Below are 92,933 nucleotides of genomic sequence, written 5' to 3'. Positions count from 1 at the left end.
CCAGATATTGCACAAAATAGCGCAAAACAAATTGCAGCTTGTGCCACCATAGTTAAAGATACTTGTTTTATTGAAAAGACTAACGCTGCAAATACAAGCAAGTTTTTAGTCCATTGTTTCGGGCGTAACTGTTTAAAAAACAATACAACTATATTTTGTTGAGATAAAGTTCCTTCCCTCATAATAATAAGAGTGCTTCTATTTTGTCACTCTCTTCTTTCCCTCCCTATTCAATTGTAATTTCCTTCTAATACAGGAAAAATTATAACACATAAATTAAACATTGAAAATCAGTTATTAAATACCAATAATAAAGGGCTCTCCTCTATATTAATGTTTCTAAAAAATACAGAAGGAAGCCCTATCAACTATATATTCTATTTCAAATATTGACCCCGAAACACCTGCATCGTTTCGTCTTGATTTAACATCGTTAATTCTTCTTCTGAAAACTTACCGTTTCCAACTTTCACTACATACACATTTACTTTTTTCTTACCCCATTGGCTATAAACATCTTTCACCGTATCATAGTACAAATCAAGACGGTTTCCTTTTATTGCACCGCCCTTATCTGCTACTACACCATACCCATAACCTGGTACGAATAAAATTGTTCCAATTGGGAATACGCGTAAGTCCGCAGCGATTGTGGAATATAAATCCCTTTTCGCCTTAACACCTGAATATGTAATACCATACTCCGGATGTCCCGGCCTCTTACCAGTTGACTCAATTCCCGACGTATAACCTGTTGCCGTCATTTCAATTGAACGATATTTAGACCAGTCGTTTGCCTGCTCTAAAGCATTTATCACTTCTTTACTCGGAGCAACATTTCTCTTAACTTCTGCTGCATGTACTTCTTTTGCACTCGTTCCCTCATACTTCTTTACAATCTCTAATAAAGAAACTCCTGTGAAAGCATTCCATGTTACGCATAATGCAATTGCAAGTAAACAAGTCATCATAATGCGAATACAATATCGTTTTAACATTTTTATATTCCACACTCCTTCATCGTTAATCATTCCCTATACCATGAAGGAATATGCAAAAAAATAATCTCCAACTTAATTGGAGATTAAAACATTTGATATCCGCTTTTCCGAAGTTTCTTGATTACGACTCCTGCTAAAGCAGCCCCTACCAATCCAGTAGATAGAATAAATACGTCTGCTTGTCCTAAGTGCGATACACTTGTCCCAAATGAAGAAAATGTTTCTTTCGGTTTTGAAAAATAATCCCACATACTCGCTTTATTAATAATAAGCATACAAACAATCGGATACACAATAACCATCACCCAAGTAGCTCGCAAAATCATGTTGAGTAAAAATCCAATTCCAAAGAACAAAATAAAAAATAACATCATTGAAATAAGTAGTACCGGTATACTCACTCTTTCTCCCTCTCCTTCGCATGCGCCGTAAATACGTGATAGGCTGTATAACCAAATTGCTCTCCTGGATTTAATGTTTTATCCATTTCAAGATGTAATTCTGATTTTCTTTCTAACAAATACTTAATAAGCACAGACGTATTTGGATCGTCCGCAATCGTATCTGGATGTAGAAACGCCACTTCAGACAATTCTTTCTCCTGTATAATAATATTTTCTCCTTCAGGCTCCAAAAGGAAAATAATCATATTATCACTAATCTCATTACGAATAACACCCGATCGAACACCAATGACCCCCTTCACATGAGCGACAATGCCTGTCTCTTCTAATACTTCGCGTTTCACAGCTTCATCAACCGTCTCACCTTCATTTACAAAACCAGCCGGTAAAGACCATTTCCCTTTTAATCCACTGTATTTTTTCTTAACGAATAGCCACCTGCCATCTTTTGTAGCTACTAGGCCACTAACAGCTAGCCATACCTTCCCTCGTTTCTCCATGATGTAATAACCTCCTCTTTCAGAACGGACAGAATATTCTTTCTTTTTATATTATACTATATTTTTAATATGAAAAAAGCAGAAACAGCTCTTAGCCGTTTCTGCTTTTTCTACTATATATTAAAAGAACTTTAATTTACCTTTTTTAAGAACTAATAAAGGTCCACCTAATAAGAATAGGTAACGGTTATCGATTACTTGCTTCATGAAGGAAGCTTTCCAACCTGTTAACTTTTTACCCATAACAACGCCCATTGCATCGTCATGACCTAAAGAACATACAGATCCTTTATTATCAAATGCGAATTTTTTCATTTCACCTTTACCACGAACTAATACAGTTAAGTTGTGTGCAATATTGTAACCTTGTTGAATTGCGATTTGTGCTGTTGGTGGGTATGGACGGTTAATTTCTTCATTAATGATTAACGCTGCGTCACCAACCATGAATACATCTTCGTATCCTGGAGCATGCATGTACTCATCAACTTTTACACGTCCGCGCATTGCTTCAAATCCAGACTCTTCCACAATACCGTTACCACGAACACCTGCAGCCCAAACTACTGTTTCAGACTTAATTAATTCAGTGTCATCGCCATTCGCAACGATAATACCTTCTTCAGTTGCTTCTTTAATTGCTGTACCGATGCGGAATTCTACACCTTTTTTCTCAAGTTGTTTTACAGCGTATTCTACTAACGCTGGATCGAAACCTGGAAGTGCTGTTGGAGCAGCTTCTACACAGATGATACGTGCTTTTTCACGTGGTACATTGTACTCTTTGCAAAGTTCAGGAACACGGTTTGCAAGCTCACCTACGTACTCGATACCAGTAAATCCAGCACCACCAACAACGATTGTTACTAACTCATCGCGTTGTTCAGTTGCATATTTAGAGAAACTAGCTTCCATATGCTCACGAATTTCACGAGTTGCATTAATGTTAGCGATTGAGAATGCATGCTCTTTTAATCCTGTAATTCCGAATGTTTCTGATTCGAAACCAAGACCAATTACTAAGTAGTCATACTCTAACTCGCCGTCTTTTAAGATAATGCGTTTTTCAGCAGCTTTAATTTCTACTACTGTGTCTTGTACAAAGTTCACTTTATTTGTATCAATAACGTCTTGAATATCTAGACAGATTTTTTCATCTTGTAATGTACCAGCTGCGCTCTCGTGTAACCAAGTCGCTTGGTAGTGATAGCTGTTGTTGTTTACTAGCGTAATTTCAGCTTCATTTACAGATAATGCTTTTTGCAGACGAACAGTCGTAATCATCCCGCCATAACCTGCACCTAAAACTACGATTTTTGGAGTCTTCACCAAATCACAACCCTTTTCTTTATATAATAGTAATGAGAAATAATACCAAGTACTAAAAACTCTATTTGTCAAGAATGTGGAATTTATCACATTCTATATCATAACAAAACGCAGTCAAAAAATCGTACGAATTTTGTCATAGAAATTTAACATAATACTTCCCTATATTAGTCGGTTTTATTCCAGAATTCAAGCGTCTGGAGAATTATCAATATTTTAAAATAACATAGCGTTTTCAAGGGTTTTTTAGACTTTTTTTCATGTATTTTCCTTTCTGTATATTTTATACAATAAAAAAGAACCTATGCGAAAACTTACACACAATTCAGTCGTTTTCAGAAGTATTATGAACTCAAATATGCTATCATTTATTTGAAAGTGTCATCATTTGCAGGATTTTCGTGTACATATGAACAATATATGAAATCAATATCAAAATTCCATCTATAGGGGGAATGAAAGTGGCAGAAAATCAAAAAGTTTACGACATAACAATTATTGGTGGTGGTCCAACAGGGCTGTTCACAGCATTTTATGGCGGTATGAGACAAGCAAGTGTAAAAATCATTGAAAGCTTACCTCAACTTGGAGGACAATTATCCGCACTCTACCCTGAAAAATACATTTATGATGTAGCTGGATTCCCAAAAGTGCGCGCACAAGAATTAGTTGATAACTTAAAAGAGCAAATGAAGAAATTTGACCCAACCGTTTGTTTAGAAGAAGCTGTCGATACGCTTGAGAAACAAGCTGACGGTATATTTAAACTTGTTACGAATAAGCAAACTCACTATTCTAAATCAGTTATTATTACTGCTGGCAATGGTGCTTTCCAACCACGCCGCTTAGAATTAGAAGGTACAGCAAAGTATGAAAAGAAAAACTTACATTATTTCGTTGATGATATGAATAAATTTGCCGGTAAGCGCGTCGTAGTATTTGGCGGCGGCGATTCAGCTGTTGATTGGACAATGATGTTAGAACCGATCGCTGAAAAAGTTACAATCGTTCATCGCCGCGATAAATTCCGTGCGCATGAACATAGCGTCGAAAACTTAATGAATTCTCGTGCAGAAGTAAGTACACCGTATGTTCCAGTTGAACTCATTGGTGATGACAAAATTGAACAAGTCGTTCTTCAGCACGTAAAAACGGAAGAAAAAGTTATCATCGATGTTGATGACGTAATTATAAACTATGGCTTCGTTTCTTCTCTTGGCCCAATTAAAAACTGGGGCTTAGATATACAAAAAAACAGCATCCTTGTAAATTCAAAAATGGAAACAAATATTCCTGGTATTTACGCTGCTGGTGACATTTGTACATATGAAGGAAAAGTAAAACTCATTGCTTGCGGCTTCGGTGAAGCACCAACAGCAGTAAACAATGCAAAAGCTTACTTCGATCCAAATGCAAAACTTCAACCAATGCATAGCTCAAGCATGTTTTAATATGTAAAAATAAAAGCTCCTTCCATACGTGGAAGGAGCTTTTATTTTATATACCACGAAAGCACACTGAATTCGATAAACTATCGAACTCAGTGTGCTTTTCGTCTGAAAAAATTATTGTTTTCTTCTTCTACCTAATACGAATAATACTCCGCCAACTAAGAATGAAATTCCAGCACCAACTGACATCATCCATGGAGACGCTGCCCCTGTTTTCGGTAATTCTCTTTCTGTTTTTACTTGCGGCTCTTTAATTAATTTTTCCAATCTTACTTCCGGTTTCACTTCTGGCTCCTTCGGCTCTTTCGGATCTTCCGGTTTCACTTCTGGCTCCTTCGGTTCTTTCGGATCTTCTGGTATCTTAAAATCTTCTTTTGTTTTCGGTAAAATTGTAACTGTAGGCTCAAGTGGCGGATTTATTTTATCGTCCACTACTGCTTTATTTGTTATCCCTTTACTCGGCGCTTCTTTTACCTTCGCTTTAAAAATAATACTACGTTCTTTCGTATCTGTAATTTCTAGATACTTGGCGATTACTTTTCCAAACTCCATTTTTAACTCTATTGGATTTGGCTCAGCCCCTTCAAATCTAATACTACCTTGCACGTATTCTAAACCGGCTGGAATTTCATCTTCTATTGTAACTACATCTAGTTTTCCGTTTTCCACCGTATTTTTGAAGCTAATTCGGTATTCTACTTCTTCTCCTAGCTTTGGCTCTTTATTACTTACTGTCTTCGCTGCTGTTAACTTACCATCTTTATATTCTGGCTTTATTTTCGCTGTCGGTTCTATAACTGGATGTTTCGGATCATCCACTTCAATAATCGCTTTATTTGTTATTTCTCCTCCAACTTTTGCTGTTTCTTTTACCTTTACTTTAAAGATGACACTTCTTTCTTTCGTATCCGTAATTTCTGGATACTTCACTGTTACTTTTCCATTCTCTACTTTAAGTTCTGTAGGCACAGGCTTATCACCTACGGCCTCCAGACTATCTTTCACATACTCTAAACCAGACGGAATTTCATCTTCAATCTTTACATCAACTAACTTCCCGCCATCTACTGTGCCGTTAAAAGTAATTCGATATTCAATTTCTTCCCCTAGCTTTGGTTCATGATTACTTACTTCTTTCCTTGCCTCTAGTTTCCCATCTTTATATTGCGGTGTGATTGGTATAAGTGACTCAACTGGCGGAGTCGTCGGATTATTATCATCAACAATCGCCTTGTTTACAATCTCTTTTCCTACTTGTACCGTCTCTTGTACTCTCACTTTAAAGATGATACTTCTTTTTTTCGTATCCGTAATTTCTGGATACTTTGCTGTTACTTTTCCATTCTCTACTTTAAGTTCCACCGGATATGGTTCCGGCCCATCAGACTTTATACTATCTTTTACGTATTCTAAACCGGCTGGAATTTCATCTTCTACCTTTACCTCAGTTAGTTTTCCGTTCTCTACCGTATTTTCAAAGCTAATTCGATATTCTACTTCTTCTCCTAACTTTGGTTCATGATTACTTACTGTTTTTTCTGCTTGTAATGCACCATCTTTATATTGAGGCTGAATAGAGATATTCGGTTGCTCTGGTGGATTTATTGTATCTTCCACAATCGCCTTGTTCACAATCTCTTCGCCTACTTTAGCTTTTTCTTTCACTTTCACTTTAAAGACGATACTTCTTTCTTTCATATCCGTAATTTCTGGATATTCCGCAAGGACGATTCCGTTTTTCACTTTCACATACAACGGTTTCGGATTCTCTCCCTCGGCTCTTTCACTACCTTCTACAAACTCTAAGCCAGTTGGTAATTCATCCTTAATCTTCACCTTCGCTACTTTTCCATGCTCTACTACGTTACGGAAAGTAATTCGATACTCTACTTCTTCTCCTAATTTTGGAGCTGGATTATTTACTGTTTTCTCAGCTTTTAGTTTTCCGTCCTTATACTCCGGCGTAATAATCGCTTCTGGTTTTTGCGGCGGATTCTTCGGATTGTCATCATCCACAATTGCCGTATTCACGATTTTCTTACCGACTTTTGCTACTTCCGTTACTTTCACTTTAAAGATAATACTACGCTCAGCTGTATCAATAATATTTTCATACTTCGCTGTAATTTTCCCAGCTTCTTCTTTTAACTCTACTGGCGCTGGCTCATTACCTTCTGATTTTAAACTATCCTTCACATACTCTAAACCAGTTGGTAATTGATCCTCAATTTTCACTTCTGCTAGTTTTCCGTTTTCTACCGTATTTTTAAAACTAATTCGGTACTCTACTTCTTCTCCTAGCTTTGGATCTTTTTTATTTACCTTTTTATCAGCTTTAACTTTACCGTCTTTATGCTGCGGGGTAATTTCTACTTCTGGTCGCTCTGGTGGATTTTTTGTATCATCAACAATTGCTTTATTTACAATTGCTTTGTCCACTTCAACAGAATCTTTCACCTTCACTTTAAAGATAATGCTTCTTTCTTTCATGTCAGTGATATTTTCATACTTCGCACTAACCTTACCAGCTTCTTCTTTCAACTCTACTGGTGCTGGCTTATCACCTTCTGCTTTTAGACTATCTTTCACATACTCTAAACCAGACGGAATTTCATCCTCAATTTTCACCTCTGCCAGTTTTCCATCTTTCACCGTATTATTAAATGAAATTCGGTATTCGATTTCTTCCCCTAGCTTCGGTTTATGATTATTCACCTTTTTATGAGTAGCAATTTTACCGTCTTTATATTGCGGTGTAATTTTTGCTGTCGGATCAATTACTGGATGGTTCGGATCATCAACATGGATAATCGCTTTATTTGTGATGTCTTTACCTATTGCAACTGAATCTTTCACCTTCACTTTAAAGACGATACTTCTTTCTTTCGTATCCATAATCTCTGAATACTTTGCCATTACCTTACCATTTTCTACTTTCAACTCCACTGGTTTTGGCTCTTCACCTTCAGCCTTTTCGCTTCCTTCTACAAACTCTAATCCAGCTGGAATTTCATCTTCTATTTTTACCTCTGCTAGTTTTCCATCTTTCACCGTATTATTAAAAATAATTCGATATTCGATTTCCTCACCTAACTTCGGTTCATGATTACTTACTTCTTTTCTTGCCTCAATTTTCCCATCTTTATATTGTGGTGTAATCGTTACATAAGGCTCTTCTGGCAGATTCTTTGTATCATCTATAATTGCCTCATTTACGATTTCTTCTCCCACTTTTACGCTTTCTTTTACCTTCGCTTTAAAGACAATACTTCTTTCCTCTGTATCTGTAATTTCTGGATACTTTGCCATTACCTTATTATTTTTCACCTGTAGCTCTACTGGTTTCGGTTTAGAACCTTCTGCTGTGATGCTGCCTTCTACATACTCTAAACCATTTGGTAATGTATCCTTTATATTTACCTCTACTAGTTTTCCGTTTTCTACCGTGTTTTTAAAACTAATTCGGTATTCTACTTCTTCTCCTAGTTTCGGTTTATGATTATTTGCTACTTTCTGCGCAGCAATTTTACCATCTTTATATTGCGGAGTAATTTCCACACGAGGCTCTTCTGGCTCATTTTTTGTATCTACTACGATTGCTTTATTAACAATCTCCTTTCCTATTTCTGCCTCTTCTTTTACTTTCACTTTAAAAATAATACTTCTTTCTTTTGTATCCGCAATTTCTAGATACTTTGCCATTACCTTGCCGTTTTCAAATTTCAATTCTACCGGACTTGGTTTAGAACCTTCTGCTTGTAAACTGTTCTCCACGTACTCTAATCCAGCTGGAATTTCATCTTCTACTGTAACCTCTACTAGTTTTCCGTTTTCTACCGTGTTTTTAAAACTAATTCGGTATTCTACTTCTTCTCCTAATTTCGGTTTTTTATTGTTTACAAATTTCTCTGCTTTAAGCTTACCGTCTTTATATTCTGGCGTAATTGTTACTTCTGAAGTTGTTGGATCTTTTGTATCATCAACAACTACTTTATTGACAATGCCTTCACCAACCTTAAATTCTTCTTTTACTTTCGCTTTAAAGACGATACTTCTTTCTTCTGTATCCATAATTTCTGGATATTTTGCGATTACTTTTCCATCTTTCACTTTCAGTTCTACCGGATCTGGCTTAGAACCTTCTGCTCGTAAACTATCTTTCACATACTCTAATCCATTTGGTAAATCATCTTTTATTGTTACCTCTGCTAGCTTTCCGTTTTCTACCGTATTTTTAAAGCTAATTCGGTATTCCACTTCTTCTCCTAACTTCGGTGTTTCATTATTTACCGTTTTCTTCGCTTCCACTTTTCCATCTTTATGCTGTGGAGTAATTTCTGCCGTCGGTGTTTCTGGCTCATTTTTCGTATCATCAATAATTGCTTTATTGACGATTTTTTTACCGACTTTCACTTCATCTTTTACTTTCACTTTAAAAGTGATACTTCTTTCTTCTGTATCCGTAATCTCTGGATACTTCGCCATTACCTTACCATTTTCAAATTTCAATTCTACTGGATCCGGCTTAGAACCTTCTGCTTTCACACTGTTTTCTACGTACTCTAAACCTTCGGGTAAAGTATCTTCTATTTTCACCTCTGCTAGTTTTCCGCCTTCTACCGTGTTTTTAAAACTAATTCGGTATTCTACTTCTTCTCCTAACTTCGGCGTTTCATTATTTACCGTCTTCTTCGCTTTCACTTTTCCGTCTTTATGTTGCGGAATAATTTCTGCTGTCGGTGTTTCTGGCGGATGTTTCGTATCGCTCACAATCGCTTCATTAACAATTGAATCGCTCACTTTACCTTTTACTTTCACTTTAAAGGTAATACTTCTCTCTTTTGTATCTGTAATCTCAGGATACTTTGCCATTACCTTACCGTTTTCAAATTTCAATTCCACTGGATCTGGCTTAGAACCTTCTACTTTTACACTATCTTTCACATACTCTAATCCATTTGGTAAATCATCTTCTATCTTTACCTCTGTTAGCTTTCCATGTTCTACCGTATTTTTAAAGCTGATTCGGTATTCCACTTCTTCTCCTAACTTCGGCGTTTCATTATTTACCATCTTTTTCGCTTCAAGTTTTCCATCTTTATACTGAGGAATAATTTCCGCAGTCGGATTAACTGGCTTATTTTGCGAATCATCAATAGTTGCTTTATTAATGATTTTTTTACCGACTGTTACTCCTTCTTTTACTTTCACTTTAAAAACGATACTTCTTTCTTCTGTATCCATAATTTCTGGATATTTTGCCATTACCTTACCGTTTTCAAATTTCAGCTCTACTGAATCTGTTCCGATACCTTCTGCTTTCAAACTATTTTCTACATACTCTAAACCTTCTGGTAAAGTATCCTCTATTATCACGTCTGTTAGCTTTCCGTACTTAACCGTGTTTTTCATACTAATTCGGTATTCTACTTCTTCTCCTAACTTCGGTGTTTCATTATTTACGCTTTTCTTCGCTTTAATTTTTCCATCTTTGTGTAATGGTGTGATTTTTGCTTCTGGTTCTTTCGGATGTTTCATATCATCCACAATTGCCTTATTGATGATTTCCTTACCTACTTCCGCTTCTTCCTTCACCTTTACCTTAAAGACAATACTTCTTTCTTTCATATCCGTAATATTTTCGTATTCAGCAATGACTTTTCCATCTTTCACACTTAACTTTAATGGAGCTGGTTTATCACCTTCAGCCTTTTCACTGCCTTTTACATACTCTAAACCGTTAGGAATTGTATCCTCTATTATTACCTTTTCTAGTTCTCCGTTTTCTACCGTGTTCTTAAAGCTAATTCGGTATTCTACTTCTTCTCCTAGTTTTGGTGATGGATTATCTACTGTCTTCTTCGAATCAATTATTCCATCCTTATGTTGCGGAGTAATTCTTTCCTCCGGCTCAATCGGTGGATTTTTCGTATCATCAACAATTGCTTTATTGACAATCTCTTTATCTACTTTTGCTTCTTCCTTCACCTTTACTTTAAAGACGATACTTCTTTCTTTCATATCCATAATATCGATATACTTAGCTTTGACTATCCCATTTTCAACAGCTAATTCTACTGGTCCAGGTGCTTCTCCTTCGGCCTTGATGCTATTTTCTACATATTCAAGACCTTTTGGAATTGTATCTTCTACTCGCACCTCTTCAAGTTTTCCGTTCTCAACCGTATTATGAAAACTAATACGGTACTCGATTTCTTCGCCTAACTTTGGCTTCTTATTATTAACTACCTTTGTAGCAGCAATTTCACCTTTTTTACTTTGCGGTGTAATAACAACCTTTGATTCAACAGGCTCATTTTTCGGATCTTTTGCAATTGCTTTATTTACGATTGCCTCCCCTACTTTTGCCGAATCTTTTACTTTCACTTTAAAAACAATACTTCTTTTTTCTGTATCCGTAATTTCTGGATACTTTGCCATTACTTTGCCGTCTTCCACTTTTAGTTCTACTGGCTCTGGTTTTATACCTTCAGCTTTCAAACTATCTTTCACGTATTCAACACCTTTAGGTAGTGTATCTTCTACTAGCACCTTTTCTAGTTTTCCGTTTTCTACCGTATTATAAAATGTAATTCGGTATTCCACTTCTTCTCCTAGTTTTGGTGTTTGATTCGTTACGCTTTTTTCAACATCCACTTTACCGTATTTATAATCCGGCGTAATCTTTTCTTCTGGATGCTCAGTTTGTCCATTCGGCTCACTCACAACCGCTTTATTAACGATCGTTTCTCCGGCTTTTGCCTCTTCTTTTACTTTCACTTTAAAGGCAATGCTTCGCTCTTTTGTATCCGTAATCTCTGGATATTTTGCCATTACCTTACCATTTTCTACTTTTAACTCTACTGGATTTGGTTCAGCACCTTCAGCTCTCTCACTGCCTTGAACAAATTCTAAGTTAGCTGGAATTTCATCTTCTATTGTAACTGCATCTAGTTTTCCGTTTTCCACCGTATTTTGGAAGCTAATTTGATATTCAATTTCTTCTCCTAGCTTCGGCTTTTTATTTGTTGCTTTTTTCTTTGCAGCAATTTTACCGGACTTATGCTGTGGTGTAATCTTCTCTTCTAAATCCTTTGGTGGATTTGTTTTATCACTAACGGTTGCTTTATTAACAATTTCTTCACCAATTTTTGCAGTTTCTTTTACTTTTGTTTTAAAGACGATACTTCTTTCTTCCATATCCATAATTTCTGGATACTTTGCAATTACTTTACCATTTTCAAACTTCAGCTCTACTGGCTCTGGTTTTGCACCTTCTGCTTTCAAGCTATCTTTCACGTATTCAAGACTACTTGGTAATTCGTCTTCAATTGTCAATACATCTAGACGTCCATCTTTTACCGTATTTTTAAATGTAATACGATACTCTACTTCATCACCTAACTTCGGTGTTTTATTAGAAGCTATTTTTCTCGCCTCTATTTCTCCCGGAACTTCTTTTGGAAGCGTAACCGTAACATTTGCATCATCTGCAGTTTCATAATTTACCTCGGTACTATCTTTTCCCTTTACCGCAACGATATTTTTTATTGTTGTATCTGATTGTACAGAAGCTTTCACTTTTACTTTAAATGTAATAATAGCACTCTCACCAGGTTTTAAAACACCGCCGTCTTTAGCATCTGCCCCTTCACCCATACGGAAATCAATTTGATTATTTACAAACTCTGCTTCATCATCGCTTGCATTATCTGTTTTATTTCCTTTATTACTTCCAGAAATATATTGTATAGATTCCGGAACATACTCTAAACGATCATCTAATTTATCAAAACCTTTTACATTAGATACAGGTGCTTGGTTATTTTTCGTATCATTTTTCACTTCAATTTGATACGTAAACTCTTCACCAGCTTTAATGTCCTTAATTTCTTTTCCGGCACTATCTAACGCCTTTTTATCAACTTGTAAGTTTGGAGCATTATGTTCTGTAACAAATGTAGCGTTATTTAATACGTAAATATCACCATAGCCACTATTTGCTCTAAAACGCATTTTTGCTTCTTTTAAATCATTTTTTACTTGATTCGGTCCTTCAAGATGATACGTATGAATGTCAGTACTGAATGAATTCGTCCAATCCGGATTATATCCTGGATATTTTTTCGTAACAAACTCGTTAGTACCGTCTACTTGTACTTCTGTCATAGACGAATCATTCGCATCATTATCTTTACCGTTAATATTTTTTATCTTTATATATCCAGCACCAAAATCATATTCTCCATAATCATATGCATATCCATCTTTCTCAGCTGGATCACCTTGCGATGAAAAATAACTAAATTTCGCCTTAAAAGTACCTTCTTTGGGTGTATTTATTTTATTAACACTAATATCTGTCCAGGCTGTACTTTTTTGAGAGACTAGCCCTTCCCAAATCTTCATGTCTTTTACTGTTTCTTTATAGTTTTCATAAACTAATATAAGATTCCAGTTACCCCAGTAATAGCCGCCACCTGTTACATCTTTAATTTGTGGCACATTTGCAACTGTCAAAGTTTGAGAAATCCCTTGCTGCGCAATTACATTTGTTACATCCGCATATGCAACATAACCAGCACCAGCACCCGAGTAATTAGAAATAAAAGGTAAGCTATCCGCTTTTCGTATGCTATCAGCAGTTACATCTGCATATTCTTTATTTCCCATTTTCATTTTGACTGGTTGCCTTACTTGATCCTCGGTAACCTTTCTATCAGCAATATTTCCTGGTAACCCCATTGCTGCTGTCCAGAATAAGTAAGCCTTTTTCACTTTACTTCCGGCAGGAATATTAGGAAATGCACCTGTTGACGAATTAAAAGTACTATCATCGTTATCAACGTCCACAGTCATTTTATTCGTTTTATAACCCATACTTTGTCTGCCATAATGATCGGTCGTCAAACCAAGTGTTACATTACCAGTCTGTACTAAATTACCAGCAGTAATTGTAGAATACAGTGGATCTCCAAATCCTTGCTTATCCCCTGTTTGCATTTGAACCTTCGAAGCATTCTCTGATGCAGCTTGTACTTTTGCATCGCTCTGATTTTCCGCTTCTTTTTCTAGTTTCTCAGCTTCGGTTACTGGTTGTTTTGGTGGTTCTGTTTTTGATGTAGGGTTATTTTTATCTTCTACAGATACTTTTAGCTTTTCATCAACTTTTTTAATTGTATTATTAGCTGATGGGCCAACTTCTTTCTTACTACTGTCAGCCTCCTCATCGGCATTAGCTGCTACCTTTTCTTCAGAAGGGATTCCCTCAACATCTACAGACATGTTCCCTATTTGTAGTTGATCCTTTTGCACACTAATTTTTTGCTTATACTCATTATTAAAATGTTGTGCACGACGAGCTTTTATTAACACAGTCATTTTTTCATGTGATTTTAAATCTTTAATTTTAAGATTAGAAGAAAGAACCTTTCCTCCCTTATCTTTTTCCTCTACATAGAAATCCGCTACCTTATTTTCAGGTAACTTCTCTCCGTTTACTTTCACAGATTGCGAAGGGAACGTAATTTCATTTTCATTATTTTGTTTAAGCACCAATTCTTGAATTGGTGTAGCTCCCGTATTTTCAATCGTATATTGAAATACGTGCTCCCTCTCTGCTACTTCTCCCTTATATATTTCAGCATTTACTTGCTCTGCCTTAATTTTCACATCATTTCCTTGTAGCTCATCCCAGCTTTTTTTATTTATCTCTGTAGCAAAAGCACTGGGTGAAGGCAATATGATGGATAGGAGAAGTGTGATCATCGTTACGACATTAAAACACTTCAATACTTGCTTCATATTTTCTACCTTTCTCCTTTCTATATACTTGCTATCCGTCTACTTAATTTCGTAGCCGTATACATAGCAATATATATCCACTCGCAACAATCCGACCTACGAAAATGTATCGTTGAAATCCCAATGTCAACAATATAAATCTCATAGAATATTACTATTTTAATTTATCAAAAATAGCATATATATATATCGGACACTTATACAAACCTTCACCATTTTTTAACATAGTAAAAAATGCCCTATTGTATAGGTTTATATAACAGTTTAAGGATACATAAAAAGCTTAACATATCTCTTAATCTATTCATACATACAATAGAAATTTTACCATTTTTAGTCATTTCAGTTTGTTATTTATGATTAAAATTTTCAAAAAACAATAACCGTTACATGTAAAAATATGTTATATTATAAGAGAACATATGTTCTTATTTTAAAGGAGGAATTTGTAATGATAAACGAACCCATTATCGTAAAAAAAGAAGCTTTCCAAGCAATCGGCGTTTCGATTACGACGACTAACGAAATAGAGGCATCTACTGAAGGGAAAATTCCCGAGCTCTGGAACCGATACTTTCAAGAACAAATGATGCATCACATCCCAAATCAAAAAACGAAAGAAACATTCGCATTCTACTCCAACTATGAATCAGATGAAACTGGTACATATACATTTACAATCGGTACGACCGTTTCTTCATTAGAAGACGTTCCTGAAAATATGACAACTTTAACAATACCTGCTGCTACATATGCGGTATTTACAACGAGAAAGGGACCAGTTGCTGAAGTCGTTTGCGAAGCTTGGGAATATATTTGGCAATGGTCGAAAGAAAATAAACGTGCCTTCACAACAGACTTCGAGCTTTACGACGAAAGAGCATTAGACCCAAATCATGCACAATTGGATATTTATATTGCGTTAGCCTAAAAAAAGATGCCCATTCGGCATCTTTTTTTGTCGTTAAATAGCTACTGGGCAAATTCATTATTATTGTCTACAATGAGAAAGTGCAGTATAGAAATATTAGAAACTGTATAAAGTGAAACTATAATCAGTGGGGGCATCTCCCATTAAGTATTAGCCCTCACCAATCGGGCGTTTACTTGTTTTTTAGTTTAAATTTGTCACATAGAAAGGAAGCAATATGGAGGAACTACAACAAAATAAAACTGCTTTAGAAGGAAGCGGAAAACCGTTATTAAAAAATACGAATTTCCTTTTTCTTTGGGCAGCTACTCTTTTTTCAAGCTTTGCTTTAGCCTTTTTTACTTTTTCACAAACGTGGTACATAGCAAAAACATTAAACCTTGAAGCTTCACTCGGTGTTGTTTTCGTAGCCCTTAGTGTTCCAAGGCTTATTTTTATGATTGTCGGCGGCGCTGTAGCTGATAAATTCCCGAAAAAAAATATTATGTTTTACTCCAATATCATTCGAGCGATTCTTGTCGCAACCATTCTCACATGGTTTATCGTTGGTGATGTAACGCTATATACATTTGCTTTATTCGCTTTATTCTTTGGACTTGCTGATGCTTTCTTCTGGTCAGCAGATGGATCTATCTTACCGGAATTGGTAGAAAAAAGCCGGTTAACACAAGCGAATTCACTTACACAAATGACGAACCAAGCATCGGTCATCTTAGGCCCTGTACTTGGCGGAATTCTCATTAAATTTACGAACTATGAGACAATCTTTTCCATTACGATTTTATTACTGATTGTCGCGGCCATACTCGTTCAAAAAATACAATTTACGATGCCAGAACAAAAAGATACAGATAAAGGTATGTTCACTTCCATTAAAGAAGGAATCTTATATGTAAAGGAATCGCCATTCCTTTCAACTTTCCTTATTTGTAGCGCCTTTTTAAACTTATTTTTAATCGGCCCGATGCAAGTTGGTTTCCCGCTTTTTGTTAAAAACGTGCTGCATGGTGATTCGCTCCAGTTTAGTTACTTAGAAGCATCTGTAGGCGGCGGAATGGCAATCGGTGCTGTCATTGTCGGTTTAAAAAATATTAATCGTAGACGCGGTCTATTTTGTATTATCATGATGCTATTGTCTGGTATATTCTTCTTAGCCATCAACTTTAGTACCGTACTTTGGCAAGCACTATTAGCTGGCATGTTTTACGGTATTACAATCGCAATGGCGATTGTACCGCTTATGGCAATGATTCAATCGACAGTCAAAGAAGAAATGATGGGACGCGTAATGAGTTTACTTATGCTATCATCAATGGGCTTTATCCCGCTCTCTTATGCATTCACATCCATTGCACTTGCAATAGGAATTCCAATCGTAACCGTTATGAAAAGTGGTGCAATAGCTGTTATCGTCTTCGTACTATTTGTAGCGATTCGTGTTCCAGTTGTAAGAAAGTTCGACTAGCTACTTGGAGTCATGTATTATACGCATGGCTCTTTTTTAAATGGATCAAATAACGCTATCCCCTTACTTCTTCTCACAGCTGCTCCCCATTCTAATCCAATCTCTAAAAATAAATCTCGCACTGTACTATATAAAAGTGCCTTCACATTTTTACGGATTTCCCCGTATTTATACGCCCTCACAACACTTTTCACGCGCCAAATGAAATTCCCATACACTTCTTCATCAGCTAATATTTGCTCCAGTAAAACACCTTGCTCTAGTAATCCACTCTTTTTATATGCAAGTTCCACCTTACTCCAAAATATATTAATCTTCTTCGGATTACTCGTCATCGGCAGAAGTGCGTATATAAAAGGCTTCGGTATATCATGACGGCAATACGTCTCATCAAGCTCGTACGTTATTTTTCTTTTCTCTTTTATTTGTAGAATGTTTTTAGAAAGAATTGTTTCCCTTTCGCTTTTTTGCTCCTTTCCGCTACAGCCAGCTGTATAATCCTCACTTTCACATGCGGACATTTTCATACGGTCATCCATGCGGTCAATTGCAGATATAAGAAATACATATAAGTTCGCACTATATCCGCCGCGCCTATGTCTTTCTTTTGTCGCAACACGCTTTATAATTCCTAGTTCCTCTAACTTTGCAATAGAGCGGCGTACTGTACGAATACTCTTTCCAACATTTGTAGCAATCGTCTCCATTAATGGACAAGCAACCCCCACTGTTTTCTGTTTCTCATTCACTGCATACTTTCCTAAAAAATGAATAATGGTAGCATCCGTTTTATTTAATTGAAATCGATAATGTTTCAAAACTTGTTTTTGATATGTATTAAACTCTTCTTTACTTCGAAATTCACTGTATGGTTTCATTAAATTATATAAGCTTCCCATTTATATCACCTCATTTATAAGTAAGAGGCAGGAAGAGAATTTGGCGTGGAATTTAATATTTTTTTAATGGAGATGAAAATATGATCGTAATTAGCGCTTGTTTAGGTGGTATAGCTTGTCGATATGACGGAAATGACAATCTCGTTTCAAAAATAGAGGAGCTACTACAAAAAGAAGATACAGTCCTCATTTGTCCTGAAGTATTAGGAGGACTGCCAACACCTCGTCCTTCTGCTGAAATTATTGGCGGGAATGGCGACGACGTTTTGGACGGAAAAGCGAAAGTGATGACCAAAGATGGTGAAGATGTCACAGAAGCTTTCGTAAATGGTGCTTATAAAGCATTAGAACAAATTAAAAATTTACACCCAGAATATATTATTTTAAAGGAACGTAGTCCATCTTGTGGCAGTTCTACGATTTACACTGGTGAATTTAATGGCAATAAGCAAACTGGTTACGGGGTAACTACTGCTTTATTTAAAAGACACGGATTTAAAGTCATTTCAGAAGAAGAATTTGAAAACAAAAAAAGGAATTGACCCTGTTCGTCAATTCCTTTTCTATCTGTCTTATTTCACGCCTAATTTTTCTTTCACTTTCGCTGGAAGCTCGTCTTTCTTTACTTCTTCCCAAGCTGATACACCTTTTTTATCTGAGTGATATACGCGTAGGAATGCTTCTTTACGAAGATTTTTTTGAGCTGTAAATTCTAATTCTTTCTCTTTACCGTCTTTATCAAAGCCAGTTAGCTTATACTCATAATCTTTAAATTTTTGACCATTATCAGCTTTACTATGAACTTCTTTTCCATCTACTGTAATTTGAACGTAGTACTCATCTTTACCCATACGGTTTAAATCACAACCAACTAACAAGCTTGCGAATACAACTAAAATACTAAATAGTGCAATGTATCTTTTCATTTCCTTCACCTCATATGTTTTTTCTTATATTCTTATCTTAAAGCCCAGAGCTTAAAGAAGAAATTCAAAAACATGACATGAACATTACACTTTTGTAAGATAATAATTATTTCTTCACTTTAGAAATTGTCATTCCATCACCAATTGGAACGAGTACAGATTCTAAATGCGGGTCGATTTCTATCATTTCATTAAACTTCTGTATAACGTTTTTGTTTCGCACGCTTCTCAGCTACACTACCGCCAATAACGTCTTTCACGCCAATTTCGCCACTTATCACGTAATTTCCTTATACCGTTTATTACGCCTTCTATTATACCCTCAATTATAATCTCTATTACAAGGTATCTTATTAAACTAATAATAGGTTTAATTACGTATTTCCTTATGAATTCAAGAATATCCTCCATCATATTTCCCTCCTTTTTTTCAAAAGGAAGCTGCTACTCCTCCGCGTCCTTTTACGTCCAATTACAATTGCTGCCCTACTGCGGCATATATCAACAAAACTAATACGTCAACAACATCCACAATAACGCTATTGAATTTGGAAGAAACTTCGGTAAATACTAATACTATAACATGGCTAAAAGAATTATTTTTTCATCTATATTTGGGGATGCTCCCAAAAACTTTATAAAATCAAAGACAACTTTACTACAACTCTTCCCGTAACTAATTTATTATCGTGGTAAACCGTCTTCCACTACATCCGTAACAGTTCCATTCGGTTCAAAGATTACACGTAATGATCCTTCTCCACCATAACCAGTATAGTCATATACTGAATAAGATTTATATTTCTCAATCACATGTGGCTGTCCAATTGCAGCTTTTACCTGATTCGCGGGCATACCTTTTTTGATTTTCAAATAGTGATTGTAACTTACTGCTGCCGAATTGTTATTTACATCTTTATACCACGGTACACGATCGTTTTTTTCTTCATATTCCTTTACAGGCTCTTCAATACGTTTCATAGATACCTCATTCTCATTCTCTTTATCTGTACCCTTTATAGCAGTACGTTCAATATTCACAACGTAACCATATGTATTTAATTCAACCATAATTTCATATGTACCATCCGTATCTTTTTCAGTATAAAATACGCGTTTTTCATTATTATTATAATGTTTTATATTCTCACCACCGTAGTCAATCGTATTAAGAATATCCGTATACGTCATACCTTCCTCAATCTTTTGAGATTCGTCATGAGAAATATAACGCTTCTTTGATGATGGAGCATCCTCATTTTTAATACTTTCACGTTTACTCGTGGTCATAGGTGTTTTCTTCTGATCTTTTAATACTTCTTCACCTTCGGCCTTCGCTGGTTGCTTTGCTCCTACTTTTGTTAATACGTCTGTATCGCTAGAACAAGCCCCCAAAATCGATACTGTAGTCAACGCCACCCCTACTATAAGTACTTTCTTAAATAACTTCATTCTAATCCCCCCGGTGTTTTTTAATATCTAGTAATCAACGTATTTTAATGAATACGGAACTATTCAGTTCTATACAATTTGCTATAGCCTTCTCCCTCATACACCTTTTTTATATAAAGTGAAACTTTAATCAGCCCTCACCAATCGGGCTTTTATGGGATAAATCTACCTATTAGTAATAACCGGTGAAACTACAGCTAGTCCGAACACGATCGCCAATCATCTTCGTTACAAATATTAACATTAAATACAACTAATAAATAGTATATTTCTTCTATTTTTTTACATTTCCGTTACGAAATCTTATCTTAAAACGAGCAATATGAAACTGGAATTCACAATATAAATCACATATCCTATATATAATAACATTTAAATTAAATTCCAAAGTAACTTTACATGCATTTTCTGTTTTAATGCCAAAAGAAAAGACCTTTCTAACGATTTTATTCCATCGCTAAAAAGGCCTTTTCTATTTCGTCTAAAAACTTAGCACTCTTCTGGTTTACCAGCATTCGTCGCTGTACGGAAAGATGATCCACATCCGCATGATGCGATTGCGTTTGGATTGTCGATTGTGAATCCACCGCCAAGCATAGATTGTTTATAGTCAATTTTTACTCCTTTAACAATTGGAGCACTTTCTTTATCGATAACAAATTCAACACCGAAAAACTCAAGAACTGTGTCGTCTTCTTTTGGTTCTACTTCAAATCCTAAGCCGTAAGAAAGACCGCTACATCCGCCGCCGTGTACAGCAAGGCGCACATACTTCTCTCCATCTTCAGCATCTTTTAACATATCTTTAATTTGAAAAGCTGCTTGTTCTGTTACTTTAATCATGAAATACACCTTCCTTTCTGTTCTTAGTCCATTATACATCTTTACGCTTCTATCTTGTACTCATACACTCCGCGGCAAATTACTTCCGCAGGTCCTTTCATCAACACGTTTCCTTCTTCAGTCCACGCAATCATTAAATCGCCACCAGCTAAATGAACAGTAATTTCCTTACCGCGTTCCATCTTTCCATTTAAAATAGCAGCTACAACTGCAGCGCACGCTCCTGTTCCGCAAGCTTGCGTTACACCAGATCCACGTTCCCAAACGCGGAAGTTCATCTCGTCATCATTCAAAATTTCGATAAACTCAACATTTACTCGCTCTGGAAACATTTCATGTGTCTCGAGGACTGGTCCAAGTGTTGTAAGAGGTGCTTTTTCTACATCATCAACCAAAATAACCGCATGCGGATTTCCCATTGAAACAGCTGTAAATGCATAACGATGATTATTATATAAGAAGTTTTCACGAATAAATGGCGTTTCACCTTCACCAAGCATCGGTATTTCTGCACGTGTTAGACGCGGTGCCCCCATATCAATTTTCGCTAATGTCACGACACCATCTTCTACTGTTACTTCAGCCGTTACAATACCAGCTAACGTTTCAATTGTGAAAACTGTTTCTTCTACTAGTTTATGCTCATACGCATATTTCGCTACGCAGCGCAAACCATTACCACAGCTCTTTCCTTCAGAACCATCATTATTAAACATGCGCATTTTCACCGGAGCTACGTCTGAAGGGCAAATTAAAATCATCCCGTCTGCTCCAATACCAGTATTAATATTTGAAACCTTTCCCGCCACAAGAGCTAAATCTTCTTCAGGAATTTGCTCTTCAAACATATTTACATATATATAACTATTGCCAAGACCATGCATTTTTGTAAAAGAAAATTGGCTCATTTGTATTCACTCCAAAAATAATTTGTTATTTTAAGTATAGAATGCATGCTTTTAGAACACAATATGAATGTCCCCCGTTTCTCATATTTGACAACGTTTGGCGATGAGCCACTCTTACACAATTTGTGTAAGAAAAAAGCCCTTCTAAAAAGGGCCTTTTTTTATTTATCCCACTATTTTCAATTGGGGAAGGCTAATAATCAGCATTAGCCTTCCCCACAAAATAAAGTTTTATCTAATGGAAAAGGTGCTGCTAATTCGCAACACCTTAAAACATTGGATTTTCATCCAAATACTCATATACATTATTAACAAGCTCTTCTACTGTTGCACCTTGTACAACTTCACCATTTACAAGTGCAAACGGTCCTTCAAAACAAATACCACAATACCCTAGACAACCGTACTCCATTACATCTAAATTCGGATCTTTTTCTAATTTTTCTAGAGCTGCTTGTGAACCACTTGCAAGGTTACCTACACAAAATTCAATTAATGGTTTAATCAAAATTCTCCCCCCTGTACTACAAAACAAATTACCTTTTCACTTTATCTATAAGAAGAAAACTAAGCTGTTTCTTGTTGTTTTCGTTACACAGTCTAAACTATTTAGTTACTTCATTACTTCACTTCAAAGTAGATGACTTCTTCTATATAACATGCTACTTCCAATGAAATAGTAACTACAAAGGAAAAACAGTTTATTTTACTTTTCTTCTTATTGTACAACAGAGTATTCATTCATGCATTGTTATTTGTTCACAAATTCGATATAATTTGATTGAGTAAAGTCAAAATATTTTATTAATATAAAATTTTATGATTAGGGGATATTTCAACAGAAAAGGGGTAATCCATCATGAAACACCTCGTAATACTAGGTGGCGGCTACGGTGGAATGAGAATTCTGCAAAGGCTACTTCCAAGCAACCAACTTCCAGATGATGTACAAGTGACATTAATCGACAAAGTACCATATCATTGCTTCAAAACTGAATATTATGCATTAGTTGCGGGTACTATTTCAGAAACGCATATTCGTATACCGTTTCCTGAACACCCACGCCTCAATATTCAATACGGCACAATAACAAATATTGACCTCGAAGAAAAAGCTGTTCATCTCGATGGCGGCGAAGCAATCCAATATGATGACTTAATTATCGGACTTGGCTGTGAAGATAAATATCATAACGTTCCTGGGGCTAGGGAATATACACATAGTCTACAATCAATTGAACAAACACGTAAAACCTATGAACAATTAAATAGTCTAGAACCAAATGCAACAGTAGCTGTTGTTGGTGCTGGCTTAAGTGGCGTTGAAGTAGCAAGTGAACTTCGTGAAAGCCGTTCTGATTTAAAAATCTATTTATTTGATCGAAAAGATAGAATTTTATTCCCGTATCCAGAGAAATTAAGTAGATACGTAGAAGAATGGTTTGTAAAGCATAAAGTTAACATTATACGAAACTCTAACATTACAAAAGTAGAACCAAATATTGTGTACAACCACGATGAACCACTTGAATGTGATGCAATCGTCTGGACAGCTGGTATTCAAGCAAATGAAGTTGTTCGAAACCTTCCAGTTGAACAAGATGGTAGCGGACGGGTTGTTTTAACAAAATATCACAATATTCCAAACAACGAGCACGTGTATGTTGTAGGAGATTGCGCAGCACTTCCACATGCACCATCTGCCCAACTTGCTGAAGGTCAAGGAGAACAAATTGTCCAAATATTATTAAAACGTTGGAATAATGAACCACTCCCGGATGAACTACCTGTTATTAAATTAAAAGGTGTTCTAGGATCTCTTGGTAAGAAACATGGATTCGGTTTACTCGCAAACCAACCATTAATGGGACGTGTACCGAGATTATTAAAATCTGGTCTTCTTTGGATGTACAAATATCATAAAGGTTAATACCTTACAGGCTGTCTACTATGTAGGCAGCCTCTTTGCATCAGTTTTTAAAAATTATCAGACACATCTTTCTCAATATTTATAATGATTTATTTTTCATTTTTATATTAAAAAATATTGATAAACATTGTATGCTATTTGTAAGTTGTTTTATTATTTCCTTGAAGACCGAATTCATTCGGTCTTATTTTTTATGTGATAAATACTTTTGTAGGAGGCATTACATTCCACTTATGAACTTATCGAAACTAAACAATCGAATAGAAGCGAAAAAGAAAGAGTTAATCTATCTCGTTGAACGATACGGATTCACTCATGATAAAGTGATTTCTTTCAGCCAAGAATTAGATCGTTTACTTAACTTATTAATAAAACTCAAGACGCAGAAAAAACGTTGCTCTTTATAACCGTTATCTTCTCTTTTTTGATACGATATAACTAGAATCAGAAAGGAGCGATTTATGTTTATATTAAAAAACGTTATATATAAAGATATACTACACATTCCTTATTTACAGATTCAAAAAGAAAAGATTACTTGCATTATCGGTGAAAGCGGAAGCGGAAAAAGCACGTTGCTTCGCATGTTAAACGATTTACAATCTCCAACATCCGGCACAATTAAATATAACGGAAAATTAATTTCTGATTATCATCCTATTCAATTACGTCGTGACGTAGTTATGCTTGGGCAAACTCCACCTATTTTTGATGGAACCGTTAAAGACAACTTATTAATGGGACTTCGTCTTTCTGAAAAACCATTTCCAAATGATGATGCCCTGCGGAGTGCATTACAAACCGTTAGCTTAGACAAGCAATTAGAAGATAGCGCCTCCTCACTATCTGGCGGTGAAAAACAAAGACTTGCCTTTGCACGTATCGTACTTATGGATCCGCCTGTCTATTTATTAGATGAACCTACTTCAGCATTAGACAGTGATACAGAACGCCGCGTTATGAAACAATTTACTGAACTAGCACGAAAAAAGAAAAAAACAATTATCTTCATCACACACTCACAACAACTTCCAGAAGAAATTGCAGACGACATTATTGAGATTAGTAAAGCAAACGGTGCAACTAGAAAGGAAGTGCTCTCTGTTGAAGGGCGTTATTGAACTCCAAATTTGGCAACTTGCAGCTGCCTATATTTTCATTCTTATTTTAATTGGACTTGTAAAATTAAAAGGAATACCTCGCGAAAAACAAATCGCGCTCGCAACATTCCGTATGACGATTCAGCTCGTACTTGTTGCATATGTCCTTACATACGTATTTGAAAACAGTAATCCATTTTATACAATTGCTCTCATTACTTCTATTACTACCTTTGCAATTTTTAATATTTATAAACGAGTTAACATCCCAATGTCTAAAGAATTAAAACGAGTAGCCGCCCTTTCCATGGTCGCCGGATCAATTGGGCCACTTCTACTATTTATCTTTGTTATTATCGGACATGATCCGTGGTATGCTCCGCAATATATCGTCCCTATTACAGGAATGTTAGTTGGGAATGCCATGACTGGTGTTTCTCTCGGCGCAAATACGTTCTTAAACAATATGAAATCGCAAAGAGGTCAAATTGAAGGTGCACTTATGCTCGGCGCAACACCGAAAGAAGCAGCTGCTCCGCTCATTCGAGACGCTTTTGACTCTGCTATTTTACCAACAATTAATTCTATGGTCGGAATGGGAATTATAAGCTTACCAGGCATGATGACTGGTCAAATATTATCCGGTATATCACCATTCACAGCCATTCAATATCAAATCGCCATCATACTCGGTATTTCTGGAAGTACTGCCTTTGCTGTCATTATCTTTTTACAGCTTGGATATAAAACGTTCTTTAATAAGCGATGTCAATTGAAAGAAATTGACTATGGTGCACGGTGAATCGTGCGTAGTTCACGATGAATGAAATTATATTAGCGATTTTTTCAATATATCTATCATAACTTGCAATATATCAACGATTTTTCAAATATATCTATCATAACTTGCAATATATCAACGATTTTTCAAATATATCTATCATAACTTGCAATATATCAACGATTTTTCAAATATATCTATCATAACTTGCAATATATCAACGATTTTTCAAATATATCTATCATAACTCAGAATATATCAACGATTTTGTACGAAATATCGATTTACCGACAAAAAGTGACATAATAAAAAGAGGAGGCTATTCGCCTCCTCTTCTATTTACTTACGCCTTCTTAACGAACTGTGATTTTAACTTCATAGCTCCGAAGCCGTCGATTTTGCAATCGATATCGTGATCGCCATCAACTAGACGGATACTCTTTACTTTCGTACCGATCTTCACAACTGAAGAAGTTCCTTTTACTTTTAAATCTTTAATAACAGTAACTGCATCGCCGTCTTGAAGAACGTTTCCGTTCGCATCTTTTACAACTTTCGCACCATCATTATTTTCAGCTTCTGCTTCTTGGCCCCACTCATGAGCACATTCTGGACATACGAAAAGAACGCCATCCTCATACGTATATTCTGAATTACATTTTGGACAATTTGGTAAAGTAGCCATAAATTCATTTCCTCCGTTCATTATTTATACGTAAAAATCAAAATTGATGTTTACATCTCGATAAATAAAATTTGTATAGCATTTCTTTATAGTGCCATAGTCTCACGTTATTGACAAGCCTACCTCAAATTCTCATTTTTTATTGTATTTTACAAAATTTCAATTTGTCTGCCGTTTTTCTATTTGCTCTTCTACTAATTTTAAAAATCTTCGTTGTGCATTTTTATTTTTTACAAGCAATCGAACTCTTAGCTTACTTTTTAAATATGAGCGAACTTTGTAGTTCGTAATAAATAACTTTCGATACTTTTCGTCTTCATATATGATTCGAAACCATTCATACTGCTGCAAGTAAAGTATGTTAGCATCAATCTTTTTCGTGTGTAAACCCGTACTTAAACTAATCGATCCTATTAGAGCTTCTATTAATACTGAAATCATTTCTCTCCCCCTAATAAACAAAAGAAGAACCTTCACAAGATTCTTCTTTTCAAAATGAACGAGTTCCCTCTAGAAACCCCAATTATTTTCTTCAATGTAAATTTGATATTCTTCTACTTCTTCTTCACTTAACTTCTTATTATTTTCATATACCTCTTGCCACTCGAAATAATCTTCATCGAAATAAACAGCAAATTTAATTTTCACGTTTTTCTTCTCTGTATAATCATAACCAGTAAACTCTACTACGTCATAATCTTTTTCTTTCTTCACAAACTTCCAAGTTGGATTATCATTCATAATCTCTAAAGTAACCCCTTCACCAGTTGAACGAACAACGTTTTTAATATTCGGCTCAGTTGGTAAAAGAGAAAGTCCGAGCATAGCTCCGCCAAACACAATCCCGACTATAACTTGTAAACCAATCATACCAGCAATACTCACGCCACCCTTTGATTGTAAGAAATACGCCTTCTCATGATCAGACGCATCTTCTCCCTTACGAAAAACACGAACACCATGCTTATAATATAAACGGTTTCCTTGCCATCCAGTAAATATCATCATTCCTAATTGAAGAGCTAAACTAAATGTTACATAAATCCCCTCTGGAATATCTATAAAAGGGGTTATAACTATACTAGGTATAGCCAATAACGCAAATATAATAGATAACTTATACATTTTGCGATAAGCTAACCAAAAGGTTGGAAAGAAAAAGGCTACCCAATTCCATGTATTCCCTTGCGCAGGGTTTTCTACTTTACCCCACTTAAAATCATAATAAGCTGTATTCTTTTGAACAACTTTATGTAATTCTTGTGGAGAAATCGTTTCTTGTAAAACAGTGTCCTTCACGTACATCATCCTTTTCTTATTTCTATATACATTTATTGTATATGGACAAAATGAAGGAATCTAACAAAAAGTACACATATTTCATAAAAATGAACGGAAATCGAATATATTCCGACAATTATCCGTTTCTTATTTCATTTTACTTTTAAATATATTAGAATACTTATGAATGATACGTTTAATACACTAAGTTAATCATTTTGTATATTTGATAATAAAAATGTTTCACATGAAACTATTTATATTTTGTATTACCTTGCCTCTACACAATGCGTATAAAGCCCTTTCTACTTACTACAAAATACGAAAGACGCCCTTTTCAAAAAGGCGCCTTTTTATGGTTGAAAATTCAATAATAAATAAAACGAATTATTTAATAAATGAATCCCAATTGGAGCGAGTAAATTCTTCGTTTTCTTATATGTGTATGCTAAACATATACCCATACCCAAAATATATAAAATACTACCTACTGTAAGGGGATGGCCAAAACTAAATATGAAAGCACTTATAACGGCACTAGTAAGTGTAGAGAAGCGCTGAGATAATTTCATAAAAAACATACCTCGAAATACAATTTCCTCCCAAATAGGCGCAAAAATTGTGAGCACAACTACGTATAAAATGATTTCACTTGTAGTAGGTTCTATTACTATATTAGATTCATCCACACCAAGCCCATGTGGTAAAACTAAATTTAATACCGCAAGATACATAAGCATTACAATCGTTGTCATTACTATCGTTACATAATGTTTAAAATTATTGAATTGTAATGATTTTATTAAATGTAAGCAGCAATTTCTTGCCGGTGCATACATTACGATAATCATACAAAACGTGAAAGATGGAATAAGATGATCTACATACCATGGGTATAAGGAAGAATCATATAAAAGGTTCAAAAAACCAATTCCATGCATGACCCCAAAAATAATTACTAGAATGCTAATTACTTGGCGCATACTCATTTGTTCATTCTTTTCTTCATATGTAACTAATTCTATATTCATCCTATCTCCCCAGTATAATTAAACCTTTTTAACCATTATATACCAAATAAAATATAAAAAAGACAATACCCCCCACTGTATTGTCCATTTTCTTCCCTACCATTTCTCTCTACACGTCTCAATTAAATGCAGTAAGTACCTCTTCGTCATATCTGCCCTTCTCCACCTTGAGAGCATTCTCTTTTCTTTTGGATTGTGCCGTATTCTCGCTACTTCTTTTAATAAAAGCTCCCATTCTTCCGCTGAACGTTCTGACAAGTATTGTAATCCTCTATCTTTTGAAACGATTGTTTTATGATCTAGTGTATATAAAATACGTCCCATCGTAACGACAGCTGATTCTACCCACTCTTCTATAAAAAATAAATATGGCTTCTTCGCCTTTTCACTCCAGTACTGTTCTACGTTGTATTTCATCGTATTTACTACATCATTCCATTGTATTTGCAGCGGAAGATCTTCTGCTTCTTTTCCTGTAACTGTAATGCCTTGATTTTTCAACGTCCACCATGTGACCGCATTAATGTCCCAATGACCAACATTGGCTTTACCATCTGCACAATACACGTACTCGTTCATTTCATCATTGTATTTCCCTAAGTCAGCAAGCGGAATATACATACCGTCCATTCTTTTACCTAGCGTATTGTCACTAAGTTTCTTATGTAGTTCCACAAGCTGCTGTTTTTCAGCTTCATTCACGGAATCATTTATCACTGTAACAAAATCAACATCGCTCGTTTCCTTATGAAATGCACCTAGTGCGATGGATCCGTAAATATATACCCCGACTATTTTTTCATCCAAAAAAATTTCTTTTAATTCTACTGTGTACCGCTCCATTAACTGTTGTACTTCCGTTGGTAACGCATGCTTCACTCCATTTTTCATATCTATCCCTCCAATAAAAAAGCCTTTGCAAATTCGCAAAGACTTCTTGTTTTATAAATATTTCTCGATTTCTTCATAAACATCCTTCAAACGAGGATTTCCTTCTCCAACAATTTCTCCATTTACAAGAACGACCGGATAAAATAAATCTTCTTCCACTACGCGCTCAGCGAATGCTTTTTTATCCGCATCTTCTTGTTCTTCTTGGAAATCAATATACTCGAAATTAAATTTATTTTCTTGTCCTTCATATTTACGACCAATTGCCGCTTGTAACCATTCAAACGTTTCTGTTGAAGATGGCATTCCGACGCAGCTCGCACAAATTACTTTCGTCCCATACACTTGAACATTAACCATTTCTTCTCCCCCACTTCTTGTCCCAACAGTATATTCAGATGTCTTATTACATAAGCACATCATTTTACAAACTTATTCCATACCCCTATACTGAAAAAACACGATACAATATTTCGACAATAAAACAAGAAGAGAAAAAATAGATTTTCCCCTCTATCTTGATTATAATAAAACTGATGAAAGGAGTCGATAAAAATGGAAAACCCACATATGCAAGAACAAGTATTAGAAGTATTAGATAAATTACGTCCATTCTTACTTCGCGATGGCGGAGACGTTGAATTAGTAGACATTGAAGAAGGTATCGTAAAACTACGCCTTATGGGTGCATGCGGAAGCTGCCCAAGTTCTACAATCACACTAAAAGCTGGTATCGAGCGCGCGTTACTTGAAGAAGTACCAGGCGTTATCGAAGTAGAACAAGTATTTTAATCTAAAAGCAGAAGCGGCTCGTTCAAAATGTGAGGGGGGATGGAGCTTCTGACATAGAGGCGCTTTTTGCCTCGGCGGAAGAAGCGAAGCCACCGAACATTTTAGCCGCTGGAGCTAGATATTAATCTAAAAGCGGAAGCGGCTCGTTCAGAATCGCCTTCTAAAAGGAGACCAAATTTGGTCTCCTTTTTTTATTCAAATCACATTTATCCGTTAACATCATAAAACAAAATTGGAAATCCTTCTCAAAAAATGCGATAATTAATACTATATAGTGAATCGTTCACACATATACAGTAAAAAAACATAGGGGGACGACAGATGCCAAAAATGGGGAACACTTTTGTAACAATTCAAGAACTAGAAAAGAAAAAAGAGTATTTATTAGGCCTTTCATCCGTTATACCAACATGGAATACAAGCTATCAATTTTTATTTAAAGAAATCCAGCAAGAATTATTGGGTAAAGTAAATGAAAAGCTCGAAAGGCATCAATTCGTTTTAAATATATGTACAGATCAACAGGTAGGGGCATAATGTATTACATAAAATTGTGGTATATAAAAAAGAGACCTCACTCGGTCTCTTTTTTATATTTTCAAGATAACCAATCTAATTTTCTAATCCCAAGCTTATCTACTGGTAAACGAAGTGAGCCATAAAAGTGCTTCATAAATTGCTCTGAGCGGTTTACATCGTGTAAAATGGCTTCTAAGCGATCTCTATATATGCTTTTTTGTTCTTCGTTTCCAGTTTGGTAATATCGTTCGACCGTTTCAAAATAGTGAAGTGGGAACAGGAGCCTTGCAAATAATAAACGCCAACCAAATGAGGACAGCGAGTAATTCCGTTCATAATCTGTAACAAATTGAACGATTGTTTGATCCCAGTCTTTCTTTTTTTCAATCATCATATAGCGAATCCATTCTGCTATATCTCGAGTTGGGTGATCATACACCCAATCAAAAGGGAGTTTGAGACGCTTCGTTTGATGCCATAATAAAGGTGTGAATCGTTCTTGGCAAATTGTCGCTGCATCCGTTAGTTGCGGCGTATCATCCATTTCTGTATCAACAACATATTGAATGGCATTTTCTGCAACTCCTAAGTAATACGGGAAGGATTCAATAAACAATTGATCGAATACGTCTATAGGGTGGTTCATCACTTGTGATTGCCAAAACTTTTCTAACTGATCGAGTCTCTTTTCCCATAACGCTTTCCATTCACCAATGCGGCTTAATTGCTCGATTTCTTCTGGAAAGAATGCACCTCGTTTATGGAATATAGAAAGTTCACTTCCTAATGACGTAGCATGTCGTTCTAACGCTCGCATACCTTTTAATAAGCAGTAATTTTGTTCTTCTATCTCACTTACATAGTAGCCGTGTATAGTTGGAACGAAAGTCGCTACAGTTATATCCCCTTGCTGGTTCATATAGTCACTGAGCTTTTTCATCTCTACAAGTACTTCTTCCTCCATTTCTCCAATTGGAACAAGTACATAAATTTTGTTGCGAATCCAAAAGCTTTTATAGGGGCCCAGGGGGATTAATTCTTTAACATGCATGTGATAATGCTCATAAATATGCTGAATCATCGCAGTCGCCACCTATGGTTTTTCTTTATATATATGAGCTTGTGCTCGCCTTTCATTCCTATGCACAGGATAAAGCAACGAAACGTATACAAATACTAAAAAGAAAAAAAGGTGATAAACATGAAAGAATCAAATCAACTACAAGAAAGAGCATTACAACTATTACAAGAACGTGGTGTAACAATTGACGATATTGCTGAACTTGTTCATTTTCTTCAAAAAAAATATCATCCAAATTTAGAGATGTCAGAATGCCGTTACAATGTAGAACGTGTACTATCAAAACGTGAAGTACAAAACGCACTGATTACTGGTATCGAGCTTGATGTCCTTGCTGAAAAGGGAATGCTAAGTGAACCGTTACAAGATATTGTAAAACGTGATGAAGGCTTATACGGAATTGATGAAGTTATCGCACTTTCTATCGTAAACGTGTACGGCTCTATCGGTTTCACGAACTTTGGATATATTGATAAATTAAAACCTGGTATTTTAGAATACTTAAATGATAAATCAACTGGAAAGGTGCATACATTCCTTGATGATATCGTTGGCGGAATCGCTGCCGCTGCTTCAAGCCGTTTAGCGCACCGAGCTGAGCACTCAGAATAATAATGTTTTCTAGGCCGTCAGTTTCATTCTGACGGCCTTTCGTATTCCATAAGCATAAATTCTCTTCCGCGGCTCAAAAAAATAATCCCTTGTTTAAATCCGATATTTTTATATAACGTAATCGCTCTTGTATTAAATGTTGCTACGCTTAATCGAAACATTTTTGCATTAAACTCTTTCCTGGCAAACGCTATTCCAGCTTGGAAGAATTCTTTCCCTATTCCCTTCCCAGTTAACGCCGGCTTCATGCCAAGTCCGATATCAATCACATCTTCTCCACCATATAAATTAGCATCTCTTCCACCTGGCACTTGTGCATTTGCTCCAAAACAAAAATAGCCGATGAGGTCTCCTTGATCGTCACAACAGCCATAATACGTTCCATCTAATAGCTCTTCTATTACTTCTTTCTCGCCTGAAAAACTATATAAACTATAAGGTTCCTCGTACGTCCACGTATTTATCTTCTTTGCTTCTTCTATCGTTAACTTATGTATATCCACTTTCTCTTTCCCCCTATTATATTTCTATTAACAATATTCGATATTCATCTTATAATTCATCTTTCTCAATATATTTTTTAAATTTATCGCTTCATTTTTATGGAAGATTTTTCTTATTATGTTACGATTAAACAGAATCATTACAAATAAGGTGGTGACAATTTGAATTACTTTTCTTATCTCTCCTCGGAAGAACGGCAAAATTTTTTCTATAAAGAACCTCTTAGTTTTTCAAAAAATATAGGGAAAGAACAACTAGCTTACGCACTAGGCGCCACACTATATACTCCTGGCACGAAAGAAACGATTGCGGAAGATATAATTAGAAAGAAACATGTGGATGCTACCTCAATTATTCTTTGTCTAGAGGACGCTATCAGCGATGAGGAAGTAAAACTTGCAGAGCAAAACATCGTCGTTCAAATACAGCAAATCGCTAACTTAGTCAGTGCCAACATACTAAATCAAGCAGACATCCCGCTTCTTTTTATTAGAGTTCGACAGCCAAGTCAACTGAAGACAATTGTTACTGAATTAGGTAGTGCTGTTCATTGTTTATGTGGTTTTGTCTTTCCAAAATTCACACCGATTAACGGAAAGACTTATATCGATCAGCTTGCATATATAAACGAGTTATACTCATTATCGCTATATGGCATGCCGATTTTAGAATCCCCCGAAATTATGTATAAGGAAACACGGGCAGAATCATTATTACAAATAAAGGATTTACTAGATTCTTATCAAGATTACATCTTAAATGTACGTATTGGTGCTACTGATTTTTCAAGTATATTTAGTATTCGGCGCAATAAATACACACCTATCTATCATATTACCGTTGTCCGTGATTGTATTTCAGACATTATTAACGTTTTCTCAAGGGCAACAAATGAATATATTATTTCAGGATGTGTATGGGAATATTTTTCTAATGATCATGAAGAAGGGCTTATTCAAGAGGTATCACTTGACCATGCAAATGGCTTAATCGGAAAGACAGTTATTCACCCATCTCATATTAAAGTTGTACAGGCAATGCACATTGTCACAATGGAAGATTATTTAGATGCGAGATCAATTTTACAAAATGCAGATACGTATAATGGAGTGCTAAAAAGCAGTTTTTCTAACAAAATGAATGAAGTAAAACCTCATTATGGCTGGGCTCGCAAAACCATTTTAAAATCTAATATTTACGGGGTGCTACATGAAAACAAACAATTCACCGATCTCCTTATTACAAACGCAAAGCAACACGTATAACGTTTTAAATAATATACAAGTCCATGTAGAAGTACATGATAATCCATATAATTTAGCGCTAGACAATCTTTTTCAAATGGCTGCGAGAATAAATAAGAAACGTAGTTTTTTATTTGTGAGTACAATCCTTGGAAAGCATCTTCCTATTAAACCTGCAGTCTCTCTATCAAGTGGAGTTGCTCTCGCTGCAAGATATTTGGAAATACTACATAATATTTCTCATCCATTTCAAAAAGAAATTTTAAATCTCATTTCATTAGAAATTGATGAAATCCCAGAGGAAGGATTTCGTTATCAATATCCTCTGCAAGAAGAAGTTGTGTTCATCGGATTCGCTGAAACAGCGACAGCACTTGGTCATTCTATGTTTCAATGCTTTCAAAATGCAAAGTATGTGCATACAACTAGGGAATCGATACCCCACCTAGAATCTGTCATTACATTTGAGGAAGAACATTCTCATGCAACATCGCACCGTTGTTATGTAGATGAAAGCTTTTTTCAAAACAACAACCCGATTGTTCTCGTAGATGATGAGATGACAACAGGAAAAACAGCATTAAATATTATTAGATCTATTCAAAATAAATTCCCACGAGAAGAATATATAATTGCTTCTTTATTAGACTGGCGTTCTCATACTAATAGAAAACAATTTAAACAATTAGAAGAAGAACTTCAAATTAAGATTCATGTTATTTCTTTATTAGAAGGCAGTATTCATACAACTGGCCAACCATTAAATATTGCAAAAACAGATATTCAAATTAAAGAAACAAAACCTGATTTCAAAAAGCATACCCTTACCTGTCCAAAATCACCCTATACATCAAATTATATAAAATATACTGGGCGATTTGGCATTTCAGCATATGAACAAAAGCACATTCATTCTTTCGCTCAAGAAGCAGGAAAAACTTTAAAAAGAGAAAGAATGGGAAAACGAACACTCTGTCTCGGAACGGGTGAATTTATGTATATCCCAATGAAAATTGCTGCTGAAATGGGTGAAAATATTTTATATCAATCTACAACAAGAAGCCCTATCCATCCTGTTTCAAATGATGTAAACTACGCCATTCATAATCATTTCTCATATCCAAGTCCTGAAAATTCTACTATTACAAATTACTTTTATAATATTTCACCTCATGATTACGATGAAGTATTTGTTTTTATTGAGCGTGATTTAGGAGAAGAAGCCCTGTTTCCTCTTCTACAGCAGTTACAAACAGTTATTCCTTTTATTCATATCGTCTCATTTTCAAATAGCATAGAAAAGGAAGGTTGATAATTATGGTAAAAGTAAATTCTCATATTAGTAGTTACAATCCAAATGATGCTATTTTTCTATTAAAAGATATTAGTGATTTAATGAAAGAAAGTTCCACGGAAACTAGAGAACAAGCAATTCAAGCTGGCACACATTATTCCGAAATGTTACCAATGGAATATAAACCATCTAAAGCGTATATGGATTTATTCTTTTCTTCCCTGCAACAATATAAACACAAACTAGCCATCGCTGTTGGAGTTGTCGCCGAACAGATTATACAAACTAAAGGAACTAACCTTGTCCTCGTTTCATTAGCTCGTGCTGGTACACCTATTGGCATTCTTATCAAACGCTACATACGCTATCAATACAACCTTGATGTACCTCACTATTGTATTTCTATTGTTCGCGGACGCGGTATTGATGAAAATGCACTCCATTATATTTTGGAACATCACCCTAAAGAAACAATTCAATTCATTGATGGGTGGACTGGAAAAGGTGCAATAAAAAAAGAATTAGAATATGCAGTACACACATTTAACGAACGAAATAATACACACATTTCTCATTGTATGGCTGTGCTTGCTGATCCCGGTTACTGTACTTCAATTTACGGTACACGTGAAGATTTTCTTATTCCTAGCGCTTGCTTAAATGCAACAGTCTCTGGACTAATTAGTCGCACTGTACTAAATGACACCTATATCGGTCCAAATGATTTTCATGGTGTTAAATATTATAAAGATCTAGAACAAGAAGACTTATCAAATTTCTTCGTTGATGAGATAACAGAGTTATTCCCTTCTGTTCATTCTCATATAGATAATCAATTACGTTATATTACTTCAACTTACACTGATCCCTCTTGGCAAGGATTAAAAGATATACAGTCTATCCAAAATCACTTTGAAATTGACGATATTAACTTAATTAAACCAGGAGTCGGTGAAACAACTCGTGTATTACTCCGGAGAATACCGTGGAAAATTTTAATACGTAAGCAAAACAATCCCGATTTAAAGCATATTTTACTTCTCGCTAAAGAAAAGAATGTCCCAATTGAAATCTATGAGAATATGGCTTATTCATGTTGCGGGCTCATTAAGCCTCTTAGGAAGGAAACAATATGATTTTCGCCAGTGATCTTGATCAGACGCTTATTTATTCCCGGAAATCGTTTCGTGCCCCTATAGAAGATGAATCAATTCAACTCATTGAAACTTTAGATGGGAAAGAAATTTCTTTCATATCACATAAAACCATTTCACTACTAAAAAAATTACAACTGCACTCACATTTCATCCCAGTTACAACAAGAGCTATTAAGCAGTTTCAGCGTATTGCTTTATTCCAAAACGAAATCATTCCCGAATACGCCATTACAAGTAACGGCGGCAATATCCTTCATAATGGGAAACAAGATGGTACTTGGAACAGGACAGTAAAAGAAAGACTATCGGTTGAATGTATAGAGAGAAACGACATACTAAAGGAATTTGGACAAATAGCTCATAAAGATTGGGTTATATCGCAAAAAACAGCTGATGATCTATTCCATTATTGCATTATTAAACGGGAGAACATTCCTTATGATGAATTATCATCCTTCACTTCCTGGTTAGACAAACAAGGCTGGAATCATTCACTTCAAGGTAGAAAGCTATACTTTGTACCAAAACCAATTAATAAATGGGACGCCGTGCAATATATAAAAGAAATTTTGCAAATAGATACGATTATTACAGCTGGGGATTCTTTACTTGATTTATGCATGCTTGAAAAGGCGAACCATGCCTTCGCACCACTTCATGGTGAGTTAGGGGCAATGCATGATAACTTACAACCCCATATTTTAAAAACAGACGCAATCGGCATATATGCCGCAGAAGAAATCGTAAATAAATCACTTCAAATTATTCACAGTTCATTACCTACCTCATGATCATCATATGCACAATTGCATACGCACCGCGGTTAAACAGATGGTACAATTTATTTGAATCGCTGTTGCTACACTTCTTGATTAGAGAAAAGGCGTTAAAACGGAAATTAGCGTCTTATCAACCTCAAGCAATTGGCACATTTTGTCATCTTAAAAGACACTCGAACGAGTGTCTTTTTTTCTATATCCAACAAGGACTTACTCATTTCAAAGTATAAATACATAAAATAATGTAAATCATGACACGCATGAATCACTTTCTAAAAGTTATAAAGTAGATTCAAAATAAAAAAGCACTCTTAACTAGAGTGCTTTTTACTTTCAAACAAGGAGGCTACATATATGGATAGTACTCTCGTATTTAACTTTGGCATTGGTATTGTTATCATTTTATTCGTCTTCTTTGTACTTTGTATGAGCGGGGTATAAAAAGGCGATTTTCGAGCGTCTTTTTATACACATACATATGTATTACTTGACTTCTATAAAAGTAGTAACCATAATAGTTACAGAAATACAAATAGCTATTCACATATCCACAAATAGGAGGAAGAAAAATGAAACATGTAATCGTTTATGCACACCCGAATACAGAAAGCTTCAACCATGCGATTTTAGAAACGGTAAAAAGTGAATTAGAAGGAAAAGGTCACGAAGTACGCGTTCGCGATCTATACGAATTAAACTTTAATCCAGTATTAGGCGCTTCCGATTTCATCTCATTTTCTCAAGGAAATACACCAGAAGATATTAAAGAAGAACAAGAACATATCTCTTGGGCTGACAGCATTACATTCATTTATCCAGTGTGGTGGGCGGGACTTCCTGCTATTTTAAAAGGATACGTTGACCGTGTATTTAGCCATGGATTTGCTTATGCTTACGGTGAAAACGGCATTGAAAAGTTATTAAGCGGTAAAAAAGGATTGTTACTATCTACAATGGGCAATACGAAAGAGGCATACACAGCAGGCGGCATGTTTGATGCAATGAAGAAAACAGCGGATGTTGGTATTTTTGAATTTACAGGTATTGAAACACTTGAGCATACATTCTATACAAGTGTCCCTTCTGTGGATGACAGTGTGCGTAAGCAATATCTTGAAGAGGTTAAAAACGTTGTGAATCGTGCATTCTAACAAAATTATATCGGCGATTTTTCAAATATATCGACTTACCGATAAAAATCAACACTAGTCACAACTGAATGTTAGCCCACACCAATCGGGCTGCCAGCAAATATCAGAAAAAAAGCTGTTCCAAAGTTTGGAACAGCTTTCTTCATTACATCTTCTCAATCCACTCCGTCAAGTTATGCACAACTTGCGTCGGTTGTACTTCGTATTCTGTTAACTTCTCCACAGTTGTGACTCCAGTGTGGACAAGAAGCGTATGCATACCAGCATTTATTCCTGCTAAAATGTCTGTATCGTAGTTATCCCCAACCATTAATGCTTCATTCTTTTCTATGCCAAGCACTTTCAAAGCTTGTTCCATAATGATTGATTCTGGTTTTCCGATAAAGATTGGATCCACACCTGTTGATACTGCTACAACTGATGTTAATGAACCATTACCTGGTAATAATCCTCGCTCAGTTGGGATGGCAATATCCCCATTTGTAGAAATAAACGTCGCGCCATTACGCACAGCAAGACACGCTTTTGCTAATTTTTCATATGTGATGTCACGATCTAAACCCACAACAACGAAATCAGGATTTTCATCCACAAGTTCAAATCCTTTTTCCACAAGTGCATCGTGTAAGCCTTCTTCACCAATCATATATACAGTTGCGTCTTGTTTACGTTCATAAATGAAGTTCGCAGTCGCCATACTCGTTGTGAATACTTGCTCTGCTTTCGCTGGAATATCGAAACGAACAAGCTTTTCTGCTACCTGTTCCGGTTTGCGAGTTGAGTTATTCGTAACGAATAAATATGGAATGCCGCGCTCTCCTAATGCTTTTACGAAGTCGCTTGCTTCTTCAATTTGTTCTTCTCCGCGATACATCGTACCGTCTAAGTCAATTAAGTAACCTTTATACATCGATTATGTCTCTCCTTCTATGCTAACGTTCTCACCTTATCATACCACTCTTATATTACCCGCTTTTCCAAAAGAAAAAAACGCTTTACCTTAAAGCGCCCCATAACGTTCATTTTTTCTCTTTTATTTGGTAAGAACAACTACAATCGCCCTCGCACATATTTGCTAGCGTTTTCACTTCTGCGTTCGTAAATAAACGCTTATACATGTCTTTTTCATCTTCACACACTTGCGGGAATCTCTCGGCAATTTCCTTTAACGGACAGTTTTGTTTTTCAATTACGAAAGATTTCTCTCCATCTCTCTTTATTTGAACCATATAACCATTTTTCTCTTGCATAGCTGCTATCTCTTGCACTTTATATGCTAAATTCTTTTGATTACTCACTCTCTTTTGTAACTGTTCTTCCATTCGCTTCGTTCTCTCTTTTAAAACGTAACGAAGTATTTTTTCATCGCCCATTCGAGCTAAATCTTCTAGCATATCAATCGCAAATTGCTTATACTCTTTCGGGAATGTATCTTCTCCCTTTTCGCTTAATCCATACAAATAAGTTGGTCTTCCGACATGTTGCCTTACCATCTTAGAATAAATGAGTCCGTCTTTCTCAAGATTACTTAAATGTCTTCGAATCGCCATTTCTGTAATCTCTAAAACGTCAGCTAGTTCCGCTACCGTGTGCTCTCCCTTTACTTTCAACAATTGTACAATCTCGTCTTTCGTAGTACGTGCTTCCCCCATACTTCACCCTTCTCCCTTTTCTTTCTCACATACAATATAAGATCCCCAAAAGGCATTCTCTGGGGATCTTATAAGCATAATTATTCTGGTACAAATGCAGATACAGGTCCTAATTCCTTTTCTAAATAACTGCGAATATTTGCTGGGTATTTCTCTACCACTGCAATATGTTTTTGAATCGTCTTATATAATTCATCATGATTCATTTGAATATAATCTTGCGTAAGCATTTTTCGAAGAAGGATAATTTCTTTCATCCCTTGTCCATCTTCTTCACTTATCACTCGCTCGTCCATTAAAATATCAATAATATCTTCATAGCTTCCTGGATCACGCATAATAAATCCATCAATCATCGCATTTCCTACATCTAATACACAATCAATAATAAGATGGGCTATGCGCTCTAATGCGTAAAATTCAAACTCGGTTTCATATATCTTTTTCTCTTGAAATGTACTTGTTGCTCGTTCTAAACATACTAGCATTTGTTCTATTTTCTTTCTGTCTACAAAATACATGAATGTCACCTACCTGGAAATTAAAGCATTTACATTTTAATTGTAACGCTTTCTTCTGAAAAAATCGACAATTTTTCGAATTCACCTTTTCTCCGTTATTTGTTATAGTTATATTTGTATGATTTTTGAAATTGGAGGAATGGAATCTTGGAACGTGAACTCGCACTAGAAATTGTCCGTGTAACAGAAGCAGCAGCCTTAGCATCCGCACAGTGGATGGGCCGCGGAAAGAAAAATGAAGCAGATGATGCAGCAACTACAGCAATGCGTGATATGTTCGATTCAGTAAACATGGCAGGTACAGTTGTAATTGGTGAAGGAGAACTTGATGAAGCACCGATGTTGTATATTGGTGAAGAACTAGGAACAGGTAACGGTCCAGAAGTAGACATCGCCGTTGATCCATTAGAAGGTACAAACATCGTTGCAAAAGGTCTTGCAAATGCAATGGCAGTTATTGCAATCGCAGACAAAGGGAACCTTCTTCATGCTCCTGATATGTACATGGAAAAAATCGCGGTTGGTCCAAAAGCAGCTGGTAAAATTAGCTTAGATGATCCAATTGAAAAAACAATTGAAATTGTAGCAGAAGCTAACAATAAAAAGATTCGTGATCTAACAGTTATCGTTCAAGAACGTGAACGTCATCAAGATATTATTGACCGTGTTCGTGCAAAAGGTGCACGCGTAAAATTATTTGGTGACGGTGATGTTGGTGCGTCAATCGCAACAGCACTACCTGGAACGGGTATCGACTTATTCGTAGGTATTGGCGGAGCTCCAGAAGGTGTTATTTCTGCAGCAGCATTAAAGTGCCTTGAAGGTGAAATGCAAGCTCGCTTAGTTCCAATGAACGAAGAAGAAGAAGCTCGTTGTCGTGAAATGGGATTAGAAGATCCTCGTCAACTTCTTATGTTAGATGACTTAGTATCTGGGGATGATGCAATCTTCTCAGCAACTGGTGTATCTGCTGGTGAGTTATTAGACGGTGTTAAATTCCTTGGCGGAGATTTAGCTGAAACATACTCTATCGTAATGCGTTACAAAACAAGAACAGTACGATTTATTAAAACACATCACCATTTAGATCATAAACCACACTTAAACTTAGATATTTAATAAAGGAGCCATGTGTATGGAAGAACGTTTCTTTCTGTACGACGATACTGTCGCTACAAAAACTCGTTTCGTTAGCTTTATGGGAGAAAATGAGCGTCACGATTTAGCGCTATTATACTCCGATCGTCATTACGGTAAAACAATTGTCCTTGATATGCAACGCAATAAATTTGCAATCATCGGTGCTGACGATTTAAACGAACCAGGCTACTTAGAGCATGCATTTTCTATGACTGAAGAAATTGCAGAAGAATTACGCTCATTTTTATTTGAACTTATATAATTTATCGTATGCACCAGCTATTTTAGCTGGTGTTTTTCCATCACGAGAATTTCGAATTTTCAATCTTTTGTGTTATAATTAAGAATAAATCTATTTGGATAGAAAGGACGTTATCTACGTATGCCAACATTTACTTTGTAATGGACCAGCAATTGGATAGCATTACTCTCAAAAAAGCACCGTGCTTTTTCAAGGGAGTAGTCTGCCCATTCCCATTACAAAGGAACGTATTGCATCTGTAGTATGATGTTTACGGAGGTTCCTCTTTGGGGAACCTCCTTTTATTTTTGTCTTTTTCTCATGCCTTCATACTACAAGACATCCAAATAGCTGTATTACGTTCCTTTACCACTACTATAAGAGGTGAAGGAAAATGCAGAAAGTACAACTTTCTTGGAGTTTATATGAAAACGAGCAAAACACAATCGAAAAATATTGTAAAAATTGCAGACGTACTACCCTATTTACCGACACAAATATTCGTAGGCATAACGCCAACGGAAAAAACATATACCGCTTTGCCATTTATAAATGTCCGAAAGACCATACGTGGAATCAAAAACTTCGTATTTATAAAGCATTTACTGATCACGTTGAAACAGTCGATATGACGCAGCAGGATCAGCCAGAAACAACTACTACCATTTCCATTACGCAACATCAAGAAAGCGGCATAACCGAAATCACGATCGTATTAGATATCGTTTTCGGTTCCCACCGCATCGATAAAGCCTTATCCACATATATTTCCGACTGGAGCCGTACACGCATTGTGGATAAAATTAAAAATGGGGATATTCAATTAAACGGACAACAAATGAAGCCAAATACAATACTTTCTGAAGGCGATCATATCTCGATTTGTTTGTAAGCAAAAATATGCAAAAAATCCTCTTACAATTGTAAGAGGATTTTTTTATTTCTTCACTTTTCGTAATACAAAATGTGCGCAACCGAAGTTACAGTACTCGTATAAATACTCCGTTAACGTACTAATTTTCGTATCATATGTCGCACGTTGGTTACTATCATCAAAGAATCCGCGCAATCTAAGTTGCTCATATCCCCAGTCCCCAACGATGTAATCATATTTATTTAAAATTTCTGCATAGCGCTCTTTAAATGCTTCTTCACTAAAACCGTCACGAAAGTTTTTAATTACTTCGTACTGAACATTATTAATGCTCACCGTAGCATGAATCTCTTGCTTTTGCTCCATCATTAACTTCCTCTCTAAGCATTCTTCTTTTTATCGTATCACAAAGCATAACAACCAACAATTTCAAATACAAAAAATTGCAAATTAGTACATGCTATGGAGAAGGAGGTGATACATCGTGAAAAAACAAATTTTACTTTCCCTTCTCACTCTTTCCTTATTTGCAGGCTGCCAATCAGCGAACAAAGCTGAAATGGAACGTGAAGAAGGAAGCCGTGTTCTTGTTTCCAATAAAAACGACATGTATCATACGGAAAATACAAATACAAGACTCACAAGAGTCGGTTATTCTTCTAAACAAAAGCATGAAGTATCTAACAAACAAGTAGGGGCCATTAATCGCGAGAAGGTCGCTGAAATGATTACAAGCATGACAGTCAAACTTCCTGACGTTACAAACGCTGCTACACTCGTTACTGATGATGAAGTGTTCGTTGTATACCGTGCAAACACAACGGATCCAAAACTCGTAGCGGATCAAGTATATAGAGCTGCTTTGTCCATCGTTCCTCGCTATTATAAAGCATATGTATCAACAGACCAAAAGTTGATTTCTCAAATTCAAGGGCTTCAATCTGGCGCATTAAATGATACAGAATATACACAAAGCCTCGATATGTTAAAACGAGAAATGAGTAAAAATCCTCATTTGAACAATACGGGAGATCAGACTTTGAATGATATGATTAAAAAGTAAAACAGGTGGAGAAAATCTCCACCTGTTTTACTTTTTATTTTTTATTACGATCCGCATAAACCTCCATCGCATCACACATAAACTGCGCTAATCCCTCACCAAACTTATCGATATTTTTCGTAAAGCGCTCATCAGCGACGTACATTTGACCGAGTCCTTTAAAAGCATCTAACGAATATTCACCGAAGTTTTGCAAGTAATCGTACCATACTTTAATAGCTGCCTGCGCCTCTTTAGAATCTGGTGCATCGTGTCTAAGCGTTGCTAAATTTCTATAAATAGCATTAAACTCCTCTTGGTTCTCTTTTGACATACCTTTTGCATATTCGTTCGCTTTATCTACAGCTGCGTCTCCCCATTTTTCACGTGCTTCTTCTTCATATGGGTTATGGCTGAAATCGAATCCTTCAAATTTCTCTTTATTCGTCATTTCAATCTCTCCTTTTGTATGCTGAATTGTTTTATCAATCGTCGCAATCACCTTATCTAATCTGGCACGCTTTTCAAGAAGCATCTTCTTATGAAGCTGTAGTGCCTCTTCGCGATCAAATGATGGACTCATGATAATCTCTTTAATTTTCTTCAAAGGGAAGCCAAGCTCTTTAAAAAACAAAATTTGCTGCAATGTCTCTAAATTTTCATTGGAATACAGACGATATCCAGACTCTGTCGTCTCGTCTGGGGTTAACAACCCAATTTCATCGTAATGATGCAGTGTGCGCACACTAATTCCAACTAAATCAGCTACTTCTTTTACTCTCATTGTCATTTGTATCTCCCCCTTAGTACATACGATAAAGTATGACGCAACGTTAGAGTCAATAAGTAAATTCATTTTCTTTCTAAAAGTTTCATCTCTCCCCTATTTCATGCATAATAGATATGTACATATATTAGAAAGCGGTGAAAGTATGGTTTCAAATACTGTAATTGCCAGCATCATTTTTCAACTCATTGTCTCGATCCTGGTCCCAATTATCGTACTCGTTTATTTCCGTAAAAAATATAATATGAATTGGAAAGTGGTCGGCGTTGGTGTTCTTATCTTTATCGGATTCACCCAAATTCTTGAAACACCATTCCACCTATTTATGCGCGGTAATCCAACAATCGCTCCATTTTTAGAAAATCCGTTTGTCTTCGCAATTTATGGCGGATTGACTGCTGGTATTTTTGAAGAATTAGGACGCTTCGTTGCCTTCTTCTTCTTACTAAAAAAATATCTAGAATATAAAGATGGCTTCGCTTATGGAATTGGTCACGGCGGAATTGAATCTATTTTAATTGGCGGTTTTTCTGCATTACAAGCATTAATCTTTGCTAATTCTATTAACGATGGTAGCTTCGCTCGACTGATTGAACAAAAACCCGAGCTTAGCATTTTACAGGACATGTTAATTCAGCAACCTGCCTACTTATACTTCCTTGGTAGCTTAGAAAGAATTATGGCACTCGTGCTTCAAATCGCCTTTACAATGCTTGTTTTATACGCAGTCAAACAGAAGAAATATATCTTCCTAGTATACGCTATACTATTCCACGCATTTGTAGACTTTTTCGCGGCACTTTACCAAACAAAAACAATCAACATCTTCGTTGCCGAAGGAATTACACTTCTGTGTACAATTGGCGCTGTCGTTCTTATTCGCAAAATGAAAGAGAAATTAATGAGTGTACCGGAGTAAAAAATAAACCACCAAAATTGGTGGTTTATTTTTTATATGGATGATAACTTTTGCCCTCTTGCAGCTCCCTCTTTGTTTCTGCATCTATAACGATATATTTATGAAACTCTCCTACTTCATTTTGAATAAAAGAAGTGAAAAAGTATACTTGGCGATCAGAGTGAACAAAAAAATCTTGAAGTACCACTCTACCTCGACAACCGACAGCTGTTTTTTGTAGGAAAGAAAATTCTTCATCAGGCACTTCTTTAAATAAGATTTTTTTCCGAACACTATATGCTGCATTTTTGTATTCTTTATAGATCTTCTTATCTAACTGTTTATAAAAAACATCCTCACTCACAAATGACTTATTTCGATTGCTTGGATAATTTAGTTTTTGATTCGACTCTGCATAAGTTGTGGACAAGTGTATAAAAAAACAAAGACTAAATACAATACATATCATTTTATTCATGATTGCACCTCAAATGTTCATTATCCACATTACTTTTCCACATATTTAAATCAATATACTGTTTCCAATAAAAAGGAATTATTTCTACATTTGTCGAAGTATATAGCGTCAACTTGAAAGATGGGGATGAATTATGAAGAAAATTATTATAATACGACATTGTTCAGCAATTGGGCAAAAACGTGATGATGAATTAACGACCGATGGAAAAGACCAAGCAAACACCCTTGCTACATTCCTCTTAGAAAATCATCTACAAATCGATCATATTATTTCAAGCCCATTTGTCCGAGCTATCGATTCCATTCGGCCCTATGCGCTCCAAGCTAACTTATCTATCCAAGAAGATGAACGATTAACTGAACGCATATTGAGCAACATTCCAATGGATGATTGGATGCAAAAACTAGAATCTACTTTTACAAATATAGATATTGCCTTTTCAGGCGGAGAGTCAACAAAACAAGCAGCAGACCGGGCCCTATCGCTTATTCAAGACGTTTTACAATTAAACCATACGACAACACTACTTGTTACACATGGCAATTTACTTACGCTCATTTTAAAGCATTTTGATCATACAATTGGCTTTAATGAATGGAGAACTTTAACGAATCCTGATATTTACGAAATTACAATCGACGAACAATGTATCATAAAACGCTTATGGGAAGCATCGTCCAAGTAATATCCCTTTCCAAAACATTCAGTTGACGCCACGAGAAGAGACTGTTCTAACAATAGAAAGGGGTATCATTTCATATGTACGAAGACGTACTTGCTTTACTACATAAAACAAATGTTTCTTATGAAAAATTCGAACACGAACCAGTACTCGATTATGAGACCGATCGGATCGTACGCGAGAGACTTGGCTTACAAGGCACCCCAAGTAAAAGCTTATTTTTAAAATCAAAGTCTGGAGATTATTACGTATTTTTTACGTTAGAGGGCACAAGGCTCAACCGGGGAGAGATGAAAGAACTATCAGGAGAACGCTTATCTCTCTGTTCTCCTGATGAACTGCGAGACAAAACTGGTTGTACGCCGGGATGTGTGGCTCCTTTCGGATATTCACACGATGTAACAATTATTGTGGATAACGCTATTTATACGTACGATAAAATTTTAATTACACCTGGTGTTCCTGAATTTACAATTGAATTATCCACAGAAGAATTAAAAAAGATTTTATTAACATGTCCAAATACCGTTTTAGAGTACAAACAAAAAGAGAGCTAATCATTAGCTCTCTTTTTTTCATTATTTAGCTTCTGCTGTTTTTTCTTTTGCAGAACGTACTTGCTCGTCCGCATGGTAAGAAGAACGCACAAGTGGGCCAGCTTCACAGTGGCTAAATCCTTTGCTAAGTGCAATTTCTTTAAGCTCTGCAAATTCTGCTGGTGGGTAATATTTAAGAACTGGTAAATGCTTCTTAGATGGTTGTAGGTATTGCCCAAGAGTTAAAATATCCACATTGTTTGCACGTAAGTCATCCATTGCTTCAATTAAATCTTCTCTCGTTTCACCTAAGCCCACCATAATGCTCGATTTAGTTGGAATATCAGGCTGCATTTCTTTCGCTCGACGTAAAAACTCTAATGAACGTTCATATTTTGCTCTAGCGCGAACTCGGTCAGATAATCGACGTACTGTTTCAATGTTATGGTTTAAAATATCTGGTTTTGCATCCATTAACATTTTTAAGTTTTCTTCTACTCCACCCATATCAGATGGTAATACTTCGATAGACGTGAATGGGTTTTTACGACGTACTGCGCGTACTGTTTCAGCAAAAACAGCTGCTCCTCCGTCCTTTAAATCATCACGTGCAACCGCTGTTATAACAACGTGCTTTAAGCCCATTTGTACTACTGAATCTGCTACGCGTTCTGGTTCTTGTAAATCAAGCTCAGTTGGTAAGCCTGTTTTAACCGCACAAAAACGACAAGCACGTGTACAAACCGCACCTAAAATCATAAATGTTGCTGTTTTTCTTACAGCCCAGCATTCATGAATATTCGGACATTTTGCCTCTTCACAAACGGTATGAAGATTCTTAGAACGCATCATTTTCTTTAAGCCTGTATAGTTTTCATTCGTGTTTAACTTAATTTTCAACCATTCGGGCTTGCGCTTATATTCTGTTTGTTTTGTCATGGTTATCAACTCCGCACAATATGAAATAGTTTACCGTGTTCGCTTCTTTCAATGTAACATATCTATTCTAACGTATGAAAGCGATTTGCTCAAATGAAGATTCTAAGATTTTTTCCAATCGTTCCCTATAATGAAATACTCCGTATATCCCACACTAAAAAGAGTGATGTTGTGAAAGGAGTCTATTTCATGCTTCGAAAAATTTCTCTTTTGCTTTCTATTTGTTTTCTTCTCCACCAAAACATCGCTTACGGTGAAGATAATCAGCAAAGCATATACGAAAAGCGCATGGCACTATATAAAGAAACCGAGCAGTCTTCAGGCATTCCATGGTATTACTTAGCTGCAATGGATCAATATGAAAGAAATATACGGAGCGTAAGAAAAGATATTCCGAAAAAACCAGATGCCATCATTTCCCTTTATTTCAAACCAGAAATATGGGCTGGACCTATTAATAGTAACGATACTCTCCCCCATACAATTTCTCTATTTGGCGGAATAGGTTTAGATGGTGACAAAGATGGATTTGCAAATGCAAATAGCGACCGTGATCTTCTGCATACCGCAGCGACTATTTTAAGGAAACAAGGAACGTCAGAAGACCGTATTAAAATTATGCTCTGGGAATATTATAGGCGTGCAAAAACAGTTGATTTAATTAGCGAATATGCCCAAATTTATAAACATTATGGCCGTATTAATTTAGAGGGAAATGCTTTTCCTCTTCCGATCCGTAGTGACCATAGCTACCGTAGTACTTTCGGCGCTGGAAGAAGTTTTGGCGGCAGAAGGATTCATGAAGGAACAGATATTTTCGCCGGATATGGCGTGCCAGTAAGATCGACTTGCTATGGCATTATTGAAACGAAAGGTTGGAACCGCCTTGGTGGATGGCGCATTGGTATTCGCGACCTTCATAACAATTACCATTATTACGCTCATTTAGGCGGGTTCTCAAAAGAAATACAGCTTGGACAAATTGTTGAGCCAGGGAAAGTAATCGGATTTGTTGGTAGCACTGGTTATGGACCTCCTGGTACAGCCGGAAAATTTCCGCCCCACTTACATTTTGGCATGTATAAAGACAATGGCTATACAGAATGGGCCTTCGATCCATACATTCATTTAAGCCTTTGGGAACGCAAAGAACGAGCAAATACAAAACGATAACCGTAGCTGCATTGCTACGGTTATTTTTTATCCATTAAAAGCCTGGCTGAGCCGGATTTCACTTTATTTACAACTAACTATCTGTTTTCTTTTTATCAGGTACAGCAACACTTCCGCTTCCATAATACGTAGGCACTTCCCCTTGAACGATACGCGTCGCAATCGGAACATTTTGTTTCACCGTTATCTCTTTCGTATGAAATGGAATAATTACTTGCAATGTTACTTCCATTTCCATAACAATTTGAATCGCTGTAGTATTAATCCCATGCGGCTCAATTTTTTGTTTAATATCTGTATTCACATGCCCAATTGGCGTGAAATGAATCGGAATATCTGGTCCTATATTACCAAGAAGCGCATTATCAGTTACACGCCCAAAAGGAACTGCCATAGTCGCCCCGTTTTTTTCAGAAATACCTAGCTCCTTCAACTTCCCTTGTTCTACTTGCTGCAAATATTTTTCTATGTACGTGGTCGTTGACGTTACGATTTCATTTACTTGCTTTGTATTTAAATTAATTGTAGATACTTTTCCGTTTTTATCATTCTGTACTTTCATTAATGAATCTACATCGAATCCTTCATTAATTCGATCCTTTACTGCCTTCGTCATAATTGCCGTCGCCATTTTATGCGTCTCTACTTCCCCATATTTAATTAAGGTCGGCTGAATATTATTATTCACAATCCACAACCCTTGCGTAAGTAATATAATAAAAAGAATAAACGACATAAGCAGTATATACCGAAAGGCAATAGGTCCCCTTCGAAACCGCGAGTTTTTCGAGCGAAATATACTCATAAAAAAACCTCCTTCTTATATCATTTCTATGCAAGAAGGAGGGACGATATATGCTTATCTCATTTTTAATAATGCTTCTTTTCCAATCGTTCCTGCTGGAATGCCTAATGCTTCAGCTCCAGTCGTTACCGATTCTAGCGGCGCTTCAAGAAGTTGTTCAATCGTTCTTACACCAACCGCACGGCCAGCAATAATTCCTCGATCACCTAACTTCTCATTTAAAAGACCTACATCTAATGCACCACACATAATATATCCTTTATCGCTCATTACAGCTAGCAAATTTGTCTTTGGAAGTTTCACGCTAACCGCAATAAACGTATAATTATCAATTATAATTGGCTCCACATTAACCATAGTTCACACTCCTCTCTTTCTTATCTGTATGACAAGAGAAAAATGAGTGTTACAAGTTAACTAGCCTATAGTTTAACGGAAGATTTATAAGTTATTAACATATCTGTTAACACATCTCTAAGTAGTTCTGGCATATAATATTGTTTTTCAGAAAGTGTGGATAGCTCTGGGTATAAGTAGCCAAATGTAAACATATCAATCGTTCCTACTGTATATATACGATCTAATTCCAGCGATTCCCCGTTAATTAATACATCTTCGAGTAAAATTTTATTTCCAGGAATCGTATCTGGAATTACTTCTACACCCGCGTAAATCATTTTCCCCATCACTTTCCCACGAAATCCGAATCCTTTCACCTCAAGATTCTCCATATTCGGCTTACGTGCTTTCAAAATAACTTCTCTTAATATCTTTCCTGGAACTTTCAAAGCACACGGATTAATTGGATGTGGACAAATTCTGTGAATATCTCCGCGCGTTACGACACCCTCTTCTAACCCTTCAAGAAGTACACCAGCATTCACCATGCCAATTTCTGCACCGCACCATGTTTTCAGCGCACTTGCTAACATATGAGAAAACGGCGTCTCATGAAACCAATCAACCTGTAATGACTCTTTTAAATGAACGACAGGCTCTGCCATTATATGCTTACTTTCTTCCTGCAGTATTTCAATTGTGGATAACGGCTCGCTATAAGCACCTAACCGTTCCGTCTTAATCGCTCTACCGTCTTTTTTCAACAGCTTCTTCGTCTCTTTATCCACAGTAAGCTGCACGTGCCCAATGTAACGTCCCCACTTTTCACAGCAACAAAGTAAAGTATTATTCATTAGAACACCACGCTCAAATAAATGATGCGTATGTGCCCCTAAAATAACATCTATATCATAATGCTCTGCCATATACTCATCCATACTTTTTCCAAGGTGAGAAAGGACAACTGTAATATGTGCCTCATCTCTCACTTCTTCTAAAATAGACTCTAAATGGATAAGCGGATCTTCAATATGCCAATCGAGCATTTGATAAAACTCTGGATACGCAACAGTTAACCCGATAAAAGCAATCGTAATCCCATCTGTCGTTGTATGTAATTTATAAGGCTTTGCCCATGATGGACGTACACCTTCTTTTTCAAATAAATTTGCGACAAGTACTTCAAATCCAGCATCATCATAGAGCCGATTTAAATGCTCTTTCGCTAACGTAATTCCTTCATTATTTCCGATCGTTACATAATCATATAACGCCTCATTTAAAAGCTTCGTATTCCCAAGCCCATTTGTCGCTTCCGAAATACTATGAAAACGATCCACATGATCGCCGATATCAATCGTCAAAACAGTCTCTCCCGCTTCCTGTCTTCGCTTTTTCTCCCCTAGAACAAACCGAGAAATTTGCGGCCAATTTTCAAAATGACTATGTATATCGTTTGTATGATAAAGGTGGATGATTGTTTCTTTATTTGTATTCAGAGAAAAAACCTCCTCTCAGTTCCTTACTGCCATTTACGCTATGCGCACACAATAATCCTGTAAATACTTTTCGTCTTTTCTTGCTATTTTACATTGTACTCGCATTGTGAGAAAAAGCAAAAGATTGTCCTTTTTATATGAGAAACTTTTGCTAATGCAGGAAATAATTCCAGATAGTGGAGGAAGGGGTGGATTTGTCAAAAAGTTTAATAGAGAATTCAGTGGGTGGTTGTTCAAGTGGATTTGTCAGTATCTTTGTCTTAAACCTAGTCGCTCTCTGTTCTTATAAAATATTTGGGGTATGTGAGGATTTTCTTTTGTCTTATCTTGTCGACAAATCGATATTCCTTGTCGAAACGTTGATATATTGAAATAATCGTTGATATATTCCCGTTTATGATCGATATATTTGAAAAATCGTTGATATATTTAGCTGAACACCCACCCGGGTATCCTCTCCCAAGCCAAGACAAATCCGCAAAACAAAAAAGCGCCCTGCACAGCAGGACGCTTTCTTCATACATATATTATCCAGTTCCAGCGGCTAGAATGTTCGGTGGCTTCACTTTTTCCTATGAGGCAAAAAGCGCCTCTACGTCAGAAGCTCCATCCCCCTCACATTCTGAACGAGCCGCTTCCACTTTAAATATGTCCAGCTTCGCCTCCTAGACCCTCATGTCTAAGAACCTTCCGCACGAGAAGATAAAAAGCATCTTCTGTGCGAAAGAACCTTAGCCAACGGGTCTGAACAGTCGGCTCCGCATTTCTATTTAACCAATAGAACCTTCCATCTCAAACTTGATTAGGCGGTTCATTTCAACTGCGTATTCCATTGGAAGTTCGCGAGTGAATGGCTCGATGAAGCCCATTACGATCATTTCTGTAGCTTCTTGCTCAGAAATACCGCGGCTCATTAGGTAGAATAATTGTTCTTCTGATACTTTCGATACTTTCGCTTCGTGCTCAAGTGAAACGTAATCGTTTTTGATTTCGTTGTAAGGAATTGTATCAGATGTAGATTGGTTATCCATGATTAACGTGTCACACTCGATGTTAGAGCGAGAGTTTTTCGCTTTTGGTCCGAAGTGTACGATACCACGGTAAGTTACTTTACCACCATGCTTCGCAATCGATTTAGAAACGATTGTTGAAGACGTGTTTGGTGCTAAGTGAATCATTTTCGCACCAGCATCTTGGTGTTGGCCTTTACCAGCAATCGCGATAGATAATGTTAAACCACGAGCGCCTTCGCCTTTTAAGATAACTGCTGGGTATTTCATCGTTAATTTAGATCCGATGTTACCGTCAATCCATTCCATCGTTGCGTTTTCTTCACAAACCGCACGTTTTGTAACTAGGTTGTATACGTTGTTCGCCCAGTTTTGGATTGTTGTATAACGGCAATATGCATCTTTCTTAATGATGATTTCTACTACCGCACTGTGAAGTGAGTTAGTCGTGTAAACAGGTGCTGTACAACCTTCTACGTAGTGTACGTGTGCGCCTTCGTCTACGATGATAAGCGTACGCTCGAATTGTCCCATATTTTCAGAGTTAATACGGAAATACGCTTGAAGTGGTGTATCAACTTTAACACCTTTTGGAACGTAGATGAATGATCCACCAGACCAAACTGCAGAGTTTAATGCAGAGAATTTGTTGTCTGTTGGTGGGATTACTTTTCCGAAATGCTCACGGAAAATATCTTCGTTCTCTTTTAATGCGCTATCTGTATCTTTGAAGACGATTCCTAGAGCTTCTAGGTCTTCTTTCATGTTGTGGTATACAACTTCAGATTCGTACTGTGCAGATACACCAGCTAAATATTTTTGCTCAGCTTCTGGAATACCTAATTTATCAAATGTTGCTTTAATTTCATCAGGTACTTCATCCCAAGACTTCTCAGATTTCTCAGATGGTTTTACGTAGTACGTAATTTCATCGAAATCTAAGTCGTTTAAGTCGCCGCCCCATTGTGGCATTGGCATTTCGTAGAACTTATCCAGTGATTTTAAACGGAAGTCTAACATCCACTGTGGTTCTTCTTTCATACGTGAAATTTCTTCAACGATCTCTTTTGTTAAACCGCGTCCAGCACGGAAAATCGAAACGTCTTTGTCTTTGAAACCATATTTATAATCGCCGATATCTGGCAGTTGCTTCGCCATGTTGGTGTGTCCCTCCTTAGATAACCTCGTTTTTAGGAACCTTTAACATTACTTATCTTCGTTTAAGCCCTTTTCTAACGCTTTCCACGCTAATGTTGCACATTTAATACGTGCAGGGAACTTGCATACGCCTTGTAATGCTTCAATATCTCCTAAATCGATGCTGTCATCGTACTCTTTTCCTAGCATCATGTCAGAGAAAATTTTCGAAAGCTGAAGTGCTTCTTCAATTTTCTTACCTTTTACTGCTTGTGTCATCATTGAAGCTGAAGACATTGAGATTGAACATCCTTCACCTTCAAACTTCGCCTCTTGCACAATACCTTCTTCTACTTTCATCGTAAGTTGAATACGATCGCCGCAAGTTGGATTGTTCAAGTTAACGGTAACACTATCTTCTAACACGCCATGGTTACGAGGATTTTTGTAATGATCCATAATAACTTGACGATATAACGTATCTAAATTATTAAATGACATTTGTGAAATACTCCTTTGTCTTGATTAGCGATTCAACAAATGTATCAATTTCTTCTTTTGTATTATATAAATAGAAGCTCGCACGTGCTGTTGAAGAAGCTTTTAGCCACTTCATAAGTGGTTGCGCACAGTGATGTCCTGCGCGAACTGCAATGCCTTCTACATCTAATACAGTCGCTACATCGTGAGGATGTACGTCTTCAATATTAAATGTAACAAGACCAGCGCGATGCTTTGGACCATAAATTGTAACGCCATCTACTTCTGATAGTCTTTCTAAAGCGTATTGCGCTAATTCATGCTCATGCTTTTCAATATTATCAAGACTGATTTCTTCTAGGAAATCAATTGCCGCACCAAGTCCGATTGCATTACCGATAATCGGTGTACCTGCTTCAAACTTCCACGGAAGCTCTTTCCACGTAGATTCTTGTAAATCTACGAAATCAATCATTTCACCGCCAAATTCAATTGGCTCCATATTGTTCAGCAATTCTTTTTTACCATATAATACGCCGATACCTGTAGGTCCGCACATCTTATGAGCAGATAATGCGTAGAAATCACAGTTTAAATCTTGTACATCCACTTTCATGTGAGGTGTACTTTGTGCACCATCAACGACCATAATTGCGCCATTTTCGTGTGCGATTGCTCCGATTTCTTTTACAGGGTTAATCGTTCCAAGTACGTTTGATACTTGCATAATAGAAACGATTTTTGTATTCGGTGTAACTGTTTGACGAACATCTTCTAAAGAAATTGTACCGTCTGGTTGAAGCGGAAGATATTTTAAAGTTGCACCAGTTTTCTTCGCAACTTGTTGCCACGGAATGATATTACTATGGTGCTCCATGTAAGAAATAACGATTTCATCGCCCTCTTTTACATTTTCAAGACCATAGCTAGCTGCTACTGTATTTAATGCAGTTGTCGTTCCGCGTGTGAAAATAATCTCTTCCATTGATTTCGCGTTAATAAACTTGCGAACTTTCTCACGTGCACCTTCATACGCGTCGGTAGCTTTCGTACCGAGCGTATGAACACCGCGATGCACGTTAGAATTATATTCTTTATAGTAACGTTCTAACGTTTCAATGACTTGAATTGGTTTTTGAGAAGTTGCTGCACTATCGAAATAAACAAGTTGTTTGCCGTTCACTTTTTGATCAAGAATTGGAAACTGTTTGCGTATTTCATGAATATTCATTAGCGAACTTTCCTTTCAATTACCTCAACAAGCTGTGCCTTTACTCCTTCAATTGGAAGCTCATTAACTACAGGTGCTAAGAATCCATGGATGACTAAACGTTCTGCTTCGCGTTTTGGAATACCACGGCTCATCAAGTAGTATAGTTGGACTGGATCTACGCGACCTACTGAAGCTGCGTGACCTGCCATTACATCATCTTCGTCGATTAAAAGAATTGGGTTTGCATCACCGCGTGCTTTTTCATCTAACATAAGAACGCGAGAAGATTGTTGTGCATTTGATTTAGATGCACCGTGTTCAATCTTACCAATTCCGTTAAAGATAGATGTTGCACTATCTTTTTGTACACCGTGTTTTAAAATCCAACCTTCAGAGTGTTTACCGAAGTGAACAACTTTAGTTGTAAAGTTTTGTGTTTGGTTACCACGGCCAATTGTTACTGTTTTCGTATCAGCATATGAACCGTCGCCCATTAAGTTCGTAACGTTCTCTGAAATTGTGTTTCCGTCATTCATAAGGCCTAGAGCCCAATCAATACGGCCGTCGCGTCCTACAACGCCGCGGCGGTTAACGTAAGTTGTTACGTCTTTTGCTAATAGATCAACCGCACCGAATTTCACTTGTGCGCCTTGTTCCACGATTACTTCTGCTACGATATTTGCAATACCTTTAGCATTTTCATTTGCAACGTAGTTTTCTACATAAGTTGCAGTACTGTTCGCATCAGCTACGAATAGTACGTGATTATATACGTTAGCTTCTTCGCCATCTACTAAGAATACAGCTTGAAGTGGAGTTTCAAGAACAACGTTTTTCGGAACATATACGAATGCACCGCCGTTGATTAATGCAGCATGAAGTGCAGTTAGACGATGCTCGTCTACTTTCACGCCGTCTTTCATTAAGTACTTTTGTACTAGTTCAGCATGCTCAGTTGCAGCTGTTACGATGTCTGTGAAAATAACACCTTTTTCTTTTGCTTCGTCTGCTAAAGAAACGAACGCAGTTGTACCAGTGCGTTGTACTAATACGCTGTTATTTTCATCGATTAAGTTTTTCACTGCTTCTGGAAGTTCAGTTAAAGAACTTACAGGCTCTTGCTTAGCAGCGTCGCCTTTTCCGATAAAGTCCCATTTGTCAATTTTCGTTTTATCAGGCGTTGGCATTGGAAGTTCAGTTGCTTGTGCAAGAGCTTGTAAGCGGAACTCAGTCAACCAAGCTGCTTCGTTTACTTCGCTTGCGCGTTGACGGATTGTTTCTTGATCGAAAGGTAATGTACCGATTGTCATGTTTATGCTCCTCTCTTACGCTTCTTGCTCTGTTGTTTCGTCTTCAATACCTAATTCTTTTTTAATCCAGTCGTAACCTTCAGCTTCTAGACGTTGTGCAAGCTCAGGGCCACCAGATTTAACGATACGACCGTTCATCATAACGTGAACGAAGTCTGGAGTGATGTAGTTTAATAAACGTTGGTAATGCGTAATCATTAGGCAACCGAACTCTTCGCCGCGCATTTCGTTAATACCTTTAGATACAACTTTTAATGCATCGATATCAAGACCTGAGTCAATTTCATCTAAGATTGCGATTTTTGGCTCAATCATCATTAATTGAAGAATTTCGTTACGTTTTTTCTCTCCACCAGAGAAACCTTCGTTTAAGTAACGTTGTGCCATTTCTGGATCCATTTCTAGGAATTCCATGTTTTTATCTAATGTACGGATAAATTTCATAAGAGAAATTTCATCGCCTTCTTCACGACGTGCATTAATTGCAGAACGTAAGAAGTCAGCGTTTGTTACTCCGCTAATTTCACTTGGATATTGCATTGCTAGGAATAGACCCGCTTGTGCGCGCTCGTCTACTTCCATTTCTAATACATCTTCACCGTCGATGATGATGCTACCTTCTGTTACTTCATACTTTGGGTGACCCATAATTGCAGAAGATAAAGTTGATTTACCTGTTCCGTTAGGTCCCATAATTGCGTGGATTTCTCCACCTTTTACTTCAAGGTTTACACCCTTTAAAATTTCTTTGCCATCAATTGATACGTGTAAGTCTTTAACCGTTAATGTAGAACCAGCCATCTCAATACCTCCATTAATCCTATATATACATTTTAAAAATTCCTAAAACGTTCATATTCTCATTTTATTCTCATTCTAATTTTATATCAAATAAAATGATATCGCAAACGCCGAAAAAAAGTAACCGTTTTTTCACAAATGTATATAAGTATTTCCTTCACATCTTTCTATGATACACCTTTCTTCTTATTTATATAAAGAAAAAAGGACTGGTAATTTTCCAGCCCTTTCCTTATATTTATTCACTTACCGGAAGTACAGCACCTTTATATTCTTTATTAATAAAATCTTGAATTTCTTTTGAATGTAGCACTTCTACTAGCTCTTTAATTTCTTTTTTCTTCTCATCACCTTTACGAACTGCAATGATGTTTGCATACGGAGAGTCTGATCCTTCAATCGCAATTGCATCCTTTGTTGGATTTAATTTTGCATCAATTGCATAGTTTGAATTAATAAATAAAGCATCTCCCTCATTATTTTCATACAATTTCGGTGAAAGTCCAGGTTCAACATCTGTTTTAAATTTTAAGTTTTTCGGGTTTTCTACAACATCTTTTACTGTTGCTTTAACAACATCTACTCCGTCTTTTAATTTAATAACGCCACCTTTTTGTAACAATGCTAACATACGGCCTCGCTCCGCTACGTTATTACTCATAATCACTGTTCCGCCATCTGGTAGGTCTTTTAAGCTTTTATATTTCTTAGAATAAATGCCCATAGGTTCTAAATGGATTTTTCCTGCGTTTACAATTTTATATCCCTTTTCTTGAATTTCTTTATCTAAGTAAGGAATGTGCTGGAAGTAGTTCGCATCAATTTCTTTATCCGCTAAAGCCTTATTCGGCAACACATAATCTTGGAATTTTTTAATTTCTAATTTAATACCCTTTTTCTCTAAAATCGGCTGTGCCTTTTCTAAAATAACAGCGTGTGGCACGTTAGAAGCTCCCACAACAAGCTTATTCTCCTCTTTTCCTCCGCAAGCAGCTAATGTAAATACAGACAACGCTGTAACAATTGACAGTAGAACCTTTTTCATATGCTTTCCCCTTCTCCCCAATAGTTATGTAGTTATAAAAAGAGCCGGCATACACCAGCCCTTTTCAGCAATTATTCTTTTACAGGAACAACCGCCCCTTTATATTCTTTATTAATGAAGTCTTCAATTTCTTTAGAATGCAATACTTCTACAAGAGCTTTAATCTCTTTCTTATCTTTATCGCCTTTACGAACAGCTACTATGTTTGCGTATGGTGAATCATTTCCTTCAATTGCAATTGCATCTTTTTCCGGATTTAACTTTGCATCAATTGCATAGTTAGAGTTAATTAAAACAGCGTCGCCTTCTTTATTGTTATACACTTGTGGCAATAAACCAGGCTCGATATCCGTTTTGAATTTTAGATTTTTCGGATTATCTGCAATATCTTTTGGAGTTGCTTTAACTGGATCTATTCCGTCTTTAATTTTTAAAATACCTTCTTTTTGTAAAATTGCTAAACCACGTCCATGGTCAGCAACTGAATTACTCATAATAATTGTCGCTCCGTCCGGAAGCTCTTTTAAGCTCTTATACTTTTGAGAGTACACACCAATTGGTTCTAAATGAATTTTTCCTGCTACTTCAAAGTCATATTTTTTATCTTTAATTTCTTTTTCTAAATACGGAATGTGCTGGAAGTAGTTTGCATCTAAATCCTTATCCGCTAACGATTTATTTGGTAATACGTAGTCTTGGAATTTTTTAATTTCTAACTCAATTCCTTTTTTCTCAAGTAACGGTTTTGCCTTTTCTAAAATAACAGCGTGCGGTACGTTAGAAGCACCCACAACAAGTTTCTTTTCATCTTTATCTTTCCCGCCACAAGCAGCTAACCCAAAAATTGAAGTTGAAATAAGTGCCGTAAGTAACAATTTTTTCATTTGAAGCATCCTCCCGTTTTTTATTATCGTTTATCTATTCGAGTCGTTAAACTATCACCAATCCACTGAATTAAAAATACAACTAGTAATACACAAATTGTCGCAACGATTGTTACATCGTTATTCCCTCTTTGGAATCCTTCTAAGTAAGCAAGTGTTCCAAGGCCACCAGCACCAACAACTCCTGCCATTGCTGTATAGCCTACTAAAGCAATTGTCGTAACCGTAATACCAGATACTAATGCTGGTAACGATTCTGGAATTAACACTTTCAAAATAATTGTGCTTGTTTTTGCTCCCATTGCTTTTGAAGCTTCAATTACACCTTTATCAATTTCGCGAAGTGCGATTTCAACCATTCTCGCGTAGAATGGTGCTGCTCCAATAATTAAAGCCGGCAAAGCTGCACTTGCTCCAAGAATTGTTCCAAGAAGAATCTTTGTGAATGGGATTAATAAAATAATTAAAATGATGAATGGTATAGAACGGAATATATTTACGAATGCTCCAATCACCGTATTAATTGATTTGTTTTCCCATAAATTATCTTTTGCTGTCATGAAGAGTAACAATCCTAAAATGAGTCCTAAAACAAATGTCGCAAGAGCTGCGATTGCCGTCATATATAACGTTTCACCAGTTGCTTCTAACATTTGATTCCAATCAACATTTGCAAGTAACTTATCCATGTGCAATCACCTCCAGCTCTACTTGATCTTGATGAATTCCTTCTATTGCTTGCTGGATCGCTGTTTCCTCACCATTTAAATGAACAACTAAACTACCGTAAGAACCGTTATTCGTTTGTGCGATATTTCCTTGCAAAATGCTAACTTCTATGTCACTGCGTTGCATCAATCGTTGAAGCACTGGTCTTTCTACAGCCTCACCGATAAACTGCAAACGAATTACTTTTCCATCTGGATATTTTTCAATTAAACTTTCAATCGTTTCATTTGTATCTTCAGAATCCGTTAACTGCTGTACAAATCGTTTCGTAATATCTTGCTTCGGATTACGGAATACATCAAGTACTGGACCTGTTTCTACAATCTTTCCTTTCTCCATTACCGCAACACGATTACAAATCTTTCGAATTACGTGCATCTCATGTGTAATGAGTACAATTGTTAAACCAAGGCGCTTATTAATGTCTGATAGTAAATCCAAAATTTGATCTGTCGTTTCCGGATCAAGAGCTGACGTTGCTTCGTCACATAAAAGCACTTGTGGATTATTAGCTAATGCTCTTGCAATCCCGACGCGTTGCTTTTGTCCCCCGCTCAGCTGAGATGGGTACGCGTCTCCTCTTCCTTCTAATCCAACAAGATGAATTAATTCATCAACACGTTTTCTTCTCTTCGCTTTATCAACACCTGCAATTTCAAGTGGAAACTCTATATTTTCACGTACTGTTCGTGACCAAAGTAAGTTGAAGTGCTGAAAAATCATTCCAATTTCTTGCCTTGCCTTACGAAGTTCGCTTCCTGTAATTGCTGAAATGACACGATTTGCAATTGTAATTTGACCAGAAGTTGGTTTCTCCAACTGATTGAACAATCTAATTAAAGAACTTTTTCCAGCGCCACTATATCCGATAACACCAAATATTTCACCTTTATCTATTTTTAAATTGGCATTATCTACAGCAGTGACATCACCGCTTTTTGCTTTATATATTTTCTTTACATTCTCTAATAGAATCATGGTGTATCACCCCTTTTTTAAATAAAAAGCGCAAGCGGCTCGTTTAGAACAAGAGGGCGTTTGAATCCCTGACGTAGAGGCGCTTTTTGCCTCATAGGAAGGGATGAAACGACCGACTGTTCTAGCCGCTGGAGCTAGATTTCATAAAGATTTTAGGTCGACTCCGCAATTTTTTATTTTTAATGCGTGTAGTCCACTGTTATCATTACTTTTATTATTTGAATGTCCTCCACATTCAAACAATAAAAAAACCTTTCTGCTTTAGAGAAGCAGAAAGGTTTTTATGCGTATATAACAACATTATCCCTCTCTCTCATCTCTCAAAGCATTTGCTTTGCAGGAATTGGCACCATTTCAACATAAGTTGACGGTTGCCGGGCTTCACAGGGCACAGTCCCTCCACCTCTCTTGATAAGAGAAATCAGATTCAATTTTCGTCTGATTTGAAATTTATGAAATTGTCTATATTTTATGACTTGAATTGTATCAATATACACTCACCATGTCAACAGAAATTTTCGCAAAAAATGAAACTTCAGAATTTTAAGCACCTACTGACATCGGTTTACATATATGAAACATCGATTCCACTAATAACATCGTTCGGTACGTTCCCGAATATTGTACACGTCCATCATTCATTAGCATTTGCAATCGTACATTTCCATTCACCAATTGTTCTATATCCTTTTCATCTAAGCAAATGATTTGTTCCGTTCCTCTTTCCTCATGTACCAACTCTATATAATCTCTTGAAATTTGTAACGAACAACTTTCATCTCCAAAGCGAAAATTAACAGTTTTTTCTTCTTGTCTTAAAAGCGGTTCTAAATGATATTGACCATTAGCGTAATTTACAAATGATTGAAGCAAAGAATATAATCTCACCCTAAATCACATCCTTCATATCACTTTCTATTACATACCATTCCCTCTCACTAAAGAGCAATCCTGTTATTTTCGCTCGACAAATACTGTATCCATCCTGCATCTCGACATATTTCCCAAGAAATATGTCGAGGCGGCAAAATTTTTGCCGCCTACTTTAATTCCGTATATAAATATTCAACCGAATGAAATGCGTATATCTTCTTCATCAGTGTCCCATTTTCAAAAACAAGTAAACAAGGTACACTTTCAATCCCATACTCTTTTGCTAAATGCGGAGCATAATTTAAATCTAACATCCCAATTTTCAAATCTTCAATTGTCATCTCAACCACTGTTAACATCTTTTTTGCTAATTGGCATGTTCCACACATTGGAGTATATACATATAATACTGTTTTTTCTTCGTTCTCTATTAGGGCTGTAGCTTCGGCTCCTGTCCAATCAATCACTTCTATCATTCCTTACCGTAAATATTCTGTATAAACGTCAATGTCGGCTCCCCATAATACATTTGCTAAGTGTGTAGATGGCGCAGTTGCCACTTCTCGGTACGAGCGATCAATATAGATATGCTCGGCTTGCGGGAATTCTTTTCGAAATTGTTTCCTTAACTTTTCTCCAGCATCATCAGCATCCACTAGCACATACACTTCCTTATCAAAAAACTGATCAACGAGCTCATCCATTTTCGACAAACCAATTGTACCATTTGTACAAACAATTTCCACCGGTTCACGAATAATAGATTCAATCTTTCTTCTATCTGATGTACCTTCTACAATAATGACTTTTTCTACATAAATCATATGTCATCACCCGATCACCATATACTATACAACCTTGAACTTAGTATATAGTATATTCGTTATTTTCATGTTGTTTCCTGTTTATTTTTGCAAAAGAAAAGCGCAAGCGGCTCGTTTAGATTGTGAGGGGGGATGGAGCTTCTGACGTAAAGGCGCTTTTGGCCTTGTAGGAAGAAGCGAAGCCACCGAACAATCTAGCCGCTGGAGCTGGATCATAAAGAAAAGCGGAACCGACTGTTTAGCCCTGTTGGCTAAGGTTCTTTCGCACAGAAGACGCTTTTTGTCTTCTCGTGCGGAAGGTTCTTAGACATGAAGGGCTAGGAGGTGGAGCTGGACAATGAAAAGCGCAAGCGGCTCGTTTAGATTGTGAAGACTTATGAAACCTTACCAAAAAACAGTTTTTCTCATAATAGCTTATTTATTTACATATAACTTGAATTTCATTATTTCACAAAAAATAAAAAAGGACAGCACAAAGGCTGTCCTTTAGTCGACTATAATTAGTCTTGGTTTGTCATTTCTGCATATTTTTCTGCAGTTAATAACTTCTCAACTTGGCTTGCATCAGAAAGTTCAACTTTAACCATCCATGCACCCTCGTATGGAGATTCGTTAACAAGTTCTGGTTGGTCACTTAATTCTTCGTTTACTGCTACAACTTTACCGCTTACAGGTGCGTATAACTCAGAAACTGTTTTAACAGATTCTACGCTTCCGAATGGCTCGTTAGCTTCGATTGTTGCACCTACTTCAGGAAGTTCAACGAATACGATATCGCCTAGCTCACCTTGTGCAAAGTGAGTGATACCGATAACAACTTCATTACCTTCAGTTTTTACCCATTCGTGTTCTTCAGAGTAACGTAAATTATTTGGAATGCTCATGACTGTACCTCCAGTGAATGTATTAATTATGTAAAAATACCTTATTGGTACTTTTTCCACACACTTTCAAACTGCTCTTCATTAAAACCAAGTGTTACATTCGTTCCATCTGTTACAATTGGACGTTTAATCAACATGCCATCAGATGCTAAAAGCTCATACATTTCGTCTTCGCTTGCATCTTTCAACTTATCTTTTAGACCAAGTTCACGGTAACGCATTCCACTTGTATTAAAGAATTTTTTTAATGGTAATTCACTTTTTTCATGTAAATTACGTAAATCTTCTTTTGATGGTGGATTTTCAACAATATGAATCATCTCATATGCTACATCGTTTGCCTCAAACCATTTCTTTGCCTTTTGACATGTGCCACACTTTGGATATGAATAAAATGTTACTGTCATAAATTCACCTACTTTTTTACTAACCTTTACCTTTATCATATAGAAAACGTTTTATTATTTCAAACCATTATTCGCTAAACTTTTACTTATTTCGTGATAATTTTTAATAATCCTGCGAATTTTTCTTATTTTTCCGCCATTTGTTAAGAAAAAAATAAATATATAAATTTTTTAGATTCTGCACCAAACATATATCTTAAACAAGCGTTTGATTAATTCTCCATTTTCTTTCTTAACCTTTGAACTACAGGAGTTTCTTTCTACCGAACATACAGCTTAAACAAACGTTTGATTAATTCTCTATTTTTCTTTGTTAACCCTTGAGTTACATCGGTTTCTTCCTACCGAACATACAGCTTAAACAAACGTTTGATTAAAAAAATAAGAAGCCTCTTTTGTAGGCTCCTTCATTATCTATTTAAATAATCTGCAATTGTTTGAAATACGACGATATACATATTATGAATACTTTCTTCTGTATTTCCACCATTCGATAAACCAATTGCCCATTGTTGTCCTTCACCACTTCCGATATTCGCAAACCCTTGCGTATACATAGCATTTACATCTTTTCGGGCACTGTTATACTCTATCCCTTTTGTAATAAAAATCGAATATGATTTATCTTGTAAACCGATAAAAAACACTGGTTTCTTTAGTGATGAAAATACATTTTTATATTGCTCTGTTGAGGCTTCTTGAAAGTGATCTTTCATTATTAGAAAACCATCTACTTCCTTAGATTTCTTTTCCAGTTCCTCTAACTTCATTTCCTCAAACTTTATATTCCTAAACGTATCTTTCGGCTTTTCTCCAACAACTCCAATTACGAGTGCTCTTCCGTTATATTCTAATTTTTCTCCTTCGTTATTCTTTGCACACCCAGCACCTACTAGGCATAACAATATAAAAACTAAAAAATATGATAAACGCTTCATTTAGCACCCTCACCCTTCTTTTTAGTCAAGTGACAAAAACGTAAGGTTAATTCAAGAAAATGTAAGTAAAATCGATAGCCCAATTCACGTTTCTATATTATAATCAATTGAATTTACTTACATTACTAAACATAGGAGATCAACATGAAGAAATTTAAACTTTCATCTTTTCTTCCGTTAAGTTATATACTTCTACTCGTACTCGTAAGTCCCCTTTACGACGTATTAAATAAATCGACTGTTCACGCAGTAGACGTTACAACTGTAGTAGATGATTGGATTCCATTTGTAAAAGCATTTATTATTCCTTATTTACTTTGGTTTCCATACTTATACGGCGCACTTATTTATTACTGTTTTGCTGACCGAAAGCAATATTATGTTACTTTAAGTAGTGTTATTTTTGGAAAGCTTGCTTGTTTTTCTATTTATTATTTTTGGCAAACAACTGTACCGCGTCCGACTGTCGTTGGAACAGATGTATTTTCTGAACTAGTTCGCTATATTTATAGTATCGATCAACCGGTAAACTGTTTCCCTAGCATTCACGTTCTTACTACATTTGTAATTATGTTAGCTGCCTTTAAGCGTAGAGAACAACATGCTTTTGAATATTACATCCTTACTTTCTTCGGTACACTTATTATTTTATCAACGCTATTTACGAAGCAGCATGCCTTTTTAGATGCCGTTTCTGGAATGACACTTGCAAGCATACTATACTTCGGAGTTCAGCTCTTATTAGCAAAAGAACCAATAAAAGTTCCAGTAAAACAAAATCATAAAATGTAACATAAAAAAGCAGACTGTGGCTCAGTCTGCTTTTATCTATTATTAAGGAGATTTTCAATTTAAGATTGCGGTACAGTCATATCACCAGAATGAATACGACCTGCTTTTTTAAGAGCAATGTAAAGTATATAAGAAACAGCTACTGGAATGACGATATAAGTAATTACCATCGCCGGGAGAACTTCCCATCCTTGGCTGGAAATTAAATTAATTGGTGCGATAAGAGAACTTAATCCAAGACCTGCAATTTCCTTTCCTGCTTCCAGTTGGAAAATTAATGCTGATACTGGACCGACTATAGCACTGGCGACGACAGTTGGGACGAGAATCATTGGATTTTTAGTGATATTTGGTAACTGTACTTTCGGAGTACAAAGTGCTTGAGCTAATATGCCACCTAAATTGTTTTCTTTTGCTGAGATGACAGAGAATCCGATAAACTGAGCAACGCATCCAGCAAGAGCAGCACCACCTGCAACACCGTCTAAGCTAAGTGCAATTGCTAACGCAGCTGATGAAGCTGGAGAGATAAGTAATAGTCCCCAAACTACTGCAATGACGATAGAAGCGATGAATGGGCTACCAGCTGAGCTATCTTTAATAAACGCTCCAACTGCATTTAAAACAGGAGTAATATTATGAGATAACCAAATGCCTACTAAACCAGAACCTAATATGGCCGCAAATGGAACGAGCATCATATCTAACGCAGTTTTTCCGCTTAAACGTTTACCAATATATACAGCTAAAGTTGCTGTTAATAATGCACCGATTGGCTCACCTGTTTTAATAATTAGACCAGCTTCAGTAATCGAAATGGATCCGGCACCAATCGCTCCGGCTACCATCGCCGAGAAGATTACAAGACCGTTTGCACCGAGCATAAAAGCAATTCCAGCACCAATTGCCGGTGCCATTAGTGATTTTGCAACAACTCCGATTGTAATAAGTAATGGTATATCAACAATTCTTCCTATATTTTCGATCAGTAAACCAATTCCGAGGGATACGAAAATACCTTGTGCGATTCCAGCAGATGCTTTAAATACACGAGACATTATATATTCCTTCATTTGTTTCACCTTCTCCTATAAGTTAGTAACCAATTGTTTTCATATAATCACGTAAAATATCGTTTGATTTTGCGAATCGAGATTCTTCATCCTCTGTTAAATTGAGTTCTACAACTTCTCTTATACCGTCTCTAGTAATAATAGCTGGTACTCCTGTACAAATATCATATTCACCGTACTCACCATCTAAAATGGCTGATACAGCAATGACACGGTGATCATCATTAAAGATTGAACTCGCAATATATGCTAGAGAATTTCCAATCCCGTAATAAGTAGTTCCTTTACGTTTATAAATTTCCCAGCCAGCTTTTGCAGTCTTCTCAACAATTTCATCTAAATCTATTTCACCAAATCGTTCTTTTTGTTCTTCTAAAATTTGCAGAATTGGCTTTCCACCAACAGTTACATGAGACCAAGCAACCATTTGAGAATCACCATGTTCTCCTAATGAATACCCATGAATACTACGAGGATCTACATGTAGCATTTCAGATAAAATTGTTCTTAAGCGAGAAGAATCTAGTGATGTACCAGTACCGATTACGCGATTTCTAGGTAATCCAGATAATTTCCACACTTGATATGTAATAATATCAACTGGGTTCGATGCAAGTAAGAAAATACCATCAAATCCACTTGCCATTACACCACCAACAACACTTTCCATAATCTTCGCACTCGCTCCTAAAGTATCTAAGCGACTTTGTCCAGGTTTTGGTGCTGGCCCTGCTGTAATAATGACAATGTCCATATCTTTGCAGTCTTCATAGCTTCCTGCATATACTTTTGTTCTTGTATTTGTAAAGTTAATGCAATGTGATAAATCCATTGCTTCCCCAACTGCACGTTCATGATTTATATCAATTAATAATAGTTCTTCGCAAATCCCTTGATTTACAATGGAATACGCACAACTGGATCCAACTAATCCAGTACCGATAATTGCAATTTTTCTTGTATGTCTTTTCATAGCAATCTCTCCTAATTGATCATATAATCTATTTCTTTTGTTCTTTACATTCTTAATTATAGAGGTTCCCACGATAGAAACCATGGATACTTTGTGAAATGTTGAACAAAGTTTTTGTCCTTTTTGTGAATTGTCATATTCCATTTTCGTCATATTTGTTACAACTGGAAAAATATTTATTATGTATTTATTGACATATACAAAAAGAAAACGAGCGAATAAATTCGCTCGTTTTCTTTTTCCTGTTATTCCGCACTTAATTGGCTTTTTAATTGCTGTACAATCATCGGATTAGCAGGTGCTGCCGGTTTGTAATAACTCTTTTGCTTTGCGTACTCATACATATTACGTTGGCGCGCCTCGTCTTGATTACGAATTTGAATTAACGTTTGATGTAACTGTTCATTATCAGACTGAGCAATATAATTTGCATAGCTTGTTAAACTTGCATTTAATCCTGCTAAATAATCATTTACCATATCTTTTTCATTCATTTTCCGCTTCCTCCTATCCTAGGAAAGTCATTAATTGCTGTTTCGTATTTCGTGCATCTTGCGCATCTTTTTGTAGCATTTGTTTCAGTTGTGGATCTGTACACGTCTGTGCATACTGCTCCAACTTGTTAATAATTGTTGCGTGTCCACCAATTAAATGACGTAAGTTTTCTACTTCAAGCTCTGTTAAGTTTTGCATATAACATACCCGCCTTTCTTTGTTCATTCATCATTAGTATTTGGTTCTTTTTGGATTGTATTCATCAACTTTTCCCACATATAAAAAAATAAAAGATGAATAGCTAAGCCATTCATCTTTTATACTGGTTATGTATTTATTTTTATAGAGATACAATCATACTTATACTCACAAGTAAGTTCCATATAATGTGTAAAATAATACTAGGTATAATAGATTGCGTCTTTTTGTATAACATAGCAAATACAATCCCCATAATCATTGCCGTAACCGGAAAACCACCATGAAGAATCCCAAAGATGAAGGAAGAAATAATGATACCAACTAGAAAACTATATTTCTTTTCAAAAAATCGATACAAAATACCTCTATATAAAATTTCTTCTTTAATTGGTGTAATTATAGCAACACTTAACACATATATAATACTTTGTAGACTATTTTGAAGTCCTAAGCTCCCTAATTGATCTCGCTGCTGCCCTGCACTTTCAAAGCTAAACAACTCTAACATTACATACTGAGTTAATGCAATGATGATAAAACCTATTAATAAATACAAGTAGGTTTTCCCATTTTTTAAAACAGATACATCCCATATGTTCTTAATAAAATGAAGCACTGGTTTATAAGCAAATAAAACAATAGTAACAACAGCTGCATCAAATAGAAGTAAATAATATCCCTCTAAATTAGCACGTAATACCTCTTCTCCAAAAATTCCGAGGGCTAAAGCAAGGAATAATCCCCCTAAGAGTGAGAACCCTAGAATGCTTGCAATCGTTACAACTAGATTTTTATATGTTATGTTATCTACTTCTCTTTCTGCATTATACGCGTCTAATACTGTTTTTCTCATACTATTCCTCCATTTGTTTTCATTACCTTAACAAAAATCCTTTAATACAAATATATAGATAATATAACAATTTTTTCAAAAAGAATAATATGCAATTTTACATATTATGAAAACTTTATATTTTATAGTTTTAGGAATAGAATTGCTATGCAATAATTATTATATGAAATTTTAAAAAATACTTCCTATCCACTATAACCCTCGCATCATATAAAACTTATTAGTTAAAGGAGCAATGAACATGAAAACACATGACTTCCTTACAGAAATCCAGAAGGGCTCTGAGCCTAGTCCATATCAAGATCCTATTGCTTTTATTTTCGTTTGCCTTTCCGTAGTCATATACACATTTTTCAAACCTGTAAAATAATATCATGTAATGAGAAAAAGCCTACCGCTCTTTTCGAATTATATGCACTAAAAAACCTTAGAATCACTTCTAAGGTTTTTGTTTGCCTCGCTTCTTATTCACGTAACCCTTTAATAAACGTTTCCAACAATACATGTAGACTTATATCTAAATCTAACGGCAAACCAAATCCGCCCTGTTGTTCAATCGAAGCAAATCCATGACAAATACTTCTGAATCCGCGTGTCGCATGAAGTGCATTCTCTCCTTCTAAGCCATACTGTTGTAAAACCTGAAGACAAAGCTTTACAATTCCGTCACCTGCTTTTCTTACTTCTTCATCTCGTAAAAAAGTTGCTTCATATAGTCCAGAATGTTTTCGGACAAATGCTACATACGCTTCTCCTAAAGCATGAATTGCTTCATCCATCCGTTTATCCTCGGCAGCTTCTTCCAGTCTGTTATGCAGCTTTTTGATTCCGTAAATGCCAAGATTTTTCCGTACATCTTGTAACCCTTTTACATGATTATATAGTGAGGGCGAACGTACCCCTAACGTTTGCGCTAATGAAGCTAACGTTACTTCTTGTACTCCATTTGCATCTGCAATTTCTGCTGCTGTTTCTACAATTTTTTGTAATGTAAGTCCGATTCTCGGTGACATCAATTAACCCTCTTTTCTACTTTCTATATTCCGCTTCGCTTCTTTAATAGCAAGCTCTATGAAAGCCACTGGATCGTTTATCATTTTTCCATGTCCTGCCGCAAGCAAGGAAGGCTCATATTCTCTTAACTTCTCTGCACTTTGTAATGATATTTCTTTGCTCCACGTTGCCATCGCCGGAAACGGAAACCAAAATTTCATTTGTCCTGAAACAGCCATACCTCCTCTTGTTTGGAATGCATCTCCGACAATCAGAGCTTTATTTCTTACATCAAGAAACGACATGGAGCCTGGCGTATGTCCCGGTGTCATAATCGCAAGAAGCGATCCAACTCGGTCGCCATCTTCTAATAAAATATCAGGTACCGTTTTTATCTTTTTAGGTACACCGCCTTTTATTGGCGTATTCGGTTCATCCTTTTGTAACGTCGTATCTCCTTCTAACAGCTTTCCGTCCCGCTTAGAAATATAGACTGGAACATGAGGAAGTACTTCTTTTAATGCGTCTAATGCACCGATGTGATCATCATGCGCATGTGTTAATACAATCTTAGTAATTGGTTTTCCTATTTTCTCAGCCGCCTGTAAAATACCTTTTGCGCTATATGGCAAAGCCGCATCAATTAAAGTTAAACCAGCTTCTTCCTCCACAAAGTAACAATTCACAGGAAACACTCTTGGCAAAAATGACAATTGATATACCGTTTTTTCATGTATCATCCTCATAGTCCCATCTCCCTTTTCACGAAAACTAATACCATTAGTTTTATTATACTAATGGTATTAGTTTTATGTCACTAAAAAATTTTTTTTCAAAAAAAGAACAGTAGCCGTATAAACGACTACTGTTCTTTAAAGATATTAAACTGTGTAACGCTCATCTTCTAAAATTTTCGCAGCGATTTCACGTTTCTTCGGAATTACGTTAAGTGGTGTGTGGCGAGTTAATTTACGTAATGATGATAACATCATGCGCAGCATGTCGCCGTTTTCAACTGCGATAAGTGTTTCTTTCGCATCTGCTTCGATTTCGTTAAATGCTTCTTGGCAGAATACTTCAGTGTATAACACTTTTTGTTTATTCTTTTCAAGACCAGTTGTTTTGATTGCTTTTTCTGTACGAAGAACAGCTGATTCCATTGCGTATAGATTGCTTACGATGTCAGCGATATTCACAAGAATTTCTTGCTCTTTATCTAATGCTTTACCATATTTTTGAGCCGCTAATCCAGCTACCATTAAGCCGATTTTCTTCGCATTAGTTACTAAATACTTTTGAAGTGCTAATGGCTCATCGCCTACTTCTTCTGGCATCATCATCATTAACTCTTCTTGTAATTTTTGTGCTTTTTGAAGAAGTGGTAATTCACCTTTCATCGCTTTACGTAAGAACGTACCTGGTACGATTAGGCGGTTAATTTCGTTCGTTCCTTCGAAAATACGGTTAATACGAGAATCACGGTACATTCTTTCAATCTCGTACTCTGCCATGAATCCGTAACCACCGTGAATTTGAACACCTTCATCTACTGTATAGTCTAATACTTCAGAACCGAATACTTTGTTTAAAGAGCACTCGATTGCATATTCAGCGATAGAAGCTGCTACTGCTTTACCGTCTTTTACTTCTTCTTCAGATAATGTGCTCATGCGGCTTTCGAATAAACCTACTGTACGATATACAGAGCTTTCAGCTGCATATGTTTTTGCTGCCATATTCGCAAGTTTCTCTTGAATTAATGGGAAGCGAGCGATTGGTTGTTTGAACTGTTGACGTTGGTTTGCATATTGTGCTGAAATTTCTACTGCACGTTTCGCAGATCCAACTGTACCAACACCTAATTTATAACGACCGATATTTAAAATGTTGAATGCGATAATATGACCTTTACCGATTTCACCAAGTAAGTTTTCTTTCGGTACTAACGCATCTTCTAAAATTAACGTACGCGTTGAAGAACATTTAATACCCATTTTCTTTTCTTCTGGGCTTGTAGATACGCCAGCGTAGTCTTTCTCTACGATAAATGCTGAGAAGTGCTCTCCATCGATTTTTGCATATACAACGAATACGTCAGCGAATGCAGAGTTTGTAATCCACTGTTTTTCACCATTTAATACGTAATGTGTACCTTCTGCATTTAAACGTGCAGTTGTTTTTGCACCTAATGCGTCAGATCCTGAACCTGGCTCTGTTAATGCGTATGCAGCTAATTTTTCACCAGTTGCAAGTAATGGTAAATACTTTTTCTTTTGCTCTTCGTTACCGAATAATACGATTGGTAAAGATCCGATACCTACGTGAGCACCGTGAGTAATTGCAAAGCCACCAGCGCGAGAGAATTTCTCTGCGATTAACGCTGAGCTTACTTTATCAAGACCAATTCCGCCGTACTCTTCTGGTACGTCAGCGCCTAATAAACCAAGTTCCCCAGCTTCTTTTAAAAGACGAACTGAACGATCAAATTCATGTTGCTCTAAATATTCAAGCTCTGGAAGAACTTCATTTACGATAAAGTCCTCTGTCGTTTTTGCAATCATTTTATGCTCAGATGAAAAATCTTCTGGCGTAAACACTTGATCAATCGTAATCTCATCAACTAAAAAGCTACCGCCTTTAACCGCATTTCCTACTGTTTTTTCCATGAAAATTTCCTCCTTCATATTTTCATGAGCAGCTTCTCTCTTTTTGAAAGAAGCTGGCTCTCCCTTTTTTTATAAACCTTTGTTGCTTCCATTCTTTGCTTTAGCGTCGTCTCGTTCTGAGCGAACCGCTTCCACTTTTTATAGTAATTCAAATACTCCCGCTGCTCCCATTCCGCCGCCGATACACATTGTTACGATACCGAATTGTTCGTTGCGGCGTTTCATTTCGTGAATAAGAGATAGTGTTAGTTTTGCCCCTGTACAGCCAAGTGGATGTCCAAGTGCGATTGCACCACCGTTTACGTTTACTTTTTCTTCATCTAAACCAAGTTCACGAATAACTTGAATTGATTGAGAAGCGAATGCTTCATTTAGTTCAAATAAGCCAATATCAGATAGCTCTAAGCCAGCTAGTTTTAGCGCTTTTGGAATTGCAGCGATTGGGCCGATTCCCATTACTTCTGGTGGCACGCCAGCTACTGCAAATGAACGGAATTTCGCAAGTGGCTTCATGCCATCGCTCACTGCTTTTTCGCGATCCATTAATAGTACAGATGCTGCACCGTCACTCATTTGTGAAGAGTTACCAGCTGTTACAGAACCGCGAACGTTAAATGCTGGACGTAATTTCCCTAAAATGTCTAGCGTCGTCTCTGCTCTTACACCTTCGTCTTGTGCGAAAGTGATTGTTTCTTCTTGCAGTTTATTGTTTGATCCAACCGAGCGTAACGTCACATCTACAGGTACTGTTTCATCAGCAAAGTTTCCTGCAGCTAATGCTTTCGCAGCACGTTGATGACTTCTTACTGCAAATGCATCTTGCTCTTCACGAGAAATTCCATATTTCACAGCAACTTGCTCTGCTGTATGTCCCATACCCATATAATATTCTGGAGCCGCTTCTACAAGGCGACTATTCGGACGAACAACGTGTCCCATCATTGGAACTAAACTCATTGATTCTGCTCCGCCTGATAATACAGCTTCAGAGTGACCAAGCATAATACGCTCTGCTCCGTAAGCGATACTTTGTAAACCTGAAGAACAGTAACGGTTAATCGTAATAGCTGGAACATCGTAAGAAAGTCCTGCTAATCCGCCGATATTACGAGCCATATTTAAACCTTGCTCTGCTTCTGGCATCGCACAACCGAAAATTAAATCATCGATTGGTCCTTCATAATTCGCACGCTTTAACGTTTCCTTTACTACTAACGCCCCTAGATCGTCAGGACGAACTGTTTTTAATGAACCCCTCTTTGCCTTTCCAATTGGTGTTCTTGCTCCCGCAACAATGACAGCTTCTCTCATGAACGATATCTCCCCTCGTTATTAGTTACGTAATGGCTTTCCTTTTACAAGCATGTGCTGCATTCTTGCTTGTGATTTCATCTCACTTACTAAGCTAATAAATGCTTCACGTTCTACATCTAATAAATATTGCTCATCAACTTCTGTTCCGTACGGTACTTTTCCGCCCGCAATGACATATGCAAGTTTCTTCGCAATGTGAAGGTCATACTCTGAAATGTAACCAGATAAATGCATTGCTTCTGCACCAAGTGCAAGAGTTGCATATCCTGTTTCCCCAACAACTGGTATCTTTTTGCGGATTGGCGCTTTGTAACCAGCTTCATATAAAGCAAGTGCTTTCTGTTTCGCATCGTATAGTAAGTGATCACCATTCACACTAATACCATCTTTATCACCTAAGAAGTTATGAGAAACTGCTTCTTGTCCTGAAGTTGAAACTTTCGCCATTGCGACTGTTTCGAACACTTTATTTGCAACTTTTTGCAGATCAAACTCTACACCGTTTGCCATTTTGTTTAAGTGTTTAATGTATAGCTCTTTATTACCGCCTCCGCCAGGGATTAAGCCAACACCAACTTCTACTAAGCCCATATACGTTTCACTAGAAGCTTGAATGCTCGCTGCTGGTAAGCAAACTTCTGTACCTCCGCCAAGCGTCATACCATATGGTGCTGCTACAACTGGCTTAGAAGAGTACTTAATTTTCGTCATTGCATCTTGGAAGTTTTTCACAACTAACTCAATTTCAAAGTAGTTGTCGTCTTGTGCTTCCATTAAGATCATTGCTAGGTTCGCACCAACGCAGAAGTTCTTCGATTGGTTACCGATAACAAGACCTTTATAATTCTTTTCTACTTCATCAACAGCGTAGTTAATCATTTGCGTAATATCCATACCGATTGCATTGCTCTTCGAATGGAACTCTAAGCAAAGGATGCCGTCGCCTAAATCAATTAAGCTCGCTCCGCTATTTTTCTTTAATACACCATTTTTCGCTTTTAATTGCTTAAGAGAAATTGCTTTTTTATTACGCTCGATTAGCTTATATTCGCCATTATCGTAATAGTAGCTATCGCCGTTATCATGTTTATAGAAAGTAGTGAAACCTTTCTCTAACATTTCTTTCACCCAAGTAGGAACAACTACGCCGTTTTCTTCCATCTTTTGAACAGATTTTTCAACGCCGATTGCATCCCACACTTCAAATGGCCCTTGCTCCCATCCGAAGCCCCACTTCATCGCTTGATCAATTGCAACGATATCGTCAGCAATTTCTTTATGAAGTTTTGCAGAGTATAAAAGAGTTGGTGTAATGATGTTCCATAATAACTCTCCTGCACGGTCTTTTGCGTATACAAGCGCTTTCAATTTATTCGCTAATCCTTTTTCTTGTTTACTTAACTCTACGGATGCAGCTTTTAATTTTTTACGCGCTTCGTATTCCATCGTTTCAGGATTTAATTCTAAAATTTCTTTTCCTTGTTTTAAGAAGAAGCCTTGACCCGTTTTACTTCCAAGCCATTTTTTCTCCAGCATGTCATGCATGAAAGCTGGTACTTTAAATACATCACGCTCTTCTTCTTGCACATTTTCATATACGTTATTTGCAACGTGTACGAATGTATCTAAACCGACAACATCTAATGTGCGGAACGTTGCGCTCTTCGGACGACCAATAAGTGGGCCTGTTACAGAATCAACTTCCCCAATGCTATAGCCGCGTTTTACCATCTCTTGAAGAGTAACAAGTAAACCGTACGTACCGATGCGGTTTCCAATAAAGTTTGGTGTATCTTTTGCGATAACAACGCCTTTTCCAAGAACGTCTTCGCCAAATAGTTTCATGAAGCTTAATACTTGTGGATCTGTTTCTTTCGTCGGTATTACCTCTAGAAGTTTTAAATATCGTGGTGGGTTAAAAAAGTGTGTGCCTAAGAAGTGTTTCTGGAAGTCGTCTGAACGACCTTCTGCCATTTTTTCAACTGAAATACCTGACGTATTCGAGCTTACGATAGAACCCGGTTTACGAACCGCATCTACTTTTTCAAATAGTTTCTTTTTAATATCTAAGTTTTCAACTACTACTTCAATAATCCAATCTACATCAGCTAGACGCTCAAGGTCATCTTCTAAGTTACCTGCTTCAATCAGTGCTAAATTTCCTTTCACTGTCAGAGGAGCTGGTTTTTGCTTTAATAGTTTTTGCACAGCCGTATTACTAAAACGATTTCTCACACTTTTATGTTCTAATGTAAGTCCCTTCGCTTCTTCTTCTTTCGTAAGCGCAGGTGGTACAATATCAAGCAATAATGTCGGAATACCAATATTAGCTAAGTGTGCCGCAATTCCCGAACCCATTACGCCTGAACCTAGAACAGCAGCCTTTTTAATTTGGAACATCCAATTCTCCCCCTATTCTTGAATGAATGCTCATTCAATTTTTCGACATAAGTCGCAATCAATGAGTGAGCCTCTACTAATAAATATATGATACTGTTTAAATTTTCGCAATATATTTATTGATAAAATTTTCTGAAATAAATATTTTTCTTTTATTTGCCCATGCTATATATGTATTTTCTTCACTAAAATACACTTTCCCTTTTTATAATCTGACGAAACTGGAGGAATATATATGGCAAAACTTAAGAAGAACCCTTCAAAGGCTGGAATTAGTGCAGCTAGTGTAACTGGAAACGCAGGTCCGCATAACCACGGTGTTGAAAAAGGACGCCAAGGTAATAACCAACAATATAAAAAGCATAATATGGGCGAAAAATAACGCTATATTTTTGGGCAGAGAACGTGGCATAATGATTAATGGCTGCTTTTTCTGCCCAATTTATTTGTAACAAATGAGGGAATTATAATGAAACGAACAATAGTTATGATTGTAATGATTGCCACACTATTTACAGGGATGATTTTCTTCTCTTATGCACAAAGGCAACAAGCTGTAAGAGCTGATCAACCTAATATTACTGGGCAATATGGAGTTACAATCGATGCAGACACAGGTGAAGTTTTGTATGGAAAACGCGAAGACGAACGCTCTTATCCGGCTAGTATAGCCAAAATGATGACAACCCTTCTTTTACTAGAGAATGTAAAAGAGGATGAAGAAATTACAGTTACAGAAAACGCAATTAAAACAGAAAGTCAAAGTAAGAAAATTAAACTTCGTGCTGGGGAAAAGTTAAAACGTGATGAGGCATTAAAACTGATGCTTATCATTAGTGCAGATCCAATAGCTGAATCCATCGCAGAACATATTGCAGGATCAAAAAATGAATTTGTGAAAATGATGAATACTAGAGCGAAGGAACTCGGTACAAAGCATGCGACTTTCAAGAACGCAAGTGGTGCTGATGCACTTGGAAATAAAGTATCGCCATATGACATTGCTATTATTACGAAAGAAGCATTAAAGTATCCAGTTGTTTTAGAATATATGAATTCAACACGTACAACTCTACATACTTCAGAACGCTCTCCAAACATCGCAAACTACGGACGAGAAGAACTATATGACGATCCATATGCGATTGGAAGTAAAAGTGGTCTATCAGCACTTGGCAAATATACAGTCGTAACAGTGGATGAAAAAGACGGTAAACGCGTCATTAACGTCGTATTATCTTCTACTCGCGCGCAACTATATCCTGATACGAAGAAAATGGCACATTATGCATTTCAGCAATTAAAATAACCAAGGAGTATTTTCTCCTTGGTTATTTTTTAACCATACCTTTTAATACGAACGCAACGTTTGCTGGACGCTCTGCTAGACGGCGCATGAAATATCCATACCAATCGTTTCCATAAGGTACGTAAACACGCATTTTGTAACCTTCTTTTACTAGCTCAAGTTGACGCTCATTACGAATACCATATAACATTTGGAATTCAAATTGATTCCTTGGAATATTATGTTCTTCAGCAAGTTTTTTTGTATATTCAATAATCGCTTCGTCATGTGAAGCAATTGCAGTATAATTTCCATTTAATAAGTGCATTTTAATAATCTTTTTATAATTGTCATCTACATCTTTCTTGTCCGGGAACGCCACTTCTTCAGGTTCTTTATAAGCTCCTTTTACAAGACGTAAATTAGGTTTATAAGCATTTAAATCCTCAATATCTTTTTCTGTACGATATAGGTAAGCTTGAATAACAGTACCAATATTATCGTACTCAGATTTTAACTGTTTAAAGATATCAATTGTTTTACCACAGCGTGTATAGTCTTCCATATCAATTGTAACGAACACACCATTTTCTTTTGCAGCTTCTAAAATACGGCGCATATTGTTCATTACGATTTCATCAGAGATATCTAATCCCATAGAAGTCATCTTTAAAGAAAGCTGCGAATCAAGACCTTCTCTTCCAATTGCACGGATCGCTTCAATCGATTGGTTAGCCATTTCATTTGCTTCCGCTTCATTATCAACGAATTCACCTAAATAATCGATTGTTACACAAAGACCTTGCTTATTTAATTGTTGAATGGCAGCTGTCGCTAATTCAATCGTCTCCCCTGCGACGAAGCGACCTGCACCAAAGCGTAAACCGTACTTTTTAGCCAGTTTTGTTAGCGCTTTATTTTTAGATAAGAAAAGAAACGAATTTCGCATTAATTGTTCCATGTAATTCACCCCTATGACTGTAATTTATCTGTTTTTTACCCCTCTTCAAAATTATATCATTGTTTAAAATTATTGGATACAAATAATTATTTAGATAATTTATAAAATACTATAAAAACATTTAAAAACCTATATTTCTGCTTATAAATATACCTGAAATATTTTTCGACATTTAGAAAAATGGAGTTTAATAGGTATAAAATAGGCATGTCGAAAATATTCGACATGCCTATAAAATCCTTTATATTCCATGTAAATTATATAAGGATATTAATACAGAAAACTTGCGATTATATTTACCTCAAGTTTTTTTATTGCTCATTTCGCTTCTCTTCATTCAGCCTTTTAATATCTGTAATTAACTGTACCATCTCTTCTTTCGCATCTGGATAAGTTTCATTCCAATGCTTTACTAAAGCTGGCATCGTCTTAGCTATGTAAGAATACAGTGCCCACTTCTGTACCTGTTCTTTTCTCTCTTCATTGCTCTCTCCAAGTAACAGCTCAGTATATTTCTCCAGTAAACCATCAAACTGCTCGTTAAACTTTTCACTCATTTTATTTACCTCCTATATGAAAAAAGCAGCGAAGATCGCTGCTTTTTCTTATAATTTTGATCGAACAGAGTTTAATTTTTTCTCCATTGTGCTTACTTTATCACGACGATCATCAATACGAATAGTTGTTGCAACACGCTGTGCACCTTTCGTATATGGAACTTCATGCATTTGTTGAATTACTTCTAGAATGACAGGAAGATCTCCTTCAATAATTGTATTCATCGGTGTTAATTGATACTTCACGCGATCCGCATTTTTCTCTAGCACCTTTTGTACTTCTGCTACATATTCACTAACACTTGGATTACCTGTTCCTACTGGAATAATCGATACATCAACAATTGCCATAGTAGTCTTCCTCCTATAATCGTTTCTTATATATCCATTGTCTATTTTACCGAAATCCTCATCATTTTACTAATATGTTACTCTTCCACTTTAAACTGCTCGACTAATCTTTCTAAATCTCTCATATGTTCTGTCAAACTTTCCATCGTGTGAGCTACCTTTTCTAAATGATTCACCTGTGATTCCGTTGCAGCATGTACCTCTTCAGAAACAGCTGCACTTTCTTGACTCGTACCAGCAATTGTATGCATTACCGCTGTAATTTCCCCTTGCTCATAACCTATGTTATGTACCTCTTCTACAATTTTTTCAACTGAAGTACTAATCGTATTTACAACTGACATAATTGTACGGAACTCCATTTCCGCCTCTGTCGTCACTTTATTTTGCACATCTGCAATGTCTTTCAATTTACTTACAACTTCTACAACCCTTTTTACTTCTAATTGTACATCACCAATCATCATTGTAATTTCTCCGGTTGCCTCTTTTGATTGTTCTGCTAATTTCCGAACCTCTTCAGCAACAACCGCAAATCCCTTACCTTGCTCACCTGCACGGGCAGCTTCAATCGATGCATTTAAAGCAAGTAAATTTGTTTGATCCGAAATACCTTTTATAAGCTCAACAACATTTTGAATCGATCCAACTCTTTGTTCTAACTTATCCGATGCTTCTTCTGTATGAACAACAATCGAAGATGATTGTCCCCTCGTACGGATTAAATTCCTCATTGTATTTAATCCTTGCTTAGATGCCTCTTCCGCTTTGCCAGCCACTCCTTTTATTTCACCAACGGAGCTATTCATTTGTTCTACTGACTCCGCCATATTCTCGAGCTGAGCTGAAACTTCATCCACACTATTCGCAAGAGTAGAAGCTCCTCCGCTCACATCATCCATCGCTCCTGAAACTTCTCTACTAGCCGCTACTGTTTCGTTCGTTAAATAATGTAAACTATTCGTTGATTGTTGCACCGTTGATACGCTGTTTTTAATTTTACTTACCATTTCATTCATTTGTTCAACCATATCATTAAAGTGCTTCGTCAACTCTCCAACTTCATCTTTACTTGTCACTTTCATTCGCAGCGTTAAATCGCCTTCTGCTACTTTTTGCACGTGATTCTTTAATAGTTGCAGTGGTCTTGCTAATCTTCTTGAGAACAAGTAGGAAGCTACGATTCCAACTAATAAACTAATACATGCCATTATAATAACTGTATTTCTCGTACTATTTAATAGCCCATCGATCGTTTCTTTCGGATAAAAGATTCCTATCGTCCATTTCATCGTATCAAATGATTGACTGTAAACAACTACATCTTCACCTTTTATTGTAGTGACCGCATATTTTGTTCCCTCTTTATTTAAGCTCTTTATAAGCGGCTCTTTAGAAACATCTTTCCCTATCTTTTCTGGATAAACAAGAGCCATATTTTTATCATTTATAATAAACATTTCTCCGTCATTATTGTATTGAATATTGTGAAGCAACTTCTGAATCGTCCCAAGCGATACATCCATCGCAACAACGCCTAATACAGATCCATCTTGAGCTGTAATTGCTTTAGAAACACCTACACTTAACTTTCCTGTTGCAATTTCATAAGAAGGTTGTCCCCAATGGACCTTTTTTACATCAGCCTCTGAATCTTTATACCATGGTCTTGTCGTTGGATCATATCCTTCTGGCACTTGCCCACCTTCAGCAAGATTGGCACTTAATGTTTTTTTATCTTTCGTACCAATATATAAATCTAAAATACCAGGATGATTCTTTTTATACTCCGCAAACTCTTTCGTTAAAAACGCTTCCTCTTCTGGAGTAACCCCACCTTGAAGTATATTACGAATCATCTCACTGTTCGCGTAATACCCCATATCTTCATCCGTTCTTTGAACAAATGTCGTAAGTTGCTCTGTCACAAGATCCATCGCATTTTGAGAATACTCGTCTAAGGAACGCACTTCCTTTTCTTTCTGTAATTGATACACAGCTGTACCCAATATTACGAACATCATAGAAATAAGAACTGAAAACACTACCGCAATTTTTAAACGTAAACTTCTTAACATTTCCCCCAAAGCATCCCCTTCGCATTAAATTAAAATCTTATTAATCATTATATTAAGTATAATAGATAAAATTAAAAAATTGAAATTAATTCTCACCTTAATACAATTAGAAAACGGACTACCACTTGTGCAAAAACAAATAGTTCATTATCCTTAAAATATAATCTCATTCGTTCGGAGGGAACTATGTTACAAAAATTCGGTTTCTCACAATATGAAAGCCAAGCTTATGAAGTTGTCGTATCAAGCAATGAACCATTAGATGCTACAACAATTGTGAAGCATTCAGGTGTTCCAAAAGCAAAAATATATGAAGTACTAGCACGCCTAATCGATAAAGGAATGGTAATGGATTCTGTTTCAGAAAAGAAAAAATTGTATACAGCATTACCACTAAAACTAGCAATTGAAAAATTAACGACAGAATTCCAATCAAATATTAAAGAACTAGAAACAAACATATCAAAAAAATCATTTACAGATGACCGTGTGTGGAGCTTAAAAATGCAATCTTCTATTCGAGTTCAAAGTAAAGAACTCATTGAAAGTGCACAAGAATCAATCCGTATTTCAGCTTGGAATGATACTCTTTTAGAATATCTCCCTTTACTAGAACAAAAAGCAAAACAAGGTGTTCAAATTGAATCTCTTATTGTTGGAGAAGTAGAAACAGACTTAGAAAACATGCATTTTCTAATCCCAGCTGAAGAACCTAATGCATTAGAGCGCTACTTGCTACTTATCGTTGACGATCGTGAAATTTTATTTGCTGGCGTAGAACAAGAGTCATGGCAAGCGATGAAAACAATGTCACAACCTTTCGTAAAGTTCTTTACAGAATTTTTCTATCACGACGTTGCACTTGCAAAGATCACCCAGAAGCACCACGATCTCTTTATGGAAGATGAGGAAATTAAGAGTTTGTTGATGAAATTGAGGTACTAATTAAATAATAAAAAGGAGTCTAATTTTTCACTTAGACTCCTTTTCGTTTTGTTCCTTTATCTCTATCAACAGCTCAATGATTTTTTCATTTTGCTCTACTTGCTTCTCTGAATTTTGATAGATGAAACGAACCCATCTAAGTGCAAGAATAATAAGAAACAACGGAAGCATTGAAATTAGAAGACCAATAATTGAAAAATTCGTATACATATACCTCACCTCGCTATATACCCTTTTCTCCATTTACCTACTAAAACCTGCAATTTTTTACAAATAAAAAAAGAACCTATCAAACGATAGATTCTTCTTTCACGAACTGAGTAGAGCGTCCTCTCATAATCGAGAAAATCGCGCAAAGCAGTGCTAATATAATAAAGCCACCGCCTACCCAAGCATTATATATAACAGATGATTTTTCAATAACAACTCCGCCTACTGTTGAACCAAGTGCAATTCCTAAATGAAGCGCAGAGTTATTTAAACCTTGCTGAATACCAGCTGATTCCGGTGCAATTTCAATTAAATAATTTTGCTGTGCTGGTGAAATCGCCCAGCTCAGCATACTCCAAAGTCCCATCATAATGATGAAGAGCGGGAATGAGAATGTCATTAATGGCAGTATGAAGATTGCACACGCAAATACGATAATGATAGAAATAATACTTTTCTTCGATCCCCATTTATCAGCAAGCCAGCCACCGAATCCGCCGCCGATTACTGCTGCGATTCCGAAAATAAAGTAAAACACACTAATCCAGTTTGCATCAACATGCATGACATCTTTTAAAAACGGTGTTAAATATGCATACAATGTTAAATGCCCCGTTAAAAACAAAAATGATGTTAACTGTGCACTTACAATTTTTTTATCTTTTAAAGTAGCAAGTTGTTCTTTTATTGATAATACCGATGTCGGTGGTACTTTCGTTAAAAACAATGAAATACAAGCTATTGCCATAACTGTTAACACAGAAATTAATACAAATGGTGCACGCCATCCGTATGCATTTCCGAGTACAAGACCGAGCGGTACTCCAAGTACAAGTGATCCACTAATTCCCATAAAAATGATTCCAATTGCACGCGCACGAAAATGCGGTTCTACTACACTAGACGCAAGTGTTACAGATAGTGCAATAATTAATGAACCACTCGCCGCACAAATAACCCTTGAGAACATTAGCATTCCGTAATTCACACTAAACGCGGAAATAATATTTCCGATTAAGAAAATCGATAATGCTCCAACATACAATGTTTTTCTTTCAAACTTCCCTGTCACAGCTAATAAAACTGGACCTGACAAAGCAAATACTACCGAAAATATTGTTATAAGCTGACCAGCTGCGCTAATAGATACTCCTAAATCATTGGCAACTAAATCGAGCGTTCCTCCTATAATTAACTCAACCGTTCCGACTACGAAAGCCGCGATAGCTAAAATATAAACACGAAAATTCAAGTCTTTCCCCACGCTTTCTATTTTGGTTACTACGATTATAGTAACCAAAATAGAAAGTGGACGCAAGTATAATTTTTTTACAGTAAAAAAGGTAGGCGTATTATACGCCTACCCTTCCATCATTCTGTTTCTTTCTTCTTATTTAAATACCAATACACCGGCAGTCCAGTAAAGACAATTCCAATTGATAAGAAACAACTTACTGGATCGTTAATAATCGCACTACCGATTACAAAGAACGAACCTAAAATCGCTACGATTGGTACGATTGGGAATAACGGTACACTATATGCACGCTCTTTATTCTTATTACGTTTTCTTAAGATGAAGACACCAATAAACGTCATTACGTAGAAAATATAAATAATGAATACGGAAATCTCAGATAGCTTATTTGGATCACTAATAATCATTAAAATAATTCCTAAAATGATTTCAACAGTAATCGCATTTGCTGGTGTTTTAAATCTCGGACTTTCCTTTGCAATAAACTTAGAAAATGGAAGTTGTCCACGCTCTGCCATAGACATTGGAATACGTGGGAATGTTAAAATCTTTCCATTTAAACAACCGAAAATAGAAACGATAATACCGATACTAATAATTTTCCCACCATATTCTCCAAGTAACATGCCTGCAGCTGTCGCTGTTGCATTTTCTCCAAGGTCTACAATTTTCGCTGCTGGTAATACATTTAATAACGCCAAGTTAATTAATACGTAAGCAGCCGTTACGATTAAAATCCCTACTGTCATTGCTTTCGGTAATAACTTTGTTGGATTCTTCATTTCTCCACCAATCGAAGCAAGTAAAATCCAGCCGTCATAAGCAAATAACGTTGCTAAAATTGCCATACCGATACTTTGATTTTCCGATATCGGCACAACTACGTTAAAGATATCGCTATTCCCTTTCCAGAAACCTAGCACAACAATTAACACAATCGGAATCATCTTCCCAATTGTCGTGATTGTTTGAACGATACCTCCGTATTTTGTTCCCATACTATTTACAACGCCAAGGAACACAACCGTTCCAATTGCGATTGGTAAATTCCACACTTTATCTAAATAGAAAAAATTAATCATTAAAGAACTAAAGTATAAACCTAATGTTCCGATAATAGCAGGTCCATAAACAATTGTTTGCATCCAACCTGATAAATATCCCCAAAAACTTCCGTAAATCTCCTCTAAATACGTATACAACCCACCATTTTTCGGGATTTGCGCTCCAATTTCAGCTACTGTTAAACCACTTGCTAGCGTCAACAGACCACCAATTACCCAAGCAAGAATGGCCATATTAGAACTCCCCGAGTAATCTAATACGCTCCCTGGTTTCATAAACACACCAGATCCAATAATCGTTCCTACTACGATAGAAAGTGCTACTGTTAAACCAATTTTGTTCTTCTCATCATGATGCATGCTGCGTATCCTCCTTCCAATCCTAGTGTGATGCAAAAATGAAATAAAAAAACACTCCTCCCTAAAAAAGGGACGAGTGTTGTATTCGTGGTTCCACCCTTGTTTCAATTCGTAAAGTAACACACTTCACCAATTTCTCAAGTCTAAATAACGGTTTTTGCCGGCAAGCAATTACTAGATGCTCGTTCACTGCTGCAGTTCAGAGGTGGTAATCCATTTTTCCGTATTAGGAAGCTCACAGCCAAAGGCTTCCCTCTCTGAAAATCGTAAAAAATTGATCATGTCCTCATCATCACTTCTTGATGTCGAATTTTGTAGTTATTGTTCATTATATTGAATTGTTAGAAAAAATCAATATATTTTTTTATATAACATAGGAAATATTTCTCTTCTTATATTATAACAGAACATACAAAACTTCTCTAATTCCCTAAAAATGGTATAATCCATTTAGGAGGTGTACTAATAATGATTGCTGTCTTTTGTATCATTGCTACGTTTCTCTCTATTCTATTCGCTATCATGCATCGGCACAAGTATCCTGGTTATAGCATTTTAGCGGTAGCTATTATACCAGCTGTTTCCTTCTACGTATTGGGTAAATATCAATATACGGAAGTGTTTATCGGTTTTGCAATCTTCTACTGCATCTTCGGATACATACTAACAATGAAAAGAATTTTATTGAATCATTAAAAGGGACCGATTTCTGCTGACAGAAATCGGTCCTCGCACGTACCTTCCGGTTGCCCACACGAAAGATACATAAATCAATTATTTATCTTCTTTTTTCATAAAAAACTTATGGTGCGGTAAATCAACATTCAATGCCTCTAATTGTTTCTTTTCGTTGTCTAAAATCGCTTTTGCTTTTGTTTTTGTTGCTTCATCTAATCCAGCAAAGATGTCTTCATGCTTCTCTTTCTCTGGAAGTTTCACACCTAATTTTGTTAATTCTTCTTTTGCTTGCTCATGCGTTAATTTTCCGGATTTCTTTTGCTCTAAAATTGACTTCGCTTTCTCTTTTGTCTGTTCATCTAAGTTAGCAAACATGTCTCCATGTTTACCTTTCTCCGGCATTTTCACGCCTAGCTTTGTTAATTCCTCTTTTGCTTGCTCATGCGTTAATTTTCCAGATTTCTCTTGCTCTAAAATGGACTTCGCTTTTTCTTTCGCCTGTTCATCTAATCCCGCAAACATTTCTTTGTGCTTACCCTTTTCCGGGAACTTCACGCCTAATTTTGTTAATTCTTCTTTTGCCTGTTCTCGTGTTAATTTACCAGACTTCTCTTGCTCTAAAATGGACTTCGCTTTTTCTTTCGCCTGTTCATCTAATCCTGCAAACATGTCTTTACGCTTCTCTTTCTCTGGAAGCTTTACACCTAGTTCCTCTAACTGTTTCTTTGTATCGTCCATAATTGTTTTTACTTTTTGTTTTGTAGCGTCATCCAAATCCTTTTTCGCCGTTTTTGCAGGCTGATCCACTGCTGGAGTATTCGTTGCCGCGAATGCCGGAATGCCGACTCCTCCAATGATTCCGAATGATAAAGCACCTGCAATCGCTAAATAACCAACTGTTTTCTTCTTCATAGGAAATTTCCTCCTTCATATTTCTAATGCATGTACACTTTCGTATACAATGCCTATAGTAATGTCGGTTTCTTAACATTTCCTTAACGATTTAACAAAAAAACACCGCTCGTAATGAGCGGTGTTTCTCTATGCTTTTTGTAATTGTAACTCTTCACGTTCCATTATTTTTCTTAATACAATTGTTTGTGTCATTGTAAATAAGTTACCTGTTATCCAGTACAACACAAGTCCTGATGGCGCCGCAAACCCCATAAATAGAATCATTGCCGGCATCATAATTTGCTGCATCTTTAGCATCTGTACTTGTTCTCCAGGTGTAATATTCGATTGGAAAACTTTCATCTGAATAAATGTCGTTAACGCTGCAATAATCGGTAATATATGATATGGATCTGCATGTCCTAGGTTCACCCATAAAAACGAAGATGTGCGAATCTCTTCAGTTCTGCTAATCGCATAATACAAAGCAGAGAAAATCGGCATTTGTATAAAAATTGGCCAGCAACCAGCAAGTGGATTCCAACCGCCTGATTTCATTAGTTCTGACATTTCTTTTTGATACTGCTTTTGTTTTTCAAGGTCTTTGCTTACATCACCGTACTTTTTCTTTAGCTTCTGCAATTCAGGTTGCATTTTCTTCATTTTCGCTTGGCTGCGATATTGCGAAACAGCTAATGGAATCATTGCTGAACGAATAACGAGCGTCATAATAATGATAGCAATCCCAAAGCTAGCTCCAGGTATATGATGAGCAACAAATTGAATCATAAACGAGATTGGATATACAAAATAATGATCCCAAATTCCCGTACTATGTGCATCAATTGGGGCTGCATTACTGCAACCAGATAAAACAAAAACAAATAATAATGATAAACTAACGAGCACAGCTCGGTATGATTTTAACATGTTCATTCCTCCAATGTTTCGTAATTATTTAGCGAAACATTGGCGTATACGGACCGACCTCGTCATTCTCTTCACTTGATTCTTGTCTACGTACAGAACGAATCATTCCATATTTATAAAAAATAGAAAATAGCGGTACATTTCCCGCACTATCTTCACATGTATCAACTAACGCAAAAGCTCTTTGTCTACCGCTTGATGCTTGTTGACGCACAAAGCGAGAAACATTAGCAAGGAAGAAAACTTCTAATAAACAAAGTGCCGTCGTTACAAACGATATATATAGAATTGCATCCTGCAATAAAAATTCCATCGCTTCACATCCTTAATAAGGTCATTTTAGCACATCGGGCAAATATTCTCTATTTCCTTTTATTTTCAAAAAAAGTATTTTGCATATTTTCTCAAGAAAACAATAATTAAGAAACGTTGTATTCGCTTTCTTTAGCATATTCACACACATCAATGAATAGGCTTGATTTATTAGAAATTTATAAAATTTTCGCATTATAATAAAACTATTGCCAGTTTTTGAAAAAACCTTTATTCTCTTCTTGTAATCAAAAATGAATATGGAGATGAAACATACTATGGGTCAACTAGGAGACGCCGATTACGTTCCCGACACCGCCTTTTTATCCTTCCCAGCAGCTAAAACATTTCACTTAGAATTTATGATACAGTTGGTTGTTATTTTTATAGCTTCTATTTTGTATGCAATTTCTATGAATATGTTTTTTATCCCGCATAATATGATTAGCGGTGGATTCGCTGGTGTAGGGATGATTATCGGTTATTTAATGCACTACAATATCGGTGCACTTATCTTTTTACTAAACATTCCTCTTCTTATTTTAAGTCACTTTTACTTAGGCAAGAAGACAACCTTTTTAACAGCTTACTTTGTAGCTGTGTCATCGTTAGCGATGAACATTATCCCGGTACACCAAGTTTCAGACGATATTTTACTTTCTTCTGTATTCGGTGGTGTTATCTGCGGAGCAGCTTCAGGAATTATATTCCGATTTGCTTCTTCAACAGGTGGTTTTGATGTTGTTGGATTGATTGTAGCGAAATATCGAGATGTTTCAATTGGAGCAATCATATTTGTATTCAACTTAATCTTACTTGTAGCAGCAGGTTTTATTTTCGGATGGGATATTACACTTTATACGTTAATTAGTCGATTTGTAGTCAGCAAAGTTATCGACGCTGTGCATACGAAACATATTAAATTAACGATAATGACTATTACAGAAAAAGGCGAGGAAATAAAAAGCGCACTACTACATCACGGCATACGCGGGGTGACAATGGTAGACGCTGTCGGCGGCTATACAAACCATAAGAAAAAAATGATTTACACTGTCGTGACTCGCTATGAGTTAGGCGAAATGAAACGTATTATCCGTCAAGTGGATAACAAAGCATTTATGAACATTACTGAAACAGTTGAAATTGTCGGCCGTTTCAAACGCATATAAAAAGGTTAATAAATTAAAGGGCATAACATATTAGTCATATATAATATGTTATGCCCTTTGTTATTCAACTAACGTACCTTTTAGCATAATAAAATCACTAAGTTTATTACTACAAATCGGAGGATAGCATTCCATATACAATACTGTCTGTCCATTCACCTTTATTCCAAAAATCTTGTATGAAATGGGCTTCCTTTCTCATACCTATTCGTTCACACAATTTTTGTGAAGCTGTATTACGTGCATCAAGATTAGCCTGTATACGATGTACATTACATTCATTAAATAATTTCAATACCAAACTACTTACTGCTTCTGTCGCCAAACCTCTCCCAGCTACTTCATTTGAAAAACTATAACCAATCTCAACAGTGTCTTTCATATTTGTGTACCATACGGATAAATCACCAACTACTTTAGTTTTGTATATAACTGCCAAACTTAATATTGTTTCTTTAGTAAGTACATTATTTGCTAACTTCTTATTAAATCTTTTCTGCATGTCTTCATGAGTCCACTTATTATGTAATAGGAACTTACATGTATCATCACTATTATAAATAGCAAATACATCCTGTAAATCAGTACTCTTAAAAGGTCTAATTATTAATCTTTCTGTTGTGAACTCCAAGTTAGCTCTCCTCCCTTACATTCATGCTATAAAACATTTTTTATAGTATTTAAGCCTCATTCTTAGATCTCACCTTGATTACATATTTCATCATAATAAATTAAAATCCTTCTTCCACTAAACTGCACCGTTAATGGTATTTCCTTGCGCTTTTTATTTTTTACACTTATTACAAAATCAGATAATTCTATTATTATGTCTATAAATGTGTTATAATGAAAGCAGACTCACAAAAAAAGAGTATATAGACTTGGAAGTTTCTCTTATTTTACAAGCAAAAAGAAACGAGCAGTCGGGTATATTTCAGACACCATACACGTAACGGTTTAAACAACCGATCATCTTAGTTACTCTTCAATGATCTTTTTATAAAAAGATACGTACAATTAAAACTCACTTCAATATACTATACCTACCTTTTTGACTTCCAAATCATCTTATTACATAAGGAGATGAACATATGAATCAATATATACGATATACAATAGCTGTCCTGTTTGCTATTATCGGCGGAACAATCTGCTTCTGGACAAACACTCAGCTTGGAGAGAATATCATCTTTAATGGAATCGAAACACTTGTAAGCGCTTCAATTTTAGGCGGATACATTTACTTCCTCTTTAATCCAGCAGAAAATGCTCAAAAAACAATGTTATTAACAATGATCGGAATCGTTGGTGGATGTATTTCCTACTCAATGACAAACTATACATTACCACTTCAATTAAGCTCAGCTTTCTTCCACGGTCTATGGACTTGGTTCATTGCATTCTGCTTAGCAGACGTATTCAACCTATTACAAGACAATGAAGAAGATAGCGGTCGCCAAATTGAAAGTAACTCTTAAGCTGGAAGATACTCTTCCAGCTTTTTCATGTTGGTTTGCATACCCCGCATCACGATAAAAAGAAGTTGCCCTCACAGCAACTTCTTTTCCATATACCCCACTTCGTATTCACTAAAATATATCAACGATTTTTCAAGTATATCGATCGTTTCTCCACTTATATCAACGATTTTTTCATTATATCGACGCTTCGACACAAGATATCGATTTACCGACAACCTTCGACACTCAAAACGCACAACATACCCTATCCACCAAGCAATTTACTGCCGAACTCTACGATTAAAAAGATAATTAATAAGATCGCGAGTATCTTTAATGCTACATACGCCACTTTAAAAACAGCATAAATGAGCAAGACGATTAAAATAATCGTTAAAATTTCCATCTAGAATTCCTCCAACCTTTGCTCTTCTTATCTCATTTTACTCGTCCTAGGCTGTTTATGGAACGGCATAAGATGACATAGAAAAAAGAGGATACCTCACCCATCGTAAGATACCCTCTCTTTCAGCTGCTCAAACCATTCTCTTTCTACTTGTAAATATCCCATCTCACTCTTCTCGGCGCTCTTTAATTCTTGATCGGCTTTCTTCATATAAGTACGGGACGCTTCCATATTACCTTCTACATATCTAATAATTCCTTGTGTACGGTAATATCCACTTAGGTCCATTTTTGTAATAGCCTTTGCATGTTCCTTTGCTTCTTGCAAAGAAAGACTATCCATCTGATAAAGGGCTTTATATAAAAGGTACCAACTATGAAAA

98 protein-coding genes, 2 pseudogenes, 1 riboswitch and 1 other annotated feature (1 of these 102 cut by a window edge) are annotated in these 92,933 nt (G+C 36.3%); of the genes and pseudogenes, 31 read left to right on the top strand and 69 right to left on the bottom strand.

Annotated features, from left to right (window positions below; translation table 11 throughout):
- The 5 genes and pseudogenes from DN401_RS30030 to DN401_RS08545 all read right to left on the bottom strand — a co-directional run.
- A pseudogene (locus DN401_RS30030) lies at positions 1 to 182 on the bottom strand (decaprenyl-phosphate phosphoribosyltransferase); the annotation flags it as partial.
- Between the two features lie 195 nt (positions 183 to 377).
- Positions 378 to 998 carry a 3D domain-containing protein gene (locus DN401_RS08560; RefSeq protein ID WP_002204854.1) on the bottom strand — a complete coding sequence of 207 codons (621 nt, stop codon included), beginning with the start codon at positions 996 to 998 and terminating at the stop codon, positions 378 to 380.
- An 86-nt stretch (positions 999 to 1,084) separates the two neighbouring features.
- A complete protein-coding gene (locus tag DN401_RS08555) occupies positions 1,085 to 1,402 on the bottom strand; it encodes a YuiB family protein (protein ID WP_000027016.1) in 318 nt (105 codons plus the stop codon).
- Positions 1,399 to 1,905, bottom strand: a complete 507-nt coding sequence (locus DN401_RS08550) for an NUDIX hydrolase (protein WP_149287660.1) — start codon at positions 1,903 to 1,905, stop codon at positions 1,399 to 1,401. Before DN401_RS08550 ends, DN401_RS08555 begins: the two co-directional genes overlap by 4 nt.
- Positions 1,906 to 2,025: 120 nt before the next feature.
- On the bottom strand, positions 2,026 to 3,234 hold the full coding sequence (locus DN401_RS08545) for an NAD(P)/FAD-dependent oxidoreductase (RefSeq protein ID WP_149287659.1): 1,209 nt from the start codon (positions 3,232 to 3,234) through the stop codon (positions 2,026 to 2,028).
- Positions 3,235 to 3,695: 461 nt separating this feature from the next.
- Between DN401_RS08545 and DN401_RS08540 the strand changes: the two genes are divergently transcribed.
- A complete protein-coding gene (locus DN401_RS08540; protein ID WP_000829784.1) occupies positions 3,696 to 4,685 on the top strand; it encodes an NAD(P)/FAD-dependent oxidoreductase in 990 nt (329 codons plus the stop codon).
- A gap of 114 nt (positions 4,686 to 4,799) precedes the next feature.
- On the opposite strand, the gene DN401_RS08535 is transcribed toward DN401_RS08540, so the two are convergent.
- Entirely contained in the window at positions 4,800 to 14,489 is a 9,690-nt protein-coding gene (locus DN401_RS08535; RefSeq protein ID WP_149287658.1) for an isopeptide-forming domain-containing fimbrial protein, read from the bottom strand.
- A 451-nt stretch (positions 14,490 to 14,940) separates the two neighbouring features.
- Here DN401_RS08535 and DN401_RS08530 point away from each other — a divergent pair, with 451 nt between their 5' ends.
- A complete protein-coding gene (locus DN401_RS08530) occupies positions 14,941 to 15,420 on the top strand; it encodes a GyrI-like domain-containing protein (protein ID WP_000606657.1) in 480 nt (159 codons plus the stop codon).
- A 217-nt stretch (positions 15,421 to 15,637) separates the two neighbouring features.
- On the top strand, positions 15,638 to 16,885 hold the full coding sequence (locus DN401_RS08525) for an MFS transporter (RefSeq protein ID WP_000391944.1): 1,248 nt from the start codon (positions 15,638 to 15,640) through the stop codon (positions 16,883 to 16,885).
- 17 nt (positions 16,886 to 16,902) lie between these two features.
- Here DN401_RS08525 and DN401_RS08520 read toward each other — a convergent pair whose 3' ends face one another.
- On the bottom strand, positions 16,903 to 17,784 hold the full coding sequence (locus DN401_RS08520) for a helix-turn-helix domain-containing protein (RefSeq protein ID WP_000535271.1): 882 nt from the start codon (positions 17,782 to 17,784) through the stop codon (positions 16,903 to 16,905).
- An 80-nt stretch (positions 17,785 to 17,864) separates the two neighbouring features.
- Here DN401_RS08520 and DN401_RS08515 point away from each other — a divergent pair, with 80 nt between their 5' ends.
- On the top strand, positions 17,865 to 18,326 hold the full coding sequence (locus DN401_RS08515; protein WP_000635488.1) for a 2-thiouracil desulfurase family protein: 462 nt from the start codon (positions 17,865 to 17,867) through the stop codon (positions 18,324 to 18,326).
- Positions 18,327 to 18,356: 30 nt separating this feature from the next.
- Here DN401_RS08515 and DN401_RS08510 read toward each other — a convergent pair whose 3' ends face one another.
- The 6 genes and pseudogenes from DN401_RS08510 to DN401_RS08485 form a co-directional block, all read right to left on the bottom strand.
- Positions 18,357 to 18,710 carry a YxeA family protein gene (locus DN401_RS08510; protein ID WP_000833148.1) on the bottom strand — a complete coding sequence of 118 codons (354 nt, stop codon included), beginning with the start codon at positions 18,708 to 18,710 and terminating at the stop codon, positions 18,357 to 18,359.
- A gap of 106 nt (positions 18,711 to 18,816) precedes the next feature.
- Positions 18,817 to 18,991, bottom strand: a pseudogene (locus DN401_RS08505) (methyltransferase).
- A 403-nt stretch (positions 18,992 to 19,394) separates the two neighbouring features.
- Positions 19,395 to 20,162, bottom strand: a complete 768-nt coding sequence (locus tag DN401_RS08500) for a hypothetical protein (protein ID WP_000765217.1) — start codon at positions 20,160 to 20,162, stop codon at positions 19,395 to 19,397.
- 489 nt (positions 20,163 to 20,651) lie between these two features.
- Positions 20,652 to 21,005, bottom strand: coding sequence for a HesB/IscA family protein (locus DN401_RS08495; RefSeq protein ID WP_000598775.1), 354 nt, complete (start codon positions 21,003 to 21,005; stop codon positions 20,652 to 20,654).
- A gap of 41 nt (positions 21,006 to 21,046) precedes the next feature.
- Entirely contained in the window at positions 21,047 to 21,913 is an 867-nt protein-coding gene (gene dapF / locus DN401_RS08490; protein WP_000077405.1) for a diaminopimelate epimerase, read from the bottom strand.
- Positions 21,914 to 22,181: 268 nt separating this feature from the next.
- The gene (locus DN401_RS08485) at positions 22,182 to 22,421 is read right to left on the bottom strand and encodes a YuzB family protein (protein WP_000595026.1); all 240 of its coding nucleotides are present in this window, start codon (positions 22,419 to 22,421) and stop codon (positions 22,182 to 22,184) included.
- 351 nt (positions 22,422 to 22,772) lie between these two features.
- On the opposite strand from DN401_RS08485, the gene DN401_RS08480 reads away from it, so the two are divergent.
- The 4 genes from DN401_RS08480 (at position 22,773) to DN401_RS08465 (ending at position 25,745) form a co-directional block, all read left to right on the top strand.
- Positions 22,773 to 23,843, top strand: coding sequence for an NAD(P)/FAD-dependent oxidoreductase (locus tag DN401_RS08480; protein ID WP_000682068.1), 1,071 nt, complete (start codon positions 22,773 to 22,775; stop codon positions 23,841 to 23,843).
- A 233-nt stretch (positions 23,844 to 24,076) separates the two neighbouring features.
- Entirely contained in the window at positions 24,077 to 24,250 is a 174-nt protein-coding gene (locus tag DN401_RS08475) for an aspartyl-phosphate phosphatase Spo0E family protein (RefSeq protein ID WP_001054090.1), read from the top strand.
- Positions 24,251 to 24,304: 54 nt separating this feature from the next.
- Positions 24,305 to 24,964 (top strand): ABC transporter ATP-binding protein, encoded by a 660-nt coding sequence (locus DN401_RS08470; protein ID WP_100655076.1) that lies wholly within the window; start codon positions 24,305 to 24,307, stop codon positions 24,962 to 24,964.
- Positions 24,948 to 25,745 carry an ABC transporter permease gene (locus DN401_RS08465; protein WP_000679249.1) on the top strand — a complete coding sequence of 266 codons (798 nt, stop codon included), beginning with the start codon at positions 24,948 to 24,950 and terminating at the stop codon, positions 25,743 to 25,745. Before DN401_RS08470 ends, DN401_RS08465 begins: the two co-directional genes overlap by 17 nt.
- A 322-nt stretch (positions 25,746 to 26,067) precedes the next feature.
- Here DN401_RS08465 and phnA read toward each other — a convergent pair whose 3' ends face one another.
- The 6 genes from phnA to DN401_RS08430 form a co-directional block, all read right to left on the bottom strand.
- The gene (gene phnA / locus DN401_RS08455) at positions 26,068 to 26,409 is read right to left on the bottom strand and encodes an alkylphosphonate utilization operon protein PhnA (RefSeq protein ID WP_000212737.1); all 342 of its coding nucleotides are present in this window, start codon (positions 26,407 to 26,409) and stop codon (positions 26,068 to 26,070) included.
- A 159-nt stretch (positions 26,410 to 26,568) separates the two neighbouring features.
- A complete protein-coding gene (locus DN401_RS08450; RefSeq protein ID WP_000626486.1) occupies positions 26,569 to 26,850 on the bottom strand; it encodes a hypothetical protein in 282 nt (93 codons plus the stop codon).
- 69 nt (positions 26,851 to 26,919) lie between these two features.
- Positions 26,920 to 27,717, bottom strand: a complete 798-nt coding sequence (locus DN401_RS08445) for a DUF2628 domain-containing protein (protein WP_127064164.1) — start codon at positions 27,715 to 27,717, stop codon at positions 26,920 to 26,922.
- 326 nt (positions 27,718 to 28,043) lie between these two features.
- Positions 28,044 to 28,721: a CPBP family intramembrane glutamic endopeptidase gene (locus DN401_RS08440; RefSeq protein ID WP_001019585.1), complete on the bottom strand. Its 678-nt coding sequence runs from the start codon at positions 28,719 to 28,721 to the stop codon at positions 28,044 to 28,046.
- Positions 28,722 to 28,817: 96 nt separating this feature from the next.
- Complete coding sequence (locus tag DN401_RS08435) at positions 28,818 to 29,612, bottom strand: nucleotidyltransferase domain-containing protein (RefSeq protein ID WP_000788485.1); 795 nt, start codon at positions 29,610 to 29,612, stop codon at positions 28,818 to 28,820.
- 51 nt (positions 29,613 to 29,663) lie between these two features.
- Positions 29,664 to 29,972 (bottom strand): YuzD family protein, encoded by a 309-nt coding sequence (locus tag DN401_RS08430; RefSeq protein WP_000248588.1) that lies wholly within the window; start codon positions 29,970 to 29,972, stop codon positions 29,664 to 29,666.
- 195 nt (positions 29,973 to 30,167) lie between these two features.
- Here DN401_RS08430 and DN401_RS08425 point away from each other — a divergent pair, with 195 nt between their 5' ends.
- Positions 30,168 to 30,404 carry a NifU family protein gene (locus DN401_RS08425; protein WP_000431159.1) on the top strand — a complete coding sequence of 79 codons (237 nt, stop codon included), beginning with the start codon at positions 30,168 to 30,170 and terminating at the stop codon, positions 30,402 to 30,404.
- A 321-nt stretch (positions 30,405 to 30,725) separates the two neighbouring features.
- Complete coding sequence (locus tag DN401_RS08420) at positions 30,726 to 30,941, top strand: hypothetical protein (RefSeq protein ID WP_001125507.1); 216 nt, start codon at positions 30,726 to 30,728, stop codon at positions 30,939 to 30,941.
- Positions 30,942 to 31,002: 61 nt separating this feature from the next.
- Here the strand turns inward: DN401_RS08420 and yutH are convergent, their stop codons facing one another.
- Positions 31,003 to 32,004 (bottom strand): spore coat putative kinase YutH, encoded by a 1,002-nt coding sequence (gene yutH / locus DN401_RS08415; protein ID WP_149287657.1) that lies wholly within the window; start codon positions 32,002 to 32,004, stop codon positions 31,003 to 31,005.
- 120 nt (positions 32,005 to 32,124) lie between these two features.
- Between yutH and DN401_RS08410 the strand changes: the two genes are divergently transcribed.
- Positions 32,125 to 32,616 carry a phosphatidylglycerophosphatase A family protein gene (locus DN401_RS08410; protein ID WP_000665103.1) on the top strand — a complete coding sequence of 164 codons (492 nt, stop codon included), beginning with the start codon at positions 32,125 to 32,127 and terminating at the stop codon, positions 32,614 to 32,616.
- Positions 32,617 to 32,639: 23 nt separating this feature from the next.
- Here the strand turns inward: DN401_RS08410 and DN401_RS08405 are convergent, their stop codons facing one another.
- Entirely contained in the window at positions 32,640 to 33,119 is a 480-nt protein-coding gene (locus tag DN401_RS08405) for a GNAT family N-acetyltransferase (RefSeq protein ID WP_000351156.1), read from the bottom strand.
- A gap of 162 nt (positions 33,120 to 33,281) precedes the next feature.
- Here DN401_RS08405 and DN401_RS08400 point away from each other — a divergent pair, with 162 nt between their 5' ends.
- The 5 genes from DN401_RS08400 (at position 33,282) to DN401_RS08380 (ending at position 38,745) form a co-directional block, all read left to right on the top strand.
- Positions 33,282 to 34,385: an HpcH/HpaI aldolase/citrate lyase family protein gene (locus DN401_RS08400; RefSeq protein ID WP_098212585.1), complete on the top strand. Its 1,104-nt coding sequence runs from the start codon at positions 33,282 to 33,284 to the stop codon at positions 34,383 to 34,385.
- Positions 34,330 to 35,676: a phosphoribosyltransferase family protein gene (locus tag DN401_RS08395; protein WP_000856290.1), complete on the top strand. Its 1,347-nt coding sequence runs from the start codon at positions 34,330 to 34,332 to the stop codon at positions 35,674 to 35,676. Before DN401_RS08400 ends, DN401_RS08395 begins: the two co-directional genes overlap by 56 nt.
- 5 nt (positions 35,677 to 35,681) lie before the next feature.
- Entirely contained in the window at positions 35,682 to 36,794 is a 1,113-nt protein-coding gene (locus DN401_RS08390) for a cysteine protease StiP family protein (protein ID WP_000241503.1), read from the top strand.
- Complete coding sequence (locus tag DN401_RS08385; protein ID WP_000575375.1) at positions 36,791 to 37,606, top strand: HAD family hydrolase; 816 nt, start codon at positions 36,791 to 36,793, stop codon at positions 37,604 to 37,606. The genes DN401_RS08390 and DN401_RS08385 overlap by 4 nt, the downstream gene beginning before the upstream one ends.
- Before the next feature lie 557 nt (positions 37,607 to 38,163).
- A complete protein-coding gene (locus DN401_RS08380; protein ID WP_000683442.1) occupies positions 38,164 to 38,745 on the top strand; it encodes an NAD(P)H-dependent oxidoreductase in 582 nt (193 codons plus the stop codon).
- A 145-nt stretch (positions 38,746 to 38,890) separates the two neighbouring features.
- Here the strand turns inward: DN401_RS08380 and DN401_RS08375 are convergent, their stop codons facing one another.
- From DN401_RS08375 to DN401_RS08365, 3 genes are all read right to left on the bottom strand, one after another.
- Complete coding sequence (locus tag DN401_RS08375; protein WP_000276467.1) at positions 38,891 to 39,655, bottom strand: TIGR01457 family HAD-type hydrolase; 765 nt, start codon at positions 39,653 to 39,655, stop codon at positions 38,891 to 38,893.
- A 109-nt stretch (positions 39,656 to 39,764) separates the two neighbouring features.
- Positions 39,765 to 40,397, bottom strand: a complete 633-nt coding sequence (locus tag DN401_RS08370; protein ID WP_000503344.1) for a helix-turn-helix transcriptional regulator — start codon at positions 40,395 to 40,397, stop codon at positions 39,765 to 39,767.
- Between the two features lie 80 nt (positions 40,398 to 40,477).
- The gene (locus tag DN401_RS08365) at positions 40,478 to 40,918 is read right to left on the bottom strand and encodes a DUF86 domain-containing protein (protein WP_000274006.1); all 441 of its coding nucleotides are present in this window, start codon (positions 40,916 to 40,918) and stop codon (positions 40,478 to 40,480) included.
- Between the two features lie 147 nt (positions 40,919 to 41,065).
- Here DN401_RS08365 and glpX point away from each other — a divergent pair, with 147 nt between their 5' ends.
- The 3 genes from glpX to DN401_RS08345 all read left to right on the top strand — a co-directional run bounded on the left by glpX (position 41,066) and on the right by DN401_RS08345 (position 43,191).
- Positions 41,066 to 42,037 (top strand): class II fructose-bisphosphatase, encoded by a 972-nt coding sequence (glpX, locus tag DN401_RS08360; protein ID WP_000439090.1) that lies wholly within the window; start codon positions 41,066 to 41,068, stop codon positions 42,035 to 42,037.
- 16 nt (positions 42,038 to 42,053) lie between these two features.
- On the top strand, positions 42,054 to 42,320 hold the full coding sequence (locus DN401_RS08355) for a DUF3055 domain-containing protein (RefSeq protein WP_000392606.1): 267 nt from the start codon (positions 42,054 to 42,056) through the stop codon (positions 42,318 to 42,320).
- A 373-nt stretch (positions 42,321 to 42,693) separates the two neighbouring features.
- Complete coding sequence (locus tag DN401_RS08345; protein WP_001174567.1) at positions 42,694 to 43,191, top strand: hypothetical protein; 498 nt, start codon at positions 42,694 to 42,696, stop codon at positions 43,189 to 43,191.
- Between the two features lie 45 nt (positions 43,192 to 43,236).
- Here the strand turns inward: DN401_RS08345 and DN401_RS08340 are convergent, their stop codons facing one another.
- Positions 43,237 to 43,539 (bottom strand): YutD family protein, encoded by a 303-nt coding sequence (locus tag DN401_RS08340; RefSeq protein WP_000435943.1) that lies wholly within the window; start codon positions 43,537 to 43,539, stop codon positions 43,237 to 43,239.
- 118 nt (positions 43,540 to 43,657) lie between these two features.
- Between DN401_RS08340 and DN401_RS08335 the strand changes: the two genes are divergently transcribed.
- Positions 43,658 to 44,236, top strand: coding sequence for a YhcN/YlaJ family sporulation lipoprotein (locus tag DN401_RS08335; RefSeq protein ID WP_000744132.1), 579 nt, complete (start codon positions 43,658 to 43,660; stop codon positions 44,234 to 44,236).
- A 34-nt stretch (positions 44,237 to 44,270) separates the two neighbouring features.
- Here DN401_RS08335 and DN401_RS08330 read toward each other — a convergent pair whose 3' ends face one another.
- A complete protein-coding gene (locus tag DN401_RS08330; protein WP_000178775.1) occupies positions 44,271 to 45,005 on the bottom strand; it encodes a MerR family transcriptional regulator in 735 nt (244 codons plus the stop codon).
- A gap of 100 nt (positions 45,006 to 45,105) precedes the next feature.
- Here DN401_RS08330 and DN401_RS08325 point away from each other — a divergent pair, with 100 nt between their 5' ends.
- Positions 45,106 to 45,921, top strand: coding sequence for a YhfC family intramembrane metalloprotease (locus tag DN401_RS08325; protein WP_002204855.1), 816 nt, complete (start codon positions 45,106 to 45,108; stop codon positions 45,919 to 45,921).
- A gap of 25 nt (positions 45,922 to 45,946) precedes the next feature.
- Here DN401_RS08325 and DN401_RS08320 read toward each other — a convergent pair whose 3' ends face one another.
- On the bottom strand, positions 45,947 to 46,378 hold the full coding sequence (locus DN401_RS08320; RefSeq protein WP_001038431.1) for a hypothetical protein: 432 nt from the start codon (positions 46,376 to 46,378) through the stop codon (positions 45,947 to 45,949).
- A gap of 133 nt (positions 46,379 to 46,511) precedes the next feature.
- Between DN401_RS08320 and DN401_RS08315 the strand changes: the two genes are divergently transcribed.
- Complete coding sequence (locus DN401_RS08315; protein ID WP_149287656.1) at positions 46,512 to 47,066, top strand: histidine phosphatase family protein; 555 nt, start codon at positions 46,512 to 46,514, stop codon at positions 47,064 to 47,066.
- Positions 47,067 to 47,140: 74 nt separating this feature from the next.
- A complete protein-coding gene (locus DN401_RS08310; RefSeq protein WP_000272746.1) occupies positions 47,141 to 47,620 on the top strand; it encodes a YbaK/EbsC family protein in 480 nt (159 codons plus the stop codon).
- Between the two features lie 21 nt (positions 47,621 to 47,641).
- Here the strand turns inward: DN401_RS08310 and lipA are convergent, their stop codons facing one another.
- Positions 47,642 to 48,538, bottom strand: a complete 897-nt coding sequence (gene lipA, locus DN401_RS08305) for a lipoyl synthase (protein WP_000166372.1) — start codon at positions 48,536 to 48,538, stop codon at positions 47,642 to 47,644.
- Positions 48,539 to 48,727: 189 nt separating this feature from the next.
- On the opposite strand from lipA, the gene DN401_RS08300 reads away from it, so the two are divergent.
- Positions 48,728 to 49,711: a M23 family metallopeptidase gene (locus DN401_RS08300; RefSeq protein WP_000944664.1), complete on the top strand. Its 984-nt coding sequence runs from the start codon at positions 48,728 to 48,730 to the stop codon at positions 49,709 to 49,711.
- Between the two features lie 73 nt (positions 49,712 to 49,784).
- Here DN401_RS08300 and yunB read toward each other — a convergent pair whose 3' ends face one another.
- The 18 genes from yunB to DN401_RS08210 all read right to left on the bottom strand — a co-directional run bounded on the left by yunB (position 49,785) and on the right by DN401_RS08210 (position 65,867).
- Positions 49,785 to 50,516 carry a sporulation protein YunB gene (gene yunB, locus DN401_RS08295; protein WP_000021800.1) on the bottom strand — a complete coding sequence of 244 codons (732 nt, stop codon included), beginning with the start codon at positions 50,514 to 50,516 and terminating at the stop codon, positions 49,785 to 49,787.
- 54 nt (positions 50,517 to 50,570) lie between these two features.
- Positions 50,571 to 50,873, bottom strand: coding sequence for a YunC family protein (locus tag DN401_RS08290; RefSeq protein ID WP_000248466.1), 303 nt, complete (start codon positions 50,871 to 50,873; stop codon positions 50,571 to 50,573).
- 65 nt (positions 50,874 to 50,938) lie between these two features.
- Entirely contained in the window at positions 50,939 to 52,330 is a 1,392-nt protein-coding gene (locus DN401_RS08285) for a bifunctional metallophosphatase/5'-nucleotidase (RefSeq protein WP_149287655.1), read from the bottom strand.
- A gap of 794 nt (positions 52,331 to 53,124) precedes the next feature.
- A complete protein-coding gene (sufB, locus tag DN401_RS08280) occupies positions 53,125 to 54,522 on the bottom strand; it encodes a Fe-S cluster assembly protein SufB (protein WP_001118827.1) in 1,398 nt (465 codons plus the stop codon).
- Between the two features lie 48 nt (positions 54,523 to 54,570).
- Positions 54,571 to 55,002 carry a Fe-S cluster assembly sulfur transfer protein SufU gene (sufU, locus tag DN401_RS08275; RefSeq protein WP_000009523.1) on the bottom strand — a complete coding sequence of 144 codons (432 nt, stop codon included), beginning with the start codon at positions 55,000 to 55,002 and terminating at the stop codon, positions 54,571 to 54,573.
- Entirely contained in the window at positions 54,992 to 56,212 is a 1,221-nt protein-coding gene (gene sufS / locus DN401_RS08270) for a cysteine desulfurase SufS (RefSeq protein ID WP_149287654.1), read from the bottom strand. The genes sufU and sufS overlap by 11 nt, the downstream gene beginning before the upstream one ends.
- Positions 56,212 to 57,504 carry a Fe-S cluster assembly protein SufD gene (sufD, locus tag DN401_RS08265; protein WP_000152167.1) on the bottom strand — a complete coding sequence of 431 codons (1,293 nt, stop codon included), beginning with the start codon at positions 57,502 to 57,504 and terminating at the stop codon, positions 56,212 to 56,214. The genes sufS and sufD overlap by 1 nt, the downstream gene beginning before the upstream one ends.
- Before the next feature lie 15 nt (positions 57,505 to 57,519).
- Complete coding sequence (gene sufC / locus DN401_RS08260) at positions 57,520 to 58,305, bottom strand: Fe-S cluster assembly ATPase SufC (protein WP_000929160.1); 786 nt, start codon at positions 58,303 to 58,305, stop codon at positions 57,520 to 57,522.
- Between the two features lie 238 nt (positions 58,306 to 58,543).
- The gene (gene metQ / locus DN401_RS08255) at positions 58,544 to 59,350 is read right to left on the bottom strand and encodes a methionine ABC transporter substrate-binding lipoprotein MetQ (RefSeq protein WP_000757005.1); all 807 of its coding nucleotides are present in this window, start codon (positions 59,348 to 59,350) and stop codon (positions 58,544 to 58,546) included.
- A 71-nt stretch (positions 59,351 to 59,421) separates the two neighbouring features.
- Positions 59,422 to 60,234, bottom strand: a complete 813-nt coding sequence (gene metQ / locus DN401_RS08250; protein ID WP_000735099.1) for a methionine ABC transporter substrate-binding lipoprotein MetQ — start codon at positions 60,232 to 60,234, stop codon at positions 59,422 to 59,424.
- A gap of 23 nt (positions 60,235 to 60,257) precedes the next feature.
- The gene (locus DN401_RS08245) at positions 60,258 to 60,923 is read right to left on the bottom strand and encodes a methionine ABC transporter permease (protein ID WP_000359401.1); all 666 of its coding nucleotides are present in this window, start codon (positions 60,921 to 60,923) and stop codon (positions 60,258 to 60,260) included.
- Positions 60,916 to 61,941 carry a methionine ABC transporter ATP-binding protein gene (locus DN401_RS08240; RefSeq protein ID WP_000601763.1) on the bottom strand — a complete coding sequence of 342 codons (1,026 nt, stop codon included), beginning with the start codon at positions 61,939 to 61,941 and terminating at the stop codon, positions 60,916 to 60,918. The genes DN401_RS08245 and DN401_RS08240 overlap by 8 nt, the downstream gene beginning before the upstream one ends.
- Positions 61,942 to 62,251: 310 nt before the next feature.
- A riboswitch (SAM riboswitch) is annotated at positions 62,252 to 62,359 on the bottom strand.
- 125 nt (positions 62,360 to 62,484) lie between these two features.
- Positions 62,485 to 62,829, bottom strand: coding sequence for a hypothetical protein (locus DN401_RS08235; RefSeq protein WP_001242139.1), 345 nt, complete (start codon positions 62,827 to 62,829; stop codon positions 62,485 to 62,487).
- A 152-nt stretch (positions 62,830 to 62,981) separates the two neighbouring features.
- The gene (locus DN401_RS08230; RefSeq protein WP_002008881.1) at positions 62,982 to 63,290 is read right to left on the bottom strand and encodes a thioredoxin family protein; all 309 of its coding nucleotides are present in this window, start codon (positions 63,288 to 63,290) and stop codon (positions 62,982 to 62,984) included.
- A gap of 3 nt (positions 63,291 to 63,293) precedes the next feature.
- Positions 63,294 to 63,638, bottom strand: coding sequence for a toprim domain-containing protein (locus tag DN401_RS08225; RefSeq protein WP_000640870.1), 345 nt, complete (start codon positions 63,636 to 63,638; stop codon positions 63,294 to 63,296).
- A gap of 500 nt (positions 63,639 to 64,138) precedes the next feature.
- Positions 64,139 to 64,522, bottom strand: coding sequence for a glycine cleavage system protein GcvH (gene gcvH, locus DN401_RS08220; protein ID WP_000026897.1), 384 nt, complete (start codon positions 64,520 to 64,522; stop codon positions 64,139 to 64,141).
- Positions 64,523 to 64,563: 41 nt separating this feature from the next.
- A complete protein-coding gene (locus DN401_RS08215) occupies positions 64,564 to 64,929 on the bottom strand; it encodes an arsenate reductase family protein (RefSeq protein ID WP_000218968.1) in 366 nt (121 codons plus the stop codon).
- Between the two features lie 410 nt (positions 64,930 to 65,339).
- Positions 65,340 to 65,867, bottom strand: a complete 528-nt coding sequence (locus tag DN401_RS08210) for a hypothetical protein (RefSeq protein ID WP_000826909.1) — start codon at positions 65,865 to 65,867, stop codon at positions 65,340 to 65,342.
- A 144-nt stretch (positions 65,868 to 66,011) separates the two neighbouring features.
- Between DN401_RS08210 and DN401_RS08205 the strand changes: the two genes are divergently transcribed.
- The gene (locus tag DN401_RS08205; protein ID WP_000713769.1) at positions 66,012 to 66,659 is read left to right on the top strand and encodes a phosphatase PAP2 family protein; all 648 of its coding nucleotides are present in this window, start codon (positions 66,012 to 66,014) and stop codon (positions 66,657 to 66,659) included.
- 59 nt (positions 66,660 to 66,718) lie between these two features.
- On the opposite strand, the gene DN401_RS08200 is transcribed toward DN401_RS08205, so the two are convergent.
- From DN401_RS08200 to DN401_RS08155, 10 genes are all read right to left on the bottom strand, one after another.
- Complete coding sequence (locus DN401_RS08200; protein WP_000666172.1) at positions 66,719 to 67,732, bottom strand: PTS sugar transporter subunit IIC; 1,014 nt, start codon at positions 67,730 to 67,732, stop codon at positions 66,719 to 66,721.
- A gap of 22 nt (positions 67,733 to 67,754) precedes the next feature.
- Positions 67,755 to 68,705 carry an L-lactate dehydrogenase gene (locus DN401_RS08195; RefSeq protein ID WP_000820649.1) on the bottom strand — a complete coding sequence of 317 codons (951 nt, stop codon included), beginning with the start codon at positions 68,703 to 68,705 and terminating at the stop codon, positions 67,755 to 67,757.
- Positions 68,706 to 68,950: 245 nt separating this feature from the next.
- Entirely contained in the window at positions 68,951 to 69,199 is a 249-nt protein-coding gene (locus DN401_RS08190; RefSeq protein WP_001002981.1) for a spore coat protein, read from the bottom strand.
- Between the two features lie 13 nt (positions 69,200 to 69,212).
- Complete coding sequence (locus DN401_RS08185) at positions 69,213 to 69,398, bottom strand: hypothetical protein (protein WP_001180555.1); 186 nt, start codon at positions 69,396 to 69,398, stop codon at positions 69,213 to 69,215.
- Between the two features lie 142 nt (positions 69,399 to 69,540).
- The gene (locus DN401_RS08180) at positions 69,541 to 70,254 is read right to left on the bottom strand and encodes a CPBP family intramembrane glutamic endopeptidase (protein WP_001232992.1); all 714 of its coding nucleotides are present in this window, start codon (positions 70,252 to 70,254) and stop codon (positions 69,541 to 69,543) included.
- Positions 70,255 to 70,718: 464 nt separating this feature from the next.
- Complete coding sequence (locus tag DN401_RS08175) at positions 70,719 to 71,267, bottom strand: TetR/AcrR family transcriptional regulator (protein ID WP_000074927.1); 549 nt, start codon at positions 71,265 to 71,267, stop codon at positions 70,719 to 70,721.
- Positions 71,268 to 71,270: 3 nt separating this feature from the next.
- Positions 71,271 to 71,993 (bottom strand): MBL fold metallo-hydrolase, encoded by a 723-nt coding sequence (locus tag DN401_RS08170; protein ID WP_001242337.1) that lies wholly within the window; start codon positions 71,991 to 71,993, stop codon positions 71,271 to 71,273.
- A 135-nt stretch (positions 71,994 to 72,128) separates the two neighbouring features.
- Positions 72,129 to 73,913, bottom strand: coding sequence for an acyl-CoA dehydrogenase family protein (locus DN401_RS08165; RefSeq protein ID WP_000416291.1), 1,785 nt, complete (start codon positions 73,911 to 73,913; stop codon positions 72,129 to 72,131).
- Between the two features lie 138 nt (positions 73,914 to 74,051).
- Positions 74,052 to 75,224: an acetyl-CoA C-acetyltransferase gene (locus DN401_RS08160; protein WP_001206324.1), complete on the bottom strand. Its 1,173-nt coding sequence runs from the start codon at positions 75,222 to 75,224 to the stop codon at positions 74,052 to 74,054.
- 21 nt (positions 75,225 to 75,245) lie between these two features.
- On the bottom strand, positions 75,246 to 77,627 hold the full coding sequence (locus DN401_RS08155; RefSeq protein ID WP_000486377.1) for a 3-hydroxyacyl-CoA dehydrogenase/enoyl-CoA hydratase family protein: 2,382 nt from the start codon (positions 77,625 to 77,627) through the stop codon (positions 75,246 to 75,248).
- A gap of 235 nt (positions 77,628 to 77,862) precedes the next feature.
- Here DN401_RS08155 and DN401_RS08150 point away from each other — a divergent pair, with 235 nt between their 5' ends.
- Together DN401_RS08150 and DN401_RS08145 are read left to right on the top strand one after the other, a co-directional pair.
- Complete coding sequence (locus tag DN401_RS08150) at positions 77,863 to 78,009, top strand: YuzL family protein (RefSeq protein WP_001096344.1); 147 nt, start codon at positions 77,863 to 77,865, stop codon at positions 78,007 to 78,009.
- Between the two features lie 87 nt (positions 78,010 to 78,096).
- On the top strand, positions 78,097 to 78,936 hold the full coding sequence (locus DN401_RS08145; RefSeq protein ID WP_000831463.1) for a D-alanyl-D-alanine carboxypeptidase family protein: 840 nt from the start codon (positions 78,097 to 78,099) through the stop codon (positions 78,934 to 78,936).
- Between the two features lie 22 nt (positions 78,937 to 78,958).
- On the opposite strand, the gene DN401_RS08140 is transcribed toward DN401_RS08145, so the two are convergent.
- From DN401_RS08140 to DN401_RS08125, 4 genes are all read right to left on the bottom strand, one after another.
- Positions 78,959 to 79,876: a proline dehydrogenase family protein gene (locus DN401_RS08140; protein WP_000436784.1), complete on the bottom strand. Its 918-nt coding sequence runs from the start codon at positions 79,874 to 79,876 to the stop codon at positions 78,959 to 78,961.
- A 311-nt stretch (positions 79,877 to 80,187) separates the two neighbouring features.
- Positions 80,188 to 80,433 (bottom strand): YusU family protein, encoded by a 246-nt coding sequence (locus DN401_RS08135; RefSeq protein ID WP_001290594.1) that lies wholly within the window; start codon positions 80,431 to 80,433, stop codon positions 80,188 to 80,190.
- Between the two features lie 48 nt (positions 80,434 to 80,481).
- Entirely contained in the window at positions 80,482 to 80,784 is a 303-nt protein-coding gene (locus tag DN401_RS08130; protein WP_001018860.1) for an MTH1187 family thiamine-binding protein, read from the bottom strand.
- A 77-nt stretch (positions 80,785 to 80,861) separates the two neighbouring features.
- Entirely contained in the window at positions 80,862 to 82,862 is a 2,001-nt protein-coding gene (locus DN401_RS08125; protein WP_002204856.1) for a methyl-accepting chemotaxis protein, read from the bottom strand.
- A 186-nt stretch (positions 82,863 to 83,048) separates the two neighbouring features.
- Here DN401_RS08125 and DN401_RS08120 point away from each other — a divergent pair, with 186 nt between their 5' ends.
- Positions 83,049 to 83,807, top strand: coding sequence for a TrmB family transcriptional regulator (locus tag DN401_RS08120; RefSeq protein ID WP_000939481.1), 759 nt, complete (start codon positions 83,049 to 83,051; stop codon positions 83,805 to 83,807).
- 27 nt (positions 83,808 to 83,834) lie between these two features.
- On the opposite strand, the gene DN401_RS08115 is transcribed toward DN401_RS08120, so the two are convergent.
- From DN401_RS08115 to DN401_RS08105, 3 genes are all read right to left on the bottom strand, one after another.
- Positions 83,835 to 84,017, bottom strand: coding sequence for a hypothetical protein (locus DN401_RS08115; RefSeq protein WP_006918814.1), 183 nt, complete (start codon positions 84,015 to 84,017; stop codon positions 83,835 to 83,837).
- Positions 84,018 to 84,096: 79 nt separating this feature from the next.
- Entirely contained in the window at positions 84,097 to 85,281 is a 1,185-nt protein-coding gene (locus DN401_RS08110; protein ID WP_121868607.1) for an MFS transporter, read from the bottom strand.
- 107 nt (positions 85,282 to 85,388) lie between these two features.
- Positions 85,389 to 86,699: an APC family permease gene (locus DN401_RS08105; protein ID WP_000546311.1), complete on the bottom strand. Its 1,311-nt coding sequence runs from the start codon at positions 86,697 to 86,699 to the stop codon at positions 85,389 to 85,391.
- Between the two features lie 65 nt (positions 86,700 to 86,764).
- Positions 86,765 to 87,001 (bottom strand) — a binding site (T-box leader).
- A 166-nt stretch (positions 87,002 to 87,167) separates the two neighbouring features.
- Here DN401_RS08105 and DN401_RS08100 point away from each other — a divergent pair.
- Positions 87,168 to 87,395: a hypothetical protein gene (locus tag DN401_RS08100; protein WP_000562231.1), complete on the top strand. Its 228-nt coding sequence runs from the start codon at positions 87,168 to 87,170 to the stop codon at positions 87,393 to 87,395.
- 78 nt (positions 87,396 to 87,473) lie between these two features.
- Here the strand turns inward: DN401_RS08100 and DN401_RS08095 are convergent, their stop codons facing one another.
- From DN401_RS08095 to DN401_RS08085, 3 genes are all read right to left on the bottom strand, one after another.
- Positions 87,474 to 88,289 (bottom strand): hypothetical protein, encoded by an 816-nt coding sequence (locus DN401_RS08095; RefSeq protein WP_000730850.1) that lies wholly within the window; start codon positions 88,287 to 88,289, stop codon positions 87,474 to 87,476.
- A 129-nt stretch (positions 88,290 to 88,418) separates the two neighbouring features.
- Positions 88,419 to 89,201: a membrane protein insertase YidC gene (yidC, locus tag DN401_RS08090; protein WP_000920522.1), complete on the bottom strand. Its 783-nt coding sequence runs from the start codon at positions 89,199 to 89,201 to the stop codon at positions 88,419 to 88,421.
- Positions 89,202 to 89,229: 28 nt separating this feature from the next.
- On the bottom strand, positions 89,230 to 89,514 hold the full coding sequence (locus DN401_RS08085; RefSeq protein ID WP_000394930.1) for a hypothetical protein: 285 nt from the start codon (positions 89,512 to 89,514) through the stop codon (positions 89,230 to 89,232).
- A 277-nt stretch (positions 89,515 to 89,791) separates the two neighbouring features.
- On the opposite strand from DN401_RS08085, the gene DN401_RS08080 reads away from it, so the two are divergent.
- The gene (locus tag DN401_RS08080) at positions 89,792 to 90,685 is read left to right on the top strand and encodes a YitT family protein (RefSeq protein ID WP_000530044.1); all 894 of its coding nucleotides are present in this window, start codon (positions 89,792 to 89,794) and stop codon (positions 90,683 to 90,685) included.
- Positions 90,686 to 90,794: 109 nt separating this feature from the next.
- Here the strand turns inward: DN401_RS08080 and DN401_RS08075 are convergent, their stop codons facing one another.
- Positions 90,795 to 91,316: a GNAT family N-acetyltransferase gene (locus DN401_RS08075; RefSeq protein ID WP_149287653.1), complete on the bottom strand. Its 522-nt coding sequence runs from the start codon at positions 91,314 to 91,316 to the stop codon at positions 90,795 to 90,797.
- A gap of 460 nt (positions 91,317 to 91,776) precedes the next feature.
- Here DN401_RS08075 and DN401_RS08070 point away from each other — a divergent pair, with 460 nt between their 5' ends.
- Complete coding sequence (locus tag DN401_RS08070) at positions 91,777 to 92,163, top strand: DUF3938 domain-containing protein (RefSeq protein WP_001077771.1); 387 nt, start codon at positions 91,777 to 91,779, stop codon at positions 92,161 to 92,163.
- A 247-nt stretch (positions 92,164 to 92,410) separates the two neighbouring features.
- Here the strand turns inward: DN401_RS08070 and DN401_RS08060 are convergent, their stop codons facing one another.
- Together DN401_RS08060 and DN401_RS08055 are read right to left on the bottom strand one after the other, a co-directional pair.
- Positions 92,411 to 92,551, bottom strand: coding sequence for a DUF3985 family protein (locus DN401_RS08060; RefSeq protein WP_000404782.1), 141 nt, complete (start codon positions 92,549 to 92,551; stop codon positions 92,411 to 92,413).
- Positions 92,552 to 92,647: 96 nt separating this feature from the next.
- On the bottom strand, positions 92,648 to 92,933 hold the 3' portion of the coding sequence (locus DN401_RS08055; RefSeq protein ID WP_002182986.1) for a zinc metalloprotease. The gene runs 767 nt beyond the window's last position; the window shows 286 of its 1,053 coding nt (coding positions 768–1,053); its start codon lies beyond the right edge, outside the window; it ends in the stop codon at positions 92,648 to 92,650.

This window comes from Bacillus sp. BF2-3, from assembly GCF_008368795.1.
Taxonomy (GTDB): domain Bacteria; phylum Bacillota; class Bacilli; order Bacillales; family Bacillaceae_G; genus Bacillus_A; species Bacillus_A cereus.
The sequence above is the reverse complement of the archived record's forward strand: the minus strand, read 5'-3'. Positions and strand labels throughout refer to the sequence as shown.

Excerpts from the sequence above, each read along its gene's own strand:
- sufS (WP_149287654.1), bottom strand. The coding sequence starts at position 56,212 with ATGAATATTCATGAAATACGCAAACAGTTTCCAATTCTTGATCAAAAA.
- DN401_RS08190 (WP_001002981.1), bottom strand. The coding sequence starts at position 69,199 with ATGAATGAAAAAGATATGGTAAATGATTATTTAGCAGGATTAAATGCA.
- DN401_RS08310 (WP_000272746.1), top strand. The coding sequence starts at position 47,141 with ATGTACGAAGACGTACTTGCTTTACTACATAAAACAAATGTTTCTTAT.
- DN401_RS08225 (WP_000640870.1), bottom strand. The coding sequence starts at position 63,638 with ATGATTTATGTAGAAAAAGTCATTATTGTAGAAGGTACATCAGATAGA.
- DN401_RS08145 (WP_000831463.1), top strand. The coding sequence starts at position 78,097 with ATGAAACGAACAATAGTTATGATTGTAATGATTGCCACACTATTTACA.
- DN401_RS08100 (WP_000562231.1), top strand. The coding sequence starts at position 87,168 with ATGATTGCTGTCTTTTGTATCATTGCTACGTTTCTCTCTATTCTATTC.
- sufD (WP_000152167.1), bottom strand. The coding sequence starts at position 57,504 with ATGACAATCGGTACATTACCTTTCGATCAAGAAACAATCCGTCAACGC.
- DN401_RS08180 (WP_001232992.1), bottom strand. The coding sequence starts at position 70,254 with ATGAGAAAAACAGTATTAGACGCGTATAATGCAGAAAGAGAAGTAGAT.
- DN401_RS08130 (WP_001018860.1), bottom strand. The coding sequence starts at position 80,784 with ATGGCAATTGTTGATGTATCGATTATTCCAGTAGGAACAGGTAATCCA.
- DN401_RS08210 (WP_000826909.1), bottom strand. The coding sequence starts at position 65,867 with ATGAAGCGTTTATCATATTTTTTAGTTTTTATATTGTTATGCCTAGTA.
- DN401_RS08340 (WP_000435943.1), bottom strand. The coding sequence starts at position 43,539 with ATGGAGCAAAAGCAAGAGATTCATGCTACGGTGAGCATTAATAATGTT.
- DN401_RS08430 (WP_000248588.1), bottom strand. The coding sequence starts at position 29,972 with ATGGTTAATGTTCAAGTGTATGGGACGAAAGTAATTTGTGCGAGCTGC.
- DN401_RS08070 (WP_001077771.1), top strand. The coding sequence starts at position 91,777 with ATGAATCAATATATACGATATACAATAGCTGTCCTGTTTGCTATTATC.
- gcvH (WP_000026897.1), bottom strand. The coding sequence starts at position 64,522 with ATGAGCATTCCAAATAATTTACGTTACTCTGAAGAACACGAATGGGTA.
- DN401_RS08450 (WP_000626486.1), bottom strand. The coding sequence starts at position 26,850 with ATGATTTCAGTATTAATAGAAGCTCTAATAGGATCGATTAGTTTAAGT.
- DN401_RS08440 (WP_001019585.1), bottom strand. The coding sequence starts at position 28,721 with ATGAATATAGAATTAGTTACATATGAAGAAAAGAATGAACAAATGAGT.
- DN401_RS08375 (WP_000276467.1), bottom strand. The coding sequence starts at position 39,655 with ATGTATAAAGGTTACTTAATTGACTTAGACGGTACGATGTATCGCGGA.
- DN401_RS08395 (WP_000856290.1), top strand. The coding sequence starts at position 34,330 with ATGAAAACAAACAATTCACCGATCTCCTTATTACAAACGCAAAGCAAC.
- DN401_RS08205 (WP_000713769.1), top strand. The coding sequence starts at position 66,012 with ATGAAGAAATTTAAACTTTCATCTTTTCTTCCGTTAAGTTATATACTT.
- DN401_RS08240 (WP_000601763.1), bottom strand. The coding sequence starts at position 61,941 with ATGATTCTATTAGAGAATGTAAAGAAAATATATAAAGCAAAAAGCGGT.
- sufU (WP_000009523.1), bottom strand. The coding sequence starts at position 55,002 with ATGTCATTTAATAATTTAGATACGTTATATCGTCAAGTTATTATGGAT.
- yunB (WP_000021800.1), bottom strand. The coding sequence starts at position 50,516 with ATGAGTATATTTCGCTCGAAAAACTCGCGGTTTCGAAGGGGACCTATT.
- phnA (WP_000212737.1), bottom strand. The coding sequence starts at position 26,409 with ATGGCTACTTTACCAAATTGTCCAAAATGTAATTCAGAATATACGTAT.
- yutH (WP_149287657.1), bottom strand. The coding sequence starts at position 32,004 with ATGATTCAGCATATTTATGAGCATTATCACATGCATGTTAAAGAATTA.
- DN401_RS08560 (WP_002204854.1), bottom strand. The coding sequence starts at position 998 with ATGTTAAAACGATATTGTATTCGCATTATGATGACTTGTTTACTTGCA.
- DN401_RS08500 (WP_000765217.1), bottom strand. The coding sequence starts at position 20,162 with ATGAAGTTATTTAAGAAAGTACTTATAGTAGGGGTGGCGTTGACTACA.
- DN401_RS08165 (WP_000416291.1), bottom strand. The coding sequence starts at position 73,913 with ATGGAAAAAACAGTAGGAAATGCGGTTAAAGGCGGTAGCTTTTTAGTT.
- DN401_RS08215 (WP_000218968.1), bottom strand. The coding sequence starts at position 64,929 with ATGACAGTAACATTTTATTCATATCCAAAGTGTGGCACATGTCAAAAG.
- DN401_RS08325 (WP_002204855.1), top strand. The coding sequence starts at position 45,106 with ATGCATAATAGATATGTACATATATTAGAAAGCGGTGAAAGTATGGTT.
- DN401_RS08380 (WP_000683442.1), top strand. The coding sequence starts at position 38,164 with ATGAAACATGTAATCGTTTATGCACACCCGAATACAGAAAGCTTCAAC.
- DN401_RS08245 (WP_000359401.1), bottom strand. The coding sequence starts at position 60,923 with ATGGATAAGTTACTTGCAAATGTTGATTGGAATCAAATGTTAGAAGCA.
- DN401_RS08550 (WP_149287660.1), bottom strand. The coding sequence starts at position 1,905 with ATGGAGAAACGAGGGAAGGTATGGCTAGCTGTTAGTGGCCTAGTAGCT.
- DN401_RS08520 (WP_000535271.1), bottom strand. The coding sequence starts at position 17,784 with ATGGGAAGCTTATATAATTTAATGAAACCATACAGTGAATTTCGAAGT.
- DN401_RS08120 (WP_000939481.1), top strand. The coding sequence starts at position 83,049 with ATGTTACAAAAATTCGGTTTCTCACAATATGAAAGCCAAGCTTATGAA.
- DN401_RS08410 (WP_000665103.1), top strand. The coding sequence starts at position 32,125 with ATGAAAGAATCAAATCAACTACAAGAAAGAGCATTACAACTATTACAA.
- DN401_RS08495 (WP_000598775.1), bottom strand. The coding sequence starts at position 21,005 with ATGATTAAAGTAACAGAACAAGCAGCTTTTCAAATTAAAGATATGTTA.
- metQ (WP_000735099.1), bottom strand. The coding sequence starts at position 60,234 with ATGAAAAAATTGTTACTTACGGCACTTATTTCAACTTCAATTTTTGGG.
- DN401_RS08530 (WP_000606657.1), top strand. The coding sequence starts at position 14,941 with ATGATAAACGAACCCATTATCGTAAAAAAAGAAGCTTTCCAAGCAATC.
- DN401_RS08080 (WP_000530044.1), top strand. The coding sequence starts at position 89,792 with ATGGGTCAACTAGGAGACGCCGATTACGTTCCCGACACCGCCTTTTTA.
- DN401_RS08420 (WP_001125507.1), top strand. The coding sequence starts at position 30,726 with ATGCCAAAAATGGGGAACACTTTTGTAACAATTCAAGAACTAGAAAAG.
- DN401_RS08150 (WP_001096344.1), top strand. The coding sequence starts at position 77,863 with ATGGCAAAACTTAAGAAGAACCCTTCAAAGGCTGGAATTAGTGCAGCT.
- yidC (WP_000920522.1), bottom strand. The coding sequence starts at position 89,201 with ATGTTAAAATCATACCGAGCTGTGCTCGTTAGTTTATCATTATTATTT.
- DN401_RS08200 (WP_000666172.1), bottom strand. The coding sequence starts at position 67,732 with ATGAAGGAATATATAATGTCTCGTGTATTTAAAGCATCTGCTGGAATC.
- DN401_RS08085 (WP_000394930.1), bottom strand. The coding sequence starts at position 89,514 with ATGGAATTTTTATTGCAGGATGCAATTCTATATATATCGTTTGTAACG.
- DN401_RS08425 (WP_000431159.1), top strand. The coding sequence starts at position 30,168 with ATGGAAAACCCACATATGCAAGAACAAGTATTAGAAGTATTAGATAAA.
- DN401_RS08175 (WP_000074927.1), bottom strand. The coding sequence starts at position 71,267 with ATGTCACCGAGAATCGGACTTACATTACAAAAAATTGTAGAAACAGCA.
- DN401_RS08475 (WP_001054090.1), top strand. The coding sequence starts at position 24,077 with ATGAACTTATCGAAACTAAACAATCGAATAGAAGCGAAAAAGAAAGAG.
- sufB (WP_001118827.1), bottom strand. The coding sequence starts at position 54,522 with ATGGCGAAGCAACTGCCAGATATCGGCGATTATAAATATGGTTTCAAA.
- DN401_RS08370 (WP_000503344.1), bottom strand. The coding sequence starts at position 40,397 with ATGGGGGAAGCACGTACTACGAAAGACGAGATTGTACAATTGTTGAAA.
- DN401_RS08095 (WP_000730850.1), bottom strand. The coding sequence starts at position 88,289 with ATGAAGAAGAAAACAGTTGGTTATTTAGCGATTGCAGGTGCTTTATCA.
- DN401_RS08510 (WP_000833148.1), bottom strand. The coding sequence starts at position 18,710 with ATGAAAAGATACATTGCACTATTTAGTATTTTAGTTGTATTCGCAAGC.
- DN401_RS08470 (WP_100655076.1), top strand. The coding sequence starts at position 24,305 with ATGTTTATATTAAAAAACGTTATATATAAAGATATACTACACATTCCT.
- DN401_RS08315 (WP_149287656.1), top strand. The coding sequence starts at position 46,512 with ATGAAGAAAATTATTATAATACGACATTGTTCAGCAATTGGGCAAAAA.
- DN401_RS08115 (WP_006918814.1), bottom strand. The coding sequence starts at position 84,017 with ATGTATACGAATTTTTCAATTATTGGTCTTCTAATTTCAATGCTTCCG.
- DN401_RS08230 (WP_002008881.1), bottom strand. The coding sequence starts at position 63,290 with ATGATAGAAGTGATTGATTGGACAGGAGCCGAAGCTACAGCCCTAATA.
- DN401_RS08135 (WP_001290594.1), bottom strand. The coding sequence starts at position 80,433 with ATGAGTGAAAAGTTTAACGAGCAGTTTGATGGTTTACTGGAGAAATAT.
- DN401_RS08160 (WP_001206324.1), bottom strand. The coding sequence starts at position 75,224 with ATGAGAGAAGCTGTCATTGTTGCGGGAGCAAGAACACCAATTGGAAAG.
- DN401_RS08105 (WP_000546311.1), bottom strand. The coding sequence starts at position 86,699 with ATGCATCATGATGAGAAGAACAAAATTGGTTTAACAGTAGCACTTTCT.
- DN401_RS08345 (WP_001174567.1), top strand. The coding sequence starts at position 42,694 with ATGCAGAAAGTACAACTTTCTTGGAGTTTATATGAAAACGAGCAAAAC.
- DN401_RS08480 (WP_000682068.1), top strand. The coding sequence starts at position 22,773 with ATGAAACACCTCGTAATACTAGGTGGCGGCTACGGTGGAATGAGAATT.
- DN401_RS08140 (WP_000436784.1), bottom strand. The coding sequence starts at position 79,876 with ATGGAACAATTAATGCGAAATTCGTTTCTTTTCTTATCTAAAAATAAA.
- DN401_RS08435 (WP_000788485.1), bottom strand. The coding sequence starts at position 29,612 with ATGAAAAATGGAGTGAAGCATGCGTTACCAACGGAAGTACAACAGTTA.
- DN401_RS08385 (WP_000575375.1), top strand. The coding sequence starts at position 36,791 with ATGATTTTCGCCAGTGATCTTGATCAGACGCTTATTTATTCCCGGAAA.
- DN401_RS08390 (WP_000241503.1), top strand. The coding sequence starts at position 35,682 with ATGGTAAAAGTAAATTCTCATATTAGTAGTTACAATCCAAATGATGCT.
- DN401_RS08185 (WP_001180555.1), bottom strand. The coding sequence starts at position 69,398 with ATGCAAAACTTAACAGAGCTTGAAGTAGAAAACTTACGTCATTTAATT.
- DN401_RS08300 (WP_000944664.1), top strand. The coding sequence starts at position 48,728 with ATGCTTCGAAAAATTTCTCTTTTGCTTTCTATTTGTTTTCTTCTCCAC.
- DN401_RS08125 (WP_002204856.1), bottom strand. The coding sequence starts at position 82,862 with ATGTTAAGAAGTTTACGTTTAAAAATTGCGGTAGTGTTTTCAGTTCTT.
- DN401_RS08365 (WP_000274006.1), bottom strand. The coding sequence starts at position 40,918 with ATGTATTTTGTAGACAGAAAGAAAATAGAACAAATGCTAGTATGTTTA.
- DN401_RS08355 (WP_000392606.1), top strand. The coding sequence starts at position 42,054 with ATGGAAGAACGTTTCTTTCTGTACGACGATACTGTCGCTACAAAAACT.
- dapF (WP_000077405.1), bottom strand. The coding sequence starts at position 21,913 with ATGAGCCAATTTTCTTTTACAAAAATGCATGGTCTTGGCAATAGTTAT.
- DN401_RS08330 (WP_000178775.1), bottom strand. The coding sequence starts at position 45,005 with ATGACAATGAGAGTAAAAGAAGTAGCTGATTTAGTTGGAATTAGTGTG.
- DN401_RS08535 (WP_149287658.1), bottom strand. The coding sequence starts at position 14,489 with ATGAAGCAAGTATTGAAGTGTTTTAATGTCGTAACGATGATCACACTT.
- DN401_RS08290 (WP_000248466.1), bottom strand. The coding sequence starts at position 50,873 with ATGGTTAATGTGGAGCCAATTATAATTGATAATTATACGTTTATTGCG.
- DN401_RS08525 (WP_000391944.1), top strand. The coding sequence starts at position 15,638 with ATGGAGGAACTACAACAAAATAAAACTGCTTTAGAAGGAAGCGGAAAA.
- DN401_RS08060 (WP_000404782.1), bottom strand. The coding sequence starts at position 92,551 with ATGGAAATTTTAACGATTATTTTAATCGTCTTGCTCATTTATGCTGTT.
- sufC (WP_000929160.1), bottom strand. The coding sequence starts at position 58,305 with ATGGCTGGTTCTACATTAACGGTTAAAGACTTACACGTATCAATTGAT.
- DN401_RS08195 (WP_000820649.1), bottom strand. The coding sequence starts at position 68,705 with ATGAAAAGACATACAAGAAAAATTGCAATTATCGGTACTGGATTAGTT.
- metQ (WP_000757005.1), bottom strand. The coding sequence starts at position 59,350 with ATGAAAAAGGTTCTACTGTCAATTGTTACAGCGTTGTCTGTATTTACA.
- DN401_RS08320 (WP_001038431.1), bottom strand. The coding sequence starts at position 46,378 with ATGAATAAAATGATATGTATTGTATTTAGTCTTTGTTTTTTTATACAC.
- lipA (WP_000166372.1), bottom strand. The coding sequence starts at position 48,538 with ATGACAAAACAAACAGAATATAAGCGCAAGCCCGAATGGTTGAAAATT.
- DN401_RS08445 (WP_127064164.1), bottom strand. The coding sequence starts at position 27,717 with ATGATGTACGTGAAGGACACTGTTTTACAAGAAACGATTTCTCCACAA.
- DN401_RS08170 (WP_001242337.1), bottom strand. The coding sequence starts at position 71,993 with ATGAGGATGATACATGAAAAAACGGTATATCAATTGTCATTTTTGCCA.
- DN401_RS08515 (WP_000635488.1), top strand. The coding sequence starts at position 17,865 with ATGATCGTAATTAGCGCTTGTTTAGGTGGTATAGCTTGTCGATATGAC.
- DN401_RS08155 (WP_000486377.1), bottom strand. The coding sequence starts at position 77,627 with ATGTTCCAAATTAAAAAGGCTGCTGTTCTAGGTTCAGGCGTAATGGGT.